Source organism: Mesorhizobium sp. M1E.F.Ca.ET.045.02.1.1 (genome assembly GCF_003952485.1).
Classification (GTDB): domain Bacteria; phylum Pseudomonadota; class Alphaproteobacteria; order Rhizobiales; family Rhizobiaceae; genus Mesorhizobium.
In genome coordinates this window covers 1,823,030-1,932,693 of sequence record NZ_CP034447.1, presented here as the reverse complement: position 1 = coordinate 1,932,693, position 109,664 = coordinate 1,823,030, and the positions used below count along the sequence as shown (strand labels likewise).

At 64.6% G+C, this 109,664-nt stretch carries 111 protein-coding genes, 1 tRNA gene and 1 pseudogene (2 of these 113 running past the window's edge); 55 read left to right on the top strand and 58 right to left on the bottom strand.

Annotated elements, in window-relative coordinates; genetic code table 11:
• Positions 1-669 carry the 5' portion of a taurine ABC transporter ATP-binding protein gene (locus EJ070_RS09185; protein ID WP_126091065.1) on the bottom strand. The gene continues 105 nt to the left of window position 1, outside the view, so 669 of the gene's 774 nt are visible here — the first part of the coding sequence; the start codon lies at positions 667-669; its stop codon lies beyond the left edge, outside the window.
• A 234-nt stretch (positions 670-903) separates the two neighbouring features.
• Positions 904-1,917: a taurine ABC transporter substrate-binding protein gene (gene tauA, locus EJ070_RS09180; RefSeq protein WP_126091064.1), complete on the bottom strand. Its 1,014-nt coding sequence runs from the start codon at positions 1,915-1,917 to the stop codon at positions 904-906.
• A 694-nt stretch (positions 1,918-2,611) separates the two neighbouring features.
• Here tauA and EJ070_RS09170 point away from each other — a divergent pair.
• Positions 2,612-3,952: an FAD/NAD(P)-binding protein gene (locus EJ070_RS09170; RefSeq protein ID WP_126091062.1), complete on the top strand. Its 1,341-nt coding sequence runs from the start codon at positions 2,612-2,614 to the stop codon at positions 3,950-3,952.
• Positions 3,953-3,967: 15 nt separating this feature from the next.
• Here the strand turns inward: EJ070_RS09170 and EJ070_RS09165 are convergent, their stop codons facing one another.
• The gene (locus tag EJ070_RS09165; protein ID WP_126091061.1) at positions 3,968-4,738 is read right to left on the bottom strand and encodes a type 1 glutamine amidotransferase domain-containing protein; all 771 of its coding nucleotides are present in this window, start codon (positions 4,736-4,738) and stop codon (positions 3,968-3,970) included.
• A 112-nt stretch (positions 4,739-4,850) separates the two neighbouring features.
• Between EJ070_RS09165 and EJ070_RS09160 the strand changes: the two genes are divergently transcribed.
• Entirely contained in the window at positions 4,851-5,204 is a 354-nt protein-coding gene (locus tag EJ070_RS09160; protein ID WP_126091060.1) for a helix-turn-helix domain-containing protein, read from the top strand.
• 7 nt (positions 5,205-5,211) lie between these two features.
• On the opposite strand, the gene EJ070_RS09155 is transcribed toward EJ070_RS09160, so the two are convergent.
• Together EJ070_RS09155 and EJ070_RS09150 are read right to left on the bottom strand one after the other, a co-directional pair.
• A complete protein-coding gene (locus EJ070_RS09155) occupies positions 5,212-5,859 on the bottom strand; it encodes a cysteine hydrolase (protein WP_126091059.1) in 648 nt (215 codons plus the stop codon).
• Positions 5,856-6,185: a hypothetical protein gene (locus tag EJ070_RS09150; protein ID WP_126091058.1), complete on the bottom strand. Its 330-nt coding sequence runs from the start codon at positions 6,183-6,185 to the stop codon at positions 5,856-5,858. Before EJ070_RS09150 ends, EJ070_RS09155 begins: the two co-directional genes overlap by 4 nt.
• Before the next feature lie 534 nt (positions 6,186-6,719).
• Here EJ070_RS09150 and EJ070_RS09145 point away from each other — a divergent pair.
• The 5 genes from EJ070_RS09145 to EJ070_RS09125 all read left to right on the top strand — a co-directional run bounded on the left by EJ070_RS09145 (position 6,720) and on the right by EJ070_RS09125 (position 12,822).
• Positions 6,720-8,156 (top strand): pyridoxal-phosphate dependent enzyme, encoded by a 1,437-nt coding sequence (locus EJ070_RS09145; protein ID WP_126091057.1) that lies wholly within the window; start codon positions 6,720-6,722, stop codon positions 8,154-8,156.
• The gene (locus tag EJ070_RS09140; RefSeq protein ID WP_126091056.1) at positions 8,153-9,322 is read left to right on the top strand and encodes a cystathionine gamma-synthase; all 1,170 of its coding nucleotides are present in this window, start codon (positions 8,153-8,155) and stop codon (positions 9,320-9,322) included. Before EJ070_RS09145 ends, EJ070_RS09140 begins: the two co-directional genes overlap by 4 nt.
• 82 nt (positions 9,323-9,404) lie before the next feature.
• Positions 9,405-10,133 carry a GntR family transcriptional regulator gene (locus EJ070_RS09135; protein ID WP_126091055.1) on the top strand — a complete coding sequence of 243 codons (729 nt, stop codon included), beginning with the start codon at positions 9,405-9,407 and terminating at the stop codon, positions 10,131-10,133.
• 583 nt (positions 10,134-10,716) lie between these two features.
• Positions 10,717-11,958 carry a D-amino acid dehydrogenase gene (locus EJ070_RS09130; protein WP_126091054.1) on the top strand — a complete coding sequence of 414 codons (1,242 nt, stop codon included), beginning with the start codon at positions 10,717-10,719 and terminating at the stop codon, positions 11,956-11,958.
• 57 nt (positions 11,959-12,015) lie between these two features.
• Positions 12,016-12,822, top strand: coding sequence for an aspartate/glutamate racemase family protein (locus EJ070_RS09125; RefSeq protein WP_126091053.1), 807 nt, complete (start codon positions 12,016-12,018; stop codon positions 12,820-12,822).
• A 33-nt stretch (positions 12,823-12,855) separates the two neighbouring features.
• On the opposite strand, the gene EJ070_RS09120 is transcribed toward EJ070_RS09125, so the two are convergent.
• Positions 12,856-13,683, bottom strand: coding sequence for a glycosyltransferase family 2 protein (locus EJ070_RS09120; RefSeq protein ID WP_126091052.1), 828 nt, complete (start codon positions 13,681-13,683; stop codon positions 12,856-12,858).
• Between the two features lie 322 nt (positions 13,684-14,005).
• On the opposite strand from EJ070_RS09120, the gene EJ070_RS36220 reads away from it, so the two are divergent.
• Positions 14,006-14,179 (top strand): hypothetical protein, encoded by a 174-nt coding sequence (locus tag EJ070_RS36220; protein ID WP_189350454.1) that lies wholly within the window; start codon positions 14,006-14,008, stop codon positions 14,177-14,179.
• A 29-nt stretch (positions 14,180-14,208) separates the two neighbouring features.
• On the opposite strand, the gene EJ070_RS09115 is transcribed toward EJ070_RS36220, so the two are convergent.
• Together EJ070_RS09115 and EJ070_RS09110 are read right to left on the bottom strand one after the other, a co-directional pair.
• Complete coding sequence (locus EJ070_RS09115; protein WP_126091051.1) at positions 14,209-14,730, bottom strand: GNAT family N-acetyltransferase; 522 nt, start codon at positions 14,728-14,730, stop codon at positions 14,209-14,211.
• Positions 14,727-14,972, bottom strand: coding sequence for a DUF1778 domain-containing protein (locus EJ070_RS09110; protein WP_245464839.1), 246 nt, complete (start codon positions 14,970-14,972; stop codon positions 14,727-14,729). Before EJ070_RS09110 ends, EJ070_RS09115 begins: the two co-directional genes overlap by 4 nt.
• A gap of 411 nt (positions 14,973-15,383) precedes the next feature.
• Between EJ070_RS09110 and EJ070_RS09105 the strand changes: the two genes are divergently transcribed.
• Positions 15,384-15,575: a Flp family type IVb pilin gene (locus tag EJ070_RS09105; protein WP_126091049.1), complete on the top strand. Its 192-nt coding sequence runs from the start codon at positions 15,384-15,386 to the stop codon at positions 15,573-15,575.
• Positions 15,576-15,679: 104 nt separating this feature from the next.
• On the opposite strand, the gene EJ070_RS09100 is transcribed toward EJ070_RS09105, so the two are convergent.
• From EJ070_RS09100 to EJ070_RS09045, 11 genes are all read right to left on the bottom strand, one after another.
• Positions 15,680-15,985, bottom strand: a complete 306-nt coding sequence (locus EJ070_RS09100) for a UBP-type zinc finger domain-containing protein (protein ID WP_126091048.1) — start codon at positions 15,983-15,985, stop codon at positions 15,680-15,682.
• Positions 15,985-17,667 carry an FAD-dependent oxidoreductase gene (locus EJ070_RS09095; RefSeq protein WP_126091047.1) on the bottom strand — a complete coding sequence of 561 codons (1,683 nt, stop codon included), beginning with the start codon at positions 17,665-17,667 and terminating at the stop codon, positions 15,985-15,987. Before EJ070_RS09095 ends, EJ070_RS09100 begins: the two co-directional genes overlap by 1 nt.
• A 150-nt stretch (positions 17,668-17,817) precedes the next feature.
• Positions 17,818-17,902 (bottom strand) — tRNA-Leu (locus tag EJ070_RS09090).
• 335 nt (positions 17,903-18,237) lie between these two features.
• Positions 18,238-18,858, bottom strand: coding sequence for a 2,3-bisphosphoglycerate-dependent phosphoglycerate mutase (locus EJ070_RS09080; RefSeq protein ID WP_126091046.1), 621 nt, complete (start codon positions 18,856-18,858; stop codon positions 18,238-18,240).
• Positions 18,859-18,949: 91 nt separating this feature from the next.
• Positions 18,950-19,771 carry a 4-hydroxy-tetrahydrodipicolinate reductase gene (dapB, locus tag EJ070_RS09075; RefSeq protein ID WP_126091045.1) on the bottom strand — a complete coding sequence of 274 codons (822 nt, stop codon included), beginning with the start codon at positions 19,769-19,771 and terminating at the stop codon, positions 18,950-18,952.
• On the bottom strand, positions 19,768-21,627 hold the full coding sequence (locus tag EJ070_RS09070; protein ID WP_126091044.1) for an ABC transporter ATP-binding protein: 1,860 nt from the start codon (positions 21,625-21,627) through the stop codon (positions 19,768-19,770). Before EJ070_RS09070 ends, dapB begins: the two co-directional genes overlap by 4 nt.
• A gap of 232 nt (positions 21,628-21,859) precedes the next feature.
• On the bottom strand, positions 21,860-22,879 hold the full coding sequence (locus tag EJ070_RS09065; protein WP_126091043.1) for a glucokinase: 1,020 nt from the start codon (positions 22,877-22,879) through the stop codon (positions 21,860-21,862).
• Positions 22,880-23,230: 351 nt separating this feature from the next.
• Positions 23,231-24,313 (bottom strand): penicillin-insensitive murein endopeptidase, encoded by a 1,083-nt coding sequence (gene mepA / locus EJ070_RS09060; protein WP_126091042.1) that lies wholly within the window; start codon positions 24,311-24,313, stop codon positions 23,231-23,233.
• A gap of 89 nt (positions 24,314-24,402) precedes the next feature.
• Positions 24,403-25,308: an SDR family oxidoreductase gene (locus tag EJ070_RS09055; RefSeq protein WP_126091041.1), complete on the bottom strand. Its 906-nt coding sequence runs from the start codon at positions 25,306-25,308 to the stop codon at positions 24,403-24,405.
• 15 nt (positions 25,309-25,323) lie between these two features.
• Positions 25,324-26,475: a tRNA epoxyqueuosine(34) reductase QueG gene (gene queG, locus EJ070_RS09050; protein WP_126091040.1), complete on the bottom strand. Its 1,152-nt coding sequence runs from the start codon at positions 26,473-26,475 to the stop codon at positions 25,324-25,326.
• Positions 26,456-27,148, bottom strand: a complete 693-nt coding sequence (locus EJ070_RS09045; protein ID WP_126091039.1) for a glutathione S-transferase family protein — start codon at positions 27,146-27,148, stop codon at positions 26,456-26,458. The genes queG and EJ070_RS09045 overlap by 20 nt, the downstream gene beginning before the upstream one ends.
• Positions 27,149-27,308: 160 nt before the next feature.
• On the opposite strand from EJ070_RS09045, the gene EJ070_RS09040 reads away from it, so the two are divergent.
• Positions 27,309-28,115, top strand: a complete 807-nt coding sequence (locus tag EJ070_RS09040; RefSeq protein WP_126091038.1) for an undecaprenyl-diphosphate phosphatase — start codon at positions 27,309-27,311, stop codon at positions 28,113-28,115.
• Between the two features lie 233 nt (positions 28,116-28,348).
• On the opposite strand, the gene EJ070_RS09030 is transcribed toward EJ070_RS09040, so the two are convergent.
• Both EJ070_RS09030 and rsmI read right to left on the bottom strand, forming a co-directional pair.
• Positions 28,349-28,726, bottom strand: a complete 378-nt coding sequence (locus tag EJ070_RS09030; RefSeq protein WP_126091037.1) for a YraN family protein — start codon at positions 28,724-28,726, stop codon at positions 28,349-28,351.
• 81 nt (positions 28,727-28,807) lie between these two features.
• The gene (gene rsmI, locus EJ070_RS09025; protein ID WP_126091036.1) at positions 28,808-29,698 is read right to left on the bottom strand and encodes a 16S rRNA (cytidine(1402)-2'-O)-methyltransferase; all 891 of its coding nucleotides are present in this window, start codon (positions 29,696-29,698) and stop codon (positions 28,808-28,810) included.
• Between the two features lie 159 nt (positions 29,699-29,857).
• Between rsmI and EJ070_RS09020 the strand changes: the two genes are divergently transcribed.
• A complete protein-coding gene (locus EJ070_RS09020; RefSeq protein WP_126091035.1) occupies positions 29,858-30,046 on the top strand; it encodes a hypothetical protein in 189 nt (62 codons plus the stop codon).
• A 199-nt stretch (positions 30,047-30,245) separates the two neighbouring features.
• Here the strand turns inward: EJ070_RS09020 and hemW are convergent, their stop codons facing one another.
• The 4 genes from hemW to rph all read right to left on the bottom strand — a co-directional run bounded on the left by hemW (position 30,246) and on the right by rph (position 33,463).
• A complete protein-coding gene (gene hemW / locus EJ070_RS09015; RefSeq protein WP_126091034.1) occupies positions 30,246-31,424 on the bottom strand; it encodes a radical SAM family heme chaperone HemW in 1,179 nt (392 codons plus the stop codon).
• Positions 31,421-32,098 carry an RdgB/HAM1 family non-canonical purine NTP pyrophosphatase gene (rdgB, locus tag EJ070_RS09010; protein ID WP_126091033.1) on the bottom strand — a complete coding sequence of 226 codons (678 nt, stop codon included), beginning with the start codon at positions 32,096-32,098 and terminating at the stop codon, positions 31,421-31,423. Before rdgB ends, hemW begins: the two co-directional genes overlap by 4 nt.
• Complete coding sequence (locus EJ070_RS09005; RefSeq protein ID WP_126091032.1) at positions 32,098-32,508, bottom strand: VOC family protein; 411 nt, start codon at positions 32,506-32,508, stop codon at positions 32,098-32,100. Before EJ070_RS09005 ends, rdgB begins: the two co-directional genes overlap by 1 nt.
• Before the next feature lie 238 nt (positions 32,509-32,746).
• Positions 32,747-33,463 (bottom strand): ribonuclease PH, encoded by a 717-nt coding sequence (gene rph, locus EJ070_RS08995; protein ID WP_126091031.1) that lies wholly within the window; start codon positions 33,461-33,463, stop codon positions 32,747-32,749.
• A 134-nt stretch (positions 33,464-33,597) separates the two neighbouring features.
• Between rph and hrcA the strand changes: the two genes are divergently transcribed.
• The 5 genes from hrcA (at position 33,598) to cysK (ending at position 38,593) form a co-directional block, all read left to right on the top strand.
• Entirely contained in the window at positions 33,598-34,680 is a 1,083-nt protein-coding gene (hrcA, locus tag EJ070_RS08990; protein WP_126091030.1) for a heat-inducible transcriptional repressor HrcA, read from the top strand.
• A gap of 37 nt (positions 34,681-34,717) precedes the next feature.
• The gene (locus EJ070_RS08985) at positions 34,718-34,915 is read left to right on the top strand and encodes a hypothetical protein (RefSeq protein WP_126091029.1); all 198 of its coding nucleotides are present in this window, start codon (positions 34,718-34,720) and stop codon (positions 34,913-34,915) included.
• A 102-nt stretch (positions 34,916-35,017) separates the two neighbouring features.
• Positions 35,018-36,358 (top strand): sorbosone dehydrogenase family protein, encoded by a 1,341-nt coding sequence (locus EJ070_RS08980; protein WP_126091028.1) that lies wholly within the window; start codon positions 35,018-35,020, stop codon positions 36,356-36,358.
• A gap of 449 nt (positions 36,359-36,807) precedes the next feature.
• Positions 36,808-37,425 carry a LysE family translocator gene (locus EJ070_RS08970; protein ID WP_126091027.1) on the top strand — a complete coding sequence of 206 codons (618 nt, stop codon included), beginning with the start codon at positions 36,808-36,810 and terminating at the stop codon, positions 37,423-37,425.
• 187 nt (positions 37,426-37,612) lie between these two features.
• Positions 37,613-38,593, top strand: coding sequence for a cysteine synthase A (cysK, locus tag EJ070_RS08965; RefSeq protein WP_126091026.1), 981 nt, complete (start codon positions 37,613-37,615; stop codon positions 38,591-38,593).
• Positions 38,594-38,802: 209 nt separating this feature from the next.
• Here the strand turns inward: cysK and EJ070_RS08960 are convergent, their stop codons facing one another.
• A complete protein-coding gene (locus tag EJ070_RS08960; RefSeq protein WP_126091025.1) occupies positions 38,803-40,050 on the bottom strand; it encodes a DUF6596 domain-containing protein in 1,248 nt (415 codons plus the stop codon).
• A gap of 4 nt (positions 40,051-40,054) precedes the next feature.
• Positions 40,055-40,417 carry a YciI family protein gene (locus EJ070_RS08955; RefSeq protein WP_126091024.1) on the bottom strand — a complete coding sequence of 121 codons (363 nt, stop codon included), beginning with the start codon at positions 40,415-40,417 and terminating at the stop codon, positions 40,055-40,057.
• Between the two features lie 254 nt (positions 40,418-40,671).
• Here EJ070_RS08955 and EJ070_RS08950 point away from each other — a divergent pair, with 254 nt between their 5' ends.
• From EJ070_RS08950 to EJ070_RS08940, 3 genes are all read left to right on the top strand, one after another.
• Positions 40,672-41,631, top strand: coding sequence for a TAXI family TRAP transporter solute-binding subunit (locus EJ070_RS08950; protein WP_126091023.1), 960 nt, complete (start codon positions 40,672-40,674; stop codon positions 41,629-41,631).
• 156 nt (positions 41,632-41,787) lie between these two features.
• Positions 41,788-43,884 carry a TRAP transporter permease gene (locus EJ070_RS08945; protein WP_126091022.1) on the top strand — a complete coding sequence of 699 codons (2,097 nt, stop codon included), beginning with the start codon at positions 41,788-41,790 and terminating at the stop codon, positions 43,882-43,884.
• Positions 43,881-44,243, top strand: coding sequence for a DUF1850 domain-containing protein (locus tag EJ070_RS08940; protein ID WP_126091021.1), 363 nt, complete (start codon positions 43,881-43,883; stop codon positions 44,241-44,243). The genes EJ070_RS08945 and EJ070_RS08940 overlap by 4 nt, the downstream gene beginning before the upstream one ends.
• A gap of 88 nt (positions 44,244-44,331) precedes the next feature.
• Here the strand turns inward: EJ070_RS08940 and EJ070_RS08935 are convergent, their stop codons facing one another.
• On the bottom strand, positions 44,332-44,784 hold the full coding sequence (locus EJ070_RS08935) for a DCC1-like thiol-disulfide oxidoreductase family protein (RefSeq protein WP_126091020.1): 453 nt from the start codon (positions 44,782-44,784) through the stop codon (positions 44,332-44,334).
• Positions 44,785-44,980: 196 nt separating this feature from the next.
• On the bottom strand, positions 44,981-45,127 hold the full coding sequence (locus EJ070_RS08930; RefSeq protein WP_126091019.1) for a hypothetical protein: 147 nt from the start codon (positions 45,125-45,127) through the stop codon (positions 44,981-44,983).
• Positions 45,128-45,526: 399 nt separating this feature from the next.
• Here EJ070_RS08930 and EJ070_RS08925 point away from each other — a divergent pair, with 399 nt between their 5' ends.
• From EJ070_RS08925 to ligD, 3 genes are all read left to right on the top strand, one after another.
• On the top strand, positions 45,527-46,030 hold the full coding sequence (locus tag EJ070_RS08925) for a ferritin-like domain-containing protein (protein ID WP_126091018.1): 504 nt from the start codon (positions 45,527-45,529) through the stop codon (positions 46,028-46,030).
• Positions 46,031-46,116: 86 nt separating this feature from the next.
• Positions 46,117-46,968 (top strand): Ku protein, encoded by an 852-nt coding sequence (locus EJ070_RS08920; protein ID WP_126091017.1) that lies wholly within the window; start codon positions 46,117-46,119, stop codon positions 46,966-46,968.
• A gap of 12 nt (positions 46,969-46,980) precedes the next feature.
• The gene (ligD, locus tag EJ070_RS08915; RefSeq protein ID WP_126091016.1) at positions 46,981-49,497 is read left to right on the top strand and encodes a DNA ligase D; all 2,517 of its coding nucleotides are present in this window, start codon (positions 46,981-46,983) and stop codon (positions 49,495-49,497) included.
• A gap of 217 nt (positions 49,498-49,714) precedes the next feature.
• Here the strand turns inward: ligD and EJ070_RS08910 are convergent, their stop codons facing one another.
• Positions 49,715-50,389 carry a winged helix-turn-helix domain-containing protein gene (locus tag EJ070_RS08910; RefSeq protein ID WP_126091015.1) on the bottom strand — a complete coding sequence of 225 codons (675 nt, stop codon included), beginning with the start codon at positions 50,387-50,389 and terminating at the stop codon, positions 49,715-49,717.
• 169 nt (positions 50,390-50,558) lie between these two features.
• Between EJ070_RS08910 and EJ070_RS08905 the strand changes: the two genes are divergently transcribed.
• Together EJ070_RS08905 and EJ070_RS08900 are read left to right on the top strand one after the other, a co-directional pair.
• Positions 50,559-50,927, top strand: coding sequence for an NIPSNAP family protein (locus tag EJ070_RS08905; RefSeq protein ID WP_126091014.1), 369 nt, complete (start codon positions 50,559-50,561; stop codon positions 50,925-50,927).
• A complete protein-coding gene (locus EJ070_RS08900) occupies positions 50,924-51,268 on the top strand; it encodes an antibiotic biosynthesis monooxygenase (RefSeq protein WP_126091013.1) in 345 nt (114 codons plus the stop codon). The genes EJ070_RS08905 and EJ070_RS08900 overlap by 4 nt, the downstream gene beginning before the upstream one ends.
• 187 nt (positions 51,269-51,455) lie before the next feature.
• Here EJ070_RS08900 and mbfA read toward each other — a convergent pair whose 3' ends face one another.
• Complete coding sequence (mbfA, locus tag EJ070_RS08895; RefSeq protein WP_126091012.1) at positions 51,456-52,439, bottom strand: iron exporter MbfA; 984 nt, start codon at positions 52,437-52,439, stop codon at positions 51,456-51,458.
• A gap of 168 nt (positions 52,440-52,607) precedes the next feature.
• Between mbfA and EJ070_RS08890 the strand changes: the two genes are divergently transcribed.
• A complete protein-coding gene (locus EJ070_RS08890) occupies positions 52,608-52,931 on the top strand; it encodes a hypothetical protein (protein ID WP_126091011.1) in 324 nt (107 codons plus the stop codon).
• A gap of 342 nt (positions 52,932-53,273) precedes the next feature.
• Positions 53,274-54,251 (top strand): threonine/serine dehydratase, encoded by a 978-nt coding sequence (locus tag EJ070_RS08885; protein ID WP_126091010.1) that lies wholly within the window; start codon positions 53,274-53,276, stop codon positions 54,249-54,251.
• Between the two features lie 238 nt (positions 54,252-54,489).
• Here EJ070_RS08885 and EJ070_RS08875 read toward each other — a convergent pair whose 3' ends face one another.
• From EJ070_RS08875 to EJ070_RS08860, 4 genes are read right to left on the bottom strand one after another with little or no spacing between them, the layout of a single operon-like run.
• Positions 54,490-55,638, bottom strand: a complete 1,149-nt coding sequence (locus EJ070_RS08875; protein WP_348628863.1) for an ABC transporter permease — start codon at positions 55,636-55,638, stop codon at positions 54,490-54,492.
• Positions 55,635-56,555, bottom strand: coding sequence for an ABC transporter ATP-binding protein (locus EJ070_RS08870; protein WP_126091009.1), 921 nt, complete (start codon positions 56,553-56,555; stop codon positions 55,635-55,637). The genes EJ070_RS08875 and EJ070_RS08870 overlap by 4 nt, the downstream gene beginning before the upstream one ends.
• Positions 56,552-57,505, bottom strand: coding sequence for an HlyD family efflux transporter periplasmic adaptor subunit (locus EJ070_RS08865; protein WP_126091008.1), 954 nt, complete (start codon positions 57,503-57,505; stop codon positions 56,552-56,554). Before EJ070_RS08865 ends, EJ070_RS08870 begins: the two co-directional genes overlap by 4 nt.
• On the bottom strand, positions 57,502-58,206 hold the full coding sequence (locus tag EJ070_RS08860; protein ID WP_126091007.1) for a CerR family C-terminal domain-containing protein: 705 nt from the start codon (positions 58,204-58,206) through the stop codon (positions 57,502-57,504). Before EJ070_RS08860 ends, EJ070_RS08865 begins: the two co-directional genes overlap by 4 nt.
• Positions 58,207-58,296: 90 nt before the next feature.
• On the opposite strand from EJ070_RS08860, the gene EJ070_RS08855 reads away from it, so the two are divergent.
• Genes EJ070_RS08855 through EJ070_RS08845 form a run of 3 tightly spaced genes read left to right on the top strand, consistent with a single transcriptional unit; the run spans position 58,297 to position 60,547 of the window.
• Positions 58,297-58,770: a CYTH domain-containing protein gene (locus EJ070_RS08855; protein WP_126091006.1), complete on the top strand. Its 474-nt coding sequence runs from the start codon at positions 58,297-58,299 to the stop codon at positions 58,768-58,770.
• Positions 58,767-59,699, top strand: a complete 933-nt coding sequence (locus tag EJ070_RS08850; protein WP_126091005.1) for a CHAD domain-containing protein — start codon at positions 58,767-58,769, stop codon at positions 59,697-59,699. The genes EJ070_RS08855 and EJ070_RS08850 overlap by 4 nt, the downstream gene beginning before the upstream one ends.
• 41 nt (positions 59,700-59,740) lie before the next feature.
• On the top strand, positions 59,741-60,547 hold the full coding sequence (locus EJ070_RS08845; RefSeq protein WP_126091004.1) for a lipo-like protein: 807 nt from the start codon (positions 59,741-59,743) through the stop codon (positions 60,545-60,547).
• A gap of 76 nt (positions 60,548-60,623) precedes the next feature.
• Here the strand turns inward: EJ070_RS08845 and EJ070_RS08840 are convergent, their stop codons facing one another.
• A complete protein-coding gene (locus EJ070_RS08840) occupies positions 60,624-61,442 on the bottom strand; it encodes an alpha/beta hydrolase (protein WP_126091003.1) in 819 nt (272 codons plus the stop codon).
• Between the two features lie 48 nt (positions 61,443-61,490).
• The gene (locus EJ070_RS08835; protein WP_126091002.1) at positions 61,491-62,285 is read right to left on the bottom strand and encodes a helix-turn-helix transcriptional regulator; all 795 of its coding nucleotides are present in this window, start codon (positions 62,283-62,285) and stop codon (positions 61,491-61,493) included.
• Positions 62,286-62,397: 112 nt separating this feature from the next.
• Between EJ070_RS08835 and EJ070_RS08830 the strand changes: the two genes are divergently transcribed.
• Together EJ070_RS08830 and EJ070_RS08825 are read left to right on the top strand one after the other, a co-directional pair.
• Entirely contained in the window at positions 62,398-63,255 is an 858-nt protein-coding gene (locus tag EJ070_RS08830; protein WP_126091001.1) for an ATP/GTP-binding protein, read from the top strand.
• A gap of 113 nt (positions 63,256-63,368) precedes the next feature.
• Positions 63,369-64,295, top strand: coding sequence for a DMT family transporter (locus EJ070_RS08825; protein ID WP_126091000.1), 927 nt, complete (start codon positions 63,369-63,371; stop codon positions 64,293-64,295).
• A gap of 22 nt (positions 64,296-64,317) precedes the next feature.
• Here EJ070_RS08825 and EJ070_RS08820 read toward each other — a convergent pair whose 3' ends face one another.
• The 3 genes from EJ070_RS08820 to EJ070_RS08810 form a co-directional block, all read right to left on the bottom strand.
• Positions 64,318-64,587, bottom strand: coding sequence for a helix-turn-helix domain-containing protein (locus EJ070_RS08820; RefSeq protein WP_126090999.1), 270 nt, complete (start codon positions 64,585-64,587; stop codon positions 64,318-64,320).
• A 90-nt stretch (positions 64,588-64,677) separates the two neighbouring features.
• The gene (locus tag EJ070_RS08815; protein WP_126090998.1) at positions 64,678-65,379 is read right to left on the bottom strand and encodes a phosphatase PAP2 family protein; all 702 of its coding nucleotides are present in this window, start codon (positions 65,377-65,379) and stop codon (positions 64,678-64,680) included.
• An 18-nt stretch (positions 65,380-65,397) separates the two neighbouring features.
• Positions 65,398-65,736 carry a hypothetical protein gene (locus EJ070_RS08810; protein ID WP_126095687.1) on the bottom strand — a complete coding sequence of 113 codons (339 nt, stop codon included), beginning with the start codon at positions 65,734-65,736 and terminating at the stop codon, positions 65,398-65,400.
• Positions 65,737-66,169: 433 nt separating this feature from the next.
• On the opposite strand from EJ070_RS08810, the gene EJ070_RS08805 reads away from it, so the two are divergent.
• Positions 66,170-68,167, top strand: coding sequence for a PhoX family phosphatase (locus EJ070_RS08805; protein ID WP_126090997.1), 1,998 nt, complete (start codon positions 66,170-66,172; stop codon positions 68,165-68,167).
• Positions 68,168-68,235: 68 nt separating this feature from the next.
• Here EJ070_RS08805 and EJ070_RS08800 read toward each other — a convergent pair whose 3' ends face one another.
• Both EJ070_RS08800 and EJ070_RS08795 read right to left on the bottom strand, forming a co-directional pair.
• Positions 68,236-68,916: a GNAT family N-acetyltransferase gene (locus tag EJ070_RS08800; protein ID WP_126090996.1), complete on the bottom strand. Its 681-nt coding sequence runs from the start codon at positions 68,914-68,916 to the stop codon at positions 68,236-68,238.
• Entirely contained in the window at positions 68,913-69,419 is a 507-nt protein-coding gene (locus tag EJ070_RS08795; RefSeq protein ID WP_126090995.1) for a MarR family transcriptional regulator, read from the bottom strand. The genes EJ070_RS08800 and EJ070_RS08795 overlap by 4 nt, the downstream gene beginning before the upstream one ends.
• Before the next feature lie 248 nt (positions 69,420-69,667).
• On the opposite strand from EJ070_RS08795, the gene EJ070_RS08790 reads away from it, so the two are divergent.
• Positions 69,668-70,705: a phosphatidylglycerol lysyltransferase domain-containing protein gene (locus tag EJ070_RS08790; RefSeq protein ID WP_126090994.1), complete on the top strand. Its 1,038-nt coding sequence runs from the start codon at positions 69,668-69,670 to the stop codon at positions 70,703-70,705.
• A gap of 236 nt (positions 70,706-70,941) precedes the next feature.
• Here the strand turns inward: EJ070_RS08790 and EJ070_RS08785 are convergent, their stop codons facing one another.
• Together EJ070_RS08785 and EJ070_RS08780 are read right to left on the bottom strand one after the other, a co-directional pair.
• The gene (locus tag EJ070_RS08785; RefSeq protein WP_126090993.1) at positions 70,942-71,703 is read right to left on the bottom strand and encodes an ABC transporter permease; all 762 of its coding nucleotides are present in this window, start codon (positions 71,701-71,703) and stop codon (positions 70,942-70,944) included.
• Complete coding sequence (locus tag EJ070_RS08780; protein ID WP_126090992.1) at positions 71,700-72,626, bottom strand: ABC transporter ATP-binding protein; 927 nt, start codon at positions 72,624-72,626, stop codon at positions 71,700-71,702. The genes EJ070_RS08785 and EJ070_RS08780 overlap by 4 nt, the downstream gene beginning before the upstream one ends.
• On the opposite strand from EJ070_RS08780, the gene EJ070_RS08775 reads away from it, so the two are divergent.
• From EJ070_RS08775 to EJ070_RS08765, 3 genes are all read left to right on the top strand, one after another.
• Positions 72,613-72,867 carry a hypothetical protein gene (locus tag EJ070_RS08775; protein ID WP_126090991.1) on the top strand — a complete coding sequence of 85 codons (255 nt, stop codon included), beginning with the start codon at positions 72,613-72,615 and terminating at the stop codon, positions 72,865-72,867. The genes EJ070_RS08780 and EJ070_RS08775 overlap by 14 nt on opposite strands.
• A 53-nt stretch (positions 72,868-72,920) precedes the next feature.
• Positions 72,921-74,282: a cytochrome ubiquinol oxidase subunit I gene (locus EJ070_RS08770; protein WP_126090990.1), complete on the top strand. Its 1,362-nt coding sequence runs from the start codon at positions 72,921-72,923 to the stop codon at positions 74,280-74,282.
• Between the two features lie 109 nt (positions 74,283-74,391).
• The gene (locus EJ070_RS08765) at positions 74,392-75,396 is read left to right on the top strand and encodes a cytochrome d ubiquinol oxidase subunit II (protein ID WP_126090989.1); all 1,005 of its coding nucleotides are present in this window, start codon (positions 74,392-74,394) and stop codon (positions 75,394-75,396) included.
• 45 nt (positions 75,397-75,441) lie between these two features.
• On the opposite strand, the gene EJ070_RS08760 is transcribed toward EJ070_RS08765, so the two are convergent.
• From EJ070_RS08760 to EJ070_RS08735, 6 genes are all read right to left on the bottom strand, one after another.
• On the bottom strand, positions 75,442-77,139 hold the full coding sequence (locus EJ070_RS08760; RefSeq protein WP_126090988.1) for a phospholipase D-like domain-containing protein: 1,698 nt from the start codon (positions 77,137-77,139) through the stop codon (positions 75,442-75,444).
• Between the two features lie 262 nt (positions 77,140-77,401).
• Positions 77,402-78,142: a peptide-methionine (S)-S-oxide reductase MsrA gene (msrA, locus tag EJ070_RS08755; RefSeq protein ID WP_126090987.1), complete on the bottom strand. Its 741-nt coding sequence runs from the start codon at positions 78,140-78,142 to the stop codon at positions 77,402-77,404.
• Between the two features lie 303 nt (positions 78,143-78,445).
• Positions 78,446-78,730: a hypothetical protein gene (locus EJ070_RS08750; RefSeq protein ID WP_126090986.1), complete on the bottom strand. Its 285-nt coding sequence runs from the start codon at positions 78,728-78,730 to the stop codon at positions 78,446-78,448.
• An 84-nt stretch (positions 78,731-78,814) separates the two neighbouring features.
• The gene (locus tag EJ070_RS08745; protein WP_126090985.1) at positions 78,815-79,519 is read right to left on the bottom strand and encodes a DUF1223 domain-containing protein; all 705 of its coding nucleotides are present in this window, start codon (positions 79,517-79,519) and stop codon (positions 78,815-78,817) included.
• 185 nt (positions 79,520-79,704) lie between these two features.
• The gene (locus tag EJ070_RS08740; RefSeq protein ID WP_126090984.1) at positions 79,705-80,076 is read right to left on the bottom strand and encodes a DUF559 domain-containing protein; all 372 of its coding nucleotides are present in this window, start codon (positions 80,074-80,076) and stop codon (positions 79,705-79,707) included.
• Between the two features lie 103 nt (positions 80,077-80,179).
• A complete protein-coding gene (locus EJ070_RS08735; protein WP_245464838.1) occupies positions 80,180-81,190 on the bottom strand; it encodes a TadE/TadG family type IV pilus assembly protein in 1,011 nt (336 codons plus the stop codon).
• A 363-nt stretch (positions 81,191-81,553) separates the two neighbouring features.
• Here EJ070_RS08735 and lepA point away from each other — a divergent pair, with 363 nt between their 5' ends.
• The 15 genes from lepA (at position 81,554) to EJ070_RS08660 (ending at position 95,936) form a co-directional block, all read left to right on the top strand.
• Complete coding sequence (gene lepA / locus EJ070_RS08730; protein ID WP_126090982.1) at positions 81,554-83,359, top strand: translation elongation factor 4; 1,806 nt, start codon at positions 81,554-81,556, stop codon at positions 83,357-83,359.
• A 34-nt stretch (positions 83,360-83,393) separates the two neighbouring features.
• On the top strand, positions 83,394-83,918 hold the full coding sequence (locus EJ070_RS08725; RefSeq protein ID WP_126090981.1) for a type II toxin-antitoxin system antitoxin SocA domain-containing protein: 525 nt from the start codon (positions 83,394-83,396) through the stop codon (positions 83,916-83,918).
• Positions 83,915-84,619, top strand: coding sequence for a hypothetical protein (locus EJ070_RS08720; protein ID WP_126090980.1), 705 nt, complete (start codon positions 83,915-83,917; stop codon positions 84,617-84,619). The genes EJ070_RS08725 and EJ070_RS08720 overlap by 4 nt, the downstream gene beginning before the upstream one ends.
• A 173-nt stretch (positions 84,620-84,792) precedes the next feature.
• Positions 84,793-84,972: a hypothetical protein gene (locus tag EJ070_RS08715; RefSeq protein WP_126090979.1), complete on the top strand. Its 180-nt coding sequence runs from the start codon at positions 84,793-84,795 to the stop codon at positions 84,970-84,972.
• A gap of 23 nt (positions 84,973-84,995) precedes the next feature.
• Positions 84,996-85,652 (top strand): Fic family protein, encoded by a 657-nt coding sequence (locus EJ070_RS08710; RefSeq protein ID WP_126090978.1) that lies wholly within the window; start codon positions 84,996-84,998, stop codon positions 85,650-85,652.
• A 144-nt stretch (positions 85,653-85,796) separates the two neighbouring features.
• Positions 85,797-86,309: a hypothetical protein gene (locus EJ070_RS36215; protein WP_189350450.1), complete on the top strand. Its 513-nt coding sequence runs from the start codon at positions 85,797-85,799 to the stop codon at positions 86,307-86,309.
• Positions 86,310-86,320: 11 nt separating this feature from the next.
• Positions 86,321-86,827, top strand: coding sequence for a hypothetical protein (locus EJ070_RS08700; protein ID WP_126090977.1), 507 nt, complete (start codon positions 86,321-86,323; stop codon positions 86,825-86,827).
• 241 nt (positions 86,828-87,068) lie between these two features.
• Positions 87,069-87,416: a hypothetical protein gene (locus tag EJ070_RS08695; RefSeq protein ID WP_126090976.1), complete on the top strand. Its 348-nt coding sequence runs from the start codon at positions 87,069-87,071 to the stop codon at positions 87,414-87,416.
• A 294-nt stretch (positions 87,417-87,710) separates the two neighbouring features.
• Positions 87,711-88,082: a hypothetical protein gene (locus tag EJ070_RS08690; protein ID WP_126090975.1), complete on the top strand. Its 372-nt coding sequence runs from the start codon at positions 87,711-87,713 to the stop codon at positions 88,080-88,082.
• 248 nt (positions 88,083-88,330) lie between these two features.
• Entirely contained in the window at positions 88,331-88,957 is a 627-nt protein-coding gene (locus EJ070_RS08685; RefSeq protein ID WP_126090974.1) for a CDGSH iron-sulfur domain-containing protein, read from the top strand.
• A gap of 59 nt (positions 88,958-89,016) precedes the next feature.
• Positions 89,017-89,319, top strand: coding sequence for a cupredoxin family copper-binding protein (locus EJ070_RS08680; protein WP_126090973.1), 303 nt, complete (start codon positions 89,017-89,019; stop codon positions 89,317-89,319).
• Between the two features lie 260 nt (positions 89,320-89,579).
• Positions 89,580-91,616 carry a hydantoinase/oxoprolinase family protein gene (locus EJ070_RS08675; protein WP_126090972.1) on the top strand — a complete coding sequence of 679 codons (2,037 nt, stop codon included), beginning with the start codon at positions 89,580-89,582 and terminating at the stop codon, positions 91,614-91,616.
• 249 nt (positions 91,617-91,865) lie between these two features.
• A complete protein-coding gene (locus tag EJ070_RS08670) occupies positions 91,866-94,037 on the top strand; it encodes a malate synthase G (protein WP_126090971.1) in 2,172 nt (723 codons plus the stop codon).
• A 690-nt stretch (positions 94,038-94,727) separates the two neighbouring features.
• Positions 94,728-95,318: a DUF308 domain-containing protein gene (locus EJ070_RS08665; RefSeq protein ID WP_126090970.1), complete on the top strand. Its 591-nt coding sequence runs from the start codon at positions 94,728-94,730 to the stop codon at positions 95,316-95,318.
• Between the two features lie 30 nt (positions 95,319-95,348).
• Positions 95,349-95,936, top strand: a complete 588-nt coding sequence (locus EJ070_RS08660; protein ID WP_126095685.1) for a TetR/AcrR family transcriptional regulator — start codon at positions 95,349-95,351, stop codon at positions 95,934-95,936.
• A 1,098-nt stretch (positions 95,937-97,034) separates the two neighbouring features.
• Here the strand turns inward: EJ070_RS08660 and EJ070_RS08650 are convergent.
• Entirely contained in the window at positions 97,035-98,564 is a 1,530-nt protein-coding gene (locus EJ070_RS08650; protein ID WP_126090968.1) for a YifB family Mg chelatase-like AAA ATPase, read from the bottom strand.
• A gap of 181 nt (positions 98,565-98,745) precedes the next feature.
• A pseudogene (locus EJ070_RS08645) lies at positions 98,746-98,940 on the bottom strand (cyclic nucleotide-binding domain-containing protein); the annotation flags it as partial.
• A gap of 173 nt (positions 98,941-99,113) precedes the next feature.
• On the opposite strand from EJ070_RS08645, the gene EJ070_RS08640 reads away from it, so the two are divergent.
• On the top strand, positions 99,114-99,938 hold the full coding sequence (locus tag EJ070_RS08640) for a methyltransferase domain-containing protein (RefSeq protein ID WP_126090967.1): 825 nt from the start codon (positions 99,114-99,116) through the stop codon (positions 99,936-99,938).
• Between the two features lie 753 nt (positions 99,939-100,691).
• Positions 100,692-101,336 (top strand): peroxiredoxin-like family protein, encoded by a 645-nt coding sequence (locus EJ070_RS08635; protein WP_126090966.1) that lies wholly within the window; start codon positions 100,692-100,694, stop codon positions 101,334-101,336.
• Between the two features lie 275 nt (positions 101,337-101,611).
• Here the strand turns inward: EJ070_RS08635 and EJ070_RS37005 are convergent, their stop codons facing one another.
• From EJ070_RS37005 to EJ070_RS36210, 3 genes are all read right to left on the bottom strand, one after another.
• On the bottom strand, positions 101,612-101,722 hold the full coding sequence (locus tag EJ070_RS37005; protein ID WP_245464938.1) for an ATP-binding protein: 111 nt from the start codon (positions 101,720-101,722) through the stop codon (positions 101,612-101,614).
• Positions 101,723-101,844: 122 nt separating this feature from the next.
• Positions 101,845-102,912 (bottom strand): cyclic nucleotide-gated potassium channel, encoded by a 1,068-nt coding sequence (locus EJ070_RS08625; protein WP_126090965.1) that lies wholly within the window; start codon positions 102,910-102,912, stop codon positions 101,845-101,847.
• Positions 102,913-103,076: 164 nt separating this feature from the next.
• Positions 103,077-103,370: a DUF1127 domain-containing protein gene (locus EJ070_RS36210; RefSeq protein ID WP_189350448.1), complete on the bottom strand. Its 294-nt coding sequence runs from the start codon at positions 103,368-103,370 to the stop codon at positions 103,077-103,079.
• A 199-nt stretch (positions 103,371-103,569) separates the two neighbouring features.
• Between EJ070_RS36210 and EJ070_RS08615 the strand changes: the two genes are divergently transcribed.
• Positions 103,570-105,336, top strand: a complete 1,767-nt coding sequence (locus EJ070_RS08615) for a winged helix-turn-helix domain-containing protein (RefSeq protein WP_126090963.1) — start codon at positions 103,570-103,572, stop codon at positions 105,334-105,336.
• Positions 105,337-105,374: 38 nt separating this feature from the next.
• Here the strand turns inward: EJ070_RS08615 and gshB are convergent, their stop codons facing one another.
• The 3 genes from gshB to EJ070_RS08600 form a co-directional block, all read right to left on the bottom strand.
• Positions 105,375-106,316, bottom strand: a complete 942-nt coding sequence (gene gshB, locus EJ070_RS08610; protein ID WP_126090962.1) for a glutathione synthase — start codon at positions 106,314-106,316, stop codon at positions 105,375-105,377.
• A 76-nt stretch (positions 106,317-106,392) separates the two neighbouring features.
• The gene (locus tag EJ070_RS08605; protein ID WP_126090961.1) at positions 106,393-106,767 is read right to left on the bottom strand and encodes a GtrA family protein; all 375 of its coding nucleotides are present in this window, start codon (positions 106,765-106,767) and stop codon (positions 106,393-106,395) included.
• Positions 106,767-107,771 carry a glycosyltransferase gene (locus tag EJ070_RS08600; protein ID WP_126090960.1) on the bottom strand — a complete coding sequence of 335 codons (1,005 nt, stop codon included), beginning with the start codon at positions 107,769-107,771 and terminating at the stop codon, positions 106,767-106,769. Before EJ070_RS08600 ends, EJ070_RS08605 begins: the two co-directional genes overlap by 1 nt.
• 136 nt (positions 107,772-107,907) lie before the next feature.
• Between EJ070_RS08600 and EJ070_RS08595 the strand changes: the two genes are divergently transcribed.
• Positions 107,908-109,664, top strand: partial view of a GtrA family protein gene (locus EJ070_RS08595; protein ID WP_126090959.1) — the 5' portion only. 37 nt of this gene lie beyond the right edge of the window; 1,757 of the gene's 1,794 nt are visible here — the first part of the coding sequence; it begins with the start codon at positions 107,908-107,910; its stop codon lies off the right edge, out of view.

Sequence of the window (109,664 nt, the reverse complement as noted above, 5' to 3'; positions counted from 1 at the left end):
CCGGCCGAAATGCGCCTCGAAGGTCCGCACCACATGGCCGGGCCCCGGCGCCAGCACGACGATCTTGGTGGCAAGCACCAGCGCTTCCTCGATGCCATGCGTGACCATCAGCACGCCGACTTGGGCAGCCGCCCAGAGGTCGAGCAGCGTCGTCTGCATGCGCTCGCGCGTCAGCGCATCGAGCGCGCCGAGCGGCTCGTCGAGGAGGAGGAATTCCGGCTCGGCGGCTAAAGCCCGCGCCAGGCCGACACGCTGGCGCATGCCGCCGGAGAGCTCCCAGATGCGCTTGTCGCCGGCGTCGTTGAGCTTGACCAGAGACAACAATTCATCGCCGCGCCGCGCCCGCTGGCTGGCAGACACGCCGCGCAGCCGAAGCGCGAAGGCGACGTTCTCGCGCGCCGTCAGCCAGGGGAAGAGAGCATCGTTCTGGAAGACAACGGCGCGGTCAGGTCCGGGCGCGGTGATCGGCCGGCCGCCGATCGTGGCCTGGCCGCGCGCTGGCTTCACCAGTCCGGCGGCGACGTTGAGCAGCGAGGTCTTGCCGCAGCCGGAGCGGCCGACGAGGACGACGAAGTCGCCCTTGCCGATATCGAGCGAAACGCGTTCGACCGCCGGCGCCGCCTGGCCGTCATAGTGGACGGTGACCTTGTCGAGAACGAGATGCGGCATTTGGACTCAAAGCCTCCGCTGCCAAGCAATTCCAGGAAAAGTGTGAAGCGGTTGGGCTCGGCAACTTGGCCGTAGCCTTCCGTCCGGAATTGCTCAAACCAAAGATCGGGTGCCTGCCCCGAAACCGCCCCTCGTCGGCGGCTCCGGGACAGGCAGCGCGCGGTCAGGGAAGAAGAGGCCGCGCTGTAGCAGCAATTCCGGGAAGTCGTTCCCGCCCGGAATCGCGGAACGAAATCAGTTCGAGGCGAGCGCCTCGCTGGCGTATTTCGGGGTGACGTATTTCGAATAGTCGGGCAGCACCGCGTCGATCTTGCCCTGCTCCTTGAGGAAGGCGGAGGTCGCCGCAATCGCCTTGACGGTGCCGCCGCCGAGGAACTTGTCCGAAGCCTGCTCGTCCAGCGTCGGGAAGACATAGCCCTTGAGCAGTTCCGGCACCTCTTCCAGCTTGGCGCCCGTCAGCTTGGCGATCTTGCCGGCCTCCGGCGAGGACACCGACCAGGCCTCGGGCTTGGCCAGGAACCGGGCATAGGCTTCGCCCGTCACCTTGACGAAATCGCGCACGGCTTCCGGATGCTTGTCGGCGAAATCGGTGCGCACGATCCAGGCGTCGAAGGTCGGTGCGCCCCAGGTCGCCACCTGCGAGGAGTCCAATACCACCTTGCCGGAGGTCTTGATCTGGCCGAGCGCCGGATCCCAGACATAGGCCGCGTCGATGTCGCCGCGCGCGAAGGCGGCGGCGATTTCCGGCGGCCGGAGATTGAGGATCTCGACCGACTTCGGATCGACGCCTTCATGCTTCAGCGCCGCAAGCAGGCTGTAATGCGTGGTCGACACGAAAGGCACGGCCACCTTCTTGCCGGCGAGGTCGGCGACCTTCTCGATGCCGGCGCCGTTGCGGGCGACCAGCGCCTCCGACGGGCCGATCAGGCCGACCACGAAGATGGTCTGGATCGGCAGCTCGCGGCTGGCGGCCGCGGCCAGCGGGCTCGAGCCGACATAGCCGATATCGACCGAGCCGGAGGCGACCGCCGCGATCACGTCGGCGCCGGAATCGAACTTGCGCCAGTCGATCGCGGCCTTGGTCGCCTTCTCATAGGCGCCGTCGGCCTGCGGCACTTTCGAAGGCTCGACCACTGTCTGGTAGCCGATGGTGATCTTCAAATCCTCGGCCATGGCCGGACCGAGAAAGGCGGCGCCCGCGAGCGCGGCGGACGACAGGAGGAGAATGCGTCTGGAAATGATTGACATGAAAGGCTCCCTAAACCCTGAGAAAATCGGATTGCCTTTCTATCGTCGGTTAATTCTATCGGGTTTGTAGAGTTAAATCCTTCCAACCAGGGCGCCTTTCTTGGAAAAGTGTCGCCGGGTACCGGCGGCGGGGGCGCAAAAGGACAGTCGCGATGTTCTGCCGGAGACTATGCCAGGCTCTTTACATGCCGCGTTCCTTCACACCCCCTCTGTCCTGCCGGACATCTCCCCCGCAAGGGGGGAGATTGGCAGCCTCGGCGACGGCGCTCTTCCTGCAGCGTTGGCGATTGGCGAAAGCGAAGGCGACATCCGATCTCCCCCCTTGCGGGGGAGATGGCCGGCAGGCCAGAGGGGGGTGCTTTCCCGCCGGCGTTTGGATTTCTGCACGGCAGCGTTTGAATCTCAGGCGCCGCGTCTGAGGCAACCCCAGCGAACGAAAATCCCTCTGTCACCTTCTCCGGGTAAATCCATGCCCCAAATAGCCGTAGAATTGAAACGAGCTTCCGTGTGCAGGCGGGTTAGTATAGTAATCTTATCAACATTAGGGAGAGAGAACGATGCGCGACCACCTGAACCGCATACCGCCAGTCGTTCGTGGTGTGAGCCTGACAGCCGCGGCATCGGCTGCTTCACGGCGGCCGGCGCGGGCTGCCTAGGCTCGATCGCGGCCCTCGACAGCTCCTGAATTTCAGCCATGGTTGGACGCGGCAACTCCATCATCATTGTCGGCGGCGGCGCCAGCGGCGTCGTGCTGGCCGCGCATCTGCTCAAATCGCCGAACCCCGATCTGCGCGTCACGCTGATCGAGAAGCGGCCGCATTTCGGCCAGGGCATGGCCTATTCGACGCTGCTCTCCGCCCATGTGCTGAACGTCAAGGCTTCCGGCATGAGCGCCTATGCCGACGACCCGGACAATTTCGCGCGCTGGGTGCTGGAGCGCGGCCTCGCCAGGCCGGACCAGGGACCGTTCTATGCGCCGCGCAGCCTCTATGCCCGCTATCTGAAGGAGTTGCTCGACGATATCGAGCAACGCGAGCGCGAGAACGGCCGGCTGCGGCTGATCCGCGAGGAGAGCCTGTCGATCTCGCCGACACCGGCGGGGGTCGAGGTGGCTCTGGCCAACGGCACCAGCGTCGTCGGCCATCTTGCCGTTTTGGCCACCGGCCATGACGAGCAGCCGGGCGCCTTCCAGGGCCGCGCCATCCGGATGGGCTCCGACGGCGACACAGCGCTCGACCCGGAGGCCCCGGTCCTGGTGCTGGGCACGGGCTTGAGCATGGTCGATGCGTTTCTTTCGCTTGAGCAGCGCGGCCATCGCGGCCAGATCATCGCGGTGTCGCGGCGCGGCCTGCTGCCCTCGCCGCACCGCAAGGGCAACCCGATCAAGCTCGATGTCGCCGACATTCCCCTCGGCACCCAGCTTTCCTATTTCGTCGGCTGGTTCCGCAACCTGATCCGCGACAACCAGAAGGCCGGCGGCGACTGGCGCGACGTCGTCGACGGCCTGAGACCCTTCAACCAGACGATCTGGCAGAACTGGCCGTCCTCGGCCAAGCGCCGCTTCGTCGAGCACACCAAGGCCTGGTGGGACATCCATCGCCACCGAATGGCGCCGGAGGTCTATGAGCGCGTCACCGAAGCGGTCGGCTCGGGCCGCATCCGCCTGGTCGCTGGCCGGGTCGTGGACATCGAGCCGAACGATGGCTTCACCGTCACGATCCAGCAGCGCGGCACGCAGGCGCTGGAAACGCTCGACGTCGCCCGCATCTACGACTGCATGGGCATTGCCCGCGACATCTCGACGACGTCGAACGGCCTCGTGCGCTCGCTGGTCGAGCGCGGCCTGGCGCGCCCGGACCCGCTGCGCCTTGGCCTCGACGTCACCGCCAGATGCGAGTTGATCGCGGCCGACGGCACGGTGTCGTCGAAGCTGCTGGCCGTCGGACCGCTGACGCGCGGCACCTTCTTCGAGATCGACGCCATTCCCGACATCCGCGTCCAGTGCGCAAGGCTGAGCAAGCAATTGCTGGGCTAGGTTCCAGGTTGACCTTCAGCCGCCAAGCGCCTCGCACACCACCCGCGCGGTTTCCGCGCCGGAGAAATTCTGCTGGCCGGTGACGAGATTGCCGTCGCGCACGGCAAAGCCGCGCCACAAGCCCGCCTGGACATAGTTGGCGCCGATTGCCTTGAGCTCGTCCTCGATCCGCCATGGCATCAGATGCTTGCCGCGTTCGAGCGCGCCCATCTCCCAGGTGGCGTTGTCGGCAAAGTCCTCCTCGACATTGGCAAAGCCGGTGACGGTCTTGCCGGCGGCAAGCAGCGTTCCGTCGTCGCGCCTTGCGTAGCGGAGGATGGCGGTGCCATGGCAGAGCGCGGCGGCCACCTTGCCGGCTTCATGGAAGGCGACGAATGTCCGCTGCAAATCGGTGGCTCGCTCGTAGGTGAACATCGGCGACTGGCCGCCGGCGACGACGATTGCGTCGAAGCGCTCGACATCGATCTCGGCCGCCGGTCGCGTGTTGTCGACCAGGGCCGAGAGTTTCGGGCTCGAAATGAAGCCGAGCGAGATGAGGTCGGTCTCCGAATAGCCCGATGGATCGCGCGGATCGCTCAGCGCATCGGCCTCGCACCTGCCGCCGTCGGGCGAGAAGATCTCCACTTGATAGCCGCGTTCCGTGAAGGCGAACCAGGGATGAGTGAGCTCGCTCCACCAGAAGCCGACTGGCCAACCGGTGGTGGTCGACACAGCCGGATTGGCGATGACGATCGCCACGCGTCTGGGTTTTCGCGCATTGACCGGATTGGCATCCCGTACACTCATCGTCGCACTCCTTTCACGAAGCTTTCGCCGACAAAGCCGCACGCTGCAATCTGGCCACATGGCCGGGCAGATTTCGCTTTCGTCGCGGCTGTGCCTTGCCTACGATCGGCGCATGACCCGACGCGGTAGACTGTATGGCTGTCCGGTCGAGTTCGCGCTCGACGCGCTCGGCGGCAAATGGAAGACGGTGATCCTGGCGCGGATCAAGGAACGGCCGTTGCGCTATTCCGAATTGCGCCGGATGATCCCTTCGCTTTCCGACAAGATGCTGACGCAGCGCCTGGCCGACCTCGTCGAGATCGGTTTTGTCGTGCTCGAGGCATCGCCCGACGGCAAGGGACGCTATACCCTGACCGAGCGGGGCCATGATCTCGCTGCCGCGCTCCAGGCGCTCTACGACTGGGGCAGCGTGCATGGACGGGCCGAAGGCGTGCGCTTCCGCACCGATATCGACGCAGCTGCCTAGCCGAGCATCAAGCCGCATCGGCGAGCGCGCCGCAAAAGCCCGCGACGTCTGTGATGACGGCTTCGCCAAGAAAGCGCAGCGTTGTCATCGAGCGATCGCGCGCTTGCCCGTTGCCGAAGCCGCAGGCGTCCTCGATCACCACCGCCACAAAGCCATTGTCGGTCGCCTGCCGCACCGTCGGTTCGATGCCGATCTCCATGGCGATGCCGGCAAGCGCGACAGCACGCACGCCGCAGTCACGCAGAGCAAAGCCGAGCGCGGTGGAATCGAAGGCCGACATGGTCAGCTTGTCGAACACCGCCTCGGCCGCGCGCGGCGCGAGCTCGGGTACGATCCGCGTCGCTTCGGCGTCGCGCAGGAACCAGGGCTCGACCGCGTCGGGGTCGCCGCGCCGCTGCCAGGCCATGGCTGTCCGCAACTGCGTGGCGCCCATCCATTTCTTCGGCAGCGACAGATGGCGCGTGAACGCCACCCGCATACCGGCCGAGCGCGCTGCTTCCAGTGCCGTGCCGGTGCGCTCGATGATCGTCGCCGCACCCTCGACTTGGCGGCAGATGCCGATCTGCATGTCGTAGACGACCAGCGCCATGCGGCGCGGATCGCACCATTCGGCCAGGCTGGTCGGGATCTTGATGTCTTCGCTCGACCGGATCATGCCGCCGTCCGATCCCAGGGCTTGGCGATATCGACGGTCGGGTCGAACAGGAACTCGAGCGGCAGCGGCGCATCGAAGGCGATGAAATGCCATTCCAGCAGCCCGGCCTTGGACAGCGGGAAATCGTCGGTGTAGCGCCTGGCCTCCTCGACGCCGTCGAGCTCGAAGACGATGATGACGCCGCCGACATCGGCACGCGCATAATTCTCGCGCACGATGCCTGCCTTCCAGAGCCGCCAGACATTCGAGACCTCGTCGCGCAGATAGGGCCTGAGGTCGTCAAGCGTGACGCCGGGCTTGAAATTGTCATAGGCAAGAATCTTCATCGGCTGCTCCATGCATTGGTCCCGCGCAGCCTTCGGCTAGCATGGCGAAATCGGCGGCGGCAACGAACGACATGGTTCGTTGAAACATCGCAGTGGTTGGCCGCTGTGGTGGTCGGTCGGCAAGGTGCCGCCATCTCGCCAGCCTCGGCAATCCGGATTCTTGATTGGGATCGAGGGGCTAGGCGGCGATTGAAGCGTAATCTCCCCCCTTGAGGGGGAGATGGCCGGCAGGCAGAGGGGGTCGGTTCGACCGGGCTCGGCCTACCTGCTGCAGAGGGAGGTTAGCGCTTCACGCGCGGTGACCCCCTCTGTCGCCTTCGGCGACATCTCCCCCTCAAGGGGGAGATTAACCGCGCCGGTGAAATTCCATTCCCCCACTCGCCGCCGGATTGGCACGATCTATCTTCTTTCCAAGTGAAAAGGGCTGGAAAAGACGTTCCTGTGTGATGCGTGAAGCCGGAATGGATTCCGGCCGCCATCACGCGCGAGATTGTCAGTCACCCGCGTCGAGGTTGCTGCCATGGAGGGTCCGAGATGAGCGTGCACAGGAAAGCGGCGCCCGAGGGCGCGGACACCAATCTGTCGCGGCTGCGCCCGCCTTACGCCTCGGTGCTCGACCTGATCGGCCAGACGCCGATCGTCGAGCTGACCAAATTCGACACCGGCAAATGCCGACTGTTCATCAAGTTGGAAAGCCAGAACCCCGGCGGCTCGATCAAGGACCGCATCGCGCTGTCGATGATCGCCGCCGCCGAGAAGGCGGGCAAGTTGAAGCGCGGCGGCACCATCGTCGAAGCGACCGCCGGCAACACCGGCCTCGGCCTCGCCCAGGTCGGCATCCCCAAGGGCTACCGCATCATCCTCGTCGTGCCCGACAAGATGTCGCGCGAAAAGATCCAGCATCTGCGCGCTTTGGGCGCCGAGGTACGCATGACCCGCTCCGATGTCGGCAAGGGCCACCCCGAATACTATCAGGACATGGCCGAGAAGATCGCCGCCGAAATCCCCGGCGCCTTCTATGCCAACCAGTTCGCCAACCCGGCCAATCCGCTGGCGCATGAAACCACCACCGGCCCAGAGATCTTTGCCCAGCTCGACGGCGACGTCGACGCGGTGGTGGTAGGCGTCGGCTCCGGCGGCACGCTCACCGGCCTTGGCCGCTATTTCGCGAAACATTCGCCGAAGACCGAGATGGTGCTCGCCGATCCGGTCGGCTCGGTGCTGGCGCCGCTGATCAAGACCGGCAAGATGGAAGAGGCCGGAAGCTGGACCGTCGAAGGCATCGGCGAGGATTTCGTGCCGCCCAACGCCGATCTCTCGCTGGTGAAAAAGGCCTATTCCATCCCCGACAAGCAGAGCATGCTGGCGGTGCGCGATCTCTTGTCGCGTGAAGGCATCCTTGCCGGCTCGTCCTCCGGCACGCTGCTGTCGGCGGCACTTCGCTATTGCCGCGAGCAGACCACGCCCAAGCGCGTCGTCACCTTCGTCTGCGACAGCGGCAACAAATATCTGTCGAAGGTGTTCGACGACATCTGGCTTGCCGAGCAGGGCCTCGACGAACATGAGCAGCATGGCGACCTGCGCGACCTCGTCATGCGCTCGCACCGCAGCGGCGACACGGTCTGGGTCGGCCCGGAGGAAAGCCTGCTCAACGCCTATGGCCGCATGCGCCGCTCCGATGTCTCGCAACTGCCGGTGCTCGACAACGGCAAGCTGGTCGGCATCGTCGACGAGAGCGATATATTGGCCAAGGTCGATGGCCCCTATGACGGCCGCTGGGACCGCTTCAACGCGCCGGTGCGCACGGCCATGACCTCCACCTTGCACACGCTCCAGGCCAGCCAGACGCTCGATGCGCTGCTTCCCGTTTTCGACCGCAACGAGGTCGCCATCGTCTTCGATGGCGAGGAATTCGTCGGCCTGATAACCCGTATCGACCTGATCAACCATCTGAGGCGCCGCGCAAAATGACCACAACCGGCAGGAACCGCCTGGCCTTCTCCACCCGCACCATCCATGGCGGCCAGAGCCATGACCCATTGACCGGCGCGGTGATGGTGCCGATCTACGCCACCTCGACCTATGGCCAGCAATCGCCCGGCGTGCACAAGGGTTTCGAGTACGCCCGCAGCCAGAACCCGACGCGCTTTGCCTTCGAGCGCGCCGTGGCCGATCTCGAAAGCGGCACGGCGGCCTTCGCCTTCGCCTCCGGCCTGGCCTCGATCTCGACCGTGCTGGAGCTGCTCGACGCCGGCGCCCATATCGTCGCCACCGACGACATCTATGGCGGCTCGTTTAGGCTGATGGAACGCGTGCGCAAGCGCTCGGCGGGCCTGCAGGTGAGCTTCGCCGACTTCACGGACCTCGCCGCCGTCGAAGCCGCGATCAAACCTGAAACGAAGCTTCTGTGGGTCGAGACGCCGACCAACCCGCTGCTGCGCATCGTCGATCTCGAAGCGGTCGCCGCTTTGGCCAAGCGCAAGGGCCTGCTCACCGTCGCCGACAACACCTTCGCCAGCCCCTACATCCAGCGGCCGCTGGAACTCGGCATCGACATTGTCGTGCATTCGACGACGAAGTATCTGAACGGCCATTCCGACATGGTCGGCGGCGTGGCGGTGGTCGGCGACGACAAGGACCTCGCCGACCGCTTGAAATTCCTGCAGAACGCCATCGGCGCCATCTCCGGCCCGTTCGACAGTTTTCTGGCGCTGCGCGGCATCAAGACTTTGGCGCTGAGGATGGAGCGCCATTCCACCAACGGCCTGAAGATCGCGCAATGGCTGGAAGGCCGGAAGGATGTGCGCCGCGTCATCTATCCGGGGCTTGCCAGCCATCCGCAGCACGAGATCGCAAAACGCCAGATGCATGCCTTCGGCGGCATGATCTCGGTCGACCTCGACCGCGACCTCGCGGGGACAAAACGCTTCCTCGAACGCACCCAGCTCTTCACCCTGGCTGAAAGCCTCGGCGGTGTCGAAAGCCTGATCGAGCACCCGGCGCTGATGACGCACGGCTCGATCCCCGCCGAAAAGCGCGGGGCTATCGGCATCTCCGATTCGCTGGTGCGGCTGTCGGCCGGCATCGAGGATGGGGACGATCTGATCGCGGATCTGGAGCAGGCGCTGGCGGTCTAAACAACCAATTGAGTGCACTTTGCGATTCCGGAACGTATCATATCGGCGCTTGCCGCTTGGGCGGCGCTGGTACGAGGGCGGAATGGCAAGGAAACGCAGCGGCGAGGAGAAGTCTATACCGGTGCGCACACGGGCCGTGCGCGCCGCCGACAGCGTCGAACGCGTCTATGCGCGGATCAAGGATTTCGCCATCGATTATCGCTTCCGGCCGGGCGAAAGGATCAACGAGGTCGAGCTCGCCGCCGAGCTGGCGGTCAGCCGCACGCCGGTGCGTGCCGCCTTGAACAGGCTGGAGCGCGACGGCTTCGTCGCCTCCGTGCCGAACAAGGGATTCTACGCCCGTGAGCTGACGCCGGAGGCGGTGCGCGATCTCTACGAGCTTCGCGCGGCGATCGAGCGGGCCGCCTTCGTGCTTGCCTGCGAACGGGCAGCCGATGCCGAGATCGAGGCGACAGCCGAAGCCTGGACAAAGCACAGCAGCCTGAAGGACGAAGGGTCATGGGCGAAGATCGCCGTGGCCGACGAAAGCTTCCACATGGCGCTGACGCAACTGTCCAAGAACGCGCAGATGATCGCCGCGCTCGAAGGCCTTTGCGCGCGTATCCGCTTTTTCCGCCGCATCGACCTGGAATCCGCGCCGCGCCGTGAGCGCACCTATCGCGAACATGAGGCGATCATCGACGCCTTGCGTCGCCGCGATGCTGCCGGTGGAGCAAGCCTGCTCGAAAAGCACATCACGCTGAGCTCCGCGCATGCCATCGAAGTAGCCGCGCGCGGCCTGGCGCGGATTTTCATGGGCACTGCCGCCTGAGCGGCCCTTCGCCCAAAACCCTCTCGCGGTGATCCTTCGCGCCCCCCTCTGCCCTGCCCGTCCTCCGCAGCAGCTGCGCTGCAGCTGCGGAGGGTGGACCGGGCATCTCCCTTCAAGGGGCGGGGCAATCGCATATGGCAGCGCTGGCCCCCTCTCCGACCGCTACGCGGCCACCTCTCCCCCGCCTCTTGCGGGGGCGAGGAAACGCTAGCCGCTGACCTTGAAGAGCTTGGGTTCCTCGCCCCCACAACGTGGGGGAGAGGTGGCTCGGCGAAGCCGAGACGGAGAGGGGGAGCGCCATATGCGATTGCCCTCAAGGGGGAGATCAGCCGTCAACTCCGCTTTCGCCAATCGCCGACATTGCAGGACGAGCGGAGCGCCGAAGCTGCCAATCTCCCCCCTTGAGGGGGAGATGTCCGGTCCACCCTCCGCAGCTGCAGCGCAGCTGCTGCGGAGGACGGGCAGGACAGAGGGGGGCGCGAAGGATCGCCAAGGGAGGTAATTTGTAGCGTTTCTGTGCCGCCCCTTGCGGATCGCGAATTCCATTCTAAAGTGTACTCACTTTGCGATCTCCGGAGGCGCTATGCGCGTGATCGTGTTGGGTGGCGGGGTTGTCGGCGTCACCACCGCCTATCAGCTGCAGAAGGACGGGCACGAGGTCGTCATCCTCGAGCGCCAGCCGCTAGTCGCCGCCGAGACCAGTTGGGGCAATGCCGGCATGATCGCGCCCGGCCATTCCTTCGTCTGGTCGTCGCCCAAGGCGCCGATGATCCTCTTGAAATCGCTGGTGTTGAAGGATCAGGCGCTGCGCTTCAAGCTGTCGGCCGATCCGAGGCTCTATAGCTGGTCCTTTCTGTTCCTGATGGAATGCACGGCCGAGAAGGCCAGGCGCAACACGCTGCTCAAGCATCGCCTCGCCGCCTATTCGCAATCGGTCCTGCACGAGGTCATCGCCGACGAGGCTATCGACTACGACCGCAACGATCGCGGCATCCTCTATTTCCACCGCAGCCAGCAGGCGCTCGACAAAGGCATCGAGCACATGAAGCTGCTCGAATCCGACGGGCAGGAGATCAGGGTGCTCGACCGTGCCGGCGTCGTCGCGCTCGACCCATCGCTGGCGTCCGCGAAGGACGGAATAGCCGGCGGCATCCATTGCCCGACCGACGAGACCGGCGATCCGGCGAAGTTCACCCGGGCGCTGGCAGCGAAGGTCGTGGAGCGCGGCGGCGAAATCCACACCGGCACCACCATCACCGGCATCGAGACATCGGGTGACGGCGTCACCCAGGTGCTGACCGACAAGGGGAACTTCAAGGGCGACGCCTATGTTCTGGCGCTCGGCTCCTACAGCCCGCTGATCGCGAAGACGATCGGCATCGGCCTGCCGATCTACCCGATCAAGGGCTATTCGCTGACCATTCCGATCGGCAACCGGCCGCATCCGCCGACCATCGCTTCGGTCGACGAGCACAATCTGGTCGCCATCTCGCGCTTCGGCGACCGGCTGCGCGTCACCGCCACGGCCGAATTCGCCGGCTATGACACCAGCCACAAGCCGGCCGACTTCGCCTTCATGAAGGGCGTGACGCAGGACCTTTATCCGGAGGGCGCCGATTATGACCGCGCCGAGATGTGGGCGGGCCTCAGGCCGATGACGCCGAACAACCTGCCAGAGTTCGGGCAGCGGCGCCTCGGCAACCTCTATCTCAACACCGGGCACGGCCATATCGGCTGGACCATGTCGCATGGATCGGCCCGCATCACCGCCGACCTCATCGCCGGCCGCCGGCCGGCCATTTCCATGGATGGACTTTTGAATTGAACGCAGGGTCCGGGAGCGGGACCGGTGCAATCACGATCGATAAGAAAGGGAAATGCCATGTCTGCCGGACTCGCTGCCTCTGTCCCTCAATCTGCTGAGCCAGTCGACCTGGGCGTGCTGCCGTCCGAACTCGACGGCGGCCTCGCCGCGCGCGCGGCGATCGGGCTGGCGATCCTCGCCACCGACCAGACGCTGGAGCACGAGTTCCGCGCGCTGGTGCGCATTCCGGGCGTCGCCTTCTACGAGGCGCGCCTCTTCAACGACAACGACATCACGCCGGACACGCTGCGCGCCATCGGGCCGCGGATCGCGCCGACCGTCGACCTCATCCTGCCCAGCATTCCGCTCGATGTCGTCGGCTTCGGCTGCACCTCGGCAACGATGACGCTCGGCGAGGAAGCCGTGTTCGCCGAGATCAGGAAGGCGCGGCCGGGCGTCGCCTGCACCACGCCGGTCACCGGCGCGCTTGCCGCCTTCAAGGCGCTCGGCGCCAAGGGCATCGGTCTGCTGACGCCCTATGCGCCCGAGATCAATCAGGGCCTGGTCCGCTATTTCACCGGCCGCGGCCTGGACATCGCCGCCGTCGCCAGTTTCGACCGTCGCGACGACCGCGAGGCGGCCCGCATCTCGCTCGCCTCGATCGAGGCGGCGGCCGAGCGCATGGCGGCGGTGCCGGGTGTGGACGCGATCTTCATCTCCTGCACCAGCCTGCGCGTCGCCGAGGCGGTAGCCGGGCTGGAAAAGCGCATCGGCATACCCGTCACCTCGTCCAACCACGCCATGGCCTGGCACTGCCTGCGCCTCGCCGGCATCGACGACGTCGTGCCGGCCGGCGGGAGGCTGTTTGGATTGCAACCCGGTTGAAGCGAAGCGTCGCCCGCTGGATCACCGCTGATTTCAGACTCGGCGCCTGACCAGCTTCTTTCGCAGCCGAGCGGCCTCTATTCTGTCGAGCAATATCTTCTCGTTCGCGGCAGCGCGGCCGCGATCGGCGGGCTTGTGCCAGATGTGCAGCACCTCGGTCGCCCATGTGCCGGCGCGGCGGACGACGCCCTTGTCCTGCAATCGGAAGACGAAGTCGACGTCCTCGTGGCCCCAGCCCGTGAAGGTCTCGTCGAAGCCGCCGACGGCAACCGCATCGCTTTTCCAGCAGGCGAGATTGCATCCCTTGATGCGCCGCCAAACGAAGGATCGGTAGTCCGACAGCCTTTGCCAGGGCACGCGCATGAAAAACGAGGCGATTTTGGCGGTGTCGCTCTTGAGGCGATAGCGCAGGATGTTCCGGCGGAAGGTGTGATAGTCCCAGATTCCTCCCGCCAGCAGCGCCTTGCTGAACTCCCGGCCGAGCAGGATGCGGCTGCCGGTGATGAGGTAGTTCGGCCTGGCCAGCGCGCGATGCCGGGCGACGAAGTCGGGCTGCGGGATACAGTCGCCGTCAAGGAAGATGAGATAGGCGCCTCGCGCCTCGCCTATAGCCTTGTTCAGGATTGCGGATTTGCGAAAGCCGACATCCTCATGCCAGACATGCCTGACGGGAATTGGCGCGGAGCAGGCAAAGGCTTCGATCACCTCGGCCGTATCGGGCCGCGATCCGTCATCGGCGACGATGACCTCGAAGCAGCGCTCGGTTTGGCCGGCGAGCGATTGCAGATTGAGCCGCAGCGCCTCCGGCCAGTTGTAAGTGGAGACGATCACTGAAACTGGTACAGCTTCGGGCCGGGTCATGAAAATGACCCTGCCGTTTCTTCGCCCCGATCAAAAAAGCAATTGGGCACGTCGTAAAAACGCGCCTCTCCGCGCGCGTACTTCACGCGGAGTGTCCCCCCAAGCATTTGTTACACCCCACCCCAGAAAGCCCGGTGTTTTCTATTGCGCCCGGCCGGTTTTCGTCAATATCGCCGCGCTTTTATTCGGCACGGCAAATCGGCAAAGGCGGGCGGGGCGGCCTCGGCGGCGTTCGAATTCCGCGCGGTTAACGGAATCGGAAGGGGTTGTTTAACCGTTCGCTACTATGTCCGCCGCCGGGAGGCAGGACAGAGTGAGTGCGATGAACGACAGCCCCGAAAAGCGCAACGAATGGCGCGCCATTTTCTACGTGCAGGCGCGCGTCGCCATTCTGTTTGTGCCGATCATCGTCAGCCTTCTGATCGTCGGCGTGCTGGCCGGCAACGACCACGATCCCGATGGCATCGACCGGACTGTTACCAGTTCGGTGAAGTAGGCGGCGCTGGTCGTTAGCCTCTATCCGCTTCATCCGCTTTTGCTGGTTGGTTCCTTTGGTCTGATCGCCTCACGCAGATCGGCGAGAGAGATCACCAGCGTCATGGGATCGCGAGGCGAGGGGTCGAACCCAAGCGCCGTATAGTAGCTTCGCGCTTCATCCGAGATGGCGTGGACCAAGATGCCGCGGATGCCGAGCGACCCTGCAGCATTCATCACCCTGCGCGCTGCATCCTGGACGAGCGCCCTGCCGATTCCTTGTCGCTGACAGGAAGTGTCGATTGCGAGACGAGCAAGAATTGCTACCGGAATCGGATCGGGCATGTTGCGCCGAAACCGGCCTGGCACATGGCTGGCAATGACGCCGCCCGAAGCGAGCGCGTAGTAGGCGACAACCTTGTCGTCCTTGCAAGTGACGAAGGTGCGTGTCGCGCCACTGTCCTGGTTGGCGAGCGCTCGGCGTTTGACCCAGTCATCCGACGCCGGAATGCCGGATGAAAAAGACGAAAGGTCGTGGCCACGATCCAGCGGTACCGGCGCCTGGAGCGTCACTTAGTTTCCCATGGCAGTGGCGCGTTCATCAGTTTGGACAGTCGCTCGTTCGACTTGGCCGGCACATCGAGCAGAGCAAGGAATTCGGCATAGGCTTCCGGCGAGACCTTGATAAGCGTGCGCTCGAGCAGCGTGTCCTCAGCCATACGCCGGGCAGCGTCGAGGATGAAATCCGTCCGGGTCTTGCCGAGCGTCCGCGCGGCTTCGTCGATCAAGCCGCGCTCCTCGGGCTTGATGCGCATGTTCAGCGTGCTTCTCTTGGAAGCGTCTGGAGGTTCGTGCTTCATTGTTCAAGAGTAGTAGCGTGTAATGACGTTGTCATTATAGTGAGAGCGGGTTTTGTTCACATCGAGATGAATGCATATGCCATAAAAGGCTTTTGTTGAGCGGTATAGACAAGAGTCTAGCGCAGAGCAAACCGCAAAAGTCAGTCAGCCACGCTAATTTTCCCATCGAGTACCGTGATTGGGCATCGCTTGCCCTATATATTAGGTATAGCTTTATAACGATGTGCTATTATGTCAAGCTAACCTTCAAGCTCTATTCCAGATATGGCTGCAATAACAGAATTTTAACTGTTTGGATTAAGGTCTTCAAAATTGTTTCTTTATAGGTTGAGCAGGTCACCAACGGGGCAACAAGGGAATCCTCCAATGCTCAATCTAATCAAGCGTTTCAAGAACGACGAATCCGGTGCAACGGCTATCGAATACGGCCTGATCGCGGCGCTGATCGCACTGGCGATCATGGTCGGAGCAAGCTCGCTCGGCGGGGCGTTGAACACAAAGTTCAATCACATAGCCGACTGCGTTGCGGACCCGAACGCGTCTGGATGTGCGAAATAAGTTTCTGCCCACGTGTTACAGCACGGGCTTTTGGGGTCGCCTTCGGGCGACCTCTTTTTTTTGCGCCGCGCAGGCAAGTGGCGCGCCGAGAGGTCAGGGCCGCCTCAAACAAAGCGTGGGATCGGTCCGTTCTGCGGCGTGGTGCGGCCGCCGAGGTCGATGAAAACCTCGTCGACATAGCACCAGCCCCATCCCTCCGGCGGGTCGTAGCCCTCGATGACCGGGTGGCTTGTGGCGTGGAAATGCTTGGTGGCGTGGCGGTTGGGCGAGTCGTCACAGCAGCCGACATGGCCGCAGGTGCGGCAGAGCCTTAGATGCACCCACCAGGATCCGCTCTTCAGGCATTCCTCGCAGCCGAGCGCGCTCGGCGTGACGTCCTGGATGTCCTCCGTATGCCTGCATTCGTTCATCACGATCTCCTGGAGTTGCTCTGAGCGGCGCGGCTCTGCGCAAGATAGGCATGCAATGCCGACACCACCTGGGCGCCTTCGCCGACGGCCGCCGCGACCCGTTTCGTCGAGCCGCAGCGAACGTCGCCGATGGCGAACACGCCGCCGCGGCTTGTCTCCATCGGGCCGTGTCCCGGCGCCACATCCGGCCCCGTTCGCACAAAACCCTTGGCGTCCAGCATCACATTGCAGCTTGCCAGCCAGTCGGTGTTCGGGTCGGCGCCGATGAACAGGAAGACATGGCGGATGGCACGCGTCGTCTCCACGCCGGTGACCCGGTTGCGCCAGCGCACCTGGTCGAGATTGCCTTCGTGGCCGTCGAGCGCCTCGATCTCGGTCTCGGTCAGCACCTCGATGTTCGGCTGCGCCTCGATGCGCTCGACCAGATAGCGCGACATTGTGGCATCGAGGCTGTCGCGGCGCGCCAGGAGCGTCACTTTCCGCACCTGGCTGGCCAGGTAGACAGCCGCCTGGCCGGCCGAATTGCCGGCGCCGACCAGCGCGACCTCCTGCTCCCGGCAAAGCCGCGCCTCGATCGGCGAGGCCCAATAATGCACCGACGTGCCCTCGAACTGCGCGAGGTTGGCGATATCGAGGCGGCGGTAGCGTGCCCCGCTGGCGATCACCACCGTGCGCGTACGTACGCTTTCGCCGTCGCCGACATCGAGCCTGTAGCCGGGCATGTCGTCGGCGGCGCCGAGCAGCTTCGCCTCGTCCGGGATCACCATCTCGACGCCGAACTTCTGCGCCTGGTTGTAGGCGCGCGCCATCAGCGCCATGCCCGTAATGCCGGTCGGGAAGCCGAGATAGTTCTCGATGCGCGAGGAAGCGCCAGCCTGCCCGCCGAAGGCGCGGCAATCGAGCACGATCGTCGACAGCCCTTCCGAGCCGGCATAGACCGCCGCGGCCAGCCCCGCCGGCCCGGCACCGACAATGGCCACGTCATAGACTTTGCCGGCATCGATCGGCCGCAGCAGGCCGACGCAGCGCGCGAGCTCGCTCTCGCCCGGATTGTGCAGCAGCTTGCCATTGGGACAGAGCACGATCGGCAGATGATGCGGATCGACATGGAAGCGCTCGATCAGCGTCTTGGCGCAGGGATCGGTGTCGGAATCGAGCGCGCGGTGCGGCAGGCCGCTGCGGGTGAGAAAACCCTGCAGCCGCAGCACGTCGCCATTGCCGGGAGGTCCGATGACGACCGGTCCGCTGACGCCGCTTTCGAGCAGACCGACGCGGCGCAGGATCAGCGCCCGCATGATGCGTTCGCCAAGGTTCGCCTCCTGCACCATCAGGTCGCGCAGGCGCTGCGACGGGATGACGATGGCCTCGACCGGCTCGGCCGCTTCGGCATTGACCAGCGACGGCCGGTTCGAAAGCTGCGCCAGCTCGCCGATGAAGTTGCCGGAGCCGTAGGTGATGATCGCCTCGGGCCGGCCAAGGCCGCCGGCCTGCGTGATGTCGACCCTGCCCGACAGGATGAGGATCAGCCCGGGCGAGACCGAGCCGGCCGTGACGATAGGCTCCGCGGCGTCATAGGCGCGCGCTTCACCGAAGCGGCGCATGCGCTCGATGTCCGCATCGGTCAGGATCGGAAACATCTGGTCGCGGCGGGCGGCGATGGTCGGGCTGACGGAAGGGGCCATGGGGCGGACCGTAACGCCAGGGGTGCTAGGTTTGAAGCGGTTTGTTCGGGGACTGGCCGGGAGGGGAGGTGGATGGCGAAGCTCAGAGGCTACGGCCAATCACGAATGTCGTAAATCTGGAAGCGCTATCCCGTTGGCAGTCGGGAAAGATGGTGCCCAGAAGAGGACTCGAACCTCCACTCCTTGCGGAACACGGACCTGAACCGTGCGCGTCTACCAATTCCGCCATCTGGGCTGGTGCGGGCTCATGTAAGCGGGCAAACGATATGTGTCAACGCGCTTTTTTCGTCTGCGTCGGCGCTGCCCCTCATCGCCCTGCCGGGCCCTTCTCCCCGTATAGTGACGGGGAGAAGGGGCTGGCCTCGGCCTCGGCGCCCTTCCTGCACCGCTGGCGACTGGCGAAATCGGCCAAGAGCTTCCCTCTCCCCGTCACTATACGGGGAGAGGATGCCGGCAGGCAGGTGAGGGGCAGCGCAAACGCCGGATGGGTAAGCGCGGGAACAGAAATCTGAAGTGATTTGCCTTGGAAACCGCGCGCCTAGTCGCCGCCGCAAGGAGGCAAAAGAGCCCTCACCCCTCCAGCACTTCCTTCTTCGCCACGGTCGAATCGGCGTTGAGCTTGTAGATCACCGGCACGCCGGTGCCGAGCTCGAGCTTGACGATCTCCTCGCCGCTCTTGCCGTCCAGCGCCATGATCAGCGCGCGCAGCGAGTTGCCGTGGGCGGCAACCAGCACCGTTTCGCCGCGCAGCACATGCGGCTGCACGTCGTGCAGGTAATAGGGCCACACGCGCGCGCCGGTGTCCTTCAGGCTTTCGCCGCCGGGCGGCGCGATGTCGTAGGAGCGGCGCCAGATATGCACCTGCTCCTCGCCCCATTTCTTGCGCGCGTCGTCCTTGTTGAGGCCCGACAGGTCGCCATAGTCGCGCTCGTTGAGCGCCTGGTCGCGGATGGTCTCGAGACTGCTCTGGCCGACCACGTCGAGAATGATCTGGCAGGTCTTCTGCGCCCGCTTCAGCGCCGAGGTGAAGGCGATGTCGAATTTCAGGCCGCGCGCCTTGAGCTTCTCGCCGGCGGCAAGGGCTTCCGCGTTGCCCTGCTCGGTCAGGCCGACGTCGCGCCAGCCGGTGAACAGGTTCTTCAGGTTCCATTCGCTCTGGCCGTGGCGCACGAGCACGAGAGTTCCCGACATGTTTGCTCCTGATAAGTGGTTCGATTTGAGCAATTCCAGGAAAAGTGTGTAGCGGCTTTCCGTTCGGAATTGCGTTGGAAAATAGGCCGCCTCAGCTCAGGCCGAGCACGTCCCGCATGGAATAGAGCCCGGGTTTCTTCGCGCGCGCCCAAAGCGCGGCTTTTACAGCGCCGCGGGCGAAGATCGCCCGGTCCTCGGCCTGGTGCGAGAGCGTGATGCGCTCGCCGGTGCCGGCGATGATCACGCTGTGCTCGCCGACCACCGAGCCGCCGCGCAGCGTCGCGAAGCCGATCGTGCCCGGCTTGCGAACGCCGGTGTGGCCGTCGCGCACCCGCACGCTGTTGTCCTTGAGAGCGATCTCCCTGCCCTTCGCCGCCGCCTCGCCGAGCAGCAGCGCCGTGCCGGACGGCGCGTCGACCTTGTGCTTGTGATGCATTTCCAGGATCTCGATGTCGAAATCTTGCGGGTCGAGCGCGCGTGCCGCCTGCTCCACCAGCACCGCCAAAAGATTGACGCCGAGGCTCATATTGCCGGATTTGACGATCGTGGCATGGCGCGCGGCCGCCGCGATCTTCGCGTCGTCCTCCGCCGAGCATCCGGTGGTGCCGATGACATGGACGATGCGCGCCTGCGCGGCATAGCCGGCGAATTCGACGCTCGCGCTAGGGGCCGTGAAATCGAGCACGCCGTCGGCCTTGGCGAAGGCCGGCAGCGGGTCGTCGACGATCGGCACGTTGATGGTGCCGATGCCGGCGAGCTCGCCTGCGTCCTTGCCGAGATAGGGCGAGCCCTGCCGTTCGACCGCGCCGGCGACGCGCGCGCCGGGAATCGTGTGGATGGCGCGGACCAGCGTCTGGCCCATCCGGCCGGCGGCACCCACCACCACCAGGCCCATATCGCCCGCTTCGCTCATGCGCTTCTCCTGACGGCTTTCTTCGCGCGGCTGCGCGGCGACGGAGTTTGGATCGGCCTGGCGTCGTCGACAAGCCCCAGGCCCTTGTTGCCCTGAACCCGGTGGAAGCGGGCATAGACGCTGTGCGGGTCGGCCATCAGCGAGGCATGCGTGCCTTCCTCGACCAGCCGGCCTTCCTCCAGCACGATGATGTGGTCGGCATTGACCACCGTCGACAGCCGGTGCGCGATGACGATGGTGGTGCGCCCTTCCATGACATGGGTCAGCGCTTCCTGGACGCGCGCTTCCGCCTCGTTGTCGAGCGCCGAGGTCGCCTCGTCGAGCAGAAGGATCGGCGCCTGGCGCACGATGGCGCGGGCGATCGAGACGCGCTGGCGCTGGCCGCCCGACAGCGTCACGCCGTTCTCGCCGACCGGCGTGTCATAGCCCTGCGGCTGCTGGCGGATGAACTCGTCGGCCGCCGCTTGGGCAGCCGCCAGCTCGATCTCGGCGTCGGTGGCCGAAAGCCGGCCATAGCGGATGTTATCGCGGATCGTGCCCTCGAACAGGTAGGGCGCCTGCGCGACATAGGCGATCGAGCTGCGAAGCGAACGCTTCGTCAGCTTGGAAATGTCCTGCCCGTCGACTTCGATTCTGCCGCTATCGACGTCGTGGAAGCGCTGCAAGAGCGCCACCAGCGTCGACTTGCCGGCGCCGGAGGCGCCGACGATCGCCGTGACCTTGCCGGCGGCGGCGGTGAAGCTCAGGTTCCTGAGCACCGGCATATCTTCGGCGTAACCGAAGGTGACATTGTCGAAGCGCACCTCGCCATTGCCGATACTGGCCTCGACCGCGTCCGGTGCGTCGCCCTGTTGCGGTTCGAGGTCGAGCAGCTCGTAGATCATGCGCGCGTTGACCAGGGCCCGCTCCATGCCGACCTGCGTGCGCGCCAGGCGTCGGGCAGGATCGTAAGCGAGGATCAGCGCGGTGATGAAGGAGAAGACCGCGCCCGGCGGCTCGCCGAGAACCAGCGCCTTATAGCCGGAATAGGCGATGACGCCGGTGACGGCGAGGCCGGCCAGCATGTCGGAAATCGGCGTCAGCCGCTCCGACACGCGCGCGATCTTGTTGCCGCGCTGCTCGGCGCTCTCGGAAAGCTTGCCGATGCGGCGCGAGAGCTCCTCCTCCATCGTGAAGGCTTTGACGATGGCGATGCCTTGCGTCGCTTCCTGCATGGCGCCGATCAGCCGCGAGTTGATCTGCACGGACTCGCGCGAGATGCGGCGCACGCGGCGCTGCAGATAGACGACGGCCCAGATCAGCGGCGGCCCGATCAGCAGCGAGGAAAGCGACAACAGCGGGTCCTGGTAGATCATGACGCCGATCAGGCCGATCAGCGACACCGCATCGCGCGCGATCGAGGTCAGCGTCATCGACAGAAGGTCGCGGATGCCGTTGATGTTTTCGTTGACCCGCGCCGCGAGCTGCCCGGAACGCGTGTCGGTGAAGAAGCCGACGCCGAGCTTCATCAGATGGTCGAAGATGCGGCGCTGGTAGCGCGCCACCAGATTGTTGCCGATCTTGGACAGCGTCACCGCCTGGCCATAGGTGGCAAGCCCTCGCAACACGAAGGAACCCATGATGCCTGCGCAGATCAGAAGGATCAGATCGCCGCGCCGCTCGTAGAAGATCTGGTTGACGACCGGGCTCATGATCCAGGCGGCGAAGGCCGTCGTGGCCGAAACGACCAGCGAGCAGGTGATGGCGACAACATAGGACCAGCGGTATTCGCGGCCGTTCTCGGCGATGATGCGGCGCAGGATCGCCCAGGTTTCGCCCGGCAGGGCCTTCGCTTGATGTTGAAGCGACTGGTTCAAATCGGGGTTTGTTCCGTGATTTTCGATTGGCCTCGCAGCCGGGCTGCAATTCGGCACCCCTCTTAGCGCCCCAGTGGCGGCTTGCCTATGGCGAAACTTCGTCGCGGCATCGCGAAAGCAGCGAAGGATGTTTTTAATTCCAGAGGCCGGCGCGTGCTTGGCACAGGCCTCTCAGACAGGGTCCCGGAGTCTCTGCGACGAAACTCCGCCCTGGGCTGGATCGCTGCCAGCCTCACGTCCGCCAGTGCCGCCCCGCAGTCTGGACGCCGAACAGCGAGGGGGTCCTGGCATAGGCGGCGAGGCCGAGGAGCGCCGCGAGCGGGTGCGTGATGACATAGACCGGCATCGAACGCATCAGCGCGCTGTGCGGCGCCTTGTCCTCGAAGGCGGCGCGGAAATTGCCGGCTTTCAGGGCCGGCACGATCTTTTGCGCGATGCCCCCGGTCAGGAACACGCCGCCGCGGCTCTTGAACACCAGCGCCAGGTCCCCGGCGGTGCGGCCGAGGCAGGTGACGAACAGTTCCAACGCTTCCTGCGCCACCGCGTCGGATTTGGCCAAAGCCGCGGCGGTGACCTCCGCCGGGGTGGTGAAAGGCATCGGTTTGGCATCCGTCTTGGCCACGGCGCGATAGAGGTTGACCAGCCCGCGGCCGCATAGGATCTGCTCGCCGGAAATGCGACCCTCGAGCTTTTCGATATGCGGGAACACCTCGAAGTCGCGCGGCGTGCGCGGGCCGATGTCCATATGCCCGCCCTCGCCCGGCACCGGTATCCAATGGCGCAGCGCGTAGATCAACCCGGCGACGCCGAGCCCGGTTCCGGGGCCGAGCACGACCCGCCCCGCGCTCGGTTCCGGCGTGCCGCCGCCGATCTTTTCCATATGCTCCTCGCCGAGCGCCACGACCGCCAGCGCCTGCGCCTCGAAATCGTTGAGCACGACGATTTCGCTCAAGCCCAGATTGGCGAACATCTGGTGCGGCTTGACCACCCAGGGGCAGTTGGTGAGCCGGATCTCGTCGCCGTCGACCGGGCCGGCGACCGCCAGCACCGCCGAATGCGGTTGGATCGACGAGCGGTCGAGCACCGCCGCCTGGATCGCCTCGTCGATGGTCTTGAAATTGGCCGTCTGCACGATCTGCGGCTCGGTCGCTTCCGAATTGGCGTCGAGCACGATGGAAAAGCGCGCATTGGTGCCGCCGATGTCGCCGATCAGGACCGGAAACCGCAGCGCTGTATCGTCTTCGCCTGCCATTTTTTCTCGCTCGTCCCCGTTCTGACCATCTGCCGCCTGTCTGTTCGTTGAACTAGCGCATGGGGTGGCAAAGGGAAAGCGGCTTAGCTTCAGGAGGCAACCCCTCTGACCGCTTGGCGGCCAGCTCAATCGCATATGGCAGCGCCAGCCCCCCTCTCCGGCCGCTTCGCGGCCACCTCTCCCCCATTTCATGGGGGCGAGGAAACGCTAACCGCTGATGTCGCAGCCTTGAAAAGCTTGGGTTCCTCGCCCCCACAAAGTGGGGGAGAGGTGGCTCGGCGAAGCCGAGACGGAGAGGGGGAGCGCCCTATGCGATTGTCCTGCCCTCAAAGGGGGGTCGCAGGCTGGGCCTCAGTTCCCCGGCCTTGGCCTTGGCAGCGGAATGCCGATCGAGGGCGTGGGCGCGAAGGCGCTGGCCTCGGCCGGGAGTGCCGCGGCGCTGCTGGAGATCGTCTGCGCCGGCTCGGCCGGTTCCGGCTTGGCGGCCGCTACCGCTGTCGCGCCGCCGCCTTGATAGGTGACAGCCTCCAGCGAAGGCGCGTCGGGCGCGGCGAGCACCGCCCGGCATTCTCTGGGCAGGTTGGCCATCGTCATCAGGTCGCGGGCCTTCGGCGCATCCGGGTTCTTGTTCGGCCGCCAGGGCTCCTCGGTGAACCACCAGGCAAGCGGCTTGCCGCAGCCGTCGTCGTCAGGCGTCGCATCCTGCGCCTTGCAGCCGGGCGAGCCCGGCTGGCAGCCGATGCGCATGTGGAAATGATAGTCGTGGCCCCAGAACGGCCGGATCTTGCGCAGCCAGGAACGGTCGCCGGTGACGGTGTCGCAGAGCTTCTTCTTGATGCCCGGATTGACCAGGATGCGCTCGACTTCCGCGTAGCTCGCCGCGCGCTTCAGAAGCCGCGTATGCGCCGGCGTCCACAGCGCGTCCTTCACCAGATGCGTTTTCTCGTCGACCATCAGCTTGGCGCTCATGGTCTCGCGCTGCGCAATCGTCAGCGGACGGCTCGGCATCGGGGTCAGCCAGATGTCGGCGTCGAGGCCGATCTGGTGCGAGGCATGGCCGGTCATCATCGGCCCGCCGCGCGGCTGCGAAATGTCGCCGATCAGCAAGCCGGGCCAGCCATCCGCATGGGCATCACGGGCGAGCTTCTCGATCAGCGCAATCATCGACGGATGGCCCCAGCGGCGGTTGCGCGAGGGGCGCATCACTTCCCAGCTCGGCCCGTCCATCGGCAAGGCGACGCCGCCGGTGAAACAGCCCTTGGAGTAGAAGCCGAAGGATTGCGCCGGCGCCACCGCCGGCAGCTTTTCGGCGCCGAACAGATCCTTGGCGCGGGGTTCGGCCGAGATCGCGGCCGCCGCCAGCGCGGCTAAAGTCACCAGCGCAAGCGCGGCGGTCAGGAACGGCTTCCTGTCGGGCAGCGATCGCAACGTCATCAGGTCGGGTCCCCTCTCCAGTGGCGCGACGCAATCCTCGGCGACATGCTTCAGGCGCGAATCATATCATGCCATGCGCTTCGCTTCGATCACGAGCGTTTCATCGGGCTGCGCGGTTCCCCATCCCGCCAGTTGCCGTCGGCCCACATCCGCTCCAGCGCCACCCGATAGTTCGGGAAACGGAAGCGATAGCCGGCCGCCTTGATCGCGTTGTTGGCGACGCGCTTGTTCTCGCCATAGAAAGAACGCGCCATGGGCGAAAGTTGGGCGGTCTCGAACGGAATTTCCGGCGGTGCCTCCACGCCCATCAATCCGGCGGCATAGGCGACGACATCCTGCGGCGGTGCCGGCTCGTCGTCGGTGACGTTGAAAATGCCGCCGAGATTCTGTTCGGCCAGATGCCAAAGCGCGCCGGCGATGTCGTCGCAATGGATGCGGTTGAACACCTGATCCTTCTTGACCAGCCGCCTTGCGATGCCGTCCTCGAGATTGGCCAGCGCGTTGCGGCCCGGGCCATAGATGCCGGACAGCCGCAGGATCGCCACCGGTTTTCCGATCTCTTGGCCGAGTTTCAGCCACTCCCGTTCGGCCGCCACCCGCATCGTCGAGCGCTTCGACACCGGCTTGCAGTCGGTGGTCTCGTCCACCCAGGCGCCACCATGGTCGCCATAGACGCCGACGGTCGAAAGATAGCCGATCCATGCAAGCGCCGGCATGCTCGCCCGGATCGTCTGGCCGGCGGCGTTGAGCGCCGGATCTCCCGCTTCGTCCGGCGCGACCGAGACGATGAGATGCGTGGTTTGCCGAAGCGCATCGCCGATCTTGGGCGTCAGCGAACCGTCGAAGCGCAACGGCTCGATCCCTGCCTGCCGCAGCGCCTCGAATTTTTCCGGCGAGCGCGTCGTCCCAAGGATCGGCGCGCCGTTTTCGTTGGCCCGGGCAAAGGCCTTGCCGGAATAGCCGGCGCCGAAAATGAAGAAGCGTTTTCCGCTCATCAATGAACCCCCCCTTCAACGATCCTTTGCGGGATCCGGCAGCGCCGAAAGCCATTCGTCGCGCACCGTCGCCTCGTTTTCCGTCTGCAAGGCCGATGCGGCAAACTCGGCAAAATCGCGCCGCGGCATCAGTAGCGATAGCGCCCATACTGCCGCACCCCGCACCAGCGGCGAGCCGTCGTCGAGCAGGCCGCGTACGATCGGCGCCAGCGAGACATCGCCGGAATTGCCGGCGGCGATCAAGACGTTGCGGACAAAACGATCGCGGCCGATGCGCTTGATCGGCGAACCGGAGAAAAAGGAGCGGAACGCCGCATCGTCGAGAAGCAGGAGCTCCGACAGCGGCGGCTCGCGCAGGTCGGCGCGGGCGGCAAGCTTGGCCTCGGAAGCGACACTGGCGAATTTGTTCCAGGGGCAGGCGGCCAGGCAGTCGTCGCAGCCATAGATGCGGTTGCCGATCTTCTCGCGGAATTCGAGTGGGATCGGCCCCTTGTTCTCGATGGTGAGGTAGGAGATGCAGCGCCGCGCGTCGAGCCGGTAGGGCGCTGGAAAGGCATTGGTCGGGCAGGCGTCGAGGCAGGCGCGGCAGGAGCCGCAATGGTCGATTTCCGCTTTGTCCGGTTCGAGCTCGGCCGTCGTGAAGATGGTGCCGAGGAAGAGCCATGAGCCATGCGCGCGGCTGACCAGATTGGTATGCTTGCCCTGCCAGCCGAGGCCCGCGGCTTCCGCCAGCGGCTTTTCCATGACCGGGGCCGTGTCGACGAACACCTTCACGTCGCCGCCGGCACGCGCGACGATCTTGCCGGCGATCTCCTTCAGGCGGCCCTTCATCACGTCGTGATAGTCGCGGTTTTGCGCATAGACCGAGATGGCGCCGCGATCGCGTTTTTGGAGCACATCGCGCGGATCGCGGTCCGGGCCGTAATTCATCGCCACAACGATGATCGAGCGCACTTCCGGCCACAGCGCCGAGGGCTCGGCTCGGCGTTGAAACGTCTCGGCGATCCAGTCCATCGAGCCGTGGAAACCGTCGGCGACGAATTCCGCCAGGCGCGCGGGCGCCTCCGGGATCGCATCCGGCGTGGTGACGGCGACGGCATCGAAGCCGGCGCGGCGCGCCTCCGCGTCGATCAGGGCGCGCAGTCTGTCAGAAGTCGAGGTCCGCATAATGCGATACCGGCGACAGGCCGCGCACCCGGTCGGTGAGCAGCGGCCGGAACGACGGCCTTGATTTCACCCGCGTATACCATTCGCGCGCGGCGGCATGCTCGCGCCAGTCGATCTCGCCGAGATAGTCGAGCACCGAAAGCGTCGCCGCCGCCGCGAGGTCGGCATAGGTCACCTTGTTGCCGGCCAGCCAATGGCGCGTTCCGGCGAGCCAATTGGTGTATTTCATGTGCTGGCGGATGTTGGCGCGCGCGGCGCGGATCGCCGCCGAATCGGGCGAGCCGCCGCCCGCCGTTTCCGGCATGACCGGCTTCAGCACGCGCTCACGCACCAGATGGCGGGTGACCTCGCTTTCGGCCTTCGCGAGATACCAGTCGGTCAGCCGGCGGATTTCGGCGCGCTGCATCGGATCTTCGGCAAACAGCCGCTTGTCGCGCTTGAGCACCCCGCGCGTCTCGTCGAGATATTCGGCGATCACCATGGCGCCGACGATCGGCACGTCGCCTTCGGCAAGCAGGATCGGCAGCGTGCCCGCCGGGTTCAGCGCCAGAAACTCCTTGCGCCGCGTCCAGGGCTTCTCCTCGATCAGCGCCAGCTCCTCGCCATACTCGCCGAAGGCGAGGCGCACGAAGCGGCAGGTGGCGAACATCGGATGGTGGAAAAGCGTCAGCATGGTTCCGCGATGATAGGGCGCACTGGCGAATCGCCTCCTGCGCCGGTAAGTCTTGGCGGCCCGTCATGCGGCCGTCACGGTGTTGCGACCTATAGGGGGACTTCCGCGCCGTGACAAGCAAGCCGTTGTCTTCAGCTATCCCCGAAATCCTGAGGTTGCCATGGAAAGCCAGACCATCGTCGAAGCGCTGCTGCTTGGGCTGCTGGAGGGCCTGACCGAGTTCATCCCGGTGTCGTCGACCGGCCACATCCTGCTCGCCGGCCATTTCCTCGGCTTCCATTCCACCGGCAAGGCTTTCGAGATCCTGATTCAGCTCGGCGCGATTCTCGCGATCTTGAGCGTCTATTTCCACCGCCTCTGGAAGATGCTGCTCGACCTGCCGCATGACCGCCTGACCCGGCATTTCGTCATCGGCATCCTGATTGCCTTCCTGCCGGCCGCGGTCATCGGCGCGCTGGCGCATGATTTCATCAAGACCTTCCTGTTCGAATCGCCGCGGCTGATCTGCATCATGCTGATCATCGGCGGCGTGGTGCTGCTTGCCGTCGACCGCATGAACCTCAAGCCGGTCTATCGCGACGTCGAGCGCTTCCCGACCCGGCTCTATCTGCAGATCGGCCTGTTCCAGTGCCTGTCGCTGATCCCCGGCACCTCGCGCTCCGGCTCCACCATCGTCGGCGCGCTGCTTCTCGGCGTGGAGAAACGCGCGGCGGCGGAGTTTTCCTTCTTCCTCGCCATGCCGACCATGGTCGGCGCCTTCGCCTTCGACCTGTTCAAGAACCGCAACGTGCTGACCTCGGCCGACCTGCCGATCATCACCGTCGGCTTCGTCGCCGCCTTCGTCAGCGCGCTGATCGTCGTGCGCTTCCTGCTCGATTTCGTCTCGCGCAAGGGCTACTCGCTGTTCGGCTGGTGGCGGCTTGTGGTTGGCGCGGTCGGGCTGGTCGCGCTGATGGTATGGGGATGAGGGCGGGCTTCGCCCGCACCACTTCGTCGAGTTCCCGCCAACCCCCCTCTGGCCTGCCGGCCATCTCCCCCGCAAGGGGGGAGATTGGCAGCTTAGGCGCCGCGCCCTTCTGCGATGTCCACAATTGGCGAGAGCCGCGGTGACGTCCGATCTCCCCCCTTGCGGGGAGATGTCCGGCAGGACAGAGGGGGGTGCTGTCCCGCCAGCATTTCGCGAGGGTCCGGCTGAGCCCCTCAATTCCTCCCATAAAAAGCATTCTCCACGTGCACCGGCCAGCGCCAGGGCAGCACAGCCACCATGTCGAATCGCACCGACAGCCGGCCATAATCCGGCTGGCGCGACAGCCAGAGATCGGCCGCACTCTCGATGCGTCGTTCCGACGCGTGAGCGATCGCTTCCATCGCCTCCATCAACGTTCGGCGTGCCTTGACCTCGACGAACAGCACGAGGTCGCCGCGCCTGGCGATCAGGTCGATCTCGCCGAGCTTGGTGCGATGGCGGCGGGCAAGAATCCGGTAGCCTTTCAGCATCAGCGCCAGCGCCGCCAGCCATTCGCCGCGATGGCCGCGCCGATAGGCCTTGCGCCGATGGCCGACGCTGCGCTCAGCCACCGTTGTCTTCTCTTTGTTTGACCATGATCTTTTCCGAACCGAAGGTCAGCGAATGCAAAAACCGGTCCCCACTTTTCGGGATCATGGTCTGTCCCTGAGTTCCAGGAGCCGCCGGTAGAGCGCCTGCTTCTGACCGCCGGTCATCTTCGCCGCTTCGGCCGCCGCCTTGGATGCCGGCATTTCGGTGGCCAAAGACAACAGCAGCCGGTCGATGTCGGCTGGCTGGTCCGCCGTGGCTTCCGCCGGACCGACGCAGACGACGATTTCGCCCTTCGGCGTGTCGGCCGCCGCGTAGTGCTCGGCAAGCTCATTGAGCGTGCCCGTTCGCATCTCCTCGAAGGTCTTGGTCAGCTCGCGGCCGATCGCGGCCTTGCGCGTGCCGCCGAGCGCCTCGACCATCGCGGCAAGCGTTTCGGCCAGCCGGCGCGGCGATTCGAAGAAGATCAGCGTCGCCGGCACCTGCCTGAAGCTTTCGAGCTTCGTCAGCCGCTGACCGGCTTTCGCAGGCAGGAAACCGGCGAACAGGAAGGCATCGGACGGCAGGCCGGACGCGGTCAGCGCGGCAAGTGCCGCCGAAGGCCCCGGCACCGGCACGACGCGGATGCCGCGCTCCAGCGCTTCGCCGACCAGCCGGTAGCCGGGATCGGAGACCAGCGGCGTGCCGGCGTCAGAGATCAGCGCCACGCTCTGCCCGGTCGCCAGGGCCTCGATCAGCTTTGGCCCGGCCTCGCCGGCATTGTGCTCGTGATAGGCCGTGGTGCGGCGGCGGATGCCGTAGCGTTCGAGCAGCACGCGCGAGACGCGGGTATCCTCGCAGGCGACGATATCGGCCGCGGCCAGCGTCTCCAGCGCGCGCAGCGTGATATCGGCCAGATTGCCGATCGGCGTCGCCACCAGATAGAGCGCCGGCGCGAGCGGCCGCGCCGCGATCTCGGTCTGCCCGATCAGGTAGCTGCGTTTGTCGCCGGTCACCGGATACCCCTCTCTACCCACCTTGTTTGGCACGGCTCACGGCCGGTTGCAAAACGTGAAGTCGGGGTAAGGAAATCGCCATGCCTTCGCCACAGTGAGGAACGAAACCGGCACCGGTCGATTTAATCCCTGATTCCCCGGAGGAGGCAGGACCGGACGATGCCCAATCGCTTCGATATTTTCATCAGCCGACTTGAAAGCAAAACCGCCCGCGAGGGCACTCCCCCACATCCGATCGCCGCCCAGCAAGGGGCTCGCCGCGACAAGGCCGAAGAGAAGCCCGCCCGCAACGGCGAAGCGCATGGCGAAAAGACCCGCGGCAAGCCCCGCCAGAAGCACGACGCTTAAGATAACCAGCAACCTTCGCGATCCTCGCGCCTCGTCATTCCAGGGCGAAGCAAGGAGCGAAGCGACGCGCGCAGACCCTGGAATCCATGCCGTTACATCGAAGCGCCACCAACGGTGCGGAATTCTGCTCCGCCGCGCCCTTCGCATAGGTCACGGCATGGATTCTCGGGTCAAGCCCGAGAATGACGAAGGCGCGAGATCACCGCGCCAAATCCGCCACCACGGCATCGAGCACGATCATGCCGGCGGTCGTGGCGCGGAGCCGGGCATTGCCGACCGGCGCCACCAGCCCCTCCTCCTGCAGCACCGAAAGCCTCGCGGTCGAAAGGCCGCGCCCGGCAAGCGTCTCGTAGCGCGCGAGGTCGATGCCTTCGGCAAGCCTCAGCCCCATCAGCAGGAACTCGTCGGCCTCTTCCGAGCGCGTCAGCACCTCGCCGCCGGTCACGCCATGGCCCCTGGCCTCGACCAGATTGGCCCAGGTTTCCGGCATCTTTTCCGCGATGGTCACGGTGCGGCGGCCGTTTTCGACGAAGCGGCCATGCGCGCCCGGCCCGACGCCGACATATTCGCCGTAGCGCCAGTAGGTCAGGTTGTGCCGGCTTTCCGCGCCCGGCCGCGCGTGGTTGGAGATCTCGTAGGCCGGCAGCCCATGCGCCGCCGTGACTTCCTGCGTCAGCGCGTAAAGGTCGGCGGCATGATCGTTGTCGGGAAGGATGAACTTCCGCGCCGCATGCAGCGCGTGGAAGGGCGTGCCTTCCTCGATGGTGAGCTGGTAGAGCGAGAGGTGGTCGGCGGCGTGGCCGATCGCTTCTTCGAGTTCCGCCCGCCAGGCCTCCGGCGTCTGGCCCGGCCGCGCATAGATGAGATCAAAGGAGAGGCGGGGGAATATGTCCCGCGCGAGCCCGATTGCCAGCAGCGCCTCCTCGACATTGTGCAGCCGGCCGAGGAAGCGCAGGTCCTTGTCGTTCAGCGCCTGCACGCCGAGCGAGACGCGGTTGACACCGGCCGCGCGATAGCCGCGGAAGCGCTCGGCCTCGACCGAGGACGGGTTGGCCTCCAGCGTCACCTCGATGCCGGCCGGCACCGTCCAGTTATTCGCCACGGCCTCAAGCACCGCCGCGACGGTCTCCGGCTTCATCAGCGACGGCGTGCCGCCGCCGAGGAAGATGCTGGTCACCTCGCGCGGCCCGGTGCGGGCGCGCATCGTTGCGAGCTCAGTCGCGAAGGCGCGTGCAAACCGCTCCTGGTCGACCGGCTGGTGGCGCACATGACTGTTGAAGTCGCAGTAAGGGCATTTGGCCGCGCAGAACGGCCAATGGATGTAGACGCCGAAGCCGGGGCTGCGGTCGAGCGGCATGGTTTGGCCGATCCCGATCATTCCGAGCCGAGCCTGGCCAGATCCAAGCGCGCCAAATCCAAGCGGGCTTGGGCAAACTTCTGGAAGGCGCGGGCGCGGTGCGACAGCGCCGTCGCCTGGCCGGGCTTCCAGCCGTGTTTTTGCTCCGCGCTCATCTCGCCGAAAGTCTTGTCGAAGCCGTTGGGCAGGAACACCGGGTCATAGCCGAAGCCTAGCGTGCCGCGCGGCGGCCAGACCAGCGTGCCCTCCGCCTCGCCCCGGTAATACTCGGCTTCGCCGTCCGGAAAGGCGAGGCAGATGACGGCGACGAAGCGGCCGGTGCGTTGCGCCGGCTCGGTCGCGCCGACCTCCTGCAGCGCCACTTCGGTGCGCTGCATGGCCATGCCGAAATCGCGTGTGCCATCCGGCGTCTCGGCCCAGTTGGCGGTGTAGACTCCCGGCGCGCCGTCGAGCGCGTCGACGCAAAGCCCGGAATCGTCGGACAGCGCCGGCAGCCCGGTGGCCTTGGCCGCGGCATATGCCTTGATATAGGCGTTCTCCTCGAAGGTCGTGCCGGTCTCATCCGGTTCCGGCAGGCCATATTCCTTGGCCGATTTCGCCTCGAAGCCGAACGGCGCCATCAGGTCGGCGAATTCGCGCAGCTTGCCTTCGTTATGGCTGGCGACGACGATCTTCTGTCCGTTGAGAGAATGCATCACAGGCCCCAGATCCTTGGCTCGGCGAACTCGATCGAATTGCCTGAAGGGTCGCGGATATAGATCGAATGTCCGCCCTGCGGCCATTCGAAATCGCTTTCGATGGCGATGTTCTTCGCTGCCAGATGCCTGCGCCACTCGACGATCTCACCGGCCGTCGCCGTGAAGCAGAGATGGCCCTCTCCGGCCGTGCCATGCGGCGGCACCCTCAGCCTGGCGTCAGGCGCCGGCGGGATCTTGGTCGCCTCGGCGTTGAAAAGCAGCAACACGCCGTCGCCGCAGCGGAAGAAGACGTGGCGGCCCTCGACCTTGCCCAGCGGCTCCAGGCCGATGATGTCGCGGTAGAATTGCTCGGCAGCCTGCAAATCTGTGACGTAGAGAGCCGATTCCAGGATCGCAGAGGGCGTCACGAGGCACCCCCCTCTGGCCTCGGGCGTTCGTCGTTCGCAAAGCCAAGCAATTGGCTTTGCGTCCGCTTCGCGGACCACTCCTCACCCCCCGCAAGGGGGGAGATTGGCAGCTCCGCCGTCGGCGTCTCAACGGTGAAGATTGGCGAAACCCGAAGTGCCGCCCGATCTCCCCCCTTGCGGGGGAGATGGCCGGCAGGCCAGAGGGGGGTGCGAAGGATCGCCAACCTCATCAATAACCCTAAGCCACCGCCATCTGCTGCAGGCTCACCAGCCGCGAAATGCCTTTCTTGGCCAGCGTCATCAGCGCGGCAAACTGCTCTTCGGAGAAGGGCTCGCCCTCCGCCGTGCCCTGGATCTCGACGATGCCGCCCTTGCCGGTCATGACGAAATTGGCGTCGGTGCCGGCCGAGGAATCTTCGAGATAGTCGAGGTCGATGACCGGCTGGCCGTCGTGGATGCCGCAGGAAATCGCGGCGACATGGTCTCTCAGCACCTTGGAGACGCTGACCATCTGGCGGGCTTCCATCCAGCGCAGGCAGTCGTAGAGCGCCACCCAACCGCCGGTGATCGAGGCCGTGCGGGTGCCGCCATCGGCCTGGATGACGTCGCAGTCGACGGTGATCTGCTGTTCGCCCAGCGCCTGCAGGTCGACCACGGCGCGCAGCGAGCGGCCGATCAGCCGCTGGATCTCCAGCGTGCGGCCGCCCTGCTTGCCGGTCGACGCCTCGCGCCGCATGCGCTCGCCGGTCGAGCGCGGCAGCATGCCGTATTCGGCCGTCACCCAGCCCTTGCCGGAATTGCGCATCCAGGCCGGCACCTTCTCTTCCAGGCTCGCCGTGCACAGCACATGCGTGTCGCCGAACTTCACCAGGCACGAGCCTTCGGCATGCTTGGACACGCCGCGCTCGAAGGAGATGGCGCGCATTTCGTCGGATTGGCGTTTGGAGGGGCGCATCGAGGCTCTTTCTGTTCTTTTCCCGGATTCGTCGGCGGCTTGTAGACGCATGCGGCGCATGGCGCAAAGGAAAATGGGCCGTTGCACCCGCAGCCGCTAGGTCTATATCTTTCGGTTGGAGGTTTTTCGCCGGAATGAACAAGGCAGTGGATCCCGCTTCGCAGCCGCCCGTGCTTCAGTCACTCGACATGCGCTCGCGCGACATCTTCAGGCGGATCGTCGATTCCTATCTGCGCGACGGCGAGCCGGTCGGCTCGCGCAGCCTGTCGCGCATCCTGCCCTCGTCGCTGTCGCCGGCCACCATCCGCAACGTGATGAGCGACCTCGAGCATCTCGGCCTCATCTATGCGCCGCACATCTCGGCCGGCCGCCTGCCGACCCAGACCGGTCTGCGCTTCTTCGTCGACGCCTTCATGGAGCTCGGTGATCTGTCCGACGAGGAGCGCCGCGCCATCGAGGCGCAGGTTCGCGCATCTGGCTCGGGCGCGACGCTGGAGCATATGCTGACCGAGGCCAGCCAGATGCTGTCCGGCATGTCGCGCGGCGCCGGCCTGGTGCTCGCCGCCAAGAACGAGGTGGCGCTGAAGCATATCGAGTTCATCCAGCTCGAACCCACGAAGGCGCTCGCCGTCCTGGTGTCGCAGAACGGCGACGTCGAGAACCGGGTCGTCGACCTGCCGGCCGGCATCACCATCTCGCAGCTGCACGAGGCCTCCAACTTCCTCAACGCCCATATACGCGGCCGCACGCTGGCCGAGGCGCGCATCGAGGTCGCCCGCATCAAGGACGAGACCAGGGCGGCTCTCGACACGCTGTCGCAGGACCTTGTCGAGAAGGGCCTCGCGGTGTGGGCCGGCGCGGAAAGCGGCCTGCCGGCGCGTCTCATCGTGCGCGGCCGCGCCAACCTCCTGGAGAACGTCACCGCCCAGGCCGACCTCGAACTGCTGCGCCATCTGTTCGAGGATCTGGAGACGCAGGACGGGCTGCTGCAGCTTCTCGACCTTGCCGAGGAAGGCCCTGGCGTGCGCATCTTCATCGGCTCGGAGAACAAGCTGTTTTCGCTGTCCGGCTCGTCGCTCGTGGTCGCGCCCTATCGCGACAAGGACGCGCGCGTCGTCGGCGCGCTTGGCGTCATCGGCCCGACTCGGCTCAACTATGCCCGCATCGTGCCGATGGTCGATTATACGGCCCAATTGGTTTCGCGGATGCTGAGGTAGAAGCCCGCAAGCAGGGATCGCCGCAAGGAGGGTGGAAATGGCGCTGGAATCGTTCAAGGCCCAGATCAGCCTGTTGCTCGAGCAGATGGTGAACCAGCCCGAGGACGAGCACGAAGTGCAGGAGCAGCTGCGCGAGAAGCTCAGGGAGATGCGCGCCATGGGCCTGCCGCTGCCGGCCGACCTGGTCGCGCTGGAAAAGCGGCTCGACGACGATCTGGATGTCGAGGAAAGCTGATCTGCCGGCAATTCCCGTCAATCCGCGTGCCCGCGCTTCTATTTCGGGACGCCTGCCCGATATCTGCTGTCTGTTGCGCTTGATCGAATGACGGAGAACGGCATGATACGGATCGCCGGTCTTGCAGGCATGGCCCTGCTTCTGGCTTCTGGCGCCTTCGCGCAGCAGGCCGACCAGCCCTTGCTGACGGGCCGGAAGGCCTTCGGCGACTGGAAGGCCGACCGTCCAGGGGTGCGGCGTCTCATCAAGCCGGACGATCTCCAGCAGCCAAATGTCGCCGAATCCGCGTCGAACGGCGGCGGTCTCACCGATCGCCCGGAGGATGCGAAGCCGATCCTCCCGCCCGGCTTTTCGGCCGAGTTGGTCGCGTCCGGCATCGACAGCCCGCGTGTCGTGCGCGTGGCGCCGAACGGCGATCTCTTCGTCGCCGACAGCAGGGCGAACCAGATCCGCGTCTACCGACTTGCCGAGGGCAGCGCGAAACCCGCCGAGAAAGCAGTCTTCGCCAAGGGGCTGACGCGGCCCTATGGCATCGCCTTCTATCCGCCGGGCGACAAGCCGCAATGGGTCTATGTCGCCAACAGCAACAGCGTCGTGCGCTTTGCCTATCGCGATGGCGATCTCGAAGCCTCCGGCAAGCCGGAAACCGTCGTCACCAAGATCCCGGCCAGTCATCACTGGACGAGGGACATTACCTTCTCGCCCGACGGCAAGACGCTCTATCTGTCGGTCGGCTCGGGCTCCAACATCGCCGAGGACATGGGCGCCAGCCCGAAAGGCGGCGTCGAAGAATGGGCGAGGTCTCAGCCGCTCGGCGCCACCTGGGGCGCGGAGGAAGGCCGCGCCGACGTGCTCGCTTTCGATCCCGACGGCAAGAACCGCCGGATGGTCGCCACCGGCCTGCGCAACTGCTCGGGCATGACCGTGCAGCCGGCGACGGGCGCGCTCTGGTGCGTCGTCAACGAGCGCGACGAGCTCGGCGACAACGTGCCCTTCGAATATGCCACCACCGTCAAGGACGGCGCCTTCTATGGCTGGCCCTGGTACTACATCGGCAACAATGAAGATCCAAACTACAAGGGTGCGCGCCCCGATCTCGCCGGCAAGGTCACCATGCCCGATGTATTGATGCAGGCGCATTCGGCGCCGCTCAACATCGCTTTCTATGAAGGCGGCGATTTTCCGGCCGACTACAAGGGCGACGCCTTCGTCACCCTTCACGGCTCATGGAACCGCAATGTCCGCACCGGCTACAAGGTGGTGCGGCTGAAGTTCAAGGACGGCAAGCCGACCGGCGAGTATGAGGATTTCGCCACCGGCTTCGTCATCGCGGACGACGCGGTCTGGGGCCGGCCGGTGGGCGTGGCCGTGGCGAAGGACGGCGCGCTGATCCTGACCGAGGACGGCAACGGCACGATCTGGCGCATCAGTTATGGCGGCTAGCTCGTTGGCACGGGGGGTTTTGGAAGGCTGCCGTTTGCGAGATTTTCACCGTTCATTTCCGCCGTTTCAGACCGCTGATTGTCGACGTCGGCGCTGCCCTCATCGCTCTGCCGGGCACTTCTCCCCGTATAGTGACGGGGAGAAGCGGCTGGCCGCAACGACGGCGTCTTTCCTGCGACGCTGGTGATTGGCGAAACCGGCGATGAGAGGGTCCCTCTCCCCGTCACTATACGGGGAGAGGATGCCGGCAGGCAGGTGAGGGGCAGCGCCAGCGCTCGGAAAAAAGGTGACGGGCGAGTTCGAAATCGAAGCGATTGCCCAGGCTAGGGAACCTCCCGGCCGAGCTGGCGCAACGAATCCCGCCGTGAGGGGAATTACCCTCGACCCGGTATCATGATAGAAGCCGCGCTCCACACCGGTCCTTGGGGACCATACGCCAGGCCGCAGCCATGACACTCACCGGATTTCTCGCTTACAGCGCCGCCCTCGGCGTCGCCGCCGCCATTCCAGGCCCCGGCGTCACGGCGCTTGTCGCCCGCGCGCTCGGCTCCGGCTTCCGTTCCTCGCTGGCGATGTCGTTCGGCCTCATGCTCGGCGACCTCACCTATCTCACCGCCGTCGTGCTCGGCCTCGCCTTCGTCGCGCAGACCTTCGGCATGGTGTTCCTCGCCATCAAATGGGCGGGCGTCGCCTATCTCGCTTTCCTTGCCTGGCGCTTCTGGACCAGCGGCATTTCGCCGGAAACCGTCGAGGCGCGGAAGGGCAAGGGCGGCCTGGTGTCGAGCTTCATCGCCGGGCTGACGGTGACGCTCGGCAACCCGAAGACGATGATCTTCTATCTCGCCATCACGCCGACCATCGTCGACCTGAAGACCATCACGCTCGCCGACTATGGCATCCTTGTCGCGCTGACCGTCGTCGTGCTGTTCGTGGTTCTGGTGCCCTATCTGGCGCTGGCCGCCAAGGCGCGCTGGTTCCTGAAATCGCCGCGCGCCTTGAAAGTTCTGAACCGCACCGCCGCCGGCTTCATGATGGGAGCGGCAGCGGCTATCGCGGCGCGTCAGTAGCCTCAGACCTCAACCGGTCCCGATTCGGCGAAAGCATTCCGAAAACGGGCCGATCCGGAAAATGCATTTCCGGCGCGGGGTGGTTTTGAGCAACCGCCCCACTCGGATATTTTCGGCCGCCGGCCTATCTTGCGCGGCTGAAAGTCCTATTCTGTCTGCCTGTGCCTTTGCCTTGGGAGCGAAACCAATGAACAAGCCCGTCACCTCCTCGCGCGTACCCGGCCGCGGCCGCATCTTCAACTCGATCACCGAGACGATTGGAGACACCCCGCTGGTGCGGCTGGATAAATTCGCGAAGGAGAAGGGCATCGTCGCTAACCTCCTGGCCAAGCTCGAATTCTTCAATCCGATCGCCTCGGTCAAGGACCGCATCGGCGTCGCCATGATCGAAGCGCTGGAGGCGGCCGGCAAGATTTCGCCCGGCAAGACCACGCTGATCGAGCCGACTTCCGGCAACACCGGCATCGCGCTGGCCTTCGCCGCCGCCGCCAAGGGCTACAAGCTGATCCTCACCATGCCGGAGACCATGTCGGTCGAGCGGCGCAAGATGCTGGCGCTGCTCGGCGCCGAGCTGGTGCTCACCGAAGGGCCGAAAGGTATGAAGGGCGCCATCGCCAAGGCCGACGAGCTCGCCGCCACGCTGCCCAACGCCATCATCCCGCAGCAGTTCGAGAACCCTGCCAATCCGGAAATCCACCGCCGCACCACGGCCGAGGAGATCTGGAACGACACCAATGGCGAGGTCGATATCTTCGTCGCCGGCATCGGCACCGGCGGCACCATCACCGGCGTCGGCCAGGTGCTGAAGAAGCGCAAGCCTTCGCTGCATGTCGTGGCGGTCGAGCCGGAAGCCTCGCCCGTGCTCTCCGGCGGCCAGCCCGGCCCGCACAAGATTCAAGGCATCGGCGCCGGCTTCGCGCCCAAGATCCTCGACACCTCGGTCTATGACGAGATCGTCAGGGTCTCGAATGAGGATTCTGTCGCCAATGCGCGCCTCGTCGCCCGCCTCGAAGGCGTGCCGGTCGGCATCTCGTCGGGCGCGGCACTTCAGGCGGCGATCGTCGTCGGCTCGCGGCCGGAGAACAAGGGCAAGAACCTCGTAGTCGTCATCCCGTCCTTCGCCGAGCGCTATCTTTCGACGATCCTGTTCGACGGGCTGGGCGCGTAGCCGATCGAGGGGCGATACGCCGCGCCTCATTTGGCCGCGCCAAATTCTCCCCCCTTGAGGGGGAGATGTCGCCGAAGGCGAGAGAGGGGGTCGCCGCGCGTGAAGCGCCGGCACTTTTCCGCGACGACAGACAACGTCGGCGATCTAGGTGAGAGGACCCCCTCTGGCCGCTTCGCGGCCATCTCCCCCTCAAGGGGGGAGATTCGCCCTCAGTTTCGCACCAGCTTCCCCCGCTCCGCCTGCAGGAAACGGCGCAGGGCCGGATCGCGCTCCAGGCCGATGGCCCGGTCATAGGCTTCGGCGGCCTCGGCAGTCTTGTCGAGCCTGGCTGAGAGCTCGGCCCGCGCCGCCCAATAGGGCTGGTATTCGGCAAGCCGCTTTTCGGCGCCGATCTCGTCCAGCGCGGCAAGACCCGTGGGGGCCCCTTCGTCCTCCGCGATCGCCACCGCGCGATTGATCGCCACCACCGGCGAACCGGCCACGGCCATCAGCGCGTCGTAAAGCTGGCGGATCGCTGCCCAGTCGGTATGGCCGCTCAGCCGCCGCGCCGTATGCGCCGATTGTACGGCCGCCTCCAATTGGTAGCGGCCGATGGCACCCTTGACGGCGGCGCGCCTGAGCAGCCGCTCCGCCTCGTCGATCAGCTTCTCGTCCCAAAGCGCCATGTCCTGCTTTGCAAGCGGTACAAAGTCGCCATCAGCGTTGCGCCGCGCCGCGCGCCGCGCCTCGGCGAAAAGCATCAGCGCCAGCAGTCCCTGCGTTTCCGGTTCCTCCGGCATCAGCGACGCGACCAGCCGGCCGAGCCAGATGCCTTCGCTGGCGAGGTTGCGCCGTCTGGTCTCGGTGCCGGCAGGGTCCGACCAGCCTTCGGCGAAGGTGGCGTAGATCGCTTCCAGCACCGCGTCGAGTCGCTCGCCGAGCTCGGTCCGTTCCGGCACGCGGAAAGGAATGCCGGCCTCGCGGATGCGGGTCTTGGCGCGCACCAGCCGCTGGCCCATCGTCGCCGGCGCAACCAGGAACGCCGAGGCTATTGCGGCGACGTCGAAGCCCAGCACGGTCTGCAGGATCAGCGGCGCGCGTACGCTGGCCTCGATCGCCGGATGGGCGCAGGCAAACATCAGCCTGAGCCGCTCGTCGGGCAACTCGTCATTCGTCATCCGCGCCTCCGCCTCTTCGGCAATAAGCTGCAGGTGGTCGCGGGCCGCCTCGCCGGTCAGCCGTCGCCGCACGGCGTCGACGTCGCGCCGGCGCGCCACTGCGAGCAGCCAGGCTTCCGGTTTTTCGGGCACGCCGCTCTTCGGCCAGCGCTCGAGCGCCGCGGCGAATGCGTCGGCCAGCGCGTCCTCGGCGCCGGCGACGTCGCGCATGCGGGCCGCGAGCCAGGCGACCAGCTTGCCGTAGCTCTGCCGGGCGGCCGCCTCGGCGGCCGCCCGCGCCATCTCCGGGCGACCGTCCATACTGCTAGGACAGGTAGTCGGTCATTTCCCAGATCGGCCGCACCTCGACCGTGCCGGTGCTGGCTGCCGGACAGCGCGCGCCCCATTCCATGGCCGTATCGATGTCCGTCGCCTCGATCATGTAGAAACCGGCAAGCTGCTCCTTGGTATCGGCATAGGGGCCGTCGAGCACGTTGGTCTTGCCGTTGGCCAGCCGTATCGAAGTGGCCGCCTGGGTCGGGCGCAGCCTTTCGCCGGCGAGGTATGCGCCGGATTTCTTCAAGGCTTCGGTATAGGCGCCATAGGCCGCCAAGGTCTGCTCGGTCTTGTCGCGCGGCGCATTCGCCATCGCGGCTTCGTCGTTGTAGATCAAAAGCATGTATCGCATGGTGTTCTCCCGTTTTTGCAGGCCGCGTCGTTGCTAGCCGACCTATGTCGTGCGGCCGCGGCCGATTTCGACAGGCGCCTCCGAAAATCTTTCGTCCCCAAAGCATTCGAGCGCAAGCCGGCGCTTTTCGCCAGCACTCAACCGTTCGTCTAATGGCTGCAATTGCGGGTTGGCATTTGCCGCCTCCCGTCTAAACTCCCAGGTTCGCGCCGGGGAGGCGGCATGGCGCGATCGTTTCAGGAGGAGGAAACCATATGCTCGATTTCAGGACGAAATTTATTGCCGCCGGCGCGTTGGCGCTGTCGCTCGGCCTCGGCGCCGTGTCGGCCGGGGCGCAGGAATTCATCAACGTGCTGACCGGCGGCACGTCGGGCGTCTATTATCCGCTCGGCGTCGCGCTGTCCGAGATTTACGGCAAGGGCATCGAAGGCGCCCGCACGCAGGTGCAGGCGACGAAGGCCTCGGTCGAGAACCTCAACCTGTTGCAGCAGGGCAAGGGCGAGATCGCCTTCGCGCTCGGCGATTCGGTGAAACTCGCCGCCGAAGGCAACACCGAGGCCGGCTTCCCGGGCAAGCTCGACAAATTGCGCGGCATTGCCGCCATCTATCCCAACTACATCCAGATCGTCGCCAGCAAGGAGTCCGGCATCAAGACGCTCGCCGATCTCAAGGGCAAGAGCCTGTCGGTTGGTGCGCCTGCTTCCGGCACGGAACTCAATGCCCGCGCCATCTTCGCCGCCGCCGGGTTGAAATACGAGGATCTCGGACGGGTCGAATATCTGCCTTTCGCCGAATCGGTCGAATTGATCAAGAACCGGCAGCTCGACGCCACGCTGCAATCCGCGGGCCTCGGCGTCGCCTCGATCCGCGACCTCGCCACCTCGGTGCCGATCAACGTCGTCGCCGTGCCGGCCGAGGACGTCGCCAAGATCGGCTCGCCCTATCTTTCGGTCGTCATCCCGAAGGGGACCTATGAGGGCCAGACGGAGGATGTCGCGACCGCTGCGGTCGGCAATTTCCTGGTCACCCGGGCCGACGTTTCCGACGACACCGCCTATCAGATGACCAAGCTGCTGTTCGAGCATCTCGACCAGCTCGCCGCCGCCCATGCCGCCGCCAAGGCGATCGATCCGGCCAAGGCGCTGGACGGCATGCCCGTGCCGCTGCACCCCGGCGCGGAGAAATATTACAGGGAAAAAGGGCTCATCAAGTAAGCCTCCCCCTCCCCCTTGAGGGGAGGGTGGACAGCCGCCGGAGGCGGATGGACGGGTGGGGTCGCCGCGGCAGTGCTCGACGCGAGAGGACCCCACCCGCCTCGCTTCGCTCGGCACCCTCCCCTCAAGGGGGAGGGCATCCCCAGGAACCCGCCAATGACCAAAACCCCCACCGTTCTTTCTCCGACCGTCGAAGAGCCTATCGAAGGCCTGCCGCCGGGCTTCGGCGAAGGCATCGCCGGCAAGGCGGCCTTCCTGATTGCCGTCGCCTTTTCCGCCTTTCAGATCTACATCGCCGCCTATGGCAGCCTGCCCAGCCAGGTGGTGCGGGCCATGCATGTCGGCTTCCTGCTGCTGCTCGGCTTCGGCCTGATCGCCAATCTGCGCGCCCAGAGCATGCCGGCGAAAACCGCATTCTGGACGCTCGGTGTGCTGGGCTTCGGCACCGGCCTCTACAACTGGGTGTTCTATACCGATCTCATTCGCCGTTCCGGCTTCCTCACCACGCCGGACCTGATCGTCGGCACCGTGCTGGTGGTGCTGGTCTTCGAAGCGGCACGGCGGCTGATGGGGCTGCCGCTCGCAATCATCGCCTTCATCTTCCTCGCCTATTGCTTCGTCGGCAATCACTTGCCGCCGCCCTTCATCCATCGCGGCTATGATTTTGCGCAGCTCGTCGACACCTTCGCCTATGGCACCGAAGGCATATACGGCACGCCGGTCTATGTTTCGGCCGCTTATATCTTCATCTTCGTCGTCTTCGCTGCCTTCCTCGAGCGCGCCGGCATGATCGCGCTGTTCAACGATTTCGCGCTTGGCCTGGTCGGCTCCTGGCGCGGCGGCCCGGCCCAGGTCTGTGTGCTCTCCTCGGCGTTGATGGGCACCATCTCCGGTTCGGGCGTTGCCAATGTGGTGGCCAGCGGCCAGTTCACCATTCCGCTGATGAAACGCTTCGGCTTCCGCGCGGCCTTTGCCGGCGCCGTCGAGGCGACCTCCTCGATGGGCGGCCAGATCATGCCGCCGGTGATGGGCGCGGTCGCCTTCATCATGGCCGAGACGCTGAACATCGCCTATGCCGAGGTGGTGAAGGCGGCGATCATCCCGGCGCTGCTCTATTTCGGCGCCTGCTTCTGGCAGGTGCATCTGGAGGCTGGCAAAGCCGGCTTGCACGGCATGGCCAAGGGCGACCTGCCCAATCCCTGGGACGCGGTGCGGCAGCACTGGCCGCTGGTGCTGCCGCTTGCCGTGCTCGTCTATCTCCTGTTTGCCGGCTATACGCCGATCTTCGCCGGCACCATGGGCCTGGCGCTGACCATCGTGCTGATCCTCGGCGCGCCGCTGGCGGCGCTGATCGGGCCATTTGCGTTCCGCGTCGTCTTCTGGCTGGCGCTCGGGCTTGCCGCCGCCTCCTTCATGCGCTTCGGCGTCAATAGTCTCGGCCTCGTCATCGGGGCGCTCGTCGTCGCCTGCATCACCTTCAAAGGCGGCCGCGAGACGCTGCGCATCTGCGTCGACTCGCTTGCCGAAGGCGCCAAGAACGCGCTGCCGGTCGGCATCGCCTGCGCCATCGTCGGCATCGTCATCGGCACGCTGACGCTGACCGGCATCGCTTCGACCTTCATCGGCTGGATCATCTCCATCGGCGAGAACAATCTATTCCTGTCGCTGGTGCTGACCATGCTCACCTGCCTTGTGCTCGGCATGGGCATCCCGACCATCCCCAACTACATCATCACCTCCTCGCTCGCCGGCCCGGCGCTTCTGTCGCTCGGCGTGCCGTTGCTGGTCAGCCACATGTTCGTCTTCTATTTCGGCATCATGGCCGATCTGACCCCGCCGGTGGCGCTCGCCGCCTTCGCCGCCGCTCCCATGGCCAGGGAAAGCGGCCTCAAGATCGGCATCCAGGCCACCAAGCTCGCAATCGCCGGTTTTGTCGTGCCGTTCATGGCGGTCTACACGCCGGCGCTGATGCTGCAGGATGCCGGCCCGATCGCCGCCTCGTTCGGCTATCCGGTCGAGGTCGCCTACATCGTCGTCAAGGCCTGCATGGGCATCGTGCTCTGGGGCGCCGCCGCCGTCGGCTTCCTCGCCCGCCGCATGGCCTGGTGGGAGCGCATCGTCGCTTTCGTTGCCGGCGTGCTCCTGGTCGCGGCGCTGCCGCTTACCGACGAGACCGGCTGGGTGTTGTCGTTTGCGTGGATCGGCTGGCACTGCTGGCGCGCGCGCCAGGCCTCGGCAAGGGACGCTGCGTGAGCCTTTGCATCCTTGCTGCCGGCAAAACCGTGGTTCTGGCCACGGCCGCCTTCACGCTGTCCTGGACGCATTCGGTGGAGCGCACGCGCTGGCAGGAGGACTGGACAGTGACGCCTGCCGGGCTGCGGATCGTTGAGGCTCGCGTGAAGGGCTCCGGCGCCGGCATGGAGCCGCCACAGGGCTCGGTGCTGAGGGACGGCTGGTGGGTCTATACGCCGCGGATCGGGCCGCAGCCGCGCCTGGTGCTGGCAGCCTCCGGCGCGACCGGGGAAGGCTGGACGCTGTGCACTGCCAAAGGCTGTCGCGAGCTGGGCAGCGCGGCGGCGGCAGCGATCGTGCTCGAACCTTGCGGACCATGACCGGTCGAGATAGCGGACGACAACCGCCACCGATGGCCTGATGCATGTCTTTGTCGCGAAACCGGTTCCCACTTTCGCGAGACATGCTTTAGCCGATCAGCCGCTGCCGCAGTTCGGCGGACGGGATCTCGCAGCTGTCCTTCCTGCCGAACAGCGCATAGCGGTTTTTCGCGACGCGGTCATAGAGCCAGTCGCGCAGCGGCTGCGGCAGGACGAGCAGCAGCCTCGCCGCGCGCCAGGGCCAGCCGAGCGCCGCCATGACGGCGACGAAACTGTCGAGCTTCGTGAAGGCCACGCCGTCGATGATGGCCAGGTTGGTTTCGTAATTGTCGGTCGGCAGGCCGTATTTGCGAAACAACGCCTCGCCGAACGGCGATTGCGCCGTGGCGAAGCGGAAGCGCTTGTCGCGGTCGAGCTTGACGATCATTTGGACGAAGCCCGAGCAGAACACGCAGACGCCGTCGAAGACGATCAGCGGCTGGCGGGCGTCGTAAGCTTGGCCTGGGAGAAGTGGACGCTTCGGTTCGGGCAGGTCGGTCATGTTGGCCCCGGCTGCTTGTGCCTCCCTTACGCTAAACCAGGGGGACACTAAGCCAGCCGGCGGCGGCGTCAAAGTCGCGGCGTTGTCGCACGCCTGCCGTCGGCGACGGCGGGGCGCTCGTCACGATAGGTCGTGGCGCGGCTGTCGGCGGCCGGCTTGCAGATCCGGCTGTTGTGGCGGCTGTCGGGCATCGTGATCAGTTCGTGCCGACGCCGAGCGTGTTGCCGCGGCGCGCGCAGGCCGGACCTGGGCCGCGCATATAATAGCGCTCGGGCCGATAGGTCGGCGCGACGAATTCGCGAATGGCGGCGGCATAGCCGGCGATGTGGTTCCAGAAGTTCATTTTACCTGTCCCTGTCCCGTTTTCGGATGTCCCTTCCGAATTGTCCGAGAGCATAGCGTCGAGGCGTGAATAGTCGGTGAACGTCATGTTAATTTCTGGTCCGAAAGTCGTTGCTTCGTGGCTGGAATGCGGCTGATTCGCGGTCTTTCCACGCCTTTTGTCGCGATTTCGGATCGTGTGACTTTTGCATCACATATGTTTCGTCCCGATGTCGCTTGGGCGCGCTTCTGTTTCACGTTCGGCCGCCGCCCGGAAATTTCATTGCGCGTCCGGAAAACGTCAGGAACCCGCCCGGGGAGGGGCACGTTGACCCTTCACGACCGTGCGGATCGCTCCGACGAAGGCGGCCGCGCCGCCGTTCGAATCCCCACCCGGCACAAGCAAGGGAAGGCAAAAGCCATGGGTTTCTTTTCGAAAGACATCAAGTCGCTGGACGACCTCTTCATCCATATGCTGCGCGAGATCTACTATGCCGAAGAGCAGATCGAGCGGACCCTGCCGAAGATGATCGGCGAGGCGACCGACCCGCAGCTGAAGGCCGGTTTCGAAAAACATCTCGAACAGACCAGGGGCCATATCGATCGCGTCGAGCAGGTGTTCGAGCTGCATGGCGTCAAGGCCAAGGCCATCAACTGCCCGGCCATCGACGGCATCCTCGAGGAAGCCGACGAGGTGAGCGGCGACGTCGGCGACAAGGAGGTTCTCGATGCCGCGCTGATCGCGTCCGCGCAGGCGGTCGAGCACTACGAGATCACACGCTACGGCACGCTGATCGCCTGGGCCAGGCAACTCGGCCGCAGCGACTGCGCCAATGTGCTGGCCAAGAACCTTAAGGAAGAGCAGGCCACCGACCGCAAGCTCACCGAGATTGCCGAGAACAGGATCAACCTGCTGGCGGCCTGATGGCTATGCAACGACAAGGCGCACGCCCGGAACCCAAGCGAGCCCCTGTCCGTTGCGACTGAGATCGCATCGCGCAGGAGTTCGCCATGGCACCGCGCCCCGCCTGGAAGGGCTATCTGAAACTGTCGCTGGTCACTTGCGGCATCGAGCTGACCAACGTCGTCACCCATGCCGAGAAGGTTTCGTTCCGCATCCTCAACCGCAAGACCGGCAATACCGTCAAGCGCATCTATGTCGACGCCGAGACCGGCAAGCCGCTGGAAGAAGGCGACGAAATCAAGGGCTACGAGGTCAGCGACGGCGACTTCGTCCATATCGAGGAAGACGAGATCGAGGCGGTTGAGATCGAGTCCTCGCACACGATGAGCCTGGACGGCTTCGTCGAGAAATCCTCGATCGAGCAGATCTATCTCGACACACCCTACTATGTCTCGCCGGCGGACAAGGTGTCGCAAGAGGCTTTTGCCGTCATCCGCGACGCGATGGCGGCAAAGAAGATGGCCGGCCTCGCGCGCATCGTGCTCTACCAACGCGAGCGCCCCGTGGTGATCGAGCCGCTCGGCAAGGGTATGGTGCTGACGACACTGCGCTACGACGATACGGTGCGCCAGCCAGGCACCGTGTTCGACGACATCGAGGCAACCAGGACGGATGACGAGATGATCGATATCGCCGAGCACATCATCAGCCAGAAGAGGACGAAGTTCGACCCTTCGAAGTTCGACGACCGTTACGGGGATGCGCTGCTCGAGCTGATCCGCGCCAAGAAGGCCGGCAAGAAGGCGCCCAAGGTCAAAGCGCCGGCGAAGCCGTCCAATGTCGTCAACCTGTTCGACGCGCTGAAGAAGAGCCTGAACGCAGAGGGCGGCGGCAAAGCCGGCAAATCTTCATCGAAGGTGCGGGCGAAGGCCTCCGCGGCTAAACGCAAATCCGCATAGGAGCACGGCGCCATGGCCGGCCTCGAGCAATATCACGCCAAGCGCGATTTCCGGAAAACCGCCGAACCGGCCGGCAAGGTCGGCCGGCACAAGAAAAGTGGGGCCGGCGGCATTTTCGTCGTCCAGAAGCACGCCGCCACGCGGCTCCACTATGATTTTCGGCTGGAGCACGATGGCGTGCTGTGGAGCTGGGCGGTGACGCGCGGCCCGAGCCTCGATCCGCATGAGAAGCGGCTGGCCGTGCATGTCGAGGACCACCCGATCGACTACGCCTCCTTCGAAGGCACCATTCCGAAGGGCGAATATGGCGGCGGCTCGGTCATCGTCTGGGATGACGGCAGATGGGTTCCGGAAGGCGATCCGGCCGAAGGCATGAAGAAAGGCCATATCGATTTCGAGCTCGAAGGCCACAAATTGCATGGCCGCTGGCATCTGGTCAGGCTGAAGCCCAGGCCTGACGAAAAGCGCGACAACTGGCTGCTGATCAAGTCCGACGATGCCGCCGCCCGCCCTGGCGAGGACGTCCTCAAGGACGAGCCGCAATCGGTGAGGTCCGGCCTCACGATCGAGGAGGTCGGCGAAGGCAAGTCAGCCAAGGGCGAGAAGCCAAAGGTCTGGCATTCGAACAAGCCCGCTGCCGGCAAGGCCAAGGCCGGCCATGCCAAGCGCCTCGAATTCATCGAGCCGCAGCTCGCCACGCTGGAAAAGAACGCGCCTTCCGGTGATGACTGGCTGCATGAGGTGAAGTTCGATGGCTACCGCATGCAGGCGCAAATCGCCGGCAGCGACGTCAGGCTGCTGACGCGCGCCGGCCTCGACTGGACAAAGAAATTTGAAGGCCCGGTCACCGCAGCGCTCGCCGGTCTCAAATGCCGGGATGCCATCATCGACGGCGAGATCGTCGTGCTGGCCGACAGCGGCGTGTCGTCCTTCCCCCTGCTGCAGGCGGACCTTTCGGCCCGCCGCGCCGACCGCTTCATCTACTATGTCTTCGATCTGATGCGGCTCGACGGCGAGGATTTGCGCCGCGAGCCGCTGGTCGAGCGCAAGCAGGCGCTCGCCGAACTGCTCGGCGAGCAGCCGGAGGACTCGGCGCTGCGCTTCAGCGATCATTTTTCCGAACCCGGCAAGGTCATCCTGCAGCATGTCTGCCGCATGGGTCTCGAGGGCGTGGTGTCGAAACGCGCCGACGCGCCCTACCGCAGCGGGCGCGGCCTCACCTGGGTGAAGTCGAAATGCACGCTGCGCCAGGAATTCGTCATTGGCGGCTACCTGCCCTCGGACAAGACCGGACGCGGCCTGCGCTCCCTGCTGGTCGGCTACCATGAAGGCGGCAAGTTGCACTATGCCGGCCGCGTCGGCACCGGCTTTTCCGGCAAGGTAATGGCCGGTCTCAAGAAGAAGCTCGACAGCCTCGAGGCCAAGGAATCGCCGTTCTCGGCGGCCGTGCCGAAGGGCAAGGGGCTCACCTGGGTCAGGCCTGAACTTGTCGGCGAAGTGGAGTTCCGGAGCTGGACATCCGACCGTATAATCCGCCACGCCTCGTTCCAGGGGCTGCGCGAGGACAAGCCGGCGGAGGAAGTCGTGCAGGAAAAGCCGAAGCAGGCCGACGGCAAGGCTGAAGCAAAGTCGGGTAGCGGCAAGACCGCGCCAAAACCCTCGGCAGGAACGGCGATGACCTCGATAAAACTCTCGCATCCCGACAAGCTGCTGTGGCCCGACGAGAAGGTCTCCAAACAGGACCTGCTCGACCATTACGCTCTGGTGTGGACGCGCATGGAGCCGTTCGTCGTCGACCGGCCGCTGGCTCTCGTGCGGGCGCCGGATGGCATCCACGGGCAGCGCTTCTTCCAGAAACATGCCTCGCCCGGCATGAGCGACAAGATCGCCAGGATGAAGGATCCGACCGACGGCGAGGAGATCCTGTTCATCAGGGATTTCGACGGGCTTGCCGCGCTCGTCCAGTACGGTGTGGTCGAGGTCCATATCTGGGGCTCGACCGTCGACGAGCTGGAAAAGCCGGACCAGATCATCTTCGACCTCGATCCGGACGAAGGCGTCGACGTCAAACGCGTGCGCGAGGCGGCGCTCGACATCCATAAGCGGCTCGACGAGCTGTCGCTGCCGAACTTGGTCAAGACCTCCGGCGGCAAGGGCTATCACGTGCTGGTGCCGTTGAAGCCGTCGGCGGACTGGGACGAGGTCAAGGATTTTGCTCATGACTTCGCTCGGGCGCTGGAGCAGGCTTCGCCCGACCGCTACACGGCGACCCTGTCGAAGAAGGCGCGCACGGGCAAGATCTTCGTTGACTATCTGCGCAACGGCAGAGGCTCGACCACGGTCGCGCCCTACTCGTCGCGCGCCAAGAAGGGCGCGACGGTGTCGATGCCGGTGACCTGGCCGGAGCTCGAAAAGGGCTTGGCTCCCAACGCCTTCCCGCTCGGCGACGCGACGACGCTGAGTGAGCTGAAGAAGGCCGACCCGTGGGCGGATTTCTTCAAGCTGGGCAAGGTGTTGAAGCGGGGTTGAATCTCTTAAGATCGGCGGGCCAGCGCCCCCCTCTGCCCTGCCGGGCATCTCCCCCGCAAGGGGGGAGATTGCAGTTTTGGCGACTCGCTTATCCTGCAACGTCGCAGGTTGGCGAAAGCGGCTGAGCGTTAATCTCCCCCCTTGCGGGGGAGATGCCCGGCAGGGCAGAGGGGGGTGCCTCGCGCAGAGGTTGCCAGTCTATCGTTTGTGCGCAGCCCTACGCCAGAAACACCCTCTCGAATTCCTGCCTGCCCTTCGGCGAGAACACCACGGCGCGGCTGTCCCTCTCGCGCCGCGCCCATTTCTCGGCGATGATCTTGTCGAGGATGGCGGCGCCCAGCGCGCCGGCGAGGTGCGATCGCCGCACGCTCCAGTCGAGGCAGGCGCGGCAGACCGGCCGCCTGGCCTTGGTGTCGATCGCGATGTCGAGCGCGGCGAAATGCGAAATACCTGACGGTGAGAGTCGGATCTCGTTGTCCTCGCGCAGCAGCACTTGTCTGTCGACGAGACGGTCGAGCATCGCCACCGCCTGCTCGCCGGCGAGGTGATCGTAGCACACCCGCGCCACGCGCATGGCCGCATCGCGCGGGCCGGGCCGAACCCGCTTCGGGCCAACGGCTTCCGCAACGCCGATGATCGCTTCGATCATGCCCGCCACCTGCGGGCTGGCGAGGCCGTAATAGCGATGCCGGCCCTGGCTCGCGAGCGTCAGCAGCCCGCCATCCATCAGCTTCGACAGATGCGAGGACGCGGTGGGCAGCGAGACGCCGGCTTCCAGCGCAAGTTCCGATGCGGTCAGCGCCGTGCCGCCCATCAGCGCGTTGAGCATGTTGGCGCGGGCCGGGTCGCCGACCAGGCTGGCGACACGGGCGATGTCTGGTCCTTCACGCATAGTTCGATCCTCATCGAAGCATTCCCGCGAGGGGAGCACTATTCTCGAGCCAGCTCAAGCCGCCAGGCAAACGCTCCTGACAGGAGAATGCCTAGCACGCCGACGCCAGCGATGTTTCGACCGTGGTCGAACCATCGCCGCCGTGAAGCCAACCGACGAGGAGACCGCCATGACCATCACCTGCTTCATCCGCTACGAGATCGATCCGTTCGGCAAGGCTGCCTTCGAGCAATATGCGCGCGCCTGGGGCCAGGCCATCCCGCGCTGCGGCGCCGACCTGATCGGCTATTTCGCGCCGCATGAGGGCTCGGCCACCACAGCCTACGCCGCTTACAGCATCGAGAACCTCGCAGCTTACGAGGCCTATCGCGCGCGGCTTGCCGCCGACCCCGCCGGCAAGGCAAACTACGACTTCGCACGGCGCGAGAAGTTCATCCTCAAGGAAGACCGGATCTTCCTGAAACTGGTGTCGGGCCCGCACGGGCCGAGGCAGATGTTTCACACCGATGTAATCGTGAAGGAAGGGATAGAGGCATGATCGCTGTCATCTTCGAAGTAGAGCCGGCGGAGGGCAAGCGCGATGCCTATCTCGGCATCGCCGCGGAGCTTAAGCCCTTGCTTGAAGGCATAGACGGCTTCATCTCGGTCGAGCGCTTCCAGAGCCTCACCGATCCGAAGCGCGTGCTCTCGCTGTCGTTCTGGCGCGACGAGGAGGCGGTGAAGGCCTGGCGCAACACCGAGGAGCATCGGCAGGCGCAGAAAGCGGGACGCGGCGGAATCTTTGCCGGCTATCGTCTGCGCATCGCCCATGTCGTGCGTGATTATGGGCTCAATGAAAGGGCCGAGGCGCCGCAGGATAGTCGCGCCGTGAATGGATGAAGCTCCCCCTTCTCCCCTTGTGGGAGAAGGTGTCGCCGAAGGCGACGGATGAGGGGTGTTCCAGCTTGGCGGCGCCGGAGGAGACTGCAAGGTCGCCAACGTCTCACTCCGCTGGAACACCCCTCATCCGTCTCGGCGCTAACGCGCCGATCCACCTTCTCCCACAAGGGGAGAAGGGAAAAAGCGCTCAGGCATTCCCGATCAGCACGCCCGCGCCGAACACCAGCGCGCCGCCCAGCACCACCTGAAAGGCGGCGCGCCAGAATGGCGTCTGCATGTAGCGGTTCTGGACGAAGGCGATCGCCCAGAGCTCGAAGAACACCACGATCGCGGCGACGATCGTGGCCGTCCAGAAATAAGGGATGAGGTAGGGCAGCGCGTGGCCGAGCCCGCCCAGCGTCGTCATCACGCCGACGGTGAGGCCCCGCTTCAGCGGCGAGCCGCGCCCGGAGAGCTTGCCGTCATCGGAGGCGACTTCGGTGAAGCCCATCGAGATGCCGGCGCCGATCGAGGCGGCAAGACCGACGAGAAAAGTCTGGAACGTTTGATGGGTGGCGAACGCGGCCGCGAAGATCGGCGCCAGCGTCGACACCGATCCGTCCATCAGTCCGGCGAGCCCCGGCTGCACATAGGTGAGGATGAACTGGCGCTGCTCGGCGCTCGCCTCCTCCTCCTTCACCTCGCCCGGGACATGTGTCTGCTCCAGCTCATGCGCGGAATTCTCATGGCCGAGCTCGGCCGCGGCCAGATCGTCGAGCAGTTTGCGCGTCGAGGCGTCGGTGGTCCGCTTGGCCGCTTCGACATAGAAGCGGTAGGCCTGCCGCTCCATCTCCTCGGCCTGCCGGCGCACATGCTCGATGCCGAGCGGCCGCACCAGCCAGTCGGGCTTGCGCTCGTAATAGCCCCTGACATGTTCGCGCCGGATCAGCGGAATGCGCTCGCCGAAGCGCCTGCGGTGGAGCTCGATCAGGGAATCGCGATGGCCATCCTCCTCCTCCGCCATCGCCTCGAACACCTTGGCCGATTGCGGAAAGGCTTCCGCCAGCCCGTCGGCATAGGCGCGGTAGATGCGCCCGTCGTCCTCTTCCGACGAGATCGCCAGCGCCAGGATCTCCTGCTCCGACAACGAATCGAAGGAGCGGCGGCCGAAGCCGAAAACACGGGAAAGCATGAGGAAATCACCCTAATTTAGAATAGTTCTAAACTAGGAGCTTGGACGCCGAGGGTCAATCGTGAACACGGCGGGACAGGCGGAATTCGTTGATCCAGCGTCGCACCTTCATTATTGCCGAATGTTCACCGATATGAGGCGCGCCAATTGAAATCGAAGGAAGCAAGGATGACGGAAAAGAAGCTCCCGCACGCATTCGATGTGAAACCCGTTCTCGATCTCATCGCCGGCATCGAGGCGGACCTGCAGCGCCTCAAGGGTCTGGTCGAGGAACAGATCGAAAAATTCGACCCCGCCAATCCGCACAACAAGACGCCTGAGGGCAAGCTGACCGAGGAAGGCGTCGAATGCTGCTACCGCATGTTCGACGAGGGCAAGTCGCGCTATTCGGTCGCCCAGCAGATGAAGATCTCGTTTGCCGCCGCCACGCATCGCTTCAACAGCTGGCGCAAGCTCGGAGGGAAGAAAAGGACGCGCACGCTGCTAGGGTGAGGCGTCCTACTTCGTCACGAAGGGCATCGGCGTTGAAGCTGCCAATCTCCCCCCTTGCGGGGGAGATGTCCGGCAGGACAGAGGGGGTGTGAAGGAACTCTGTCCTTTCCGGCAAATGTAGAGCAGCCCTGGCAACTTGCGAGCGTATTCAGCATTGATCGGCTGAGATGTCGGCGGGACAGCACCCCCTCTGGCCTGCCGGCCATCTCCCCCGCAAGGGGGGAGATTACGCGCTTCGCCGTCCGTCATCACCAACATTGTACCCATCACATTTTTTCGTTGGCGCGCCGGGACAATTTCCGTGCACCATAGGCGGTCCCGTTCTTCCGCGAGGCCCACGCCATGACCGCCCTGCCCGGCATTTCCGACATCCACGCCGCCGCCGCGCGGCTCTCCGGCCTGATCGTCGAGACGCCGCTTATCGAATCGCCGGAGCTCAACAGGCGCTATGGCGGCCGCATCCTGTTCAAGCCCGAGACGCTGCAGCGCACCGGCTCCTTCAAGATCCGCGGCGCCTACAACAAATTGTCGTCGCTGAGCGAAGAAGAGCGCAGTCACGGCGTCGTTGCCTTTTCTTCCGGCAATCACGCGCAGGGCGTCGCCGCTTCGGCTGCGATGTTCGGTGTCAAGGCGGTCATCGCCATGCCCGTGGACGCACCGGCGCTCAAGGTCGGCAATGTCCGCAGGATGGGCGCCGAGGTGGTGCCGTTCGACCGTTTCAAGGACGACCGCATGACGGTCGTTCGCCCCTATGTCGAGATGGGCATGGCATTGGTGCCGCCTTTCGACGATCCGGCCATCATCGCCGGCCAGGGCACGATCGGGCTGGAGCTGATGCGCCAAGCGAAGGCGCTCGGCGTCAGCCTCGACGCGGTGGTTATCCCCTGCGGTGGAGGCGGCCTGTCGAGCGGCATTTCCGTCGCTGTCAAGGACGCCTCGCCGCGCACCGCCGTCTGGGCGGTCGAGCCCGAGCATTTCGACGACACGCGCCGCTCGCTGGCCAAAGGCGAAAGGGTCTCGAACCAACCCGGTCATACCTCGATCTGCGATGCGCTCCTCACCGCCGAGCCCGGCGCCATCACCTTCGAGATCAACCGCCGGAACCTCGCCGGCGCCATCGCCGTCTCCGACAAGGCCGCCGCGCAGGCGATGCGCGACGCCATGGCCTACCTGAAGCTGGTGGTCGAGCCCGGCGGCTGCGTCGCGCTCGCGGCGCTGTCGTCCGGCGAAATCGACCTCGCCGGCAAATGCGTCGCCGTGGTGCTTTCCGGCGGCAATGTCGATTTCGGCACCTATGCCGAGATCATGGCTGCAGCTTAGGCGGTGCTGCTGCGACTCCACACACAGGCCGCGATCCGTCACACCCCCCTCTGGCCTGCCGGCCATCTCCCCCGCAAGGGGGGAGATCAGCCGTCGCCGCCGCTTTCGCCAATCAATAACGTTGCAGGAGGGGCGACGACGCCGGAGCTGCCAATCTCCCCCCTTGCGGGGGAGATGCCCGGCAGGGCAGAGGGGGGTGCTGTCCCTCCAGCGTCAAACCTTTTTCGCCGTGCCTCGCTCAATCCAGTGTCCGCCGGAAGCGCAGCAGGGCGGCGCCGGCGAATGCCACCACGAACACCGCCAGCCAGCCGATCTCGGCGGCTACCGCGTTGAAGTCGGCGCCCTTCAACATGACGGCGCGGGTGATACGCAGGAAATGCGTCAATGGGAAGATCTCGCCCAAGATCTGGGCCCAGCCCGGCATGCCGCGATAGGGGAACATGAAACCCGAGAGCAGCAGCGACGGCAGGAAAAAGAAGAAGGTGAGCTGCATCGCCTGCATCTGGGAGCGAGCCATCGTCGAGATCGTATAGCCGAGCAGCACCAGCGAAAGCACGAAGACCAGCACCGATGATAGCAGCAGCGTCAGGCTGCCGACAAAGGGGACGCCGAACAAAAGCTTCGCCGCCACCAGCACCACCGCCACCTGCACCGCGCCGACGACGAGGAAAGGCAGCACCTTGCCCAGCATGATCTCGGTCGGGCTTGACGGCATGGCGAGCAGGTTCTCCATCGTCCCGCGCTCGGTCTCGCGGGTCAGCGCGATCGCCGTCATCATCACCATGGTCATCTGCAGGATGACGCCCAGCAGGCCGGGCACGATGTTGTATTGCGAGATGCCTTCGGGATTGTAGCGCTGGTGCACCACCACCTGCAGCTGCTGCTTGGCGGCCTCGGTGGCGGTCGCCTGCATGCCCTGGGCGCGCAGCAGCGCCTGGCTCGCCACCCTGCTCAGCGTCGAAATGGCGCCGCTCGCCGCCGACGGATCCGTCGCGTCGGCCTCGATCAGGATCTGCGGGCTGTCGCCGCGCTCGACACGCCGGGCAAAGTCGGCCGGGATGGTGACGACGAAGGAGACGGCGCCCTTGGCCATCAGCATTTCGGCCTCGGCCGCGCTTTCGGACACATGGTCGAAGCGGTAGTAGCCGGTCATCTGCAGGGCGGAGACCATGGCGCGCGTATACTGGTCGTTGCTCATCGCCACCAGCGCCGTCGGCAGGCTCTTCGGATCGTTGTTGATGGCAAAGCCGAACAGCACGAGCTGTAGCAAAGGCACGCCCAGCATCATGGCGAAGGTGATGCGGTCGCGCCGCATCTGGATGAACTCCTTGATCAAGAGCGCGCCGAGTCTCGCGAAGGAAAAGACCGCTCTCAAGCCATCTTTCATGTCATGTTGTCCTTCGAGCCGGCCATGAACTGGATGAACACGTCTTCCAGGCTGGTCTCGCCGGGCGTCACCGTCACGCCCTTGTGCTCCTTCTCGACATCGGCAAGCGCCTTTTCCAGCGCTGCCTTGTCGGAGCCGACGACATGCAGCGTGGCGCCGAACGGCGCCACCTGGTCGACGCCGGGGCGCCCTTCCAGCGCCTCGGCCACGCGGCCGAGCCGCGGTCCCTGCACCACGAAGGTGGTGAGCCCGGCATTCTCGACCACCTCGTCCACCGTGCCGGTGGCCAGCAACTTGCCGTAGGAGATGTAGCTGATGCGGTGGCAGCGCTCGGCCTCGTCCATGTAATGGGTGGAGACCAGCACCGTCAGCCCGCCGCTCGCCAGCCTGTGGATCTCGTCCCAGAACTCGCGCCGCGCCTTCGGGTCGACGCCCGCCGTCGGCTCGTCGAGCAGAAGCAGCTTCGGCTGGTGCATGATGCAGGCAGCGAGCGCCAGCCGTTGCTTCCAGCCGCCGGAAAGCGTTCCGGCCAGTTGGTTGCGGCGCGTGGCGAGGCCGAGCTCCTGCAGCGTCCGCGACACATAGTGCTCGACCGGTCTCAGCTGGTAGAGCCGTGCCACGAATTCCAGGTTCTCGCCGATCGTCAGATCCTCGTAGAACGAGAATTTCTGCGTCATATAGCCGACCTCGCGCTTGATCCTGAGCGTGTCGGCCCGGATGTCGAAACCCAGCACCGTGCCTTCGCCCTCGTCCGGCGTCAAAAGTCCGCACATGATGCGGATGGTCGTCGTCTTTCCCGAGCCGTTCGGCCCGAGGAAGCCGACGATCTCGCCCTCGGCCACCGTCATCGTCACATGGTCGACGACGGTTTTGTCGCCGAAGCGCTTGACCAGCCCGCGCACGTCGATGACGTTCATTTTGCGAGGTCCGCCAGGTCGACGTCGACGATCTGGCCGGGCTGCAGCGCACTGGTATCGCCTTCCGGCCGTGCCTCGACGAGATAGACCAGCTTCTGCCGGTTCTGAAGCGAGTAGATCACCGGCGGAGTGAACTCCGGATCGGGCGAAACATAGCTGACGCGCGCCTTCAGATCCGGCCCGCAGCCGTCGCAACGCACGCTGAGCAGCGTGCCGACCTTCACCGACGAGAAAGCGGTCTCCGGCACATAGACGCTGAGCTTCATGGCGCCGTCGGGCAGCATCGAGACCACCGGCGCGGTCGGCCCGGCGGTGTCGCCGGGATTGCGGATGACATCGTTGACGCGGCCGCCGGAGGGCGCTGCCAGCACACGCTTGGAAAGGCGCCACTCGGCCTGCCCCAATTCCGATTGCGCCTGCTTGACCTGGTTCTCGGCCGCCTTGATCATCTCGGCCCGCCCCGGCAGGCCGCCGACGGCGAGATTGGCCTCGGCCTGGCCGACCTGCGCATTGGCGGTCTCAAGCGTGGCGGAGGCGGTGTCGTAGTCGGCCTGGGTGCCGGTGCCGCGCTTGTAGAGGTCGCTGGCGCGGTCATATTTGCGCTTGGCGTCGGCGGCCTGGGCCTTGGCCATATCGACCTGTGCCTTGAGCACGGCGATCTCTTCCGGCCGCTTGCCCACTTGAAGGTCGGCAAGCTGCGCTTTGGCCTGCGCAAGTGCGGCCTGCGCCTGCGCCACGGCGATCTTGGCGTCGGCATCTTCCAGCGTCACCACTGGCATGCCCGGTGTCACCCGGTCTCCGCGTTTGACGTTGACCGTCGCAACCTGCGCCACCTCGATCGGCGCCATCAGCACATACTCGCCCTCGACATAGCCGACGGCGAGCGGCGCGGCCGCCGCGCAAGCGCCGAACAACTGGGCCGCGAGCGGCAGCGAACAGAGAAAACTCATGATTTGCCCTTCTTGCGGGCGGCCGGATCGCGCGCCGCCAGCATTGCCCTGAGGTTGTCGGTCGCGGCCGCCACGACCTTGGCGGCCTCTTTGTCGCCGATCTCGCGCCAACCCATCCTGCGCAGCACCGCTTCGCGTCCGATGCGGAAATAGATGACCTGGCCGATCATCGTGAACACGGTGAGCTTGGTGGCTTCGCTTTCGGCCGGCTCGCCGGTCGCCTGCTCCCAGATCTGGCACAGCCGGCGGTGCGTCGGTTCGAAGACGCCGGCATAGATGCGGTCGAGCGCCGCCGTCGGGTGCGAGAGCTCCCTAAGTACGAATTGTACGATCTCGCCGGCCTGGGGGCTCGCCACGACAAAGCCGACCATCCGCTCCAGCGCGGCAAAGAGCTGCGCCCGCGCGGCTTCCGGGTTTGAAGGGGCGGTCGCCTGGGTTGCGCCGAGCGCTTGTCCGGCAATCATCTGGATGGTCTCGACGATATAGTCGGCGGCGGCGGCGCGTAAGCCTTCCTTGCCGCCGAAATGATAGGCGATCGAGCCGATATTGGCCTTGGCCTCGGCGGCGATCTCCCGTGTCGAGGTGCCGTCGAAACCTTGCCGCCCGAACAGTTTGAGAGCGGCATGGACAAGCGCCGCGCGCGTTTGATCGGCGGTAGAGGTTTCTCGTTGTGGCTTTTTGGTGCTCGCTTCCTTGCTCATGACATTGATTTAATCAATCGATTGATTAAAGTCAAATTGATTTTCGCCTCGGCTTGCCATGTCCGTCCCCACACGCTTTAGTGCGCGGCCATGGGCAAGGAAGTTGAGCGCAAGTTCCTGGTCGCCGGCAATGCCTGGCGTCATCTGGTCGAGGCGGATATCCGCATCCGCCAATTCTACGTCGCCGCACAGCCCGGCCGCACGGTGCGCGTGCGCATCAGCGACGGTGCTTCGGCGGAACTGACACTCAAGTTCGGCGACAGGGCGCGCGAGCGCGACGAGTTCGAATATCCGATCCCGCTCGCCGAGGCAGAGGAGATGATGGCGTTCGCCATCGGGCGTGTCATCGAGAAGACACGCCACCATGTTAGACACCGCGGCTATCTCTATGAAGTCGATGTGTTCGGCGAAGTGCTCTCGGGGCTCGTGGTCGCGGAGTTGGAGACGCCGGAGGACGTACCTGACGAAATGCTGCCCGACTGGCTCGGTCGCGAGGTCACGGGCGAGTCAAGATTTTACAACGCGTCGCTGGCCCTCGGGGGGATACCGGAGATCGCCGCATGAGCTTTCGCATCGATCCGCGCCTGCCGCTCACCGGCGAGGTCAGGCGCATATTGACCGACGAGATCGGCAAGGCGCTCGGCCATCTCGAGACGGCGCGCGACAAGCCGGAGCAGGGGCTGCACAAATGCCGCAAGCGGCTGAAGAGCATCCGTGCCTTGCTGCGCCTGGTTCGGTCCGGAGACGAACCGTTCTGCCAGACCGAAAACGAATGTTATAAGCAAGTGTCGGCGCTACTTGCCGGCCCGCGCGAGGCGACCGCCCTCATCGAAACGATCGACCGTCTGGCGGAGGCCTTTCCGGAACAAACCGCCGGCGGCGGCCTCGATCCCGTCCGCGAGCGGCTGGCGCTGCGCCAGCATGAGCTTCATGCCGGCCCCGGCCTCGACGCCGCCATAAATGCGGCGATGGCCGCCTGCCGGGAAGGGCTGGAGCGTATCGACAGGCTGTCCCTGCCCGACCAGCCGGAACAGGCGGCCGATATCCTCGCCGAGGGCGCCCGCGCCATCTTGCGGCGGGCGAAAAAGGCGCTCGACAAGGCCGGCTCGCGCGGCGAGGCCGATGACTTTCACGACCTGCGCAAGGCGGCCAAGACGCACTCGATGCATCTGTCGCTGCTCGGCCGCCTGTGGCCGACGCCGATCAAGGCCCGCCGCAAGGCGGTCGACAAGCTTGGCGAGTTGCTGGGCGAACTGCATGACGTCTTTGTCATGCGCGCGCTGCTCGCCGCCGACGGCGAGCCGCTCGGCCCGCCCGACGACACGAAACTGCTGCGCAAGCTGTTGAAGCGTTCGGAAAAAAGCCTCGGCAAGGCTTGCCTCTCCGAGGCCGCCGAACTGTTCGGCGACAGCCCCGGGCGTTCCGCCAAAAGGCTCGCGCGCAAGGCGCGCGACGACCTCGCGGTTCCGCTTGAGGAAGCGAACGCTGCCTGATCATGGTCTAAGTGGCCGGCCTGTGCTAATCGGCGTCTGGGATGACTGCGCCGGCCGAAACCCTCCTGGACCGACTTGGCCGCTGGCTCGCCGGCCGGCTGCAGGATGAATCCTCTGGCTATGAACCCTATACGCCGTCCGATGCCGAAACGCTGCGCCGCACGCTGCAGCCCGGCGACGTCCTGCTCGTCGAGGGCAACCAGAAGATCTCGGCGGCGATCAAGTACCTTACCCAGTCGACCTGGTCGCATTCGGCCTTCTATGTCGGTGATGCCTTGCCGCTGCCCGAGGACGGTTCGGAGCGGCCGCGTCTGATCGAGGTGACCCTCGGCGAAGGCTGCGTTGCCGTGCCGCTCTCGCGCTACCGCACCTACAATACCCGCATCTGCCGGGCGAGCGGGCTGACGCCGGAGGATCGCGACAAGGTCGTTGCCTTCATGATCGGCAAGCTCGGCCTGAGATACGATCTCAAGAACATTTTCGACATGCTGCGCTTCTTCCTGCCGACGCCGCCGGTGCCGGTGCGCTGGCGCCGCCGCATGCTGGCGTTCGGCTCCGGCGATCCGACGCGGGCGATCTGCTCGACGCTGATCGCCGAAGCCTATGGCCAGGTCCGCTATCCGATCCTGCCCGAGATCACCCGCGCGCTCGGCCGCGCCTCGGCGCAGTCGAGCTATATGCGGCGGGAGATCCTGCACATCCGCCATCACTCGCTTTACACGCCGCGCGATTTCGACCTGTCGCCCTATTTCCGTATCGTCAAGCCGACGCTGGAGTACGGCTTCGACTACCGGGCGGTCGCGTGGGGAGACACGGCGACCGATTCGGAAGAAAAGGCCGCCGAGTAGGCCTGCCCGAGGCGATCTCGCCCACCATTCCTGCAGAGAGGCCGCGCCCGAGCGCCGCTGGCGTCGCGCGGAGATGTCATCCCCCTAAAAATGCCCTCAGCCGCCTCAGCACCAGATCCGGAGCTTCAAGCTGAGGCAGGTGGCCGACGCCAGGCAGTGTTTCGAACGACGCCTGCGGGATCAGCGCATGAAGCGCTTTGCCTCGCGTCAGCGGAATCCATGGGTCGTCCTCGCCCCAGATTATCTTTACCGGACAGCGTATGTCCCCGAACATCGGCTCGATTTCGGCGGTATATCTTTCATCGGCTTGCGCGAATTGGCTATAGAAGCTCGCGCGCCCGTCCTCGGAAAGCCACGGCTCGACAAGCTTCTCGAAATCTCCGGAATCGATGTCGTTCACGATGGCTCCCTTGATGTAGGCCTCCACGACCGCTCTGTGGATATGCGGTGGCAGGCCCAGAAAGGCATCCACATGGCGACCGACATGATCGAAGAACTCCGATCCCCAAGGGCGCATCGCGACAACGTTCATCAGAAGATACCGGTCGAAGTCGCAGCCATGCAGCAAATGCGCCCGTAGCGTTGTCGCTCCACCCATATCGTGGGCGATGACGATCGGACGTTCGATATCCCAAGACGCAAGCATCTCGGCGAATATCTTTCCTTGCACATCGAGTGACGTGCGCTGCCCCGCGTCTTTCTCGGATTGCCCGTATCCGGGCATATCATACCAATGGACGCGATACCGCCCTGCAAGGTCCGGGATAATCCGATGCCATGAGAACGAGGACCACGGCCAACCATGAGCCAGGACGAGTGCAGGCCCGCTGCCCAGTCGACCCGCTGCCACTGTGCCCGCGGATGTTTGCACGGTCTCATCGAGTTTCCACGTCATCCAATACTCTCCCCGGGACTGCGGGTGCCAAGCGCCAAATTTCAACCATTAGGCCGGCAGCGGCCGCCGTCCTTTTGCTCCCGAAGCTATTCGCGCACCGGCGTCGCGCGGATGCGGTCCGATCGGCATGATCGCCGGAAACGGCGTCGCGCCGAAGGCAAAGGTCCATTTGTAACCGACAAGCTGGTCTTCCGGCGTGGTGTGCTGGTCGTGATGGGCAAGCAGCCTTGCGCGTTCCGCCAGGTCCTCCGCCTCGCGCCGTACCATCTCCGCCGTTTCCGGCCGCATCCGCCGGGAGAAGCTGACGAAGGTCGCTTGGCCATCCATATGACCGATCGCCCAGCCGATGAAGTTCTTGTTGGTCGTCTCGAAATGCGGCTTCAGCGGTCCCTCGAAATCCCACTGAATGGGCGTGTCGACCAGCAGCCTGGCCGAAAGGCCGCGCCCGAGCGCGACCAGGCCGAGTTCTTCCAGGTCGCGCAGGTAGAGGAACATCGAGGCTTCGCTCAGGCCCTGCGAGCGCATGATGCCTTCGGGCGTGAATTTTTCCGACAGCATGATGAAGACGAAGAGCAGCGCCGGCCGTGCGGCAAGCCTGCGCTCGATCTCCGGCGCGACGTGGTTGGCCGGTCCCGGCCCCCGGCTCATCGAGCCCAGCACATTCTCCAGTTCCACTTCCGCCGCGGCGCAGATCTCCATCAGCCGATCGAGCTTGCAGTTCCGCTCATGGAAGATGCGCTTCACCGTCGGCTCGGAAACGCCCATGCGCTCGGCCAGCGTCCGGTAGGTCAGGCCTTTGGCCTTCAACGTCCGTTTCAGCGCCTCGAAGATCGGACCGTTCATGGAATGCACCTCGTTTGCATGAATTCGTATCGAACTTCGATACTACGTGCGAACAGTCTTCCAGAAAAGTATCGAAAAACCTAGCTCTCCGCCGTCACCACAGGAGAGCACCATGAAGACCCTCATCGCTTCGACTTTTCTCGCCGTCGTCGGCATAGCAACGGTTCCCGTCGCTGAGGCCGGCGAGATCTGGCGCGCCGGCGGCTTCGAGCAGCCGGAATCGGTGTTGTTCGACGCCGCCAACAAGCGCATCGTCGTCTCCAACATCGTCGGCAATCCCGGCGATGCCGACGCCAACGGCTATTTGTCGCTGCTGTCGCTGGACGGCAAGGTCATCACCCGCCACTGGGTGGACGGCATGGACGCGCCCAAGGGCATGGCGATCTCGGGCGGCAGGCTTTACGCCGCCGATATCACCAAGGTCCGCGTCGTCGACATCGCCAGCGGCAAGCTGGTCTCGACCATCGACGTGCCGGGCGCGGTTTTCCTCAACGACATGACGGCCGATGCCTCGGGCAACGTCTATGTCAGCGACATGCTCGCCGACACGATCTATCGCCTCGACGGCGACAAGCCGGAGCTGTTCGTCAAGGATGCGCTGCTGGCTTCGCCCAACGGCGTCTTCGCCGAAGGCGACCGGCTGATCGTCGCGTCCTGGGGCAAGGGCATCGGGCCCGATTTCAGCACGGCGGAGCCGGGCGGCCTGCTCGCGGTCGATCTCGCCGGCAGGAAGGTGACGCCGCTGCCTGGCGCCCAAAGATTCGCTGATCTCGACGGCGTCGTCGCCATCGGCGACGATATCTACGCCACCGCCTACATGACCGGCACGCTCTATCGCTACCGTGCCGGCGGCGCGCCGGAGGCGATCGCCACCTTCAAACCGGGCAGCGCCGATATCGGCACCGACGGTGAAAAGATCTTCGTGCCGCTGATGGGCGAAGGCGCCGTCGCGGCGCTGAAGATCGACTGAGGGCCGCTGCGGCGGCGGGAACGGCGTCGATCCGGATTGGACTGCCATATCGACGCAGCTGCCATCTGGTTCTGCCGCTCGCTCCGGGATATCCGGCAGCAAATTCCCGTCACATGAGCGAAGCCGTGAAGACATCCAGCCTGACCGGCGCCGTTTCCCCAATGATCCCGGTGCTCGTATGCGCGCTGGCGATCTTCCTGCTGTCCGGGATGGACGCGGCGATGAAGTCGCTGGTTATCGCGGTAGGCGTGTACAATACGGTGCTGTGGCGCAGCATGGTCGCGACCTTGATCGCGGGCGCGGCCTGGTCGGCGGGGCCGCGCTCGAAGCCCACCCTTCCGGTGCTGGGGGTGCATGCGCTACGCGCCGCGGTTGTCGGCATCGTCCTGCTTTCGTTCTTCTGGGGACTCGCCAGATTGCCGCTCGCCGAGGCGATCGGGCTCAGCTTCGTCGCGCCCCTGGTTGCTCTGCTCCTCGCCGCGCTGTTGTTGGGCGAACGTATAAGGCGGCAGGCTGTATGGGCGTCGCTGGCCGGTATCGCGGGCGTCGCGATCATATTGGCCGGCCAGTTTGGGGCGGCAAGCCATTCGCAAGATGCCCTGTTCGGCACGGCTGCGGTGCTCGTATCGACGGTGTTCTATGCCTACAATCTGATCCTCTCCCGGCAACAGGCACTGCTGGCCAAGCCGGTCGAGATCATGCTGTTCCAGAACCTCTGCGTCGCAATCATCCTCGGTCTCGCCGCGCCATGGCTCGCCGTCGCGCTGCCGAAAGACCTCTGGCCTCACCTCGTCGGGGTGGCGGTGCTGTCGCTCGCCGGCCAATTCCTGATGAGTTGGTCCTACGCCCGCGCCGAAGCGCAATATCTGATCCCGACGGAATACTCGGCCTTCATCTGGGCGATCGCGCTTGGCTGGTTCTTCTTCGGCGAGGAGGTGGCCTGGACCACGCTGGCAGGGGCATGCCTGATCGTCGCCGGCTGCCTGATCGCCGCGCGCGCAAACCCGAAACTTGCCGAGCCGATCGAAGCGGCGGTTTGAGGGATCCCGGTTAGCTGGGAGGTCAGCCCTGCGGACTCTGTGCCGTGACGGCTTTGAACCGCACGCCTCTGCCGCCGCGCTCGCTCGCCTGGCTTTCGCCGATCAACTCCACCCCGATCTCGTCGAGCGCCTGGGTGACCTTCATCAGCGAGTCGACCACGCCCCTGACGACGCCTTCGCTCGCTTCCATGCGCTGTATGGTCGGAAGCGAAACCCCGGCGCGCTCGGCGAGCGTTCTCTGGTCGATACCGGCCAAGGCTCTCGCGGCGCGCATCTGTGCGGCAGTCATCATCGGCTGGAATCCATATCTGAATATGCAATATCGATATCTAATATAAATATTACAATGTCTCAAGCATCATTCGGAGCGAATTTGGCGCCGTCACTCGCTATCCGCCATCACCTTGTGCCGCTGCAGCAGCCGCGCTGCAAGCCAGCACAACATGGCCCAGGCGAAGCCGGCGCACCAGCCGGCGAGCACGTCCGATGGCCAATGCACGCCGAGATAGACGCGGCTGGTTCCGACCAGCACCGTGACGAGCACGGCCAGCGCAAGCAGGAAGACCTTGGTCGCGCGGTCCGGCAGGAAGCGGGCCGCCAGCGAGCCAAGGGTAAGATAGGTGATCGCCGAGAGCATCGCGTGGCCGCTGGGGAAGGAGAACGAGGTCTCGTTGACGAGATGGGACACGAGATCGGGTCGCGGTCGGTCGACTTCGAACTTGAGCAGGCTGGACAGCACCTGTCCGCCGGCGACGGCCACGAACACGAACAATGCCGTCGCCGGCCGCCGGATCAGCAAAAGGTAGATGATGACCGTGCTGGTGATGAGCACCAGCACGCTGGTGCTGCCAAGCGCGGTGATGTCGCGCACCGCGCCTTCCAGCCAGGGTGGACCGATCGGGCTGTTCGGCTGCCCGGCCTGGCGGAAGGCGAGCAGGATTTCAGTGTCGAAGGCGTGCGGGGTGGTGGAGCGCGCCACCTCCATCAGTTCAACCAGGCCCCACAGCCCGCCGGCGATCACCAGCCCGGCCAGGAGCACCGGGAATTCTATTCTGTTGAGCAGCGCGTTGGCGGTCGATTTCATTCGGGGCCTTGGGTCCAGCTACAGCCGTTGCATATAGGGCCCGAGCGTGATCAGGACGACGGCCGCGATCGCCAGCATGACGCCCGTGGCCTGCAACGCATTGAGCCGTTCGCCGAAAAAGACCAAGGCCACGACGTTCACCGACACCAGCTGGATCACCGCCGACAGGCTGAACGACACCGACATGCCGAATTCGCGGATCAGCCTCAGCATAATCAGATTGCCGGCCGAATAGAGCGCCAGCGTCAGCAGGATCTTGCCAAGGCTCGGCGCCAGCCCCCACTGCTTGGCCGCCATCGCCGCCAGCAGGAAGATCACCGTTGAGACGCCAAGCTGCGCCAATCCCCAGATACCCACGTTTTTACCCCCTTGAGCGGCCTTCGCCGCGCCCGTCGCCACTCTTGTTTCCGAAGCGCGTGAAGCCGTCAAGCTGGCGGTGGAGGAGTAGGCGAAGGCCGCGGCAAGCCCCTTCTCCCCGTCACTATACGGGGAGAAGGTGCCGGCAGGCGGATGAGGGGCGGCGCCAGCATTGGCCATCAGCATTACACGCCGGGGCTGTCTTTGCTTGAAGCGATCGTCACGGCGCCTCTGTTTGCCAGGTCGGCGCCGCCCCTCATTGCCCTGCCGGGCATTTCTCCCCGTATAGTGACGGGGAGAAAGGGGCCGACATCGACGGCTTCGCCAATCGCCGAGGGGTACGTCGAAGCCATGTCACGAAAATGTGATCGGCCCGCTTTAGGGGTCGAAAGGTCAAAATCCCCAGCCACCTCAAGAAGCCAGAGGACAGCCCATGACCCAATCCCCTGAGACCCGCTTCCGCACCAGCCTGCTCGAGGAGAACGACGGTCCGCCCGTCAATCCCGCCGACAACCGCACCATGGGCGAGATCATCGCCGCGCGCTTTTCGCGCCGCGGATTCCTCAAGGGTTCGCTGGCCGTCTCGGCCATTGCCGCCACGGTCAGCCCGCTGGCGCTCGTCGCCGCCGACGAGGCGCGCGCCGCCGAGGCCTCGGCCTTCAAATTCGACGAGCTCGAGGCCGGCATCGACGACAAGCACCATGTCGCGCCGGGTTACGACGCCGACGTGCTGTTGCGCTGGGGCGATCCGCTGTTTGGCGATTCGCCGGAATTCGACCCGGTAAAACAATCGGCCAAGGCGCAGGCTAGGCAGTTCGGCTACAACAACGACTATGTTGGCTACATCCCGATCGACGGCTCGGCCGAGCATGGCCTGCTGGTCGTCAACCACGAATACACCAACCCGCATCTGATGTTCCCCGGCATCGTCAAGATCGTCGAGAAGGACGGCAAGAAGGCCGCCGAGGTGGCGCCGCTCAGCAAGGAGCAGGTCGATGTCGAGATGGCCGCCCATGGCGGCACCATCGTCGAGATCCGCAAGCAAGGCGGCAAATGGCAGGTGGTGCGCGACGGCAAGCTCAATCGCCGCATCATGTCCACCACCGAGATGGCGCTCTCCGGCCCGGTCGCCGGTCATGACCGCGTCAAGACCAATGCCGATCCCTCCGGCGCCAAGGTCATCGGCACGCTCAACAACTGCGCCGGTGGCGTCACCCCCTGGGGCACCTATGTGATGGCCGAGGAAAACATCCACGGCTATTTCTCGGGCGATCTGCCGGAAGGCCACAGGGAAGCCGCCAACTACAAGCGGCTCGGCATACCGGAAGGCGCCTATGAATGGGGCGCGCATTACGACCGCTTCAACCTCGCCAAGGAGCCGAACGAGCCCAATCGCTTCGGCTGGATCGTCGAGGTCGACGTCAACGACCCGGATTCGGTGCCGAGGAAGCGCACCGCCATGGGCCGCTTCAAGCATGAGGGCGCCGAATCGATCGTCGCCAAGGACGGCCGCGTCGTCTTCTATCTCGGCGACGACGAGCGCTTCGACTATGTCTACAAATTCGTCACCGCTGGTAAGTTCAATCCCATTGACCTCGCGGCCAACACGGACCTGCTCGACGACGGCACGCTGCATGTGGCGAAGTTCGCCGAGAACGGTTCGGTCGAGTGGATGCCGATTGTGTTCGGGGAAGGGCCGCTGACGGCGGAAAACGGTTTTGCCAGCCAGGCCGACGTTCTCATCGAGACGCGACGCGCCGCCGACCTGCTCGGCGCCACCAAGATGGACCGGCCGGAAGACATCCAGCCCAATGCCGGCAACGGCAAGGTCTATGTCATGCTGACCAACAATTCGAAGCGCAAGGCCGAGCAGGTCGACGCCGCCAACCCGCGCGCCGAAAACGCCTTCGGCCACATCATCGAGATCGTCGAGGACGGCGGCGATTTCGCCGCCACCAAGGGCAAGTGGGAAGTGCTCTTGAAATGCGGCGATCCCAAAGTGGCCGATGTCGGCGCCACCTTCTCGACCGCGACCACCGCCCATGGCTGGTTCGGCATGCCGGACAATTGCGCCGTCGATTCCGCCGGCCGTCTCTGGGTCGCCACCGACGGTCAGGGCCCGAAGGCCACCGGCCGCACCGACGGCTTGTGGGCGGTCGACACGGAGGGTGCCGCGCGGGCGACGTCGAAGCTGTTCTTCCGCGTGCCGATCGGCGCCGAAATGTGCGGCCCGCTGTTTGCGCCGGACGACCAGACCGCTTTCGTCGCCGTTCAGCATCCGGGCGACGGCGGCGAGGACTGGGAAGGCTTTGGCCGTCCCTCCTATTACGAGGACCCGTCGACCCGCTGGCCGGACTTCAAGCCGGACATGCCGGTGCGTCCGGCGGTCGTCGCCATCACCAGGCAGGGCGGCGGCAAGATCGCGGTCTGAGCGCTAAGCTTTGCGACGAGGCAACATTGCGGACGTTGGGGATTGGCCGAAAGCCTCCCCAAATGTCATCACCCCGCGCGTTGAATCACGGCCATGTTCAGGGTGGTTCTCAACCGGAAGCCGATGGACTGGTAGAGTCCGACGGCCGCGACGTTGCTGGCATAGGCGTGGAGATAAGGAACCTCTCGCCGCGCCATGATCCGGTTCGCCACGAACAGCGACAGCAGCCTGGCAAGGCCGCCGCCGCGGAAGTCCGGATGCGAGCACACGCCGCTGAGCTCGGTATAGCCGGGCTGCTTCATGCGCTCGCCGGCCATCGCCGCGAGCCTGCCGTCGATCTTCACGCCCCAGAACTCGCCGAGGCTCAAGGCCTCCAGCGTGAACGGACCGGGCCTGGTGAGCGACGCGAGAGCGAGCATCTCGGCGGCATCGTCGCGTGTCAGTCGTTGCACGCGCTCGTCGGACACGGCCTGCACCGGCTGCTCGGCAATCATCTGCACCAGGGATGCTGTCGAAACCGCGGCGATCTCCGCGGGCAGGGTGATTTCATCCGTCTGGACCAGGATGGCGCTTTCAAGCGGCGGCAGAAGCTTGCCCAAAGCCCGCAGGCTTTGCGCATCGTCCGCCGCGGTGGCGGCGAAAGGAACGATCGACGGCCGGTAGCGCCGGGCGAGGGTGTCGCCTTCCGCGAAGACGTGATGGCGCGTCGCAAGCGCGCTCCAGATGGGACGGTCGAGAACGTGTGTCATCGCGCGACGGCCTTGGGCGCGACGGCCTCGGCTTTTTCCGCACGGCGGTCGAGAGGGATCTCGGCCAACCGATCCTCGATGGCGGCGAGCTGGCCGAGAAGAGGCCCGGAGAGGTCCGCGCATACTTCCGCGACAGCATCCTCGATGCGCGGCCAGACGTCGCGCTTCGCGGTGTCCATCAGCCGTTGGCCGCTCGCCGAGAGGGAGACGATCCTGCGCCGCTGGTCGTCGTTCGATTGCGCGACCTCGACCAGGCCCAGCTCGGTAAGCAACGAGACACTGCGCGTCACGCCCGGCTGCGCGATGCCGAGCGACTGCGCCAGTTCGCCGACCGGCAGCGGCCCCAGCCTGTCGAGCGCGGCAAGCAGGGGGTATTGGCTCGACTGGATCCGCACATCCAGGCGATCGAGCACGCGCTGCGTGTCGGCCTGCAATTGTTCGCCAACGCGCTTCAGCCTGCTGCCGAGGCAGAGAAAGCCGAGGGATCGCAAGATGTCTTCCATGGCTGGTCTCGCTTCAAGTCCATAACTTGATATATAACAACATATGGAAAGTCAAGGACTCTCCGCTTCAGGCGGACGACGGTCCCCGATACAGGCTCGATACCCGGTCGCCATGCGCGGGACATTTCCCCTTCATTCCAGGCCGATAGCATCCTATATGGCGCTGGGGCGACACAATCCGTCGCGTCAAGCGACTGATTCGAGGCCCGCGGGTCGGCGGGTCTCTGTTCATCGGCACGCGGAAGCTCATGCCCTCCCTGCGTATCCATATCGACAGGTTTCTTGAAGGCGCGGCGCCCAAGGTGCCGCGCCGCGAGCTGACGCATCTCGAGCGCCTGGCGCTGGTTCGCCGGCATGGCGACTTCTCGCTCGCCTATTCCACCGCCGTGCAGCAGAAACTGTCCTATTTCAGCGACGGCGACGGCTACATCGCCTTCGGCACCAAGATGAAGCACCATTTCGCCCTCGGCGATCCGGTGGTCGATCCGGCGGACAGGCCCGGCTACATCAAGCGCTTCGTCGAGGCCGCCGGCGGCCCCTGGTTCGTGCAGATCGGCGCCGCCACGGCCAAGGTGCTGGCCGGGCTCGGCTACCGGGTCAACCGGCTTGGCGTCGACACCAGGCTGCACCTGCCGGCGCATGATTTCTCCGGCAAGCGCAACGAAACCGTGCGCTATTCCGAGCGCTGGCTGGCGAAGAAGGGCTTCAGCTTCGCCGAGGACAGGGCCAACATGCTCCTCGACGAGGTCTCGCGGCTGTCCGAGAACTGGCGCGGCGAGCGCATCGTCAAGCGCTGGGAAATGGGCTTCCTCAACCGCCCCTTCGCCGACCATCTCGGCGCCGACATGCGCCGCTTCGTCCTGCATGGCCCCGAGGGCGAGCTCGTCGCCATCCTCGATTTCGATCCGCTGTTCAGCGACGGCAAGGTCATCGGCTACACCACCGCCTTCAAGCGCAAGCATGTCGACGCCACGCCGCATGCCGAGATCGGCCTGACCAAATTCGCCGTCGACCGTTTTCGCGAGGAGGGCGTTTCGGTCGTCACGCTTGGCCTGTCGCCGCTGCTCGATGTCGAGCCGAGCGGCTTTGCCGAATCGAATTTCTGGCGCGGCGCGTTCCAGCGCGCCTACCAGTCGCCCTGGGTCAACCGCTCACGCTTCAACCTGCAGGGCCAGGCGGCCTTCAAGCGCCGCTTCCATGGGCTGGAGGAGCCGACCTACATCGCCTTCCGCAAGGGCACGCCGATGGAGATGCTGGGGCTACTGCGGCTGATCAAGGCGATCTAATTTCCTCGCCCCCGCGCGAGCGGGGGAGAGGTGGCCCGGCGAAGCCGGGACGGAGAGGGGGACGACATTCGCGAAGCCAGAACCGGTGGGGAAAGGACGCGACGTCGGCCTTGAGAGGACAGGGGTCACCGAACAGCGAGATTCCAACCGCCGGCGCAGGCCCCTCTCCGTCCCGGCTTCGCCGGGCCACTTCTCCCCACTTCGTGGGGCGAGGAACCGCCCCGTCGTCGGACCGCTCAATTCCTCAACCGATACCCCGTCCTGAAGATCCACGCCACGATCGCGATGCAGACGGCCAAAAACACCAGCGTCATGCCGAGGCTGACGCCGACCGAGACATCCGCCTTGCCGTAAAAGCTCCAGCGGAACCCGCTGATCAGGTAGACGACCGGGTTGAACAGCGTGATCGTCTGCCAGATGCCGGGCAGCATGTGGATCGAGTAGAAGCTGCCGCCGAGAAAGGTGAGCGGCGTGACGATCAGGAGCGGCACCAGCTGCAGCTGCTCGAAGGTCTTTGCCCAGATGCCGATGATGAAGCCGAACAGGCTGAAGGTCACCGCCGTCAGCACCAGGAAGGCGATCATCCAGAACGGATGCTCGATCCTCAGCGGCACGAACAGCGATGCGGTGCCTAAGATGATCAGCCCGAGCAGGATCGACTTGGTCGCGGCACCCCCGACATAGGCGAGGATGATCTCGAGATAGGACACCGGCGCCGACAAGAGCTCGTAGATCGAGCCGACGAATTTCGGGAAATAGATGGCGAAGGACGCGTTCGAGATCGACTGTGTCAACAGCGACAGCATCATCAGGCCCGGCACGATGAAGGCGCCATAGCTGATGCCGTCGATCTCGTTGATGCGCGAGCCGATGGCCGAGCCGAAGACGACGAAATAGAGCGAGGTCGAGATCACCGGCGAGATGATGCTCTGCAGCACGGTGCGGAACGCACGCCCCATCTCCACCCGGTAGATCGCCCATACTGCGCGCAGGTTCATGGCTCTTGCCTCAGCAGACTGACGAAGATCTCTTCGAGCGAGCTGTTCTTGGTGTCGAGGTCGCGGAATTGGAGGCCGGCGGCCTCGAGGTCGCGGATCAGCGAAGCGACGCCCGGCCGGTCGCTCTGGTTGTCATAGGTGTAGGTGAGCTCGCTGCCGTCCGCGGAGAGCTCCAGCGCATAGCGCGACAGGCCGTCGGGGATGGCGGCGATCGGGGCGCGCAGCTCGAGCGTCATCTGCTTGCGCCCGAGCTTGCGCATCAGCTCGGCCTTGCCTTCGACAAGGATGATCTCGCCGCGGTTGATGACGCCGACGCGGTCGGCCATCGCCTCGGCTTCCTCGATGTAGTGCGTGGTCAGGATGATGGTGACGCCGTCCTCGCGCAGCCGCCGCACCATGGCCCACATGTCCTGGCGCAATTCGACGTCGACGCCGGCCGTCGGCTCGTCGAGGAACAGCACGCGCGGCTCGTGCGACAGCGCCTTGGCGATCATCAGCCGGCGCTTCATGCCGCCGGAAAGCGTAATCGCCTTGGCGTCCTTCTTGTCCCACAGCGAGAGGTCCTTGAGCACCTTCTCGACGAAATCCTTGTCGGGAGCCTTGCCGAACAGGCCGCGGCTGTAATTGACCGTCGCCCAGACCGTCTCGAAGGCGTCGATCGTCAATTCCTGCGGCACCAGCCCGATCAGGCTGCGCGCCGCGCGATAGTTCTTGCCGATATCGTAGCCGTCCACGGTGACGGTGCCCGACGAGCGGTTGACGATGCCGCAGACGATCGAGATCAGCGTCGTCTTGCCGGCGCCGTTCGGCCCGAGCAGCGCGAAGATCTCGCCGCGCTCGATATCGAGGTTGATTTCCTTCAGCGCCTTGAAGCCGGTGGCATAGGTTTTCGTGACACCGGAAATCGAGATGATGGATGACATGCTGAAAAACGGCCGGCTGGAAAACGTGACCTCATATAGGTCGGATGTCGTTTTATGCAAACCGGCATTCGACGCTGCTCCTGACAGTTCTGAACAGCCGCCCTCGCCGGCTGGCGGTGGAACGGCGCTGAACGAAGCGTTCGCGGCGTCGGCAAGCTGTCACGCGGGATGTCTATCCATGCCGGCGCGGCGCCGCTCGCCGCTGCGACAACGCGCCTCGCGTGACGCCGCGCCGCTTTGACCGATGCGCGCTTGAAGCCTATTCTCGAAGAATAGCAGCAGCCGGAGTCGCCCATGGACCCGCTCATTCTGTCGCGTATCCAGTTCGGCGCGAATATTTCGTTTCATATCCTGTTTCCGGCGATCACCATTGCACTTGGCTGGGTGCTGCTGTTCTTCAAGCTCCGCTACAACGCCACGGGCGATTCCGCCTGGATGCGCGCTTATTTCACCTGGGTAAAGGTTTTCGCTCTGTCTTTCGCCATGGGCGTGGTTACCGGCGTCACCATGAGCTTCCAGTTCGGCACCAATTGGCCGGGCTACATGCAGAAGGTCGGCAACATCGCCGGCCCGTTGCTTGCCTATGAGATCCTCACCGCCTTCTTCCTCGAGGCCGCCTTCCTCGGCATCATGCTGTTCGGCTTCCGCCGCGTCTCCAACCGCATCCACACGCTGGCGACCGTGCTGGTGGCGGGCGGCACCACCGTCTCGGCCTTCTGGATCATCGCGCTGAACTCCTGGATGCAGACGCCGGCCGGTTTCGAGATGGTCGACGGCAAGGCGCATGTGCTCGACTGGTGGGCGGTGATCTTCAACCCGTCCATGCCCTACCGGCTGGTGCATATGCTGCTCGCCTCGGGCCTCACCGTCGCCTTCCTGATCGCCGGCCTGTCGGCGCTGCGTTACCTTGCTGGCGACCGTTCGGAATCGATGTGGAAGGCGCTGCGCACCGGCGTCTTCACGGCCGCCATCCTGATCCCGATCCAGATCTTCGCCGGCGACCAGCATGGGTTGAACACGCTGGAGCACCAGCCGCAGAAGATCGCCGCCATGGAAGCGAACTGGAACACCGGCCCCAACGTGCCGCTGGTGCTGTTCGCGCTGCCGGACGAGGCGGCGAAGGAAAACAAATTCGAACTGGCCATCCCCGACGGCGCCAGCGTCGTGCTGCGCCACAGCGTGAGCGGCGTCGTGCCCGGCCTCAACGACTATCCGGGCAACCATCCGCCGGTCTTCCCGGTCTTCTGGGGTTTCCGCATCATGGTCGGCACCGGCATATTGATGTTGATCGTCTCCTGGTCGGCGGCCTTTTTCCTCAAGCGCCGTCACAGCCTGCCGAAGCTGCTGGCGCTCATCATGGTTCCGATGACGATCTCCGGCTGGGTGGCGACGCTCGCCGGCTGGTACACCACCGAGATCGGCCGCCAGCCCTGGCTGGTCACCGGCGTCCTGAAGACGGCGGACGCCGTCGGCCCGGTCGCCGGCAGCCATGTGGCGCTGACTTTAGCCGTCTATCTTATCCTCTATGTGCTGCTCCTCATCGCTTATCTGAGTGTGCTGGTGCATCTGGCGCTGAAGGCGGCCAAGGATGGCGACGCCTCGCCGCTGCCGGGCGCCATGAACGCAGCCCTTTCACAGCAGGCCGCGGGGGAGTGAGGAATCGTCCGCGAAGCGGACGAAAAGCCAACAGTTTGGCTTTTCGAATGACGAACGCCCGGAGCCATAGCGAAGGGCCAGAAACGGTGACTGTTGGGACGAGAGATCAATGACCTTCGACTGGCCAACCGCACTCCCACTGATCTTCGCCGGCCTGATGGGCCTCGCCATCCTGATCTACGTCATCCTCGACGGCTTCGACCTCGGCATCGGCATCCTGTTCGCCGCCGGTGACGACGCCGAACAGGATACGATGATCGCAGCCATCGGCCCGTTCTGGGACGCCAACGAGACCTGGCTGGTGCTGGCGGTCGGCCTTTTGCTGGTCGCCTTCCCGATGGCGCATGGCACCATCCTCACCGCGCTCTACATTCCGGTCTTCCTGCTCCTCGTGGGCTTGATCCTGCGCGGCGTCGCCTTCGATTTCCGTGCCAAGGTGCCGGCCGGCAAGAAGCAGCGCTGGAACCGCATCTTCTTCTTGGGTTCCGCAACCGCCTCGCTGGCGCAGGGCTATATGCTGGGCGTCTATGTGCTGGGTCTCGATGTCGGCTTCGGCGGCATGGCGTTCGGCGCGCTGGTGGCGCTCTGCCTGTCGGCGGCTTACGCCGCCATGGGTTCCGCCTGGCTGATCTACAAGACCGAGGGCGGCCTGCAGAGGAAAGCCGTGCGCTGGCTGCGCACCACACTGGTGCTGACGGCGCTCGGCATGGTCGCGGTGTCGCTGGCGACGCCTTTCGCCAGCCCGCGCATCTTCGACAAATGGTTCCTGTGGCCGGAGATACTCTACCTGTCGCCGCTGCCCATTGTGTCGGCGCTGCTGTTCCTGTGGCTGTGGCGGCAGACCTTCCATCTGCCGAGGCCCGACGACCGGCATGCGCTGCGGCCGTTCCTGACCTTGGCCGCCATCTTCGCGCTCGGCTTCGCCGGGCTGGCCTGGTCGTTCTACCCCTATGTCGTGCCCGACAAGTTGACGATCTGGCAGGCCGCGTCGGCGCCGGAGAGCCTAGCCTTCATCCTGGTTGGCACCGTGGTCGTGCTGCCGATCATCATCTTCTATTCCTTCTATGCCTACCGGGTCTTCGGCGGCAAGGCGACGGATCTGACCTACGACTGAGAGCGTCTTTCTCCCCGTCTCTATACGGGGAGAAAGGAGCTACCCTCAGGCAGTCCAGAAGGCGATCTCCTGCGCCTTGGTCCTCAGCTCCGTCTTCAGCCAGGCATCGTCGTCTTCCAGATAGCTCCACGGCGTCTTGCCCTGCGCGCGCATCTCGCGGATGTAGGAGCGGTAGCGGTAGTGGCTGTAGACCGACATCGCATAGGTGGCGTAGGCGGCGGCGAGCTTTTTGTGGCCGCGCACGATCACCAGGTTCTCGTCGTTCTTCCCGCTCGCCGGTGCCGAGAAATTATGGCTGCCGGTCACTACCACGCAGTCGTCGGAATGCGGGTCGGTGACCAGGATCTTCGAATGCACGATGGCGTGGCCGATCTGCGACAGGAAGGTGCGGCGGTTGACCTCGGCGATCCATGGTCCGAGCGGCGCGTCGAGGCCTTGCGGCTGCGCCACCGAATAGCGGTCCGGCTTGAACGTCCGGTCGCTGCTCACCAGGTCGATGTCGAGGAAATTCTGGTCGGTGCCGCCCTCGTCTTGGCCGAGCGTGCTGACGACGCCGCGCACATAGATGCCCTTTTCTCTGGCGCGCTGGCCGGCCAGCGTATGCAGGCCCTGCTTGCCGGGCGTGAACATCAGGAAAAGCACCGCGTGCTTGGCCGAGGTGATGACATCGCGCAGCGCCTCCATGTCGCGCCCGTCCGAGGTGCGCGTGAACCACACCGTCGCTTTGGCCGTGCCGACCGAAAACGTCTTCGGCTTGTCGTTGTCGGCCATCAGCGCCGGCGTGAAATTGGCCGGGTCGGTCTTCGGCGGTGAGGCGTCCTTCAACAGGTCCCAATGCTTGCGGAAATGCGCCGCCACATCCTTGTCTTCGATCAGCAGGCCGTTGTTGACCTGCGTGCACAGCCCGGTCGTGCTCCAGTTGGTGCTCCCGGTCCACACCATCGTGGGCGCGCCGCCCTTCGAGACCACGACGAATTTGTTGTGGCCGAGCCCCTTCGACTTCAGCATCCGGTCGATGGTCGCAATGCCGTGGTCGTTGAGGTTCTTGCGCGCCGCCGCGTTGCCGTCGCCCTTCTTGTCCGAGCCGTTGGCGAGGATGAGGTTGAGCCGCGGCCCGAGCCCGATCAGCGCCGTCTCCAGCGTCGCGTCGCCGAGCTCGTAGAGCGCGGCATGCAGCTCGTCGCCGGCGACCTGCGTCAGCCCGACCATGCGCAAACCGAGATCGCCCTCGAGGAAGGCGCGGAACTTGGCGTCGCCATTGGTCTGCAGGCTCTTCTTGAACGCCGCCGGCGTCAGCCTGTTCTTGGCCATGTAACGCGCAACGAATTGCGACAGCACCAGCCCGCGGTTGAAGAAGCAGGAAAAGCCGCCGCCGGCATCGGTGGAAAGCGTCTTCCAGTCCGTCCAGTCGCTCGTAACCCCCTTGGTCAATGGCTTGCCGGCGCCGGCGCTCATCATCGCGGTCACCCGGTAGCGCACCACATTGCCGACATCGGCGGCATGGTCGGTCCAGTTGAAGCGCTGGAACGGCCAGACGTCGGACGGCCGGTGGTCGCCCGATTTCGGCTTGTCCTTGGTGAAGCCGACGCGGTTCTCGACCGGCTCGATCTTCTCCGTCGCGCCGGCCTTGCGGCCGCGCTCCAGGAGGAAGCCGCGGCATCCCGGGATGAATTCGCTCGGCGCCCAGGCGACGAAGGCGTCGTCGCCATTGGTGTAGACGGAAACCTCGATGCTGACAGCCATGTGTCATTCCTCCCCGATGCGACGCCGACAAGATCCGCGCCGGAAGCAGGTTTCCGGATCTGTTGAAACAGAAAGTCAGAAAGAGTGACGGCGGTGATTATGTGGCGGCAGAAGACTGACTGTCAATGTTTGCGGACTTGAAGTATAACTCTATGAACAGCTTCACATTCCGATCTATTTGCCGGCAAAAGAAAGAGGCGGCGGACCTTGCGGCCCGTCCGCTTCAAACCTGTCGCTGCGCTCCGGAACCGGCCGGCCGCCGTCAGCTCTTGCTCGACGCCAGCACCAGCACCGGCTTTTCGCTGTAGAGCTGCGGGAACAGCGCCTTGAGGTTCTCGATCTTGGGCAGGTCGTTGTAGACGATATAGGGGTAGGTCGGGTTCAGCGTCAGGAAGTCCTGATGGTAGTCCTCGGCCGGATAGAAGGTCTTGCCGGTCTCGAGCGTCGTCACGATCGGCTTCGCAAACACCTTGGCCCTGTCGAGCTGGGCAATGTAGCTCTCGGCGACTTTCTTCTGCTCGTCGTTCCCGGCAAAGATCGTCGAGCGATACTGCGTGCCCTGGTCCGGTCCCTGGTAGTTGAGCTGCGTCGGGTTGTGCGCCACCGAGAAATAGACCTGCAGGAGCTGGCCGTAGGTGACCTTCGACGGATCGTAGGTGATCTCGACCGATTCCGCATGGCCGGTGCGGCCGGTGCCGACGACCTCGTAGACGGCGTTTTCGGCGCTGCCGCCGGTATAGCCGGAAACGGCCTTGCTGACGCCCTTCACGTGCTGGAACACGCCCTGCACGCCCCAGAAGCAGCCGCCGGCGAACACGGCCGTCTCGGTGCCGCTCGCGGCCTTCTCGTCCAAAGCCGGCGGCGGGATCACCACCGCGTCCTCGGCCGAACGGGCCGGCGTCTGCCAGAACGCGGCCGCCGCCGCCGTCAGCACCAGTGCCGCAAGCGCGCCGCGGGTAAAGAATGGCGATCGCCGCGCGGGCTTTTTGTCGATGCCGTTCATGTTGGATCTCCTTGTCTTGGTTCCAGTATATACGAAGGAAGCCGCCGAGAGGTTCTCACTTTGCCGTGCGGCGGCTTATCGCCGGCGTCGGCGCTCCCCCTCTCCGTCTCGGCTTCGCCGAGCCACCTCTCCCCCGCTTCGCGGGGGCGAGGAACCCAGGCTTGCGAAGGCCGCGCCCTCGGCGGTTAGGCATTTCCTCGCCCCCATGAAATGGGGGAGAGGTGGCTCGGCGCGCAGCGCCGAGACGGAGCGGGGGAGCGCCCTTCGCGATTGTTCGGCCTTCGCCGAGGAGAGGCCGGGACCTTACTGGGCCGGGGCCATCGCGTCCGCCGGTTTCATGGCATCCGTCACCGGCTTCATGGCGTCGGCAGGCTTCATCGCGTCGGTGGCGGGCTTCATCGCTTGTGTCGCCATCGCATCGGGCTTCATCGTATCGGCCGGTTTCATCGCGTCCGTCGCCGGCTTCATTGCATCCGTCGCCATCGCGTTGGCGGGCTTCATGGCATTGGTCGCATCGTCGGCGCGGGCGCTGGCGGCGAAGGCCGTGGTCGCGAGCGCAAGCGTGAGCGCCGTCAGGAATTTGGTCATGGCTAGTCTCCTTGGGTTGTGGCGCGCGAATGCGGGCCGGGTGTTGCGATGCCGCTTCCTGCGGCCCCGCGCGAAAAACGATGATCAGTCCGCGGCGGCGGCCAGGATCGGCCCGCCGCCGGGGCTCTGCACCAGCACCGCGGTGCTGAGGCCGTTGGCGGCGGCCGGCAGCGGCAGGGTCGTGGCCTGGCCGCTCCAGCCGCCAAGCCGCTGCAGCGAATGCACGACATTGCCGTGCGGCAGCGTGCGCCCGGTGTTTTCGCCGCGCGCCACCGGCACCTCGACGACGCCCTTGGCGTAGCGCACCAGCCAGATGTCGGCCTTGCCGCCGGGCGCCTTGCCCGAGCCGATGCTGACCTTGCCCTGCCCGAGCGAAAGCGCCGGGCCTTGAGCAGACGGGCTCGTCGAGATCAGCCGTTCGATCTCGCCGGTCCTGGCGCCGACCGCGTCGGCGCTGCCGTTCACCACCACCTGCGGCGTGAACGGCCCGTCATGACCGAGTGAGGGCTCGTAATTGACCTGGCGCTGGGTGAACTCCTGCCGGCCGAAAATGTCCTTCCAGCCGAGATAGTCCCAATAGGTGACGTTGAAGGACAGCGCCAGCACGCCCGGCCGGTCCTTGACCTTGATCAGGTTGGCATTGGCCGGCGGGCAGGACGAGCAGCCCTGGCTGGTGAACAGCTCCACGACGGTCAGCTGCGCGGATGCGGCACTCGCGCCAGTGGCAAGCGCGATCAGCGCCGCGCCGGCGAGCAGCGCTTTGCCGAGCATTGTCTTGGGTCCGGTCATGAGAAGCAGTCTCCGTTGCGGCGATGCTTCCATTTCGCCGCGGCCGAAGGCTTCGTTACAGCTTCACCGGTTTGTGATTGGGGCGGTGCCGCTTCTTCCTTCTCCCCTTGTGGGAGAAGGTGGATCGGCGCGGAGCGCCGAGACGGATGAGGGGTGTTCCAGCTTGGCGACGCCGCCTATCCAGCTCACCGCCACGGCTGCAGGCTGGTATCCCTCACATACGCAATGATCGTATCGCAGACGCTGTCCAGATCCTTCAGGACATCGTCGTTCCAAAAGCGCAAGACGCGAAAGCCTCTCGCCTTTAATTCAGCTCCGCGCGCTAGGTCGGACTCCGAATCCGCGTGCTGGCTCCCATCGATCTCGATGATCAGGCGTGCTTCGGGGCAAACGAAATCGGCGACGTATTTCCCAATTGGCGCCTGGCGTCGAAACTTTATTCGATCGAGCCTGCGGTCGCGCAATTCCTGCCAAAGCTTGTTCTCCGCCTCCGTCATTTCGCGCCGAAGCGAACGGGCAAAGCTGCGTTTGGTCTGTGTGACAGGTCGATGCGGCATGGTACCAGATTAACCAGCCACTGCGCTCCGTCCAACACCCCTCATCCGTCTCGGCGCTTCGCGCCGATCCACCTTCTCCCACAAGGGGAGAAGGAGAGGTGCCCTACTGCGTCAGCACCGTTTCCGACTGCCTCTGGTTGAAGTCGCACTTGCCGGTGGTGGTGTAGAAGAAGTCGGCATTGCTGACATCGGCCGGCACCGGATTGCCGCCGTCCTCCCAGGCCTGGTAGCCGGCCTGGCCGCAGGGCACGGCGCTGAAGATATCGACGACCTGCCCGGTGGGGACCTCGGGCATGTTGGTGGCGCTGGTGCCGATATAGAGCCGGTTCGAGGTGGTGGCATCGTTCGACCGCAGCGTCGTCGGATTGCCCGAAGGTACCTTCATCTCCAGATAAAGCTTGTCCATCTGGCTGACATCGATCACCGCGCCGGAGCCGTTGGCGGGGTAGAAGGTGTCGGCGCAGGTCGTCGCGTACTTCTTTCCCCTGCTGTCGGTCTGGGTGATCGTGCCGGCGGCCAGGTTGTTGAAATTGCCGACCGTGTTGGTCGTGCAAACCTGCTGCTGGACCACCGTGCTGGTGGAGCCGTTGATGGTGCTCACCGTGGTCGTGCCGTAGCCCTTCGGGTCGCCATAGCCATTGTAGGTGTACGTGATCGTCATCAGCGGCTTGGGGGTGGTTTCGCCGAACTTGGTGCCGTAGAGCGTCATGGTCTTGTTCCAATAGCCGGACACTTTCGTCACCTTGAAGGTGGACTGCACCAGCGCCGGCGTCTTGCGCACCGAGGAGCCGACGCCGACATCCACCGTGTTGATCCGGGCGATCTGCATGAAATTGGTCGGCATCGGATAGGCCGCCGTGGCGCTGAAGGTCGCCGTGCCGTCGGCGGCGATATCGACACCGGTGAGCGTCGCCGTGCCAAGCCCGCTGTTCGCCGCATAGGCCTGCTGCAGCGCCGTCTGGCGGTCGCCCTTCGACGTCGTGGTCGGCAGCGTCGTGATCGAGATGATCGCTGCGTCCAGCGCGTTCTGCATGTTGCTCCTGGTCGTCACCGCCGAGGTGTAGTCGACGGAAAAGCCGACGGCCAGCAGCAATGGGATCGTGATCATCATCATGATCGGCATCATCGAGCCGCTTTCCGAGCGAACGAAATTTCTTGGCGACGAGAACATTCCCCAACCCCCGAACAACACCGGTGGCGCAGCCACCCAAGGCGGAGCTATGCCCTAAATGGGTGCATAATTGTTTAAGCGGTTTTGAATGTACGGCGCGGCGCGGCCCTCCCCTTCTCCCCTTGTGGGAGAAGGTGTCGCCGAAGGCGACGGATGAGGGGTGCTCCAGGGAATGCCGACGTCTCATTCCGCTGGGACACCCCTCATCCGTCTCGGCGCCAACGCGCCGATCCACCTTCTCCTACAAGGGGAGAAGGAAAGGTGCCCGGCTTGCCCGCTACCCCCGCCCCTGCTAAAGCGCGCCGCATGACGACGCCCCTCGACCACATCCGCAATTTCTCCATCGTCGCCCATATCGACCATGGCAAATCCACGCTTGCCGACCGGCTGATCCAGCTCACCGGCGCGCTGGAGGAGCGCGACATGAAGGAGCAGGTGCTGGACTCGATGGATATCGAGCGCGAGCGCGGCATCACCATCAAGGCCCAGACGGTGAGGCTGAACTACCGAGCCAGGAACGGCGAGGACTATGTCCTGAACCTCATCGACACCCCCGGCCATGTCGACTTCGCCTACGAGGTGTCGCGCTCTTTAGCCGCCTGCGAGGGCTCGCTGCTGGTGGTGGACGCCTCCCAAGGCGTCGAGGCGCAGACGCTCGCCAATGTCTACCAGGCCATCGACAACAACCACGAGATCGTCGTGGTGCTGAACAAGGTCGACCTGCCGGCGGCCGAGCCCGAGCGCATCCGCGAGCAGGTGGAGGAGGTGATCGGCCTCGACGCCTCCAACGCGGTGCTGATCTCGGCCAAGACCGGCCTCGGCGTGCCGGACGTGCTGGAGGCGATCGTCCACCAGCTCCCGCCGCCGCGCGAGGGCGACATCGCAGCACCCTTGAAGGCGATGCTGGTCGACAGCTGGTACGACGCCTATCTCGGCGTCATCGTTCTGGTGCGCATCATCGACGGCGTGATGAAGAAGGGCCAGACCATCCGCATGATGGGCACCGGCGCGAAATATCTCGTCGAGCGCACCGGCGTGTTCAAGCCGGCCCGCGTCAATGTCGACGAGCTTGGCCCCGGCGAGTTCGGCTTCTTCACCGGCTCGATCAAGGAAGTGGCCGACACCCGCGTCGGCGACACCATCACCGAGGACCGCCGCCCGACGCAAAAGGCGCTGCCCGGCTTCAAGCCGGCGCAGCCGGTGGTGTTCTGCGGCCTGTTCCCGGTCGACGCCGCCGATTTCGAGGACCTGCGCGCCGCCGTCGGCAAGCTGCGCCTCAACGACGCGTCCTTCTCCTTCGAAATGGAGACCTCCGCCGCGCTCGGCTTCGGCTTCCGTTGCGGCTTCCTCGGCCTGCTGCATCTGGAGATCATCCAGGAGCGGCTGGAGCGCGAGTTCAACCTCGACCTCATCGCCACCGCGCCTTCCGTCGTCTACCGCATGAACCTCATCGACGGCACGACCAAGGAACTGCACAACCCGGCCGACATGCCCGACGTGGTCAAGATCGCCTCGATCGAGGAGCCGTGGATCCGCGCCACCATCCTCACGCCGGACGACTATCTCGGCGGCATCCTGAAACTCTGCCAGGACAGGCGCGGCATCCAGGCCGACCTCTCCTATGTGGGAAAACGCGCCATGCTGACCTACGACCTGCCGCTCAACGAGGTCGTCTTCGATTTCTACGATCGCCTGAAGTCGATCTCCAAGGGCTACGCCTCCTTCGACTATCACCTGACGAACTACCGCGAGGGCGACCTGGTGAAGATGTCGATCCTGGTCAATGACGAGCCGGTCGACGCTTTGTCCATGCTGGTGCACCGCTCGGCCGCCGAAAAGCGCGGCCGCGCCATGTGCGAGAAGCTGAAGGAGCTGATCCCGCAGCACCTGTTCAAGATCCCGATCCAGGCGGCGATAGGCGGCCGCATCATCGCCCGCGAGACCGTCTCGGCGCTCAGGAAGGACGTCACCGCCAAATGCTACGGCGGCGACGTCACCCGCAAGCGCAAGCTGCTCGACAAGCAGAAAGAGGGCAAGAAGCGGATGCGCCAGTTCGGCAAGGTCGATATCCCGCAGGAGGCGTTTATTCAGGCGCTGAAGATGGGTGATTGAGAAGTATGGATGTTCCTGATATGTTCTCAATGAAATGAGTTACGACGCCCGGGAAATTTCCAACCTGTTCCTTGATATGGCCGATGCCAAAGGCCATCGACTGACCTCTATGGCGCTACTGAAAATTCTCTATTTTGCGCACGCGTGGCATCTCGCGAAATATAAAGAGCCGTTAATAGGTCAGAAATTTGAGGCTTGGAAGCACGGCCCGGTAAATAGAGTTGTCTATGATCAAGTGAAGCGCTTTGGTGCCGGACCAATCACGGAGCGCTTGCAGAAGTTAGATGTTTCAACTGGTGCGTTTGTTGACGCCCAAGCCGCAATTGGGGGAGAACGTCTCGTATTTCTGCAAAACGTATTTGCCTACTATTCGGAGTTCCATCCGTACAAGCTCTCGGATTTGACACACGAAAAGGGCACGCCTTGGGATATCATCTGGAACACCGCTGAAAAAAACGCTGTTCCGGGGATGTTGATCCCTGACGAGCTCATCCTCGAATGGTTTGAAAAAACCGGAGGAAGGCTCTATCGTTCGGGTGAACAAGGAGCGAACACGTGATTCCTCTTACCAATCCCCCGCTTGTCGAAATCCTGCGAGCCGACACTACGAACGTACAGACCGCAATGCGGTCGCTGCTAGAGTTTTACAACCCGGTAGATGGCGGCAAATTCAACTATTTGCGCGCTGTGAAGGCCGTGCGGAAAGCATACAAAGGGCTTCATCAGATAGATCAACTTTTAGCGGCGCCGCTCTCCGTCCAAGAGCGTGTCGGTTACAAGGCCAATCAGGATGTTATCGCTCTTGCAAGCCCCTTGGCGTTCGGCCGTAAGACTCAAGTTTTCGATCTAAACGGTCGCCGCTTTCCTTTCGCTCGGGATCGGTTCGCGACGTATAGAATACCGTTCTTTTTCACTGAGGGCGGCGTCGTTAAACTCTATTTTCTTCAGTACAGAAAGTCCTTTGTGCTTTCGGAAGATGTTTACTGTGGCATGCTTACGGTGCACAGGAAGTTCCTCCTAGAGCAAGAGTTCTATGGCGAAACCTGCGACGTCGAATACGTCGACTGCTCGTCGGGCGAAGAGGGTGGCTCGCGAAATCGTAAGACGTATTCTTCAGCGAGTTTGGACATGTGGTCAGAGGAACGCCTTAGAGATCAACTCGGTATGGTGGCGTCCGCGATGGATGAGATCGAAAAGCGCGATCTGAAAGTGAAACGGATTAGACCACTTCGAGACGCGGAACTGCCACTGTTTGATTGAGAGGTAAGGCCTCTCCCAGTTGCTAGTGGCCAGGCTTGTGGAATGAGTTGTCTCGCAGCGCGAGACGCGTGACGGCTTTCATAACAAATTCATTGGCAAATCCGGCGGGCATCGCGCATGCTTGCCAGAGTGATTTGCGTTTGCCAGTTGGGCGATAAGCGCAGGAGGTATCTATGACTGAAGCACTGAAAAAACTGATTGAAGCCACCAAAACGCTTGATCAGTCAAAGATCGACAAGGAACAGCAACGCCGAAGCTTTGCTTATGGGAACACCAAGTTCGAAAACGAGAGGATAACTCGTGAGATGATCGATAAGCAGGCTGAGCTTTTGAGCAAGAATGTCAAAAGGTAGTTAGCGTCCAAAGGCTATTTGTAGTGACCGATTCCGCTCAACGCCATAGCAGGGCATTTGAAGCTGATCTGATATCAGATCCGGAGCTTAAGGCAGAGGCAGAGGCCAGGAACGGCCTGAAGCAGTATGACTATGGTATTCAGACCGTTCATCAGGCGTTGGAGCGCGGCAACTTCAAGCTTAGGCCGTCCTTGATACTTGCTCTACAGCGAGAGGCCTTAGCGGGAATCAGCGCGTACGCGGGTAATTTTCGGCCCGCAGGCGTGGAGATAGTCGGAAGTAAGCACAAGCCGGCCGAAGCACATCTCGTTCCAGAATTGATTGAAGATCTCTGTGACTACGTCAACGACAATTGGGAGAAAGCAACAGCTATCCATCTGGCTGCCTATATAATGTGGCGGCTTAATTGGGTACACCCTTTTGCGGATGGAAACGGCCGGACGTCGCGCATATTGTCTTACGTAGTATTATGTATCAAAGCGGAGAGCGTGTTCCCAGGAACGCCAACTATCCCAGAACAGATCGTAGAGAATAGAAATCCATACTTCGACGCTTTGGACGCAGCGGATGCTGCCTCTAAGGAAGGACGTATTGATCTTTCTCGTATGGAGGAATTGCTGTCCGGGATGCTGGCGCGTCAACTAACAAACGCGTATGAGAAAGCCGGCGGGCGAGCCTAAAGCTGCTGGGTTCGCAAATCCCCTCTCGGCTGTCCCGCAGCGTCCGCCTTCGGGCGGTCTCTTACCACAGTTGACATCTATCCTGTTTGGCCTTTTGGGCCGTCCCACCTCGTTGTATCCTCTCCCCGGCTTGGGAGACATCACATGCGCTCCACTTCGGACACCGTCGCCGCGATCGGCCTCGCCGTGGGCGGCGCGCTGGGCATGGCGGGCACTTTCGTTGTGAGCGATGCGCTGCGCGAAACGCTCTGGACCATCGACGGCGTGGGCGTCGTCGTCGCGGCCGCGCTGCTGACGATGAAATACCAGCGGCTGGGCAATGATCTTGTCGCGGCCGGCTTCCTCACCTTCCTGGCCGGCGAAAGCCTGCTTCTGGCCGGCAATGCGGCGGGCCTGCAGGCGAGCGTGCCTTCCTATGTCGGCGGCATTGCGCTCTGGGCGGCGGGGCTCGCCATGGTCAGCGCGAAAAACACCTTCGCGCTCTGGATGCGGCTCACCGCTTTCGTGTCGGCCCTGCTCTTCGTCGTCTCGGCGGCGATGATCCTGTGGGGCGCGCCGTTGCTGCCCACCTCCTCGCCGCTGCCCGCCGCCGGCTATCCGTTCGTGGTCCTCACCTTCATCGGCTGGATCTGGACGCTCATGAAATCGGAACGGTGAGCGGGGCAAAAATGGCCGCGCCGCTCGAAATCCGCAACAGCGCCACGGGAAAGATCGTCCCGGCGCTCGGGTCGTTCCTGATGGCGGCGATCTTCGGCTTCTATCTGGTCAAGGGGCTGTCCATGGGGGCGCCGGGCGGGGGCGTGTTCATGGTGGCGCTGCTGACGCTCGGCTTTGCCGGGCTTGGGCTTTTCATCGCGCGCGGCGCCTTCGACACGCGTGTCCAGGTCGTGCTCGACGAAAACGGCTTCCGCGACCGCCGCGCCGGCGACGTGCTGGTGCCGTGGCAGAAGGTGGAGAGCGTGCGCCTCGCCGCCGGCCGGGGCGCTGCGATGCTCAATTTCGATCTCACCGAGGTGCCGCCCGACGAGATCAGATACGCGCCCGCCAACCTGTTCGGCCTGCTGCCCTTCGGCAGGACCACCGTGCACATGGAGGTCTCCTCGCTCGACATGAGCGGCGAGGACATGGTGGAGGCGGTGCGCAAATTCGCGCCGCATGTGGAGGTGAGGCGCTGACCCTTCCTTCCCCCCTTGTGGGGGAAGGTGGATCGGCGCGCAGCGCCGAGACGGATGAGGGGTGTTGGAAGAAACGAGGCGCTGGCGATTTCCACCAGCGCAATTGGTAATGGACGTCGTCGCCAAGCTGGAGCACCCCTCATCCGTCCGAGCTTCGCTCGGCCACCTTCTCCCACAAGGGGAGAAGGGGGAGGTCGCGCCTTTCCCCCGCCCGTGCTCTACTCCTCTCGGGGACCCCACCATGATTCGCATCTCGCTCGCCGCTCTGCTCCTCTCCACGCCGGCCCTCGCCGCCGACATGTCGGTCTTCGTCAGGAACCAGCGGCAGCAGGACGTGGCGGTGGAATTGTTCAGCCGCGACAGCGGCAAGGTCTGGCCGGGCAACGACAAGGTCTTCCTCATCCGCCCGCAGGCGCGGAAATCCGTGCCGATCTCCTGCGACAATGGCGAGCACATCTGCTGGGGCGCCTGGGTCGTCGGCAACGATCAGATATCAGCCGGCGTCGGCCCCGACAACGACCAGCCCTGCGACACCTGCTGCTTCATCTGCGTGGAGCATTCGACGGAAACGGTGGATCTGGCGGAGTAAGCGGCGGCTATCTCCCCCCTCGAGGGGGAGATGTCGCCGAAGGCGACAGAGGGGGTCGCTGCGCGTCGAGCGCCGACGCCGTCCGCGACAAGAAATGACGTTGGCGCTTCACGCGCGAGGACCCCCTCTGGCCGCTTCGCGGCCATCTCCCCCTCGAGGGGGGAGATTAGCGCCGCGCTACTCCGCCTTCGCCAATCTCGAACGTCACGGGGAGAATCAATCCTTCCTCGTTCCAGCCTCGCATGCCATCATTCGCCATCGGCCGTGGGGGCCGATTCGACCTCGGGGGTTTTCATGTCTTTCGCCATTGCGCGCCGCGTTGCCGCCGCGCTCTCGCTTGCCGTCATCGTCTCGTCCGCCGCGCAGGCCGGCGACGTCACCTTCCAGATCAGGAACAGCCATCCCAACGCCATGCGCGTCGAACTCTACAGCCAGGACCGCGACTATGTCTGGCCGGGCAATGGCAAGGATTTCTATCTCGACGACGGCGAGACCAAGGAGCTGCCGATCTCCTGCGAGGACGGCGAGAAGATCTGCTACGGCGCCTGGGTCGACGGCGACGAGGAGACCTATTGGGGCGTCGGTCCGGGCAACAAGGAAAGCTGCGACGACTGCTGCTACACCTGCAGCGGCGGCCAGACGGAGGAGATCAATCTGGAGGAGTAGGGCGCCAAATCTCCCCCCTTGAGGGGGAGATGTCGCCGAAGGTGACAGAGGGGGTCGCCGCGCATCGAGCGCCGACGCGCCCTGCGCGACGAAAACGACGCTGGCGATCTACGTGAGACGACCCCCTCTGGCCGCTTTGCGGCCATCTCCCCCTCGAGGGGGGAGATAAGGCCGTGCATCCGGCCAGCTTGACGCCCTTCGCGCCCCCGCCCTAGCCTCGTCTCCACCCACCAACAGGAGACCCCCAAATGGCAGGCATGGTCGAAGGCGAGAAGATCGACGTTTCCTTCAGCGGCAAGCGCTGCATCCATTCGCGCAACTGCGTGCTCGGCAACCCGCATGTCTTCGTGCCAAACGCCAAGGGCGAGTGGATCCATCCCGATGCGGCGAGCGTCGAGAAGGTGGTGGCGCTGGCCGAGAACTGCCCGTCGGGCGCCATCACCTATGCCAGGAAGGATGGCGGGCCGCAGGAGAAGCCGCCGGTGGTCAACACCGTGCGCGTCAGGGAAAACGGCCCCCTGGCGGTGCATGCGCAAATCGTACTGAATGGCGAGACTTTCCATCGCGCCACGCTGTGCCGCTGCGGCCAGTCGCAGAACAAGCCGTTCTGCGACAACAGCCACATCAAGGCCGGCTTCACCGCCACCGGCGAGCCGCCGCTGAAGGAGGCGCAGGTGCTCGAGGCGCGGGACGGCCCGCTGAACGTCACGCCGACCGCGAACGGGCCGCTCAAGCTCGAAGGCAATGCCGAGATCGTCACCGGCACCGGCCACACCGTCGCCCGCACGACGAAGGTCTTCCTCTGCCGCTGCGGCCACTCGGCCAACAAGCCGTTCTGCGACGGATCGCATAAAAGAGTGGGGTTCGTGGCATGAAAACCCGTGCGCCGGCGTTAGTTTAGGATGAGGTTTCGCGCTTCAGGAGGAAATCCATCATGCGAACCATGCTCGTTCTTGCTCTGCTCGCCTTCGCCATGCCCGCCTATGCCGCCAATCACGCGGTCCAGATCAAGGGCATGAAATTCCACCCGGCCAAGATCAGTGCCGCCGTCGGCGACACCGTCATCTTCACCAATGCCGACGCCATGACGCACACCGCCACGGCCGAGGACGGCTCCTTCGACACCGGCCAGCTCGCCAAGGGCAAGAGCGCCAAGGTCAAGATCGCCAAAGCCGGCGCGCATGCGTTCCACTGTGCGATCCACAGCTCGATGAAGGGCACCGTCACGGCGAAGTAGCTGAGTAATCTCCCCCCTTGAGGGGGAGATGGCCGCAAAGCGGCCAGAGGGGGTCGTCTCACATAAATCGCCGACGTCATTGCTCGTCGTGGCGGAAGGCGTCGGCGCTCGACGCGCAGCGACCCCCTCTGTCGCCTTCGGCGACATCTCCCCCTCAAGGGGGGAGATTACCTGGCCCATCTCTCCCGCCTTTATCCGCAACCCCGTATCGGCTAAGGGGCAGGCACCAAATCTCGTTTCCCCGGACTGCCGCCCCGCCCATGATCGCCAAGCAATCCCCTCTCTTCCTCGGCATCGACACCGGCGGCACCTACACCGATGCTGTGCTGTGGTCGGAAGAGGGCGGGCCCCTGGATAACCCAAACAAGGGCAAGGTGCTGGCCAAGGCCAAGGCGCTCACCACCAGGCACGATCTCGCCGTCGGCATTTCCGGCGCGGTCGACGCGGTGCTGGAGAAGGCCGGCACCGACCCGGCGGCCATCAAGCTTGTCTCGATGTCGACGACTTTGGCCACCAACGCGCTGGTCGAGGGCCAGGGCGGCCGCGTGGCGCTCATCATGATCGGCTTTTCCGAGGCAGACCTTGCCCGCGACGGGCTGAAGACGGCTTTAGGCACCGATCCGGTCGTGTTCTGTCCCGGCGGCCATGACGTGCACGGCAATGCGGCAAAACTCGACCTTTCCGACCTCGAGGCGGCGCTGCCGGAGCTTGGGCGTTCGGTGTCGGGTTTCGCCGTCTGCGCCTATTTCGCCACCCGCAATCCGGCGCATGAGCTGGCGGCGCGCGACCTGATCCGCGAGAAGACCGGCCTGCCGGTCACCGCCAGCCATGAATTGTCGGCCAAGCTCGGCGGGCCGCGCCGCGCGCTGACCACGCTGCTCAACGCCCGCCTGATCTCGATGATCGACCGGCTGGTGGCGGCGACCGAAGGCTTTCTTGCCAAACGCGGCATCGCAGCACCCCTGATGGTGGTGCGCGGCGACGGCGCGCTGGTCTCCGCGGCCTTCGCCCGCCAGCGGCCGATTGAAACCATTCTCTCAGGCCCCGCCGCCAGCCTTGTCGGCGCCCGCCACATGACTGGGCTCGACGACGCCATGGTGTCGGACATCGGCGGCACCACGACGGATGTCGCGGTGCTCGACGGCGGCCGGCCTCGCCTCGATCCCGAAGGCGCCACCGTCGGCGGCTTCCGCACAATGGTGGAGGCGGTGGCCATGCGCACCTTCGGCCTTGGCGGCGACTCGGAAGTGGCGCTGGAAGACGGCGCGCTCACCCCGAAAATCCTGCTCGGGCCGCGTCGCCTGGTGCCGCTGGCGCTGGCGGGAATGGTGCATGGCGAGGCGGTCACCGCCGAGCTGGAACGGCAGTTGCGCGCGCCGAATCCCGGCCGCATGGACGGGCGCTTTGCCGTGCGCACCGGTGTGCCGGATCGGCTCTCCGCCGGCCTCACCGCGCCGGAAGCAAAACTCTACGAGGCGATCGGCGCCACCCCGCTCGCGCTCGACAGACTGCTTACCTCCAACGCCCAGAACGCCACGCTCAACCGGCTGGTGGCGCGGGGCCTCGTACATATTTGCGGCTTCACGCCGTCCGACGCCGCCCATGTGCTGGGCAGGCAGGCCAATTGGGATCCCGCCGCCGCCCGCCTCGGCGCCGAGCTCTTCGCCCGCCGCCGCGACGGCCGCGGGCAGGCGATTGCGGCGACGCCGGAAGCGCTCGCCGAGCGCGTGCTCACCACGCTGACGCGCTGGTCGGCCGAATACATCCTCGAAACCGCCTTCGCCGAGGACGGTTTGGACGGTGCCGCGACGGTCGCCCATGCGCTGGTGCAGCGCGCCGTCGACGCGCATCCCGGCATCGCCCGCTTCACTGTCGCGCTCGACCGCCCGGTCATCGGCCTCGGCGCCTCGGCGCCGCTGCATTATGCCGGGCTGCCGCCGCTGATCGGCAATGGCTGCATCGTGCCGGAGGACACCGACGTCGCGAATGCGCTTGGCGCCGTGGTCGGCCAGGTCCGCGTCTTGGCCGAAGCCCGCGTCAGCCAGCCCAGGGAAGGTCTCTTCCGCCTCGCGTCGGGGCAAACGGTGCGCGATTTCACCGACGAGGCGAAGGCGATCGCCGCGGCGGAAACCGATGTGCGGGCGCTCGCCGCCCAGCGCGCCAAGGATGCCGGCACCGACAGCGCCGAGATCGACGTCGCCACCGAGTTCAAGGTCTCGACCATCGAAGGCCAGCGCATGTTCATCGAAGCGCATGTCGTGGCGGTGGCGTCGGGACGGCCGCGGATCGCGGCGTAGGCGCCCGTCCTTCTCCCCTTGTGGGAGAAGGTGTCGCCGAAGGCGACGGATGAGGGGTGCTCTAGGGAAAGCTGACGTCTCACTCCGCTGGAACACCCCTCATCCGTCTCGGCGCTTGCGCGCCGATCCACCTTCTCCCACAAGGGGAGAAGGGAAGGCCGCGCCGCCCTACTTAACCCTAAGCCGAATTGACCCCTGACCCCCAACATGCCAAAGGCCCGGCAAAGCCTATCATCTGGAGACGTGCTGATGACCGACCGCATCGAGATCGCCGGGTTGCAAATCGCCCGGGAGCTCCATGACTTCGTGGCCGAGGAGGCAGCAGTCGGCACCGGCATCGATCCGGAAGCCTTCTGGGAGGGCTTTTCAGCCATCGTCCATGATCTGGCGCCGAAGAACCGCGCGCTGCTCGCCAAACGCGACGCCATGCAGGAAAAGCTCGACGGCTGGTATCGCGAAAACGGCGCGCCGGTCGACATGGAAGCCTACAGGGGGTTCCTCAAGGAGATCGGCTATCTGGTGCCGGAAGGTCCGATCTTCAGTGTCTCGACCGACAATGTCGACCCCGAGATCGCCGTCGTCGCCGGGCCGCAGCTCGTCGTGCCGGTGATGAACGCACGCTATGCGCTCAATGCCGCCAATGCGCGCTGGGGCTCGCTCTATGACGCGCTCTACGGCACGGATGCCATCCCCGAGACGGGCGGCGCCGAGAAGGGCAAGGGGTTTAATCCCACGCGCGGCGCCAGGGTCATCGCCTGGGCCAGGGATTTCCTCGACCAGTCCGTGCCGCTGACCACGGGCAAATGGGCCGGCGTCAACGGGCTCTCGGTGGCGAACGGCGCACTGAGGGTCGGCGAAGGCGCCGGCGCCACCACGCTTGCCGACCCGAAGCAGTTCGCCGGCTATCGCGGCGATGCCGAGAATCCCGAGGCCGTGCTTCTGGTCAAGAACGGCCTGCATATCGAGATTGCAATCGACCGCGCCAACCAGATCGGCAAGACCGATCCGGCCGGCATTGCCGATCTCATCCTGGAATCGGCCTTGACCACCATCCAGGACTGCGAGGATTCGGTCGCCGCCGTGGATGCCGAGGACAAGGTCGTCGTCTACCGCAACTGGCTCGGCCTGATGAAGGGCGACCTGGCGGAAGAGATCACCAAGGGCGGCAAGACTTTTGTCCGCAAGCTCAATCCGGACCGCCGCTACACGTCGCCGAATGGCGGCCAGTTGCTGCTGCCCGGACGCTCGCTGATGCTGGTGCGCAATGTCGGCCACCTGATGACCAATCAGGCGATCCTCGACCGCGCGGGCCAAGAGGTGCCGGAAGGCATCATGGATGCCGCGCTCACCGCGCTGATCGCGCTGCATGACGTTGGGCCGAACGGGCGGTGCGCCAATTCCCGCGCGGGCTCGATGTATGTGGTGAAGCCGAAGATGCACGGGCCCGACGAGGTCGCCTTCGCCGTCGAGATTTTCGACCGCGTCGAGGCGCTGCTCGGCATGGCGAAGAACACCATCAAGATGGGCATCATGGACGAGGAGCGGCGCACCACCGTCAACCTCAAGGAAGCGATCCGCGCGGCACGGGAACGCGTGGTGTTCATCAACACCGGCTTCCTCGACCGCACCGGCGACGAGATCCACACCTCGATGGAAGCCGGCCCGATGATCCGCAAGGGCGACATGAAGCAGGCCGCCTGGATTTCCGCCTACGAGGCCTGGAATGTCGACACCGGTCTCGAATGCGGGCTTTCCGGCCACGCCCAGATCGGCAAGGGCATGTGGGCGATGCCCGATTTGATGGCGGCGATGCTGGAGCAGAAGATCGCGCATCCCAAGGCCGGCGCCAATACCGCCTGGGTGCCGTCGCCGACGGCGGCGACCCTGCACGCCACGCACTACCACAAGGTCGACGTGCACGCCGTGCAGGCGACCTTGAAGAGCCGGCCGAAGGCCAGGCTCGACGATATTTTGTCGGTGCCGGTGGCGGTGCGGCCGAACTGGACGCCGGACGAGATCCAGCGTGAGCTCGACAACAACGCGCAAGGCATCCTCGGCTATGTCGTGCGCTGGATCGACCAGGGCGTCGGCTGCTCGAAAGTGCCCGATATCAACGATGTCGGCCTGATGGAGGACCGCGCCACGCTGCGAATTTCCTCGCAGCACATCGCCAACTGGCTGCGCCACAAGGTGTGCTCGGAAATCCAGGTGCGGGATTCGCTGCAGCGCATGGCGGCGATCGTCGACCGCCAGAATGTCGGCGACCCGCTCTACCGGCCGATGGCGCCGGACTTCGATAACTCAATCGCCTTCCAGGCCGCCTGCGACCTGGTCTTCAAGGGCACAGTCCAACCCAACGGCTATACGGAGCCGGTGCTGCATGCGCGCCGGCTGGAGCTGAAGGCGCGGGAGCAAGCCTGAGGCCGGTAGCGCCGGCGCCCCTCCTCTTGAGGGGCAGGGCTATCGCATATGGATAGCGACGGTTTGCGCCCTACGAATACCCCCACCCCTAACCCCTCCCCACAGGGGGAGGGGGTCTCTCTTCGCAAGAATCTCATATGCAATAGCCCTGCCTTGAGGGGGGTGGTCCGAAGGGCCGGGTTAAGTGCGCGCCGACTCCCATTTCGACGCCACGAAGCGATGTCACCGCTACCGCACTCCGTCCGGTTCAGCTCAAAAAGGCGGCGACGGGCAGGGCAATCGCATATGGCAGCGCTGGCTCCCCTCTCCGACCGCTACGCGGCCACCTCTCCCCCATTTCATGGGGGCGAGGAAACGCTAACTGCTGACGCCGCGGCCTTGAAAAGCTTGGGTTCCTCTCCCCCACAAAGTGGGGGAGAGGTGGCTCGGCGAAGCCGAGACGGAGAGGGGGAGCGCCATATGCGATTGCCCCACCCCTCAAGGGGAGAGGGACGTAGCGCGCCCATTTGAGCAGGAGCCTCAGTTCGGCCCGTCCCGCGCAGCTTCGACAGATCTTCGGCCAGCGCGGTCCATGCGCGGCTATACGCGAACGACCGATCACATAAATGAGATGTCGAGGTGATCGGCGATGCCTTGACGATCCATAATCTACCTACTAGTTGGTAGGCTCGTCAAACGAGAGATCCCATCATGTCTGCACAAATGAACGATCAAAGCCGTGCCCTGTCTTCAAACGCCTGGCTCAAAAGCTATTATTTCCTGCGGTTTGCCGTATCGGCGGCCTGGGTTGCGCTGGCTTTCACGGTCGCGAAAGACAGTCCACCGTTTGCCGCCGTCATGCTGGTGGCCTACCCTCTATGGGACGCGCTCGCCAACTACATTGACGCGCGGCGCACCGGTGGGCTCAGCCGCAACAAATCGCAGCTGCTCAATTTGGTCGTCAGCGTCATCACTGCGATCGCGGTCACGATCGCGCTTGGTCACAGTATGAACGCGGTGCTCTCGGTCTATGGCGTCTGGGCCGTTGGCTCCGGCGTGTTTCAGCTGCTGACCGCGGTGCGTCGCTGGAAAACCAACGGCGCCCAGTGGGCGATGATCCTGAGCGGCGCCCAATCGGCGCTGGCGGGCCTGTTTTTCGTAAAGATGGCCGGGGGCATGGAGGCCATTGGCATCGCCAACGTTGCGCCCTATGCCGCTTTCGGCGCCTTCTACTTCCTCGTGTCCGCCGTGTGGCTGTCGGTCGGCGGCGCTCTTCGCAAGTCGCCGCGGGCCGTGAGTTGAGGTTTTCTCCGCTGGACGTTAGGCATGTCTATGAACAAGCCATCGAACACTGCCGATGACATCCTGGCCGCCGCGCGACGCTTCATCGTCGCCGGCGGCTACAACGGGTTCAGCTACGCCGATATCGCCGAGGTGATCGGTATCCGCAAGGCCAGCATCCACCACCATTTCCCCAGCAAGGTCGATCTGGTGCAAACCCTGGTCAGGCGCTACCTCGAGGATGCCGTCACGGGCATGGCGGAGCTTGAGCGCAATGTGCCTGAGCCGCCTGAGTTGCTTCGAACCTACGCCGGCTTTTGGGCTCGCTGCATTGAGGATGCGAGCCGGCCGTTCTGCGTCTGCGCACTGCTCGCCAGTGAGCTTCCGGCCCTTCCGCCAGAGGTTGCCGTGGAAGTCCGGGCGTATTTTCAGTTTCTCTCGGGGTGGCTGACCGGTGTCATCGAGCGGGGCGCCCGGCAAAGCACGTTGACAATTTCCGCTGCGCCGCGCGTTGAGGCGGAGGCCTTCATGGCGACCGTGCACGGGGCGATGCTTTCTGCGCGAACCTATGGCGATACTGCGGCTTTCGCCACGATCATGACGCCGACATTGCAGAAGCTGATCCCAGAGGCCGTTTGACGCCGGCAAAGGAAGGTCCGCTTGGAGAAACGGACCCGGCGCGCTTGCGGGTTCCTTGTGACTACGCCGCCTGCGCCATCCGCTCTGCGCTCATGCGGTAGGAAATCGCTTCGGCGAGATGGATGCGGCCGACCGTTTCGCTGGCGTCGAGGTCGGCCAGCGTGGGCACTTTGAGTCTTATTTAGTTGATAAGTTAACGAAAGAGGAGCAGAAATTTCAATTGGGGAATTGTAGCGAGGGGGATTGCTATGCGCAACTTAGGCATAATTGCGGTAGTTGCTTTTTTGTTTATAGAAGGTTGTGTTTCAACGCAGTTTGAAAAGTTAAAACCAATCAGCCAGTCTGACGTATATAAAGTTGTTGCCGAGGTAAAACGTCAAATAGGAGTTTATACAGCATACCAGAGGTCGTCTTTGGGGTATCCTGCAGTGCTAGCCAACTCACGAGCTAAGGTTTGCGGCAACGGCCTAATTGGATTTGATATAGTTTCTGTCAAATGGAATTGCTTTCAACATCAGAGGGCACTGTAAGCGCCGGTGCTGTTGTAAGCCCTATGCCAATAGGTGGGGGAACCGTTGGAGGTAATTTGGGGGCAAGCCAGGTGACAACCGACAGCCAAACGCTCCTTGTGCAAGAGGAGGTCTCACTCAGCAGCAAACCGGTGGACTATCAACCAGGCGCCCTCGAAAAGGCTCCGATAGCCAGAGCAATGGTTAACTTGTGGAGCGCTGCTCTGCAGAGTGGCGATGATGCCAGCGATGTATGCCTGAAGTTGAAGCAGGGATCTACCGACGCCAATACGTTCAAAATGTCGATCAATGTCGTTAAGGATGTCAATGGCAAGGTGAGTGTGGGTCTAGCTCCCATCGCTCTCACCGCAGGCGGTGAATTCAAGGGTACTACTGGCAATACAATAACAGTGAAATTCGAGCCGCATGATTTCAGGCAGGTTCCGCAGCCCCGCCCGAGGCCATGTGCTCCCAGAGACACTCGTCCCGAATGCCAGAAGCATTTCATTCCATCCTGACGAACAGAGAATAGCTCAGGTATTCCGATGGCTTGGGTGGCGCCGAAAAGCTGTACGGAAAATGCTGAAATCTACGCCGCCTGCGCCATCCGCTCCGCATTCATGCGGTAGGAAATCGCTTCGGCGAGATGGATGCGGCCGACCGTTTCGCTGGCGTCGAGGTCGGCCAGCGTACGTGCTACCTTCAGCACGCGGTGATAGGCCCGCGCCGAAAAGGCGAGCTTCTCGCTGGCGTCCTTAAGCAGCGCCAGTCCGGCGCCATCGGGCCTGGCGATCTCCTCGATGATCGCAGGCGGGCAATGCGCGTTGGTGGTGGCCGCAGCACTCAGCCTTTCCAGGCGCTCGCGCTGGATGGTGCGGGCGCGGGCCACGCGCTGCGCCACCGAGGCGCTCGTTTCGGCCTTGTCCGGCCGGATCAGGTCGCTAGCGGAGACCGCCGGCACCTCAATCCGAAGGTCGATGCGGTCGAGCAGCGGGCCGGAGATGCGCGCCTGGTACTCGGTGCGGCAGCGCTCGCCGCGCAGGCAGCGATAGCCGGGCTCGCCCGACATGCCGCAGCGGCACGGGTTCATCGCCGCCACCAGCTGGATGCGCGCCGGGTAGGTGACGCGGTGGTTGGCGCGTGCGATCACGCAGTCGCCGGTCTCCAGCGGCTGGCGCAGCGCATCCAGCGTCTGCGGCGTGAATTCCGGGAATTCGTCGAGGAACAGCACGCCGTGATGGGCAAGCGACACCTCGCCTGGCCGGACCCTTAACCCGCCGCCGACCCTCGCCGCCATCGAGGCGGAGTGATGCGGAGCGCGGAACGGCCGCCGGTCGGTGAGCTTGCCTTCGCCGAGCTCGCCGGCCACGGAAGCGATCATCGAGACTTCCAGCAGCTCCTTCGGCGCCAGCGGCGGCAGGATCGAGGGCAGCCGCTGCGCCAGCATCGACTTGCCCGAGCCGGGCGGCCCGACCATCAAAAGATTGTGCCCGCCGGCGGCCGCCACTTCGAGTGCCCGCTTGGCGCTTTCCTGGCCCTTGATGTCGGCGAGGTCCGGCAGGTCGCGCGCCGCGAGCTGGATGCCGGCCTCGGGGCGCGACAGCACCTGCGTGCCGCGGAAATGATTGGCGATGGCGATCAGGCTGCGCGGCGCCAGGATGTCAAAATCCTTGCCGGCCCAGGCCGCTTCCGGCCCGCAGGCGAAGGGGCAGATCAGCCCCTTGCCTTCGGCATTGGCGCCGATCGCCGCCGGCAGCGCGCCGGCCACGGCCGCGATGGTGCCGTCGAGCGAAAGTTCGCCGAGCACGACATAGCCGGCCAGCATGTCGCCCGGAACGGCGCCGAGCGCCGCCATCAGGCCGAGCGCGATCGGCAGGTCGTAGTGGCTGCCTTCCTTAGGCAGGTCGGCCGGCGCGAGGTTCACCGTCACCTTCTTCGAAGGCATCGACAGGCCCGATGCATGGAGTGCCGCCTGCACGCGCTCGCGGCTTTCGGCCACCGCCTTGTCCGGCAGGCCGACGATCTGCATGCCGACCTTGCCCGGCGCGATCATCACCTGGACATCGACCGGCACGGCCTCGATGCCCTGGAAAGCCACCGTGCGAACCCGCGCCACCATGTTTCTCAAGCCCCCGGATGCCGGCTCGCGCGCGGATTTGCGATCAGCCCGCGAGCAAGGTCAGGTCAGACAACCATAGATTTTGGATTTAGGCAAGAACATTACGGGAACAGAGGAACGCCGTCTGGCGACGATCCTGGGCCGCGATGATACGCCACTACCGTCCGGGACTGCAGTACGGTCAAGCCGTCGGCGATGCGCCGCGCCGCTCGAGCGCGGTCTTGCGGATGATTTCCGCGATCTCCGGGCTGCTGCCGCACAGCATCTGGAAATCCGCCGAGTGCAGCGACAGGAGTGAGACCGCCGTTGCGGCGCTGACGGTCGCGATACGCGGTTCGCCGCTGATCAGCGCTATCTCGCCGAAGAAGGCGCCGGGGGACATTCGCTGAGACAGGAGTAGAGGTCTCGTTAGGGTGGGGGAGCGGACCTTCCATCGATCTGCTCTGTTTCCACACTGGTTGCTGGTTGACATACACGCGCTTTATGATTGCTGTTTAAAGCTCTGGTCGGGCCCGTTGCCCGAGCGGCTGGTTGTGCGGGAGGGACTCTATGGCCCAGCAGGAGCAGTGGCAGCTGGAAGGCAGCGGCGCGGAACTCTACGAGCGTTACTTGGTCCCGGCAATTACCGCCCTGTGGGCCGCCGACCTAGTGGATCGTGCTGCGCCTCAATCTGGTGAGCGGGTTCTGGACCTCGCCTGCGGCACCGGCGTGGTGGCACGCGTCGCGGCCGAGCGTATGGGAGGGGGGCAGGTCGTCGGCCTCGACATCAATACGGGCATGCTTGCCGTTGCTCGATCGCTCCCGACAGGCGCTGGACCGCGTATTGACTGGTGCGAAGGAAGCGCGCTCGAAATGCCGTTCACTGACTCCACCTTCGATCTCGTTCTTTGCCAGCTCGGACTGCAGTTTTTCCCGGACCGATCGGGTGCGCTACGTGAAATGTTCCGGGTGCTGGTGCCTAACGGCCGACTGGCCTTAAGCGTTTTCAGCGCTATTGACCACACTCCTGCGGCGAAGGCTCTGGCAGATGCCTTGGACCGACATCTCGGTCCAGGCGCTTCGGCAACCAAACGGTCCGAGCATTCACTCGCCGATGCTGACGAGCTTTACCGACTGGTGGCTGGCACGGGCTTTCGCCATGTGACCGTCCACACGATTACCCAGAACATCCGATTCCCCTCGCCAAAGGAATACGTGCGACTACAGCTAGCAGCAACTCCCCAGGCTGGACTGGTGAGCGGAATGGATGCCGGACATCGCGACGCAGTAATCACAGCGATCACGGGTGATCTAAGTTCCTCGCTGGCAATCTATTCAAGTGGAGGGGAGTTGACGTTCCCCCAAGAGGCTCACGTCCTGGTCGCTCGCAGATAGCAGCTGTCGTTGCGGCGCGAGCATCGCTAAGACGCTCGGTTCCTCCCGACGGTCGGGATCGACCGCACGCGATGCAATCGCTAAGCTGCGGGCGGCAAATCCCCGCGTCTCGATCGCCCTCGTCGTAGTCTATGACCGGTTCGGGTCAGGAGCGCTGGTTGCGCTCGACGTCGGGTTTCGGGAAGGAGAAACGGCCCAGGAAGGGCAGCAATGGGTGGGGGGAAAGGTGCCGTTGGCTCATCTGCCAGAACGAGCAGGTCGCGCCAGCTCCCGACATTGCCGGCCAGCCTCGCAAGTGTCGTGATACGATCCGTTGACGACCCTAGTCGCCGCAGACTTCAGCGTCAAAAAACAAGCTTCGGAACCTGACCTTCAGAACAACAATTCGGGAGTGCTACGGAGTGAAATTCATTCGCCACATTGGCTCCGGCCACATCGAAGCCGCCCAAGTTTCAAGACGTTGAGCACCGTTAGAACGCGCATCTGAAAGATCCTGTCGGTCTCGCCGCTGTGGTCGTCCCATGGCACGGATGAGACGACCACTGTTTGCCGCGGCGCCCGAGACGGCTCGCGATACGCGTGAGCCGCAGATGCTTTTTCCGTGCTATGATGGGCTTGCAATCTTGACCTCGGCAATATGGCAGAGGCCGAACGCTGTTTGCTCTGGCGCGGGAGTTTGCGCCCAGCACGGGCCCAACCCGAAATGTAGTGTTGCTGCCTTTTGCCGACTGAGCTTGGGCGAGGAGTTTGTCCATGTCCATGTGTAGTGTTGACCGCCCACTGCAGCCGGGCGACCCAGCGCCCAATATAGTGCTCGATGCTATCTCGCGCGAAGGCAAGATTGCGCTCAATGATTTTCGAGGCCGTAGCCCGTTGTTGATCGGTTTGTTTCGCGGTCTGCACTGTCCGTTCTGCCGCCGTCACGTCGCGGCCATGGCGCAACTCAATCCGGCTCTGCGTGAGAAAGGCGTCGAATGCCTGGCAGTGGTCAATACGCCGGTCGAACGGGCACGGCTCTATTTCCGCTACCACCCGATGCCCTACCTTCTCGCCGCGTCCGACCCGGAGCGGGCCTCGCATCGTGCTTTCGGCTTGCGCGAGGTCGGGATGGACACGGTCACGGCGATACGGATTGACCTTCCGGGCGAGTTGCCAGAACCTATGGACGTGATGGCAATGAACGAGTTACTCAACAAGAAGGAAGGATATGAGATTACGGAAGCCGATCAGCAGATGATGGCTTCCGGCCAGGGGCAGCTTGTCGGTCAGTTCCTAATCGACCGGGAGGGCATCGTGCGCTGGAGCTTCACTGAAGTTCTGGAGGTTGGTCTCCAAACGTTCAGGGCGCCGAAGCCCGAGGAACTGATATCGGTAGCGTCCCAAGTCGCACATCAATAGGCTGCCGAAAAATTCGCTCGACGACCGCGCCCTGTAACGATTCTATGGGTTTGAGGCCATGATCAAGGTGCTCAAGCGCGGCGGCCCGGGTCTGCCCGTAAGCTTCGTAGCGGTTCCATTCAACGGGCGGATGCTAGAGTGAGCCAGCCTCAGCGCATAGGCTAGGCGACGTCCCTCCGCAATCACGTGGTTTCCGACAGGCGCGCAGTACGGCGATTTTCCACCCGATCAAGGCCTTCCGGCAGCGTGCTTGCAACGGCTGGATAGGGTCACTGTTACGCCTTCAGGCAGCACCCGGCGACGACCAGAGACGATGTGGGTTTCGGGTGGAAATTAATGTAGCAAACCATCAGGAGATTGTGCCCACCGGCCGCCGCCACCTCCAGCGCCCGCTTGGCGCTCTCCTGGCCTTGATGTCGGCAAGGTCCGGCAGGTCGCGATCAGGCTGGCGACGATCTTGGGTCGCGATGATGCACCATTGCGGTCTGGAACTGCGCATCTAGTATGGTCAGGCCGTCGGTGATGCGCCGCGCCGCTCGAGCGCGGTCTTGCGGATGATTTCCGCGATCTCCGGGCTGCTGCCGCACAGCATCTGGAAATCCGCCGAGTGCAGCGACAGGAGCGAGACCGCCGTTGCGGCGCTGACGGTCGCCATACGCGGTTCGCCGCTGATCAGCGCTATCTCGCCGAAGAAGGCGCCAGGGCCAAGCTCCACCGGGTTCGGCGTCGCGACGCTGACGCGCCCCTCCACAACGAAGAACATCTGATCACCGGGCTCGCCACTGCGGCAGATCACGGCGCCCGCCGGCACGGTGCGAGGTCTTAACGCGCGCACGATCTCGACCAGCACGGCCGGGCCGAGCTTCTGAAACAACGGTACGGCCGCGACCAATTGCCAATTACGGACGAAATCCCCGCGACGGACTTCTTGATAGAAGCCGGTGGCAAGAATGCCAGCCCAGAGCGCGAAGATGCCGATGCCACTCATCATGACCGCCCCGGCAAGGACGCGGCCGGCGAAGCTTTGCGGAATAGCGTCGCCATAGCCGGTGGTGGACAGCGTAGCCACCGCCCACCACATTGCCAGGGGGATGCTGCCGAACTTTTCCGGCTGGATGTCGCGCTCGATGACATAGGCCGCGAGCGCGACACCGAACAGAACGACGCCGAAGAGCGTGGTGACGCCGATCAGATTGCGCGCTTCGTTGGCCAGCACCCTGCCCAGCACCGGGAAGAAAGTCGAGTCGCGCAGCGGTTTCAGCAGCCAGACAGCACAGTAGAGGCTCCGGTCGGGCGTGCCGACGAGCAGAAATGCGGCGAGTGGAACCAAGACCGCGAGCACATCGATGGCGATTGCCGGCGTCCTGTTCCGTACGTCTCCCGCCCGGCGCTTGAGCAGCGTCGCGGCCAGTTGCAGGAGATAGGCGCCCCAAATGACCGCGAGCACGGCAGCCAGAGCCAGTCTGCTTCGTTCGGACATGTCCGGTATCGTGAGCGCAGCCACCGCCAGAAGCCCAGGCGCAGCCAGCACCGCGTTGGGCGGCGCGTAGATTCTTAAGGAACGCAGTACCGACATTCTATGCCCACTAGCGGCTACCATGCTCCAAAATAGAATGCCTTCAAGGCAAGCGCAAAGGTGCTTGCTGTCGCTGCGATGTGCATCATCAACGGTGAACTCAAATGTCCGGGATTGCTTCGTGACCAGGCGTGACCAGACAGGCTACAACCGACGAGAATGACCTAAGTCTGCCTGCGCAACCTGCGCTCGCGGGCGACATCTGCCAGGTACATTGTCGGGTCCTGTTCGTTTCTCTGCGCGAGGGCGTTGGCGATGTCGCAGGTGTTCAGGCCGATGTCCAGGAGCTCGCGAGTGCTCATCGACGCGAGGACAGCGAGCTGCTTTCGTTGTACCCAGAAGCGCGGCAGCCACAGAACGGCGGCGATTGTTCCGTGCAGAAGCGCAAAAAGGCAACGGACAGCACGGCTCTCCTTGCGTCCGGTCGCTGCACTGTAGGGAAATTCGATGGTGGCCATGGTTATCTCTCCTCTCAAGCCGCTTTTCCTGAGCGGCAGGTGGAGACTAGGCGAGCTTGTGGCGCCAGGCCTGATATCCAGCCGAAACATTTCCGAAATCGAGATGAAATTGGATCGAATATCTCGACGGCCCGTAGCTGCGAATTTCCTAATATGCGGGGCTACGCTATTGTAAGGCGCGCTTCTAGGGAGACGCCGTTTGAGAGAAGCCGACCATCCGGACAAGGCCGTCATCCGGCTTGGCGCATATGCTCTCGACCGGGAGCGGGGTCTCATTTTGAACGACGGCAGGCCTGTCGATGTCCGCGCGAGGACGTTTTCGCTGTTGGTCTTTCTCGTTGAGCACGCAAACCGCGTGGTCAGCCGAGATGAGATATTTGAGGTCGTGTGGAAAGGTCTTGTCGTAACTGACGACGCATTGACGCAGACGATCCGCGACCTTCGAAACGTTCTTGGCGACGAGCGGGCAACCCTCATCAAGACGGTCGCAAAGCGCGGCTACATGTTAACGCTTCAATCGCAGGACCAAGCGAACGGTCGCGGTAATGATGGAGACAGCGCAGAACCTCTAGCAAGGTCGCAAAACTTCGGGGAACAAGGTCTCCCGTCGGAAGCTCGGCTCGATTTGCTTCTAACGCCCCAGGTCGATGCGGATCTGCTCGGTGAACGATCGTTGCGGCGCGCGTTCGACTTATTGGTGGATGAAAGCAGATCGACAGTGCCTCTTGTGGGGTCGGCCCAATCAGCCGAAGCGCAGTCGGCCCGCATCTCGGGGCGCGACAGGCCCGCGGTCGCGGTGCTGCCGTTCGCGCTCGAGGATATTGCTTCCCCGCACCTATATGTTTTGAGGGACGGGTTGCTGCGGGACATCATCCGCGATGTTGCCCGACTGCGAACCGTCTTCGTCATCGCCGCGAACTCGCTGCAGGCTTTGTCGGCGGTCGGCCTGAGCAGGCTGGAGGCCGCCCGGCTGCTTCGCTGCGACTATGTCTGCGCCGGCAACATCACGCTCGACGGATCGATCCTTCGGGTCGATGTCGAGTTGATCGCGGCCGACGACGGCCATGTGCTTTTTTCCGAAATATTCTCGAAGCCTCTCGCATCCATCTCGCAGTTCGGACAGAGTATGGCTGACGAGATCGCCACGCTGGTAGCTGGCGAGGTCAATCTCGCTGAGCGCAATATAGCAGTCCGGCGACCTATTCATGAGTTGGACGCATGGCAGGCCTATCATCGCGGCCTGTGGCACATGCACATGTTCACCGGTCAGGACAATACGGTCGCCGAGAATCTGTTCAAGGCGGCGATCCACCTCGACCCGCACTTTGCACCTCCTTATGCGAGTCTCTCGTTCACACATTTTTTGAAAGCGTATCTGTTTGATCCGTCGCATCTCTCCGAGGAAGGCCGGATCGCTGACGATCTTGCGGCCCGCGCGGTGGAGATCGATCCACACGACCCCGCCGCACATTGCGCTCTCGGGCGCGCCCTCTGGATCATCGGTGCGCGCGAGGAAGCCATCGAGGCTCTGGAGTACGCGACCGTCCTCAGTCCTTCATATGCTTTTGGGCATTACTCGCGGGCCTTCATTCAAGCTCACTCTGGGGATGCCGAGACGGCCATTCAGGCAGCCGATCATGCAAGAGAACTCTCGCCATTCGACCCCTTCCTCGCTCCTAACCAAGCGGTGCGCGCCGTTTCCCTGCTGCGACTCGGAAGAGCCGATGAGGCTGCTGCCTGGGCCTTGCGCGCAACGCTCCATCGCAACGCTCACGCCCATGTGAGGCGTGTTGCGGTCTTGGCGCTGACCGCAGCCGGCCGGACCGAAGAGGCGAAACAATTGGCTCAACTGGTCAACAGTGAAAGCCCGGAAAACGGAAACGAGTTGTTCATTCGGGCAAACAGAATGCGATCTGATGACCAGAAGTTGCTACGCGATCTGGGCCAGCAAAGCGGGCTGCTCTAAGCGCGGCGAGGCGATCTTGGCGGACCGATCCGGGTGCCTTAGGCCCGCTTCCCCTCAACGCAATCCCAGAACAGGGCGGCAATATCCGCCCCGCCAAAGCGCTGCACCTCGCGAATGCCGGTCGGCGAGGTCACGTTGATCTCGGTCATCCAGTCGCCGATCACGTCGATGCCGACCAGGATGAAGCCGCGTTCCCTCAGCGCCGGTCCGATGCGGGCGCAGATCTCGCGTTCGCGCTCCGTCAGCTCGGTCTTCTCGGCGCGGCCGCCGACATGCATGTTGGAGCGCGAATCGTGCTCGGCCGGCACGCGGTTGATGGCGCCCACCGGCTCGCCGCCGATCAGGATGATGCGCTTGTCGCCCTTGCGCACGTCCTTGAGGTAGCGCTGCACGATATAGGGCTCGCGGAAAAGCTGGCCGAACATCTCGAGCAGCGAGGCCAGATTCCGGTCGGCCTCGTGCAGATGGAAGATGCCGGCGCCGCCATTGCCGTAGAGCGGCTTGACGATGATGTCGCCGAACTCCCTGCGGAAGGCGGCAACCTCTTGGGGATCCTTGGTGATCAGCGTCTCCGGCATCAGGTCCGGAAACTCGGTGACGAAGATCTTTTCCGGGCTGTTGCGCACCCAGGCCGGGTCGTTGACCACCAGCGTCTTCGGATGGATGCGCTCGAGGATGTGGGTGGTGGTGATGTAGTTCATGTCGAAGGGCGGGTCCTGCCTGAGCAGCACCACGTCCATCTCCGACAGATCGGTGCGCACCGGCTCGCCCAGCGAATAGTGGTTGCCCTTCTCGTCGCGCACCTGCATCGCCTCGACGCGCGCGAACACCTTGCCGTCGCGCATCGACAGCCGGTCGGGCGTGTAGTGGAAGAGCTTGTGGCCGCGCCGCTGCGCCTCCAGCGACAGCGCGAAAGAGGTGTCGCCGGCGATCGACACGGTCGAGACATGGTCCATCTGGACGGCGATTTTCAGCGGCATTTTCGTTCTCCGAACTCTGCCGTCGATATAAGGAACTCGGCGGCGTCTGCCAATCGTGCTTGCTTGGTGCAGAAGCTCAGCGGTCGAAGACCAGGCGGGAATAGCCGAGGAACGACAGCGCCATCGCGACTAGCGAGGCGATCACCAGCGCCGCCAGCGGCGGCAGGCCCGGCAGCGCGAACAGGGCGGCGCAATAGACGAGATAGTTGACGATGCTGGTGGCGATGCCGACGCCGCCGTAGCGCGCGCCCTCTCGCGCCATGCCCCGGCTCGACGGCGAGAAGGTCAGGTGGCGGTTGATCTGCCAGGTGACGCAGAGCGCGAAGCCGATCGAAAGCACGCGCGCGATCAACGGCCCAAGCGGCGTGACCGAAAGCAGCAGCCAGAGCGCGGCCGCGTCGGCGACGAAGCCGATGCCGCCGGCAAGGACGAAGCGGGCAAGCCTGCCCATCAGGCCGCCCGCGAGGGCTTGCCCGGTTCGCTCTTCAGGGGCGCCTGCCCGTTGACGCGGCGCTCGATGCGGCCGGACGGGATCGAAAGATAGAAGATGCGCTTCTGTTCGGCGCGGCCGCGCGACACCGAATCGAGGATCAGCCCGGTTACGGCCGCCAGCATGGACAACAGCAGCAGGCCGACCGACAGCACCCAGGTCGGCAAGCGCGGCACCAGTCCCGTCTCGGCGAATTCGATCAGCACCGGTATCATCAGGCCGATGCTGGCCGCCAGGAAGAACAGGGCAAAGGTGCCGAAGAAACGCAGCGGCTGCGTTTCCTTCATCAGCATGGCGAACATCCATAGGATCCTGGCGCCGTCTCTGAAAGTCGACAGCTTCGACGACGAGCCTTCGGGGCGGCGGCCGTAATCGAGCGCCATCTCGCTCACCGGCAGCTTGAGCTGCGAGGCGTGGACCGACATTTCGGTCTCGATCTCGAAGCCGCCGGAAACCGCCGGGAAACTCTTGACGAAGCGCCGCGAAAAGACCCGGTAACCGGAAAAGATATCGGTGAAGTCGGCGCCGAACAGGCCCTTGTAGAGCCGGTTGAAGAGGCGGTTGCCGAAGGCATGGCCGGAGCGGCCGGCGTCGTCGGTCACGCCGCGCCTGGTGCCGACCACCATGTCGCAGCGCTCGGTCAAAAGCGTGTTGATCAGCTGCGGCGCATCTTCCGGCGCATAGGTGCCGTCGCCGTCGGCCATCACATAGATGTCGGCGTCGATGTCGGCGAACATGCGGCGCACCACATTGCCCTTGCCCTGGCGCGGTTCTCGCACGACGATCGCGCCGGCGGAGCGGGCCCTGAGCGCCGTCAGATCCTTCGAATTGTTGTCGTAGACATAGATCGCCGCGGAAGGCAGCGTTTCGCGGAAGCGCCGCACGACCTCGCCGATGGTCAGCTCTTCATTGTAGCACGGCAGGAGCACGGCAATCGCCGGCTCGTTGCGGACTTCATGCGGCATGTCTGTCTCCAGCGCCCGGCCCAAGCCCATCGGTCGCGCCAATGCTGGCCCCGATGCCGGCGTCTCCGGGCCGCTTTACTATTTATTGAAGCCGTTAAGGCTAGGTTTAAGCCCTCTACCTCCGAAGGTTTCGACGATGGGCACAGCCAAGGACGGCGTCGCCACCCGGAAGCACGATTTCATGCTGGCGTTGCTTGCAACGCTGGCTGCGTTCGCGTTCAGCGCGTGGATGGGTTTCGGCGCGCTGGCCGATGTCGACAATGACAATCTGCTGCGGCTGGTCGAGGTCCGCGATCTGCTCAACGGCCAGGGCTGGTTCGATCTGCACCAGTACAGGATGGGCCTGGAAGGCGGCTTCGTCGTGCACTGGTCCCGGCTGGTCGACGCGCCGATCGCCGCCATCATTCTGGCCGCTTCGGCGCTGACCGGCAGCACGCCCCTTGCCGAGAAGATCGCGCAGGTGCTCTGGCCGGCGCTGCTGTTTTGCTCGACGCTGTTCTTCACTGCCCGCGCGGCGCGCATGTTCGCCGGCCGGAGCGCGGTGGTGCCCGCGATCCTGATCGGCGCCGCCGCCTATTATTTCCTCGGCATCTATTCGCCCGGCGCGCTCGACCATCACAATGTCCAGCTGATGCTGACCATGGCGAGCCTCGCATTGCTGCTCGAGGCCCCGGCGCATCGGGCAGCCGCGTTTGTTTCCGGCCTCTGCGCGGCGCTGACGCTCGCCGTCGGCATGGAAACCGTGCCCTATGTCGCCACCATCGGCGTCTGCGTGGCGCTGCTTTTTGTTGTCGACGAGAGCGGCGAGCGCGCGATCGCCAGGGATTTCGGACTGGGCTTCGCCGGTGTCTCGACGCTTGTCTTCCTGGCCACCATCCCGGCCTCGGCATGGGGCGAGGCGCGATGCGACGCCTTCTCGACGGTGCAGTTCGTCGCCGCCGCCGTCGCCGGTATCGGGCTCTCGGCTATTGCCGCGAGCGGGCTCGCCGCTCGCGGCCGGCGGCATCGTCTGGCGTCGCTCGCCGTGTTGGCGGCGGCCATCGGGCTGGTCATGCTGGCGCTGTTCCCGCAATGCCTGACCGCGCCCTATGCCAGCCTCGACCCGCGTCTCAAGCAATTGTGGCTGGATCACATCACGGAAGCCCAGTCGCTGTTTGCGCTGGTTGTCGACAAGCCTGCGCTCGTGGCGGCGCGCTACGGGACGCCGCTGGTGGCGATTTTTCTGATGGCGCTGCGTCTGGGCCGTGGCGGGTGGCGCCGGCAGGACAGCCTTGTCGGCGCGCTGCTCGTCGTCGCCTTCAGCGTTGCGGTCTGGCAGGTGCGCGGCTCGACATTCTCGATCGCCTTTGGCGTGATCCCGCTGTCCGCCTGGATCGCGAAATGGCGCGCGCGGGCCGAAACCAATTCCTCGCTGGCAGTGGCTTTGCGCCTTGGTGCGGTCTGGCTTGTATCGATCAATCCGGTTTGGATAGGCGCCGCCGCGGCGACCTCGGTAGCATTGGAAAAAAACACCTCTGCCGCGGACGAAAGCAGCACCGACAAGGGTTGCGAGAAGACGGCCAGCTTCGCGGCGTTCGGCCGCATGCCCGAAACCAGCGTGCTGGCGACGTCCAATCTGGGGTCGCCGATCCTGGCCTTTTCGGGGCATCGGGTCTTTGCCGGTCCCTACCACCGCAATGTCGCCGGCAATCTTCTGGTGCTGGACGCGTTTCTCGGCACGCCGGACGCGGCACGCAAAATCGTGGAGGCGCATCGCGTCGGCCTGGTGGCGGTCTGCCGCGGCAGCGGCGAAAGCGCCATGCTGGCCAAAAGGGCGCCGCGCGGCTTCCTTTCCGGTCTGCTCGAGGGCAGTGTTCCGGACTGGCTGGAGCCGGTCGCCGAGACGAAAGGCAG

Excerpts from the sequence above, each read along its gene's own strand:
- tauA (WP_126091064.1), bottom strand. The coding sequence starts at position 1,917 with ATGTCAATCATTTCCAGACGCATTCTCCTCCTGTCGTCCGCCGCGCTC.
- EJ070_RS09170 (WP_126091062.1), top strand. The coding sequence starts at position 2,612 with ATGGTTGGACGCGGCAACTCCATCATCATTGTCGGCGGCGGCGCCAGC.
- EJ070_RS09165 (WP_126091061.1), bottom strand. The coding sequence starts at position 4,738 with ATGAGTGTACGGGATGCCAATCCGGTCAATGCGCGAAAACCCAGACGC.
- EJ070_RS09160 (WP_126091060.1), top strand. The coding sequence starts at position 4,851 with ATGACCCGACGCGGTAGACTGTATGGCTGTCCGGTCGAGTTCGCGCTC.
- EJ070_RS09155 (WP_126091059.1), bottom strand. The coding sequence starts at position 5,859 with ATGATCCGGTCGAGCGAAGACATCAAGATCCCGACCAGCCTGGCCGAA.
- EJ070_RS09150 (WP_126091058.1), bottom strand. The coding sequence starts at position 6,185 with ATGAAGATTCTTGCCTATGACAATTTCAAGCCCGGCGTCACGCTTGAC.
- EJ070_RS09145 (WP_126091057.1), top strand. The coding sequence starts at position 6,720 with ATGAGCGTGCACAGGAAAGCGGCGCCCGAGGGCGCGGACACCAATCTG.
- EJ070_RS09140 (WP_126091056.1), top strand. The coding sequence starts at position 8,153 with ATGACCACAACCGGCAGGAACCGCCTGGCCTTCTCCACCCGCACCATC.
- EJ070_RS09135 (WP_126091055.1), top strand. The coding sequence starts at position 9,405 with ATGGCAAGGAAACGCAGCGGCGAGGAGAAGTCTATACCGGTGCGCACA.
- EJ070_RS09130 (WP_126091054.1), top strand. The coding sequence starts at position 10,717 with ATGCGCGTGATCGTGTTGGGTGGCGGGGTTGTCGGCGTCACCACCGCC.
- EJ070_RS09125 (WP_126091053.1), top strand. The coding sequence starts at position 12,016 with ATGTCTGCCGGACTCGCTGCCTCTGTCCCTCAATCTGCTGAGCCAGTC.
- EJ070_RS09120 (WP_126091052.1), bottom strand. The coding sequence starts at position 13,683 with ATGACCCGGCCCGAAGCTGTACCAGTTTCAGTGATCGTCTCCACTTAC.
- EJ070_RS36220 (WP_189350454.1), top strand. The coding sequence starts at position 14,006 with ATGAACGACAGCCCCGAAAAGCGCAACGAATGGCGCGCCATTTTCTAC.
- EJ070_RS09110 (WP_245464839.1), bottom strand. The coding sequence starts at position 14,972 with ATGCGCATCAAGCCCGAGGAGCGCGGCTTGATCGACGAAGCCGCGCGG.
- EJ070_RS09105 (WP_126091049.1), top strand. The coding sequence starts at position 15,384 with ATGCTCAATCTAATCAAGCGTTTCAAGAACGACGAATCCGGTGCAACG.
- EJ070_RS09100 (WP_126091048.1), bottom strand. The coding sequence starts at position 15,985 with ATGAACGAATGCAGGCATACGGAGGACATCCAGGACGTCACGCCGAGC.
- EJ070_RS09095 (WP_126091047.1), bottom strand. The coding sequence starts at position 17,667 with ATGGCCCCTTCCGTCAGCCCGACCATCGCCGCCCGCCGCGACCAGATG.
- EJ070_RS09080 (WP_126091046.1), bottom strand. The coding sequence starts at position 18,858 with ATGTCGGGAACTCTCGTGCTCGTGCGCCACGGCCAGAGCGAATGGAAC.
- dapB (WP_126091045.1), bottom strand. The coding sequence starts at position 19,771 with ATGAGCGAAGCGGGCGATATGGGCCTGGTGGTGGTGGGTGCCGCCGGC.
- EJ070_RS09065 (WP_126091043.1), bottom strand. The coding sequence starts at position 22,879 with ATGGCAGGCGAAGACGATACAGCGCTGCGGTTTCCGGTCCTGATCGGC.
- mepA (WP_126091042.1), bottom strand. The coding sequence starts at position 24,313 with ATGACGTTGCGATCGCTGCCCGACAGGAAGCCGTTCCTGACCGCCGCG.
- EJ070_RS09055 (WP_126091041.1), bottom strand. The coding sequence starts at position 25,308 with ATGAGCGGAAAACGCTTCTTCATTTTCGGCGCCGGCTATTCCGGCAAG.
- queG (WP_126091040.1), bottom strand. The coding sequence starts at position 26,475 with ATGCGGACCTCGACTTCTGACAGACTGCGCGCCCTGATCGACGCGGAG.
- EJ070_RS09045 (WP_126091039.1), bottom strand. The coding sequence starts at position 27,148 with ATGCTGACGCTTTTCCACCATCCGATGTTCGCCACCTGCCGCTTCGTG.
- EJ070_RS09040 (WP_126091038.1), top strand. The coding sequence starts at position 27,309 with ATGGAAAGCCAGACCATCGTCGAAGCGCTGCTGCTTGGGCTGCTGGAG.
- EJ070_RS09020 (WP_126091035.1), top strand. The coding sequence starts at position 29,858 with ATGCCCAATCGCTTCGATATTTTCATCAGCCGACTTGAAAGCAAAACC.
- hemW (WP_126091034.1), bottom strand. The coding sequence starts at position 31,424 with ATGATCGGGATCGGCCAAACCATGCCGCTCGACCGCAGCCCCGGCTTC.
- rdgB (WP_126091033.1), bottom strand. The coding sequence starts at position 32,098 with ATGCATTCTCTCAACGGACAGAAGATCGTCGTCGCCAGCCATAACGAA.
- rph (WP_126091031.1), bottom strand. The coding sequence starts at position 33,463 with ATGCGCCCCTCCAAACGCCAATCCGACGAAATGCGCGCCATCTCCTTC.
- hrcA (WP_126091030.1), top strand. The coding sequence starts at position 33,598 with ATGAACAAGGCAGTGGATCCCGCTTCGCAGCCGCCCGTGCTTCAGTCA.
- EJ070_RS08985 (WP_126091029.1), top strand. The coding sequence starts at position 34,718 with ATGGCGCTGGAATCGTTCAAGGCCCAGATCAGCCTGTTGCTCGAGCAG.
- EJ070_RS08980 (WP_126091028.1), top strand. The coding sequence starts at position 35,018 with ATGATACGGATCGCCGGTCTTGCAGGCATGGCCCTGCTTCTGGCTTCT.
- EJ070_RS08970 (WP_126091027.1), top strand. The coding sequence starts at position 36,808 with ATGACACTCACCGGATTTCTCGCTTACAGCGCCGCCCTCGGCGTCGCC.
- cysK (WP_126091026.1), top strand. The coding sequence starts at position 37,613 with ATGAACAAGCCCGTCACCTCCTCGCGCGTACCCGGCCGCGGCCGCATC.
- EJ070_RS08960 (WP_126091025.1), bottom strand. The coding sequence starts at position 40,050 with ATGGACGGTCGCCCGGAGATGGCGCGGGCGGCCGCCGAGGCGGCCGCC.
- EJ070_RS08955 (WP_126091024.1), bottom strand. The coding sequence starts at position 40,417 with ATGCGATACATGCTTTTGATCTACAACGACGAAGCCGCGATGGCGAAT.
- EJ070_RS08950 (WP_126091023.1), top strand. The coding sequence starts at position 40,672 with ATGCTCGATTTCAGGACGAAATTTATTGCCGCCGGCGCGTTGGCGCTG.
- EJ070_RS08945 (WP_126091022.1), top strand. The coding sequence starts at position 41,788 with ATGACCAAAACCCCCACCGTTCTTTCTCCGACCGTCGAAGAGCCTATC.
- EJ070_RS08935 (WP_126091020.1), bottom strand. The coding sequence starts at position 44,784 with ATGACCGACCTGCCCGAACCGAAGCGTCCACTTCTCCCAGGCCAAGCT.
- EJ070_RS08930 (WP_126091019.1), bottom strand. The coding sequence starts at position 45,127 with ATGAACTTCTGGAACCACATCGCCGGCTATGCCGCCGCCATTCGCGAA.
- EJ070_RS08925 (WP_126091018.1), top strand. The coding sequence starts at position 45,527 with ATGGGTTTCTTTTCGAAAGACATCAAGTCGCTGGACGACCTCTTCATC.
- EJ070_RS08920 (WP_126091017.1), top strand. The coding sequence starts at position 46,117 with ATGGCACCGCGCCCCGCCTGGAAGGGCTATCTGAAACTGTCGCTGGTC.
- ligD (WP_126091016.1), top strand. The coding sequence starts at position 46,981 with ATGGCCGGCCTCGAGCAATATCACGCCAAGCGCGATTTCCGGAAAACC.
- EJ070_RS08910 (WP_126091015.1), bottom strand. The coding sequence starts at position 50,389 with ATGCGTGAAGGACCAGACATCGCCCGTGTCGCCAGCCTGGTCGGCGAC.
- EJ070_RS08905 (WP_126091014.1), top strand. The coding sequence starts at position 50,559 with ATGACCATCACCTGCTTCATCCGCTACGAGATCGATCCGTTCGGCAAG.
- EJ070_RS08900 (WP_126091013.1), top strand. The coding sequence starts at position 50,924 with ATGATCGCTGTCATCTTCGAAGTAGAGCCGGCGGAGGGCAAGCGCGAT.
- mbfA (WP_126091012.1), bottom strand. The coding sequence starts at position 52,439 with ATGCTTTCCCGTGTTTTCGGCTTCGGCCGCCGCTCCTTCGATTCGTTG.
- EJ070_RS08890 (WP_126091011.1), top strand. The coding sequence starts at position 52,608 with ATGACGGAAAAGAAGCTCCCGCACGCATTCGATGTGAAACCCGTTCTC.
- EJ070_RS08885 (WP_126091010.1), top strand. The coding sequence starts at position 53,274 with ATGACCGCCCTGCCCGGCATTTCCGACATCCACGCCGCCGCCGCGCGG.
- EJ070_RS08875 (WP_348628863.1), bottom strand. The coding sequence starts at position 55,638 with ATGAAAGATGGCTTGAGAGCGGTCTTTTCCTTCGCGAGACTCGGCGCG.
- EJ070_RS08870 (WP_126091009.1), bottom strand. The coding sequence starts at position 56,555 with ATGAACGTCATCGACGTGCGCGGGCTGGTCAAGCGCTTCGGCGACAAA.
- EJ070_RS08865 (WP_126091008.1), bottom strand. The coding sequence starts at position 57,505 with ATGAGTTTTCTCTGTTCGCTGCCGCTCGCGGCCCAGTTGTTCGGCGCT.
- EJ070_RS08860 (WP_126091007.1), bottom strand. The coding sequence starts at position 58,206 with ATGAGCAAGGAAGCGAGCACCAAAAAGCCACAACGAGAAACCTCTACC.
- EJ070_RS08855 (WP_126091006.1), top strand. The coding sequence starts at position 58,297 with ATGGGCAAGGAAGTTGAGCGCAAGTTCCTGGTCGCCGGCAATGCCTGG.
- EJ070_RS08850 (WP_126091005.1), top strand. The coding sequence starts at position 58,767 with ATGAGCTTTCGCATCGATCCGCGCCTGCCGCTCACCGGCGAGGTCAGG.
- EJ070_RS08845 (WP_126091004.1), top strand. The coding sequence starts at position 59,741 with ATGACTGCGCCGGCCGAAACCCTCCTGGACCGACTTGGCCGCTGGCTC.
- EJ070_RS08840 (WP_126091003.1), bottom strand. The coding sequence starts at position 61,442 with ATGACGTGGAAACTCGATGAGACCGTGCAAACATCCGCGGGCACAGTG.
- EJ070_RS08835 (WP_126091002.1), bottom strand. The coding sequence starts at position 62,285 with ATGAACGGTCCGATCTTCGAGGCGCTGAAACGGACGTTGAAGGCCAAA.
- EJ070_RS08830 (WP_126091001.1), top strand. The coding sequence starts at position 62,398 with ATGAAGACCCTCATCGCTTCGACTTTTCTCGCCGTCGTCGGCATAGCA.
- EJ070_RS08825 (WP_126091000.1), top strand. The coding sequence starts at position 63,369 with ATGAGCGAAGCCGTGAAGACATCCAGCCTGACCGGCGCCGTTTCCCCA.
- EJ070_RS08820 (WP_126090999.1), bottom strand. The coding sequence starts at position 64,587 with ATGATGACTGCCGCACAGATGCGCGCCGCGAGAGCCTTGGCCGGTATC.
- EJ070_RS08815 (WP_126090998.1), bottom strand. The coding sequence starts at position 65,379 with ATGAAATCGACCGCCAACGCGCTGCTCAACAGAATAGAATTCCCGGTG.
- EJ070_RS08805 (WP_126090997.1), top strand. The coding sequence starts at position 66,170 with ATGACCCAATCCCCTGAGACCCGCTTCCGCACCAGCCTGCTCGAGGAG.
- EJ070_RS08800 (WP_126090996.1), bottom strand. The coding sequence starts at position 68,916 with ATGACACACGTTCTCGACCGTCCCATCTGGAGCGCGCTTGCGACGCGC.
- EJ070_RS08795 (WP_126090995.1), bottom strand. The coding sequence starts at position 69,419 with ATGGAAGACATCTTGCGATCCCTCGGCTTTCTCTGCCTCGGCAGCAGG.
- EJ070_RS08790 (WP_126090994.1), top strand. The coding sequence starts at position 69,668 with ATGCCCTCCCTGCGTATCCATATCGACAGGTTTCTTGAAGGCGCGGCG.
- EJ070_RS08785 (WP_126090993.1), bottom strand. The coding sequence starts at position 71,703 with ATGAACCTGCGCGCAGTATGGGCGATCTACCGGGTGGAGATGGGGCGT.
- EJ070_RS08775 (WP_126090991.1), top strand. The coding sequence starts at position 72,613 with ATGATGGATGACATGCTGAAAAACGGCCGGCTGGAAAACGTGACCTCA.
- EJ070_RS08780 (WP_126090992.1), bottom strand. The coding sequence starts at position 72,626 with ATGTCATCCATCATCTCGATTTCCGGTGTCACGAAAACCTATGCCACC.
- EJ070_RS08770 (WP_126090990.1), top strand. The coding sequence starts at position 72,921 with ATGGACCCGCTCATTCTGTCGCGTATCCAGTTCGGCGCGAATATTTCG.
- EJ070_RS08765 (WP_126090989.1), top strand. The coding sequence starts at position 74,392 with ATGACCTTCGACTGGCCAACCGCACTCCCACTGATCTTCGCCGGCCTG.
- EJ070_RS08760 (WP_126090988.1), bottom strand. The coding sequence starts at position 77,139 with ATGGCTGTCAGCATCGAGGTTTCCGTCTACACCAATGGCGACGACGCC.
- msrA (WP_126090987.1), bottom strand. The coding sequence starts at position 78,142 with ATGAACGGCATCGACAAAAAGCCCGCGCGGCGATCGCCATTCTTTACC.
- EJ070_RS08750 (WP_126090986.1), bottom strand. The coding sequence starts at position 78,730 with ATGACCAAATTCCTGACGGCGCTCACGCTTGCGCTCGCGACCACGGCC.
- EJ070_RS08745 (WP_126090985.1), bottom strand. The coding sequence starts at position 79,519 with ATGACCGGACCCAAGACAATGCTCGGCAAAGCGCTGCTCGCCGGCGCG.
- EJ070_RS08740 (WP_126090984.1), bottom strand. The coding sequence starts at position 80,076 with ATGCCGCATCGACCTGTCACACAGACCAAACGCAGCTTTGCCCGTTCG.
- EJ070_RS08735 (WP_245464838.1), bottom strand. The coding sequence starts at position 81,190 with ATGATGATGATCACGATCCCATTGCTGCTGGCCGTCGGCTTTTCCGTC.
- lepA (WP_126090982.1), top strand. The coding sequence starts at position 81,554 with ATGACGACGCCCCTCGACCACATCCGCAATTTCTCCATCGTCGCCCAT.
- EJ070_RS08725 (WP_126090981.1), top strand. The coding sequence starts at position 83,394 with ATGAGTTACGACGCCCGGGAAATTTCCAACCTGTTCCTTGATATGGCC.
- EJ070_RS08715 (WP_126090979.1), top strand. The coding sequence starts at position 84,793 with ATGACTGAAGCACTGAAAAAACTGATTGAAGCCACCAAAACGCTTGAT.
- EJ070_RS36215 (WP_189350450.1), top strand. The coding sequence starts at position 85,797 with ATGCGCTCCACTTCGGACACCGTCGCCGCGATCGGCCTCGCCGTGGGC.
- EJ070_RS08700 (WP_126090977.1), top strand. The coding sequence starts at position 86,321 with ATGGCCGCGCCGCTCGAAATCCGCAACAGCGCCACGGGAAAGATCGTC.
- EJ070_RS08695 (WP_126090976.1), top strand. The coding sequence starts at position 87,069 with ATGATTCGCATCTCGCTCGCCGCTCTGCTCCTCTCCACGCCGGCCCTC.
- EJ070_RS08690 (WP_126090975.1), top strand. The coding sequence starts at position 87,711 with ATGTCTTTCGCCATTGCGCGCCGCGTTGCCGCCGCGCTCTCGCTTGCC.
- EJ070_RS08685 (WP_126090974.1), top strand. The coding sequence starts at position 88,331 with ATGGCAGGCATGGTCGAAGGCGAGAAGATCGACGTTTCCTTCAGCGGC.
- EJ070_RS08680 (WP_126090973.1), top strand. The coding sequence starts at position 89,017 with ATGCGAACCATGCTCGTTCTTGCTCTGCTCGCCTTCGCCATGCCCGCC.
- EJ070_RS08675 (WP_126090972.1), top strand. The coding sequence starts at position 89,580 with ATGATCGCCAAGCAATCCCCTCTCTTCCTCGGCATCGACACCGGCGGC.
- EJ070_RS08670 (WP_126090971.1), top strand. The coding sequence starts at position 91,866 with ATGACCGACCGCATCGAGATCGCCGGGTTGCAAATCGCCCGGGAGCTC.
- EJ070_RS08665 (WP_126090970.1), top strand. The coding sequence starts at position 94,728 with ATGTCTGCACAAATGAACGATCAAAGCCGTGCCCTGTCTTCAAACGCC.
- EJ070_RS08660 (WP_126095685.1), top strand. The coding sequence starts at position 95,349 with ATGAACAAGCCATCGAACACTGCCGATGACATCCTGGCCGCCGCGCGA.
- EJ070_RS08650 (WP_126090968.1), bottom strand. The coding sequence starts at position 98,564 with ATGGTGGCGCGGGTTCGCACGGTGGCTTTCCAGGGCATCGAGGCCGTG.
- EJ070_RS08640 (WP_126090967.1), top strand. The coding sequence starts at position 99,114 with ATGGCCCAGCAGGAGCAGTGGCAGCTGGAAGGCAGCGGCGCGGAACTC.
- EJ070_RS08635 (WP_126090966.1), top strand. The coding sequence starts at position 100,692 with ATGTCCATGTGTAGTGTTGACCGCCCACTGCAGCCGGGCGACCCAGCG.
- EJ070_RS08625 (WP_126090965.1), bottom strand. The coding sequence starts at position 102,912 with ATGTCGGTACTGCGTTCCTTAAGAATCTACGCGCCGCCCAACGCGGTG.
- EJ070_RS36210 (WP_189350448.1), bottom strand. The coding sequence starts at position 103,370 with ATGGCCACCATCGAATTTCCCTACAGTGCAGCGACCGGACGCAAGGAG.
- gshB (WP_126090962.1), bottom strand. The coding sequence starts at position 106,316 with ATGCCGCTGAAAATCGCCGTCCAGATGGACCATGTCTCGACCGTGTCG.
- EJ070_RS08605 (WP_126090961.1), bottom strand. The coding sequence starts at position 106,767 with ATGGGCAGGCTTGCCCGCTTCGTCCTTGCCGGCGGCATCGGCTTCGTC.
- EJ070_RS08600 (WP_126090960.1), bottom strand. The coding sequence starts at position 107,771 with ATGCCGCATGAAGTCCGCAACGAGCCGGCGATTGCCGTGCTCCTGCCG.